The sequence below is a fragment of the Chryseobacterium lactis genome (genome assembly GCF_003815875.1).
Classification (GTDB): Bacteria; Bacteroidota; Bacteroidia; order Flavobacteriales; family Weeksellaceae; genus Chryseobacterium; species Chryseobacterium lactis.
This window is the reverse complement of the sequence record NZ_CP033924.1, coordinates 1,326,213-1,441,555: the sequence shown is the minus strand read 5'-3', so window position 1 is coordinate 1,441,555 and position 115,343 is coordinate 1,326,213. Positions and strand designations below refer to the sequence as shown.

General features: G+C 36.3%; 120 protein-coding genes and 2 tRNA genes (2 of these 122 cut by a window edge). 68 read left to right on the top strand and 54 right to left on the bottom strand.

Annotated features, from left to right (window positions below; genetic code table 11):
• A protein-coding gene (locus EG342_RS06185; RefSeq protein WP_103288878.1) for an LTA synthase family protein crosses the window boundary here: on the top strand, positions 1-1,196 show its 3' portion. Its footprint begins 883 nt before the window's first position; only the last 1,196 of its 2,079 coding nucleotides appear in the window; its start codon lies off the left edge, out of view; its stop codon occupies positions 1,194-1,196.
• Between the two features lie 213 nt (positions 1,197-1,409).
• Entirely contained in the window at positions 1,410-2,273 is an 864-nt protein-coding gene (gene ypfJ, locus EG342_RS06180; protein WP_103288877.1) for a KPN_02809 family neutral zinc metallopeptidase, read from the top strand.
• Positions 2,274-2,332: 59 nt separating this feature from the next.
• Here the strand turns inward: ypfJ and EG342_RS06175 are convergent, their stop codons facing one another.
• Both EG342_RS06175 and EG342_RS06170 read right to left on the bottom strand, forming a co-directional pair.
• Entirely contained in the window at positions 2,333-3,190 is an 858-nt protein-coding gene (locus EG342_RS06175; RefSeq protein ID WP_103288876.1) for a GLPGLI family protein, read from the bottom strand.
• Positions 3,191-3,200: 10 nt separating this feature from the next.
• Entirely contained in the window at positions 3,201-4,136 is a 936-nt protein-coding gene (locus EG342_RS06170; RefSeq protein ID WP_103288875.1) for a GLPGLI family protein, read from the bottom strand.
• Between the two features lie 205 nt (positions 4,137-4,341).
• On the opposite strand from EG342_RS06170, the gene EG342_RS06165 reads away from it, so the two are divergent.
• The 4 genes from EG342_RS06165 to sufD all read left to right on the top strand — a co-directional run bounded on the left by EG342_RS06165 (position 4,342) and on the right by sufD (position 8,516).
• A complete protein-coding gene (locus tag EG342_RS06165) occupies positions 4,342-4,671 on the top strand; it encodes a HesB/IscA family protein (RefSeq protein ID WP_027372006.1) in 330 nt (109 codons plus the stop codon).
• An 83-nt stretch (positions 4,672-4,754) separates the two neighbouring features.
• Positions 4,755-6,203 carry a Fe-S cluster assembly protein SufB gene (sufB, locus tag EG342_RS06160; RefSeq protein WP_103288874.1) on the top strand — a complete coding sequence of 483 codons (1,449 nt, stop codon included), beginning with the start codon at positions 4,755-4,757 and terminating at the stop codon, positions 6,201-6,203.
• 151 nt (positions 6,204-6,354) lie between these two features.
• Positions 6,355-7,098 (top strand): Fe-S cluster assembly ATPase SufC, encoded by a 744-nt coding sequence (sufC, locus tag EG342_RS06155; protein WP_103288873.1) that lies wholly within the window; start codon positions 6,355-6,357, stop codon positions 7,096-7,098.
• A 110-nt stretch (positions 7,099-7,208) separates the two neighbouring features.
• Positions 7,209-8,516, top strand: coding sequence for a Fe-S cluster assembly protein SufD (gene sufD / locus EG342_RS06150; protein ID WP_103289315.1), 1,308 nt, complete (start codon positions 7,209-7,211; stop codon positions 8,514-8,516).
• 69 nt (positions 8,517-8,585) lie between these two features.
• Here sufD and EG342_RS06145 read toward each other — a convergent pair whose 3' ends face one another.
• A complete protein-coding gene (locus tag EG342_RS06145) occupies positions 8,586-9,509 on the bottom strand; it encodes a DUF3078 domain-containing protein (RefSeq protein ID WP_103288872.1) in 924 nt (307 codons plus the stop codon).
• 228 nt (positions 9,510-9,737) lie between these two features.
• Positions 9,738-10,664: a DUF3078 domain-containing protein gene (locus EG342_RS06140; RefSeq protein ID WP_103288871.1), complete on the bottom strand. Its 927-nt coding sequence runs from the start codon at positions 10,662-10,664 to the stop codon at positions 9,738-9,740.
• Positions 10,665-10,914: 250 nt separating this feature from the next.
• Here EG342_RS06140 and EG342_RS06135 point away from each other — a divergent pair, with 250 nt between their 5' ends.
• From EG342_RS06135 to EG342_RS06120, 4 genes are all read left to right on the top strand, one after another.
• On the top strand, positions 10,915-11,682 hold the full coding sequence (locus EG342_RS06135; RefSeq protein ID WP_103288870.1) for a rhomboid family intramembrane serine protease: 768 nt from the start codon (positions 10,915-10,917) through the stop codon (positions 11,680-11,682).
• A 37-nt stretch (positions 11,683-11,719) separates the two neighbouring features.
• Complete coding sequence (gene dprA / locus EG342_RS06130) at positions 11,720-12,829, top strand: DNA-processing protein DprA (protein WP_103288869.1); 1,110 nt, start codon at positions 11,720-11,722, stop codon at positions 12,827-12,829.
• Between the two features lie 190 nt (positions 12,830-13,019).
• Positions 13,020-14,378, top strand: a complete 1,359-nt coding sequence (gene gdhA, locus EG342_RS06125; RefSeq protein ID WP_103288868.1) for an NADP-specific glutamate dehydrogenase — start codon at positions 13,020-13,022, stop codon at positions 14,376-14,378.
• A 132-nt stretch (positions 14,379-14,510) separates the two neighbouring features.
• Positions 14,511-14,879: an iron chaperone gene (locus tag EG342_RS06120; protein WP_103288867.1), complete on the top strand. Its 369-nt coding sequence runs from the start codon at positions 14,511-14,513 to the stop codon at positions 14,877-14,879.
• A gap of 44 nt (positions 14,880-14,923) precedes the next feature.
• Here the strand turns inward: EG342_RS06120 and EG342_RS06115 are convergent, their stop codons facing one another.
• The 3 genes from EG342_RS06115 to EG342_RS06105 form a co-directional block, all read right to left on the bottom strand.
• On the bottom strand, positions 14,924-15,223 hold the full coding sequence (locus EG342_RS06115; protein ID WP_103288866.1) for a hypothetical protein: 300 nt from the start codon (positions 15,221-15,223) through the stop codon (positions 14,924-14,926).
• A 316-nt stretch (positions 15,224-15,539) separates the two neighbouring features.
• Positions 15,540-16,028, bottom strand: a complete 489-nt coding sequence (locus tag EG342_RS06110) for a YkgJ family cysteine cluster protein (protein ID WP_103288865.1) — start codon at positions 16,026-16,028, stop codon at positions 15,540-15,542.
• Positions 16,029-17,000 carry an ion channel gene (locus EG342_RS06105; RefSeq protein ID WP_103288864.1) on the bottom strand — a complete coding sequence of 324 codons (972 nt, stop codon included), beginning with the start codon at positions 16,998-17,000 and terminating at the stop codon, positions 16,029-16,031. It lies immediately after the preceding gene.
• Positions 17,001-17,142: 142 nt separating this feature from the next.
• On the opposite strand from EG342_RS06105, the gene EG342_RS06100 reads away from it, so the two are divergent.
• Complete coding sequence (locus EG342_RS06100) at positions 17,143-17,523, top strand: group III truncated hemoglobin (protein WP_103288863.1); 381 nt, start codon at positions 17,143-17,145, stop codon at positions 17,521-17,523.
• 27 nt (positions 17,524-17,550) lie between these two features.
• Here the strand turns inward: EG342_RS06100 and EG342_RS06095 are convergent, their stop codons facing one another.
• From EG342_RS06095 to hflX, 6 genes are all read right to left on the bottom strand, one after another.
• Entirely contained in the window at positions 17,551-18,621 is a 1,071-nt protein-coding gene (locus tag EG342_RS06095) for a calcium:cation antiporter (RefSeq protein ID WP_103288862.1), read from the bottom strand.
• A 66-nt stretch (positions 18,622-18,687) separates the two neighbouring features.
• Positions 18,688-19,020: a DUF6122 family protein gene (locus EG342_RS06090; protein WP_103288861.1), complete on the bottom strand. Its 333-nt coding sequence runs from the start codon at positions 19,018-19,020 to the stop codon at positions 18,688-18,690.
• Positions 19,017-19,736, bottom strand: coding sequence for a DNA alkylation repair protein (locus EG342_RS06085; RefSeq protein ID WP_103288860.1), 720 nt, complete (start codon positions 19,734-19,736; stop codon positions 19,017-19,019). Before EG342_RS06085 ends, EG342_RS06090 begins: the two co-directional genes overlap by 4 nt.
• A gap of 13 nt (positions 19,737-19,749) precedes the next feature.
• On the bottom strand, positions 19,750-21,033 hold the full coding sequence (locus EG342_RS06080) for a cation:proton antiporter (protein ID WP_103288859.1): 1,284 nt from the start codon (positions 21,031-21,033) through the stop codon (positions 19,750-19,752).
• A 15-nt stretch (positions 21,034-21,048) separates the two neighbouring features.
• Entirely contained in the window at positions 21,049-21,684 is a 636-nt protein-coding gene (locus EG342_RS06075) for a DUF4919 domain-containing protein (RefSeq protein ID WP_103288858.1), read from the bottom strand.
• The gene (gene hflX / locus EG342_RS06070) at positions 21,684-22,907 is read right to left on the bottom strand and encodes a GTPase HflX (protein ID WP_103288857.1); all 1,224 of its coding nucleotides are present in this window, start codon (positions 22,905-22,907) and stop codon (positions 21,684-21,686) included. Before hflX ends, EG342_RS06075 begins: the two co-directional genes overlap by 1 nt.
• Positions 22,908-23,100: 193 nt before the next feature.
• On the opposite strand from hflX, the gene EG342_RS06065 reads away from it, so the two are divergent.
• Positions 23,101-23,811, top strand: coding sequence for a LytR/AlgR family response regulator transcription factor (locus EG342_RS06065; RefSeq protein ID WP_246008742.1), 711 nt, complete (start codon positions 23,101-23,103; stop codon positions 23,809-23,811).
• Between the two features lie 590 nt (positions 23,812-24,401).
• On the opposite strand, the gene EG342_RS06060 is transcribed toward EG342_RS06065, so the two are convergent.
• Positions 24,402-24,836: an META domain-containing protein gene (locus EG342_RS06060; protein WP_246008741.1), complete on the bottom strand. Its 435-nt coding sequence runs from the start codon at positions 24,834-24,836 to the stop codon at positions 24,402-24,404.
• A gap of 86 nt (positions 24,837-24,922) precedes the next feature.
• Here EG342_RS06060 and EG342_RS06055 point away from each other — a divergent pair, with 86 nt between their 5' ends.
• Both EG342_RS06055 and EG342_RS06050 read left to right on the top strand, forming a co-directional pair.
• Entirely contained in the window at positions 24,923-27,130 is a 2,208-nt protein-coding gene (locus tag EG342_RS06055; RefSeq protein WP_103288856.1) for a S46 family peptidase, read from the top strand.
• 79 nt (positions 27,131-27,209) lie between these two features.
• Positions 27,210-27,686, top strand: coding sequence for a YdeI/OmpD-associated family protein (locus EG342_RS06050; protein ID WP_103288855.1), 477 nt, complete (start codon positions 27,210-27,212; stop codon positions 27,684-27,686).
• 66 nt (positions 27,687-27,752) lie between these two features.
• Here EG342_RS06050 and EG342_RS06045 read toward each other — a convergent pair whose 3' ends face one another.
• Positions 27,753-29,828, bottom strand: a complete 2,076-nt coding sequence (locus tag EG342_RS06045; protein WP_103288854.1) for a hypothetical protein — start codon at positions 29,826-29,828, stop codon at positions 27,753-27,755.
• A gap of 211 nt (positions 29,829-30,039) precedes the next feature.
• Here EG342_RS06045 and EG342_RS06040 point away from each other — a divergent pair, with 211 nt between their 5' ends.
• A complete protein-coding gene (locus EG342_RS06040) occupies positions 30,040-31,263 on the top strand; it encodes a spondin domain-containing protein (protein WP_103288853.1) in 1,224 nt (407 codons plus the stop codon).
• An 80-nt stretch (positions 31,264-31,343) separates the two neighbouring features.
• Here the strand turns inward: EG342_RS06040 and EG342_RS06035 are convergent, their stop codons facing one another.
• The 9 genes from EG342_RS06035 to EG342_RS05995 all read right to left on the bottom strand — a co-directional run bounded on the left by EG342_RS06035 (position 31,344) and on the right by EG342_RS05995 (position 46,249).
• On the bottom strand, positions 31,344-34,451 hold the full coding sequence (locus EG342_RS06035; protein ID WP_103288852.1) for a non-ribosomal peptide synthetase family protein: 3,108 nt from the start codon (positions 34,449-34,451) through the stop codon (positions 31,344-31,346).
• A 460-nt stretch (positions 34,452-34,911) separates the two neighbouring features.
• Positions 34,912-36,447, bottom strand: coding sequence for a YifB family Mg chelatase-like AAA ATPase (locus tag EG342_RS06030; protein ID WP_103288851.1), 1,536 nt, complete (start codon positions 36,445-36,447; stop codon positions 34,912-34,914).
• Between the two features lie 198 nt (positions 36,448-36,645).
• The gene (locus tag EG342_RS06025) at positions 36,646-37,611 is read right to left on the bottom strand and encodes a T9SS type A sorting domain-containing protein (protein ID WP_103289306.1); all 966 of its coding nucleotides are present in this window, start codon (positions 37,609-37,611) and stop codon (positions 36,646-36,648) included.
• A gap of 34 nt (positions 37,612-37,645) precedes the next feature.
• The gene (locus EG342_RS06020; RefSeq protein ID WP_103288850.1) at positions 37,646-39,052 is read right to left on the bottom strand and encodes an outer membrane beta-barrel protein; all 1,407 of its coding nucleotides are present in this window, start codon (positions 39,050-39,052) and stop codon (positions 37,646-37,648) included.
• Positions 39,045-39,611, bottom strand: a complete 567-nt coding sequence (locus tag EG342_RS06015) for an RNA polymerase sigma factor (RefSeq protein WP_103288849.1) — start codon at positions 39,609-39,611, stop codon at positions 39,045-39,047. Before EG342_RS06015 ends, EG342_RS06020 begins: the two co-directional genes overlap by 8 nt.
• 93 nt (positions 39,612-39,704) lie before the next feature.
• Entirely contained in the window at positions 39,705-40,286 is a 582-nt protein-coding gene (locus EG342_RS06010; RefSeq protein ID WP_103288848.1) for a DUF4840 domain-containing protein, read from the bottom strand.
• Between the two features lie 253 nt (positions 40,287-40,539).
• A complete protein-coding gene (locus EG342_RS06005) occupies positions 40,540-41,955 on the bottom strand; it encodes an efflux transporter outer membrane subunit (protein ID WP_103288847.1) in 1,416 nt (471 codons plus the stop codon).
• Positions 41,942-45,100 carry an efflux RND transporter permease subunit gene (locus EG342_RS06000; RefSeq protein WP_103288846.1) on the bottom strand — a complete coding sequence of 1,053 codons (3,159 nt, stop codon included), beginning with the start codon at positions 45,098-45,100 and terminating at the stop codon, positions 41,942-41,944. The genes EG342_RS06005 and EG342_RS06000 overlap by 14 nt, the downstream gene beginning before the upstream one ends.
• A gap of 30 nt (positions 45,101-45,130) precedes the next feature.
• Positions 45,131-46,249: an efflux RND transporter periplasmic adaptor subunit gene (locus EG342_RS05995; protein WP_103288845.1), complete on the bottom strand. Its 1,119-nt coding sequence runs from the start codon at positions 46,247-46,249 to the stop codon at positions 45,131-45,133.
• Positions 46,250-46,555: 306 nt separating this feature from the next.
• Between EG342_RS05995 and EG342_RS05990 the strand changes: the two genes are divergently transcribed.
• A complete protein-coding gene (locus tag EG342_RS05990) occupies positions 46,556-47,149 on the top strand; it encodes a porin family protein (protein WP_103288844.1) in 594 nt (197 codons plus the stop codon).
• Positions 47,150-47,312: 163 nt separating this feature from the next.
• Here the strand turns inward: EG342_RS05990 and EG342_RS05985 are convergent, their stop codons facing one another.
• Both EG342_RS05985 and EG342_RS05980 read right to left on the bottom strand, forming a co-directional pair.
• On the bottom strand, positions 47,313-48,077 hold the full coding sequence (locus tag EG342_RS05985; protein ID WP_103288843.1) for a LytR/AlgR family response regulator transcription factor: 765 nt from the start codon (positions 48,075-48,077) through the stop codon (positions 47,313-47,315).
• The gene (locus EG342_RS05980; protein ID WP_103288842.1) at positions 48,074-49,192 is read right to left on the bottom strand and encodes a sensor histidine kinase; all 1,119 of its coding nucleotides are present in this window, start codon (positions 49,190-49,192) and stop codon (positions 48,074-48,076) included. Before EG342_RS05980 ends, EG342_RS05985 begins: the two co-directional genes overlap by 4 nt.
• A gap of 230 nt (positions 49,193-49,422) precedes the next feature.
• Here EG342_RS05980 and EG342_RS05975 point away from each other — a divergent pair, with 230 nt between their 5' ends.
• The gene (locus tag EG342_RS05975) at positions 49,423-50,247 is read left to right on the top strand and encodes a universal stress protein (RefSeq protein ID WP_103288841.1); all 825 of its coding nucleotides are present in this window, start codon (positions 49,423-49,425) and stop codon (positions 50,245-50,247) included.
• Positions 50,248-50,362: 115 nt separating this feature from the next.
• On the opposite strand, the gene EG342_RS05970 is transcribed toward EG342_RS05975, so the two are convergent.
• A complete protein-coding gene (locus tag EG342_RS05970; RefSeq protein ID WP_103288840.1) occupies positions 50,363-51,232 on the bottom strand; it encodes an ATP-grasp domain-containing protein in 870 nt (289 codons plus the stop codon).
• Between the two features lie 193 nt (positions 51,233-51,425).
• Here EG342_RS05970 and EG342_RS05965 point away from each other — a divergent pair, with 193 nt between their 5' ends.
• The 4 genes from EG342_RS05965 to EG342_RS05950 are packed head-to-tail and all read left to right on the top strand — an operon-like array spanning position 51,426 to position 53,329.
• A complete protein-coding gene (locus EG342_RS05965) occupies positions 51,426-51,935 on the top strand; it encodes a hypothetical protein (protein WP_103288839.1) in 510 nt (169 codons plus the stop codon).
• Complete coding sequence (locus tag EG342_RS05960; protein ID WP_103288838.1) at positions 51,932-52,279, top strand: tRNA-binding protein; 348 nt, start codon at positions 51,932-51,934, stop codon at positions 52,277-52,279. The genes EG342_RS05965 and EG342_RS05960 overlap by 4 nt, the downstream gene beginning before the upstream one ends.
• An 18-nt stretch (positions 52,280-52,297) precedes the next feature.
• Positions 52,298-52,999 carry a 3'-5' exonuclease gene (locus tag EG342_RS05955; RefSeq protein ID WP_103288837.1) on the top strand — a complete coding sequence of 234 codons (702 nt, stop codon included), beginning with the start codon at positions 52,298-52,300 and terminating at the stop codon, positions 52,997-52,999.
• Between the two features lie 3 nt (positions 53,000-53,002).
• Positions 53,003-53,329 (top strand): SUF system Fe-S cluster assembly protein, encoded by a 327-nt coding sequence (locus EG342_RS05950; RefSeq protein ID WP_103288836.1) that lies wholly within the window; start codon positions 53,003-53,005, stop codon positions 53,327-53,329.
• 128 nt (positions 53,330-53,457) lie between these two features.
• On the opposite strand, the gene EG342_RS05945 is transcribed toward EG342_RS05950, so the two are convergent.
• Complete coding sequence (locus EG342_RS05945; protein ID WP_103288835.1) at positions 53,458-54,294, bottom strand: sulfurtransferase; 837 nt, start codon at positions 54,292-54,294, stop codon at positions 53,458-53,460.
• Positions 54,295-54,427: 133 nt separating this feature from the next.
• A complete protein-coding gene (locus EG342_RS05940; protein WP_103288834.1) occupies positions 54,428-55,276 on the bottom strand; it encodes a hydroxymethylglutaryl-CoA lyase in 849 nt (282 codons plus the stop codon).
• 189 nt (positions 55,277-55,465) lie between these two features.
• Between EG342_RS05940 and pepT the strand changes: the two genes are divergently transcribed.
• From pepT to EG342_RS05910, 6 genes are all read left to right on the top strand, one after another.
• On the top strand, positions 55,466-56,713 hold the full coding sequence (gene pepT / locus EG342_RS05935; protein WP_103289303.1) for a peptidase T: 1,248 nt from the start codon (positions 55,466-55,468) through the stop codon (positions 56,711-56,713).
• Between the two features lie 2 nt (positions 56,714-56,715).
• Positions 56,716-57,282, top strand: coding sequence for a hypothetical protein (locus EG342_RS05930; protein WP_103288833.1), 567 nt, complete (start codon positions 56,716-56,718; stop codon positions 57,280-57,282).
• A 165-nt stretch (positions 57,283-57,447) separates the two neighbouring features.
• Entirely contained in the window at positions 57,448-57,696 is a 249-nt protein-coding gene (locus tag EG342_RS05925; protein ID WP_103288832.1) for a hypothetical protein, read from the top strand.
• A 153-nt stretch (positions 57,697-57,849) separates the two neighbouring features.
• A complete protein-coding gene (locus tag EG342_RS05920) occupies positions 57,850-58,443 on the top strand; it encodes a porin family protein (protein WP_103288831.1) in 594 nt (197 codons plus the stop codon).
• 84 nt (positions 58,444-58,527) lie between these two features.
• Positions 58,528-59,589: a sensor histidine kinase gene (locus tag EG342_RS05915; RefSeq protein ID WP_103288830.1), complete on the top strand. Its 1,062-nt coding sequence runs from the start codon at positions 58,528-58,530 to the stop codon at positions 59,587-59,589.
• Positions 59,579-60,313 (top strand): LytR/AlgR family response regulator transcription factor, encoded by a 735-nt coding sequence (locus EG342_RS05910; RefSeq protein ID WP_103288829.1) that lies wholly within the window; start codon positions 59,579-59,581, stop codon positions 60,311-60,313. Before EG342_RS05915 ends, EG342_RS05910 begins: the two co-directional genes overlap by 11 nt.
• Positions 60,314-60,372: 59 nt before the next feature.
• On the opposite strand, the gene EG342_RS05905 is transcribed toward EG342_RS05910, so the two are convergent.
• The 5 genes from EG342_RS05905 to EG342_RS05885 form a co-directional block, all read right to left on the bottom strand.
• Entirely contained in the window at positions 60,373-61,281 is a 909-nt protein-coding gene (locus EG342_RS05905) for a DUF6268 family outer membrane beta-barrel protein (RefSeq protein ID WP_103288828.1), read from the bottom strand.
• 133 nt (positions 61,282-61,414) lie between these two features.
• Complete coding sequence (locus EG342_RS05900) at positions 61,415-62,620, bottom strand: multidrug effflux MFS transporter (RefSeq protein WP_103288827.1); 1,206 nt, start codon at positions 62,618-62,620, stop codon at positions 61,415-61,417.
• Positions 62,621-62,790: 170 nt separating this feature from the next.
• Positions 62,791-63,609 (bottom strand): helix-turn-helix domain-containing protein, encoded by an 819-nt coding sequence (locus EG342_RS05895; protein ID WP_103288826.1) that lies wholly within the window; start codon positions 63,607-63,609, stop codon positions 62,791-62,793.
• 283 nt (positions 63,610-63,892) lie between these two features.
• Positions 63,893-64,945 (bottom strand): thiamine-phosphate kinase, encoded by a 1,053-nt coding sequence (thiL, locus tag EG342_RS05890; RefSeq protein WP_103288825.1) that lies wholly within the window; start codon positions 64,943-64,945, stop codon positions 63,893-63,895.
• Positions 64,946-65,040: 95 nt separating this feature from the next.
• Positions 65,041-65,535 (bottom strand): acyl-CoA thioesterase, encoded by a 495-nt coding sequence (locus EG342_RS05885; protein ID WP_103289300.1) that lies wholly within the window; start codon positions 65,533-65,535, stop codon positions 65,041-65,043.
• A gap of 114 nt (positions 65,536-65,649) precedes the next feature.
• Here EG342_RS05885 and EG342_RS05880 point away from each other — a divergent pair, with 114 nt between their 5' ends.
• From EG342_RS05880 to EG342_RS05865, 4 genes are read left to right on the top strand one after another with little or no spacing between them, the layout of a single operon-like run.
• Positions 65,650-66,852, top strand: coding sequence for a BaiN/RdsA family NAD(P)/FAD-dependent oxidoreductase (locus tag EG342_RS05880; protein WP_103288824.1), 1,203 nt, complete (start codon positions 65,650-65,652; stop codon positions 66,850-66,852).
• Positions 66,853-66,880: 28 nt separating this feature from the next.
• The gene (locus tag EG342_RS05875) at positions 66,881-67,273 is read left to right on the top strand and encodes an energy transducer TonB (RefSeq protein WP_103288823.1); all 393 of its coding nucleotides are present in this window, start codon (positions 66,881-66,883) and stop codon (positions 67,271-67,273) included.
• A gap of 9 nt (positions 67,274-67,282) precedes the next feature.
• Positions 67,283-67,918, top strand: coding sequence for a DUF2306 domain-containing protein (locus EG342_RS05870; RefSeq protein WP_103288822.1), 636 nt, complete (start codon positions 67,283-67,285; stop codon positions 67,916-67,918).
• The gene (locus EG342_RS05865) at positions 67,915-68,832 is read left to right on the top strand and encodes a YARHG domain-containing protein (protein WP_103288821.1); all 918 of its coding nucleotides are present in this window, start codon (positions 67,915-67,917) and stop codon (positions 68,830-68,832) included. Before EG342_RS05870 ends, EG342_RS05865 begins: the two co-directional genes overlap by 4 nt.
• A 3-nt stretch (positions 68,833-68,835) precedes the next feature.
• Here EG342_RS05865 and EG342_RS05860 read toward each other — a convergent pair whose 3' ends face one another.
• The 3 genes from EG342_RS05860 to EG342_RS05850 form a co-directional block, all read right to left on the bottom strand.
• Positions 68,836-69,237, bottom strand: coding sequence for a ribosomal maturation YjgA family protein (locus EG342_RS05860; RefSeq protein ID WP_103288820.1), 402 nt, complete (start codon positions 69,235-69,237; stop codon positions 68,836-68,838).
• Positions 69,238-69,305: 68 nt separating this feature from the next.
• Positions 69,306-69,959 carry a thioredoxin family protein gene (locus EG342_RS05855; RefSeq protein ID WP_103288819.1) on the bottom strand — a complete coding sequence of 218 codons (654 nt, stop codon included), beginning with the start codon at positions 69,957-69,959 and terminating at the stop codon, positions 69,306-69,308.
• A 10-nt stretch (positions 69,960-69,969) separates the two neighbouring features.
• Positions 69,970-70,458, bottom strand: a complete 489-nt coding sequence (locus tag EG342_RS05850) for a TlpA family protein disulfide reductase (protein WP_103288818.1) — start codon at positions 70,456-70,458, stop codon at positions 69,970-69,972.
• 149 nt (positions 70,459-70,607) lie between these two features.
• On the opposite strand from EG342_RS05850, the gene EG342_RS25095 reads away from it, so the two are divergent.
• The 5 genes from EG342_RS25095 (at position 70,608) to EG342_RS25080 (ending at position 71,667) form a co-directional block, all read left to right on the top strand.
• Positions 70,608-70,766, top strand: coding sequence for a hypothetical protein (locus tag EG342_RS25095; RefSeq protein ID WP_164465154.1), 159 nt, complete (start codon positions 70,608-70,610; stop codon positions 70,764-70,766).
• A 31-nt stretch (positions 70,767-70,797) separates the two neighbouring features.
• Positions 70,798-70,956, top strand: a complete 159-nt coding sequence (locus tag EG342_RS25090; protein WP_164465153.1) for a hypothetical protein — start codon at positions 70,798-70,800, stop codon at positions 70,954-70,956.
• 44 nt (positions 70,957-71,000) lie between these two features.
• Complete coding sequence (locus tag EG342_RS25085; protein WP_164465152.1) at positions 71,001-71,162, top strand: hypothetical protein; 162 nt, start codon at positions 71,001-71,003, stop codon at positions 71,160-71,162.
• A gap of 152 nt (positions 71,163-71,314) precedes the next feature.
• The gene (locus tag EG342_RS05845; protein ID WP_164465151.1) at positions 71,315-71,464 is read left to right on the top strand and encodes a bacteriocin; all 150 of its coding nucleotides are present in this window, start codon (positions 71,315-71,317) and stop codon (positions 71,462-71,464) included.
• Between the two features lie 41 nt (positions 71,465-71,505).
• Positions 71,506-71,667 (top strand): hypothetical protein, encoded by a 162-nt coding sequence (locus EG342_RS25080; RefSeq protein WP_164465150.1) that lies wholly within the window; start codon positions 71,506-71,508, stop codon positions 71,665-71,667.
• Positions 71,668-71,701: 34 nt separating this feature from the next.
• On the opposite strand, the gene mutS is transcribed toward EG342_RS25080, so the two are convergent.
• Complete coding sequence (mutS, locus tag EG342_RS05840) at positions 71,702-74,293, bottom strand: DNA mismatch repair protein MutS (protein WP_103288816.1); 2,592 nt, start codon at positions 74,291-74,293, stop codon at positions 71,702-71,704.
• A 123-nt stretch (positions 74,294-74,416) separates the two neighbouring features.
• On the opposite strand from mutS, the gene EG342_RS05835 reads away from it, so the two are divergent.
• Positions 74,417-74,947: a GNAT family N-acetyltransferase gene (locus EG342_RS05835; RefSeq protein WP_103288815.1), complete on the top strand. Its 531-nt coding sequence runs from the start codon at positions 74,417-74,419 to the stop codon at positions 74,945-74,947.
• A 21-nt stretch (positions 74,948-74,968) separates the two neighbouring features.
• Here EG342_RS05835 and EG342_RS05830 read toward each other — a convergent pair whose 3' ends face one another.
• Entirely contained in the window at positions 74,969-75,847 is an 879-nt protein-coding gene (locus EG342_RS05830) for a cupin-like domain-containing protein (protein ID WP_103288814.1), read from the bottom strand.
• A 165-nt stretch (positions 75,848-76,012) separates the two neighbouring features.
• Here EG342_RS05830 and EG342_RS05825 point away from each other — a divergent pair, with 165 nt between their 5' ends.
• Positions 76,013-76,357: a virulence RhuM family protein gene (locus EG342_RS05825; protein WP_103288813.1), complete on the top strand. Its 345-nt coding sequence runs from the start codon at positions 76,013-76,015 to the stop codon at positions 76,355-76,357.
• Positions 76,358-76,441: 84 nt separating this feature from the next.
• The gene (locus tag EG342_RS05820; protein ID WP_103288812.1) at positions 76,442-77,320 is read left to right on the top strand and encodes a bestrophin family protein; all 879 of its coding nucleotides are present in this window, start codon (positions 76,442-76,444) and stop codon (positions 77,318-77,320) included.
• Between the two features lie 11 nt (positions 77,321-77,331).
• On the opposite strand, the gene EG342_RS05815 is transcribed toward EG342_RS05820, so the two are convergent.
• Complete coding sequence (locus tag EG342_RS05815; protein ID WP_246008740.1) at positions 77,332-77,931, bottom strand: hypothetical protein; 600 nt, start codon at positions 77,929-77,931, stop codon at positions 77,332-77,334.
• 55 nt (positions 77,932-77,986) lie between these two features.
• Here EG342_RS05815 and EG342_RS05810 point away from each other — a divergent pair, with 55 nt between their 5' ends.
• The 10 genes from EG342_RS05810 (at position 77,987) to EG342_RS05765 (ending at position 86,062) form a co-directional block, all read left to right on the top strand.
• On the top strand, positions 77,987-78,607 hold the full coding sequence (locus EG342_RS05810) for a toxin-antitoxin system YwqK family antitoxin (RefSeq protein ID WP_103289295.1): 621 nt from the start codon (positions 77,987-77,989) through the stop codon (positions 78,605-78,607).
• Between the two features lie 5 nt (positions 78,608-78,612).
• The gene (locus EG342_RS05805; protein ID WP_103288811.1) at positions 78,613-79,143 is read left to right on the top strand and encodes an RNA methyltransferase; all 531 of its coding nucleotides are present in this window, start codon (positions 78,613-78,615) and stop codon (positions 79,141-79,143) included.
• A gap of 187 nt (positions 79,144-79,330) precedes the next feature.
• Positions 79,331-79,984 (top strand): CBS domain-containing protein, encoded by a 654-nt coding sequence (locus tag EG342_RS05800; protein ID WP_103288810.1) that lies wholly within the window; start codon positions 79,331-79,333, stop codon positions 79,982-79,984.
• 1 nt (position 79,985) lies between these two features.
• On the top strand, positions 79,986-80,852 hold the full coding sequence (locus tag EG342_RS05795; RefSeq protein ID WP_103288809.1) for an NAD kinase: 867 nt from the start codon (positions 79,986-79,988) through the stop codon (positions 80,850-80,852).
• 70 nt (positions 80,853-80,922) lie between these two features.
• Entirely contained in the window at positions 80,923-81,993 is a 1,071-nt protein-coding gene (gene fbaA, locus EG342_RS05790; protein ID WP_103288808.1) for a class II fructose-bisphosphate aldolase, read from the top strand.
• A 90-nt stretch (positions 81,994-82,083) separates the two neighbouring features.
• A complete protein-coding gene (gene accD, locus EG342_RS05785) occupies positions 82,084-82,938 on the top strand; it encodes an acetyl-CoA carboxylase, carboxyltransferase subunit beta (protein ID WP_103288807.1) in 855 nt (284 codons plus the stop codon).
• 54 nt (positions 82,939-82,992) lie between these two features.
• Complete coding sequence (locus EG342_RS05780) at positions 82,993-83,502, top strand: DUF6973 domain-containing protein (protein ID WP_103288806.1); 510 nt, start codon at positions 82,993-82,995, stop codon at positions 83,500-83,502.
• Between the two features lie 249 nt (positions 83,503-83,751).
• Positions 83,752-85,155 (top strand): nucleoside recognition domain-containing protein, encoded by a 1,404-nt coding sequence (locus EG342_RS05775; protein ID WP_103288805.1) that lies wholly within the window; start codon positions 83,752-83,754, stop codon positions 85,153-85,155.
• A gap of 55 nt (positions 85,156-85,210) precedes the next feature.
• Complete coding sequence (locus tag EG342_RS05770) at positions 85,211-85,576, top strand: four helix bundle protein (RefSeq protein ID WP_103288804.1); 366 nt, start codon at positions 85,211-85,213, stop codon at positions 85,574-85,576.
• 93 nt (positions 85,577-85,669) lie between these two features.
• Positions 85,670-86,062 carry a hypothetical protein gene (locus EG342_RS05765; RefSeq protein ID WP_103288803.1) on the top strand — a complete coding sequence of 131 codons (393 nt, stop codon included), beginning with the start codon at positions 85,670-85,672 and terminating at the stop codon, positions 86,060-86,062.
• Between the two features lie 14 nt (positions 86,063-86,076).
• Here EG342_RS05765 and EG342_RS05760 read toward each other — a convergent pair whose 3' ends face one another.
• From EG342_RS05760 to EG342_RS05745, 4 genes are all read right to left on the bottom strand, one after another.
• On the bottom strand, positions 86,077-86,961 hold the full coding sequence (locus tag EG342_RS05760; RefSeq protein WP_103288802.1) for an energy transducer TonB: 885 nt from the start codon (positions 86,959-86,961) through the stop codon (positions 86,077-86,079).
• Positions 86,962-86,997: 36 nt separating this feature from the next.
• Positions 86,998-87,396, bottom strand: a complete 399-nt coding sequence (locus EG342_RS05755; protein ID WP_103288801.1) for an ExbD/TolR family protein — start codon at positions 87,394-87,396, stop codon at positions 86,998-87,000.
• 95 nt (positions 87,397-87,491) lie between these two features.
• Positions 87,492-88,196, bottom strand: coding sequence for a MotA/TolQ/ExbB proton channel family protein (locus EG342_RS05750; protein WP_103288800.1), 705 nt, complete (start codon positions 88,194-88,196; stop codon positions 87,492-87,494).
• A gap of 173 nt (positions 88,197-88,369) precedes the next feature.
• Positions 88,370-88,831 (bottom strand): hypothetical protein, encoded by a 462-nt coding sequence (locus EG342_RS05745; protein ID WP_103288799.1) that lies wholly within the window; start codon positions 88,829-88,831, stop codon positions 88,370-88,372.
• A 169-nt stretch (positions 88,832-89,000) separates the two neighbouring features.
• On the opposite strand from EG342_RS05745, the gene EG342_RS05740 reads away from it, so the two are divergent.
• On the top strand, positions 89,001-90,797 hold the full coding sequence (locus tag EG342_RS05740) for a DUF885 domain-containing protein (RefSeq protein WP_103288798.1): 1,797 nt from the start codon (positions 89,001-89,003) through the stop codon (positions 90,795-90,797).
• 82 nt (positions 90,798-90,879) lie between these two features.
• Positions 90,880-91,326: a DinB family protein gene (locus EG342_RS05735; RefSeq protein WP_103288797.1), complete on the top strand. Its 447-nt coding sequence runs from the start codon at positions 90,880-90,882 to the stop codon at positions 91,324-91,326.
• Positions 91,327-91,370: 44 nt separating this feature from the next.
• On the opposite strand, the gene EG342_RS05730 is transcribed toward EG342_RS05735, so the two are convergent.
• Positions 91,371-91,988, bottom strand: coding sequence for an endonuclease III domain-containing protein (locus EG342_RS05730; protein WP_103288796.1), 618 nt, complete (start codon positions 91,986-91,988; stop codon positions 91,371-91,373).
• Positions 91,989-92,021: 33 nt separating this feature from the next.
• On the opposite strand from EG342_RS05730, the gene bcp reads away from it, so the two are divergent.
• Positions 92,022-92,471: a thioredoxin-dependent thiol peroxidase gene (gene bcp / locus EG342_RS05725; protein ID WP_103288795.1), complete on the top strand. Its 450-nt coding sequence runs from the start codon at positions 92,022-92,024 to the stop codon at positions 92,469-92,471.
• 161 nt (positions 92,472-92,632) lie between these two features.
• Positions 92,633-94,543, top strand: a complete 1,911-nt coding sequence (locus EG342_RS05720) for a T9SS type A sorting domain-containing protein (protein WP_103288794.1) — start codon at positions 92,633-92,635, stop codon at positions 94,541-94,543.
• An 83-nt stretch (positions 94,544-94,626) separates the two neighbouring features.
• On the opposite strand, the gene EG342_RS05715 is transcribed toward EG342_RS05720, so the two are convergent.
• Genes EG342_RS05715 through EG342_RS05695 form a run of 5 tightly spaced genes read right to left on the bottom strand, consistent with a single transcriptional unit; the run spans position 94,627 to position 98,829 of the window.
• On the bottom strand, positions 94,627-95,160 hold the full coding sequence (locus EG342_RS05715) for a GNAT family N-acetyltransferase (protein ID WP_103288793.1): 534 nt from the start codon (positions 95,158-95,160) through the stop codon (positions 94,627-94,629).
• Positions 95,129-95,794 (bottom strand): hypothetical protein, encoded by a 666-nt coding sequence (locus tag EG342_RS05710; protein ID WP_103288792.1) that lies wholly within the window; start codon positions 95,792-95,794, stop codon positions 95,129-95,131. Before EG342_RS05710 ends, EG342_RS05715 begins: the two co-directional genes overlap by 32 nt.
• A 32-nt stretch (positions 95,795-95,826) precedes the next feature.
• The gene (locus EG342_RS05705) at positions 95,827-96,909 is read right to left on the bottom strand and encodes a mannose-1-phosphate guanylyltransferase (protein WP_246008739.1); all 1,083 of its coding nucleotides are present in this window, start codon (positions 96,907-96,909) and stop codon (positions 95,827-95,829) included.
• 2 nt (positions 96,910-96,911) lie between these two features.
• On the bottom strand, positions 96,912-97,502 hold the full coding sequence (locus EG342_RS05700) for a SprT-like domain-containing protein (protein ID WP_103288791.1): 591 nt from the start codon (positions 97,500-97,502) through the stop codon (positions 96,912-96,914).
• Position 97,503: 1 nt separating this feature from the next.
• Positions 97,504-98,829: a TolC family protein gene (locus EG342_RS05695; RefSeq protein ID WP_103288790.1), complete on the bottom strand. Its 1,326-nt coding sequence runs from the start codon at positions 98,827-98,829 to the stop codon at positions 97,504-97,506.
• A 187-nt stretch (positions 98,830-99,016) separates the two neighbouring features.
• On the opposite strand from EG342_RS05695, the gene EG342_RS05690 reads away from it, so the two are divergent.
• From EG342_RS05690 to EG342_RS05675, 4 genes are all read left to right on the top strand, one after another.
• Positions 99,017-100,261, top strand: coding sequence for a bifunctional folylpolyglutamate synthase/dihydrofolate synthase (locus EG342_RS05690; RefSeq protein WP_103289289.1), 1,245 nt, complete (start codon positions 99,017-99,019; stop codon positions 100,259-100,261).
• Between the two features lie 42 nt (positions 100,262-100,303).
• Positions 100,304-100,378: transfer RNA gene (locus EG342_RS05685), tRNA-Val, on the top strand.
• Between the two features lie 34 nt (positions 100,379-100,412).
• Positions 100,413-100,487: transfer RNA gene (locus EG342_RS05680), tRNA-Val, on the top strand.
• Positions 100,488-100,788: 301 nt separating this feature from the next.
• Complete coding sequence (locus EG342_RS05675) at positions 100,789-101,982, top strand: site-specific integrase (protein ID WP_317126840.1); 1,194 nt, start codon at positions 100,789-100,791, stop codon at positions 101,980-101,982.
• 9 nt (positions 101,983-101,991) lie between these two features.
• On the opposite strand, the gene EG342_RS05670 is transcribed toward EG342_RS05675, so the two are convergent.
• Positions 101,992-103,422 (bottom strand): hypothetical protein, encoded by a 1,431-nt coding sequence (locus EG342_RS05670; protein WP_103288788.1) that lies wholly within the window; start codon positions 103,420-103,422, stop codon positions 101,992-101,994.
• 107 nt (positions 103,423-103,529) lie between these two features.
• On the opposite strand from EG342_RS05670, the gene EG342_RS05665 reads away from it, so the two are divergent.
• Positions 103,530-104,453 carry an AAA family ATPase gene (locus EG342_RS05665; RefSeq protein WP_103288787.1) on the top strand — a complete coding sequence of 308 codons (924 nt, stop codon included), beginning with the start codon at positions 103,530-103,532 and terminating at the stop codon, positions 104,451-104,453.
• Positions 104,437-105,714 carry a DUF3871 family protein gene (locus tag EG342_RS05660; RefSeq protein WP_103288786.1) on the top strand — a complete coding sequence of 426 codons (1,278 nt, stop codon included), beginning with the start codon at positions 104,437-104,439 and terminating at the stop codon, positions 105,712-105,714. The genes EG342_RS05665 and EG342_RS05660 overlap by 17 nt, the downstream gene beginning before the upstream one ends.
• Before the next feature lie 19 nt (positions 105,715-105,733).
• Here EG342_RS05660 and EG342_RS05655 read toward each other — a convergent pair whose 3' ends face one another.
• Entirely contained in the window at positions 105,734-106,423 is a 690-nt protein-coding gene (locus EG342_RS05655) for a hypothetical protein (protein ID WP_103288785.1), read from the bottom strand.
• Between the two features lie 151 nt (positions 106,424-106,574).
• Here EG342_RS05655 and EG342_RS05650 point away from each other — a divergent pair, with 151 nt between their 5' ends.
• The 8 genes from EG342_RS05650 (at position 106,575) to EG342_RS05615 (ending at position 112,853) form a co-directional block, all read left to right on the top strand.
• A complete protein-coding gene (locus EG342_RS05650) occupies positions 106,575-108,029 on the top strand; it encodes a hypothetical protein (protein WP_123868038.1) in 1,455 nt (484 codons plus the stop codon).
• Positions 108,029-109,144, top strand: coding sequence for a tetratricopeptide repeat protein (locus tag EG342_RS05645; RefSeq protein WP_103288783.1), 1,116 nt, complete (start codon positions 108,029-108,031; stop codon positions 109,142-109,144). The genes EG342_RS05650 and EG342_RS05645 overlap by 1 nt, the downstream gene beginning before the upstream one ends.
• A 9-nt stretch (positions 109,145-109,153) precedes the next feature.
• Positions 109,154-110,350: a JAB-like toxin 1 domain-containing protein gene (locus EG342_RS05640; RefSeq protein ID WP_103288782.1), complete on the top strand. Its 1,197-nt coding sequence runs from the start codon at positions 109,154-109,156 to the stop codon at positions 110,348-110,350.
• Positions 110,351-110,352: 2 nt separating this feature from the next.
• Positions 110,353-110,868, top strand: a complete 516-nt coding sequence (locus EG342_RS05635) for a hypothetical protein (protein WP_103288781.1) — start codon at positions 110,353-110,355, stop codon at positions 110,866-110,868.
• 9 nt (positions 110,869-110,877) lie between these two features.
• Entirely contained in the window at positions 110,878-111,411 is a 534-nt protein-coding gene (locus EG342_RS05630) for a hypothetical protein (RefSeq protein WP_123868037.1), read from the top strand.
• A complete protein-coding gene (locus EG342_RS05625) occupies positions 111,408-111,896 on the top strand; it encodes a hypothetical protein (RefSeq protein ID WP_103288779.1) in 489 nt (162 codons plus the stop codon). The genes EG342_RS05630 and EG342_RS05625 overlap by 4 nt, the downstream gene beginning before the upstream one ends.
• Before the next feature lie 74 nt (positions 111,897-111,970).
• A complete protein-coding gene (locus tag EG342_RS05620) occupies positions 111,971-112,207 on the top strand; it encodes a hypothetical protein (RefSeq protein WP_103288778.1) in 237 nt (78 codons plus the stop codon).
• Between the two features lie 265 nt (positions 112,208-112,472).
• Positions 112,473-112,853: a hypothetical protein gene (locus EG342_RS05615; RefSeq protein WP_103288777.1), complete on the top strand. Its 381-nt coding sequence runs from the start codon at positions 112,473-112,475 to the stop codon at positions 112,851-112,853.
• A gap of 237 nt (positions 112,854-113,090) precedes the next feature.
• Here the strand turns inward: EG342_RS05615 and EG342_RS05610 are convergent, their stop codons facing one another.
• The gene (locus tag EG342_RS05610; protein ID WP_103288776.1) at positions 113,091-113,327 is read right to left on the bottom strand and encodes a helix-turn-helix domain-containing protein; all 237 of its coding nucleotides are present in this window, start codon (positions 113,325-113,327) and stop codon (positions 113,091-113,093) included.
• A gap of 621 nt (positions 113,328-113,948) precedes the next feature.
• Between EG342_RS05610 and EG342_RS05605 the strand changes: the two genes are divergently transcribed.
• The gene (locus EG342_RS05605; RefSeq protein ID WP_103288775.1) at positions 113,949-114,371 is read left to right on the top strand and encodes a hypothetical protein; all 423 of its coding nucleotides are present in this window, start codon (positions 113,949-113,951) and stop codon (positions 114,369-114,371) included.
• A 164-nt stretch (positions 114,372-114,535) separates the two neighbouring features.
• Here the strand turns inward: EG342_RS05605 and EG342_RS05600 are convergent, their stop codons facing one another.
• A protein-coding gene (locus EG342_RS05600) for a glycosyltransferase family 2 protein (RefSeq protein ID WP_103288774.1) crosses the window boundary here: on the bottom strand, positions 114,536-115,343 show its 3' portion. 92 nt of this gene lie beyond the right edge of the window; the window shows 808 of its 900 coding nt (coding positions 93-900); its start codon lies off the right edge, out of view; the stop codon is at positions 114,536-114,538.

Genomic DNA, 115,343 nt, shown 5'->3' with positions numbered 1-115,343 from the left:
AGGCTGAAAAGAATCTCCTGAGTCAATACCCGCAGCAAACGCTTTCCAGAAATATCGCTCCGGAGCAGCCTGAACAAAAGAAAAATGTAGTGTTAATTTCTATTGAAAGTCTCTCAGCAGACTTCATGGAACATTATGGAAATACACAAAAAATCACTCCATTCTTAGACAGTCTGGCAGACAAGTCACTACTTTTCACCAATCTCTATGCAACAGGAAACAGAACAGTGCGTGGATTGGAAGCCCTGACACTTTGTATTCCTCCTACAGCCGGAGAAAGTATTATTAAAAGAAATGACAATAAAAATAAATTTACAACAGGAAGTGTCTTTAAATCCAAAGGCTATGATGTGAAGTTTTTATATGGTGGATATAGTTATTTTGATAATATGCAGGACTTCTTCGGAGGAAACGGATACGGTATTGTAGACAGGAATAACTTTAAACCGGAAGAAATTACTTTTGCCAATGTTTGGGGTGTTGCTGATGAAGATATGGCGAGAAAAGCAATTCAGGTAATGAATGCTGAATCCAAATCAGGAAAACCATTCTTTAATCATTGGATGACGGTTTCTAATCACAGACCTTTTACTTATCCTGATGGAAGAATCGATATTCCCGGAACCTCAAAATCCCGTGAAGGTGGTGTAAAATATACCGATTATTCTTTAAAACTGTTTTTCGATATGGCTAAAAAACAGGACTGGTATAAAAATACGGTCTTTGTGATCATTGCCGACCACTGTGCTTCCAGTGCAGGAAAAACAGAACTTCCAATGGACAAATACAGAATTCCTGCGATGATCTTCTCTGATGGATTTATTCAGCCTCAGAAGTTTGATGGTCTTATGTCACAGATCGATGTAATGCCTACTCTATTAGGATTGCTTAATTTCAGTTATCAGTCCAAGTTTTTGGGCCAGGATGTCTTCAAAAAAGAATTCCAACCTAAGGCGTATATTGCAACCTACCAGGATTTAGGATTTGTAAAAGATAATCGCTTAACGATTATTTCACCTGTGAAAAAAGCAAAACAGTATTCTTTGGAATTGGAAAAGAGTGATCTCGCTCCGGAGTTTAAACTTTATTACGACGAAAAGCTGTTAAAAAACACAGATCAGAAACTGGTAGATGATGCCATTTCTGCTTATCAGTCTACGTCGTACTGGCTGAAAACAAAACAGCTGAATAAATAGTCATTATTTATGTTTCAAAATATAAAATATACATTTTTAAATAAGAGGATTTCATACATCCTCTTATTTTGTTTTTCAGCTTTATCTGCCTAAAGAAATACTATTAGATGATGGCGAGGTGAATCAGTATGGCTAATAAGAAAATCATTCTATAATTTTATAAATGGTTGTAAACTTTAATTTTATAAATTTACGTAACAAAAAAACATTGATATGAGATGGACAGACGACAGAGGCGGAAACGTTGATGACCGCCGTGGTTCCGGAGGTGGCGGAGGCGGTATGATTGTAGGTGGAGGCCTTGGAACTTTAATTATCGCTGCAATTGTATTCTTTTTAGGAGGTGATCCTTCCGGTATTTTAAATTCCGGGAGCATACAATCTAGCGGAAATTCCGGTGAAAAAAGAGAACTTACAGCAGAGGAAAAAAATATTGGCGAAATGGTCAAAATGATGGCAGCCTGGAATACCCAGACCTGGGATCAGATTTTTACAGAAAATGGGATGAAATACACCGATCCGGAAATTGTACTTTTTCAGACTACGACAAATTCAGCCTGCGGTACAGCTCAATCTGCAATGGGACCGTTTTATTGCCCTGCCGATCAAAAGATCTATATGGATATGAGTTTCTTTAATGAGCTTCAGCAAAGGTTTGGTGCTAAAGTCACAGAGTTTACCGTAGCCTACGTTCTTGCCCATGAAATGGGGCATCATATACAAACTCTCTTAGGTACCACTCAAAAAGTAGATGCGTTGAGAAGAAGCGGAAAGTATTCTGAAGAACAAATGAACAGAGTCTCTGTAGCCACAGAATTACAAGCCGATTTTTATGCCGGAGTTTGGGCTAAAAGAACAGACGATTCCAAAAAAATTCTTGAACCTGGAGATATTCAGTCTGCAATAGACGCAGCACAAGCTGTAGGAGATGATAATATCCAGAAAAGATCACAAGGATATGTCAATCAAGAAAGTTTTACCCATGGATCTTCTGCTCAACGTAAAGAATGGTTTATGAAGGGCTACAACACCGGAGATATCAGACAAGGTGATACTTTCAACCAGCTTTTAAAGTAATAAACTTACATTATCTAAATAGCAAAAGAGCGATCTCAAATGAGGCCGCTCTTTTTCGTTTATTGCAATTCGATTGGATTAGAATTTTTCTTGGCATCTTCTTTTACTCTTTCCTCCATTCTCTTTCTCATATCAGCCGGATTTTGATTTCCTCCGCCACCCGGGCCTCTTCCTCCACCTCCTATTCTGGTCGTAGAAAATCCACCCTGTCCTCCACTTTGGGTCATAAATGACATAGGATCTGTTTTGAATTTCTGCTGCTGTTTAGCAAAGTCAGTCCTCTTTACTTTTAACGTATTTCCAAATTGATTAAGTGATGGAAAATCAGCAACCTTATAATTTTTCATCAGATCAAAAGAATAGTCTCCTTTATCATCCTCTACTTTTACAATCAAACCGGGAAGTCCTCCAAATTTGTAAGGCCCATCCTGATAAGGAAGATCCGTTGTAAACCATGCCGTCCATTTTCTGCCTCCAAAATCCGTCTCTGCTTTTTGAACCCTATACTCGCCTATTTTTCTTGTCTCCGAAGAAATCTTCCAGCTCAATGGCCTGTCTTCTTCATAAGAATAAAGATCCCGCCCTATTCGATCTTTAAAATATGTTTTCTGATTCGCTTTATCTTTTTCAACAGAATAACTGATATTGGTTCTCAGCCCTTCCATCTGATCTCTGTTGATACTTCCTCTTCCACCGCCACCCTGAAATGCCTTCTGCATAATGGAATCTCTCTTGATCCTGTTTTCAGAATAAAACATTGATTTATCTGCGGAGATATCCAGATATGCATTCTCCGACTTAATATCTGCTTTATTTTCTGCATCTGGCTTCATCGTTACCTGATACACAAATCGGTTGACTTGTGCCGAGATAGATTGTATGAAAAGCGCCAAAGCTATAATACTTAATTTTTTCATTTATATTTTTTTATTTTAATTCAATTGGATTTTCACTCGTACTGCTTTGCATTGGAAAAGCTCCTCCGGAAGCTCCTTGTGCAGGAACATTATTTCCTTCCATTCCTCTGTGCATTCCACCTCCTGAATGACCGCCGCCTCTCATTCCGCCACCGTTCATTCCTCCTCCATGTCTTCCTCCGCCACTAAAGTTCATATTCCCACCGCCGCTATCTCCGGCCATTGTTCTTCTGTTTTTGCCGAATTCCAATTCAAGTGCAGCCTTATCTCCATGGAAGTTGACTCTTGTACTTTGCTTCGCATCGGGGCTTATAGCTTCTTCAAAAGCATTCTTTACCGTAATTTTCTTAACAAGATCAAATTTATAATCACCATTTTCATCTTCCAGCTTAACAATCAAACCCGGCAATCCAGAAAACTTGTAAGGTCCGTCAGAAACAGCAATATCTTTTGTAAACCATGCAATCCAGACTCTTCCACCAAAATTAACAACTGCTTTTTGGGCAGCATAACCGTTTTGCTTCTCAGTACCATTGGATATTTCCCATTTCAAGGGTCTGTCTTCCTGATAATAAATTTGTTTACCGGCAATTCTGTCGTAGTAATATACTTTGTGCTCCGGAATATTTTTCGTGATAAAATAGTCAAAAAAAGTAGGCTCAGGATGTCTCTTTCCTTCCAATTTCGAAAAATCTTTTTCTTCTTTCTTACTGTTTTCTTTTATTTCTGATTTAAAAGAAACAAAAAGAGAATCCTTTATTAATTTATTTTCGCTGATAAATAAAGACCGGTCTCCCTTCACATCCAGGAAAGTTCTCTCTGTTTTCATACCCACCAGATTAATTGAATCGGGGTTTACGGCCGTTTCATAAATGTACCTAGTAGTCTGCCCATATGACATGGTTATTAAGAATAACACAAAAAAGCCAAGTAATTTTTGTCTCATTGCTGATTTCTTTTATAGATCAAAAAGAGGTTTCAAGGTTAAACTCTCAAACTACTTGAAGAAGAGTTTTATACAACTTTAACATACCCCAATTGTAAAAATAAACCCCTATTAATATCAGAATCATTAAAATAGATATCTTCGATTTGAGATTGCGGAAATTAGTTCGTATTTTTGCATCATTAAATCATTCTAAATAAATACAATGATAAAAGTATCAGACTATGCAAAGGAGAAAGCCATTCAGTTGATGACTGAAGATGGTTTTAACCCTGCTGAAGATTATATAAGAGTGGGGGTGAAAAGTGGAGGATGCTCTGGTTTAGAGTATGTTTTAAAGTTTGACAACCAAAAAACAGACACAGATCAGATTTTTGAAGATAATAACATTAAAATTATTATAGATAAAAAATCCATTCTTTATTTAGCAGGAACAACTCTTGAATATTCAGGAGGATTGAACGGAAAAGGGTTCGTTTTCAACAACCCGAATGCATCCAGAACATGTGGATGTGGGGAATCATTTAGTCTTTAGAGAAAAGACATAAGATACTAGTTTTCAAGCCTCAGATATATTTCTGAACGCTGAGATCTAAATCTGAAATCTAAAAAAAAATAATGAGTAAATATACTGAAGACGATTTAAGAGTCGATCTAGAAAATAAAAAATATGAATTCGGTTGGGAAACGAAGATTGATTATGAAGACTTCCCAATTGGTTTAAATGAAGATATCGTCCGTGCCATCTCTGCTAAAAAAGAAGAGCCGGAATGGATGACAGAATGGCGTTTGGAGTCTTTTAAAATCTGGTTAAAAATGGTGGAGCCTAATTGGGCCAACATCAAATATGAAAAACCCGATTTCCAGGCCATCCGTTACTATGCTGCTCCAAAGGCAAAACCTGAACTGGAAAGTCTTGATCAGGTAGACCCGGAATTGCTGAAAACTTTCGAAAAGCTAGGGATTAATATCGAAGAGCAAAAAAGACTTTCAGGAGTAGCCGTAGATATTGTAATTGACTCAGTTTCTGTAAAAACCACTTTCCAGGATACGCTGGCAGAAAAAGGAATTATTTTCTGTTCCATTTCTGAAGCGATTAAAAACCATCCTGATTTAGTAAGAAAATATCTTGGAAAAGTTGTTCCGAGAGGAGATAACTTTTATGCAGCTTTGAATTCCGCAGTATTTTCTGACGGAAGTTTCTGTTATATTCCTAAGGGTGTAAAATGTCCGATGGAGCTTTCTACTTATTTCCGTATCAACCAGGCAGGAACAGGTCAGTTTGAAAGAACACTTGTTATTGCGGACGAAGGAAGTTACGTTTCTTATCTTGAAGGATGTACAGCTCCGTCAAGAGACGAAAATCAGCTTCACGCAGCGGTGGTAGAACTGATTGCATTAGACAATGCAGAAATCAAATATTCAACGGTTCAGAACTGGTACCCTGGTAATGAAGAAGGAAAAGGAGGTGTTTTCAACTTTGTAACAAAGAGAGGTCTTTGTGAGAGAAATGCAAAAATCTCATGGACTCAGGTTGAAACAGGTTCAGCAGTAACATGGAAGTATCCATCTTGTATCCTGAAAGGTGACGGATCTATCGGGGAGTTCTACTCTATCGCGGTAACCAATAACCACCAATATGCAGATACCGGAACAAAAATGATCCACATTGGAAAAAACACCAAGTCAACGATTATTTCAAAAGGTATTTCTGCAGGAAAATCTCAAAACTCATACAGAGGACAGGTAAAAGTAATGCCTTCTGCTAAAGGAGCGAGAAACTTCTCTCAATGTGACTCTTTGTTGATGGGTAATGAATGTGGAGCACATACCTTCCCTTACATTGAAATCAAAGATCCTACAGCACAATTGGAGCATGAAGCAACGACGTCAAAAATCGGGGAAGATCAGATTTTCTATTGTAACCAAAGAGGTATCGATACGGAAAGAGCAATTGCTTTGATCGTAAACGGTTTCAGTAAGGAGGTTCTAAATAAACTTCCTATGGAATTTGCCATTGAAGCACAGAAGTTATTGGAAATTTCCCTTGAAGGAAGTGTCGGATAAAATCATCAACATTAAGAACGTAAGTATTTACAATTCTTTAATGTTTAAATAAATAAAATAGTATTTCATCTGCAATGTCAGTGCTTTTGTAATTATGGTTAGGATTACAAAAGACAAATGTTAGTCTGACTTTGCGATAAACCTGAATAAAATGTTAGAAATTAAAAACCTTCACGCCAAAATTGAAGATGGCGCAGAAATATTAAAAGGGATTAATCTTGAAATAAAGCCGGGTGAAGTTCACGCTATCATGGGGCCGAACGGAGCTGGTAAATCTACTCTTTCTTCTGTAATTGCCGGAAAAGAGGATTACGAAGTAACAGACGGAGAAATTCTTTTCCAGGGAGAAGACATTAGCGAAGACGCTCCTGAAGACAGAGCTCACAAAGGAATCTTCCTTTCTTTCCAGTACCCAGTAGAAATTCCGGGAGTTTCAGTAACCAACTTTATCAAAGCTGCTTTAAATGAAACCAGAAAGGCAAACGGATTAGCAGAAATGCCGGCAAAAGAAATGCTAGCATTAATTCGTGAAAAATCTGAAAAACTAGGAATTAAAAAAGATTTCCTTTCAAGATCATTAAATGAAGGATTTTCGGGAGGTGAAAAGAAAAGAAACGAAATTTTCCAGATGATGATGCTTAATCCAAAATTAGCTATTCTTGATGAAACAGATTCAGGATTGGATATCGATGCTTTAAGAATTGTTGCAGATGGGGTAAACCAATTTAAAAATGAAGGAAATGCAGTTCTTTTGATTACACACTATCAGAGATTGCTTAACTATATTCAACCGGATTTCGTTCACGTTTTAGCTAATGGAAAAATCATCAAAACAGGTGATAAGTCTTTAGCATTAGAACTTGAAGAAAAAGGGTACGACTGGCTTCTGAATTAAGAAGAATCAATTATTTCAGGGATTAAAAATTGAATTCCCTGTTCCTCGGAATGACAATATTTTAGTTCAAATAAAAAGAAAAAATGGTGCAAACCACAGATATACCAGTAATGGCATTAAAAGAACAAATTATAGAAAACCATCATGAGTTTTTGGAGAGCCTTCGTCACAGATTTCTGGATGATAGCAGAAAGGCTGCTCTTCAAAAGTTTGAGAACATTGGTTTTCCAACAAAGAAAGACGAAGAATATAAATATACCAATCTTAAGGAGATCACGGAAAAAAACTACAATTTCTTTCCAAAAGAGAACCACAATATCACTAAGGAGCAGTTTGATGAATTGCATTTAGGAGAAGAAAATTTTGATTGGATTGTTTTTGTAAACGGTAAACTTCACAAAGAGCTTTCTAAGGTTTCTATTGAAAATGTAGAATTCCTTTCGTTCAACTACGCATTGAATGACGAAAAGCATAGAGAAGTTTTTGAGAAATATTTTAATACGATTGCTGCTAAGGATTTAGCTTTCACCAATTTAAACCTTGCGTACTGCAAATATGGTTTCTTTTTGAAGGTTCCTAAAAATGTGGTGATTGAAAAACCTATTCACGTTTTTTACATCTCTCAGAATCAGGAAGAAAATGCTTTCTACAATACAAGAAACCTTCTGATTGTAGAAGAAGGGGCAAAAGTTGAGGTTATTGAAAGTCATCATAATTTTGACAGTACATATGTATTCACCAATTCAGTGACTGAAATTTTCACTTACCCGAATGCAAAAGCAGACTGGCACAAACTTCAAAATGATAACAATACCTCTTACCTTGTTGATCATACTTTCGCAAGACAGGAGAAAGACAGTTTAACGACTGTAAATACATTCTCTTTCGGAGGTAAATTGGTAAGAAATAACCTTGATTTCATTCAGAATGGATCCAATATCAATTCATTCATGAACGGGATTACAATTATCGGAAAAGATCAGTTGGTAGACCACCATACGGCAGTTCACCATAACTTCCCGAATTGTGAAAGTTATCAGAACTATAAAGGTATTTTTGATGGAAATGCACACGGTGTGTTCAACGGAAAAGTATTCGTAGATAAAATCGCTCAGAAAACCAACGCTTACCAGCAGAACAACAACGTTTTACTAAGTGAAGGAGCAAGCATTGATACAAAACCCCAGTTGGAAATTTTTGCAGATGATGTAAAGTGTTCTCACGGATGTACTGTAGGCCAGCTGAACGAAGATGCCCTGTTCTACCTAAGAGCAAGAGGTATTTCTAAAAAAGAAGCTCAGGCATTACTTTTATATGCTTTTGCCAATGATGCTATGCAGAATATTGACATTGAGCCACTAAAAGAAAAAATTTCAAAGCTATTGGCTGAGAAATTAGAAGTTGATATAGAATTTTAAGACTTATATATTTGATAATAAAAAAGCACTTCCGTTTAAGAAGTGCTTTTTATTATATATGCCATCGGATTATTTCTTCAGCCAACCTTGGTTGTCCTTATTATCCGAACGTTTCTTTCCATTGTCAATATTATAGGCAAAACCTACCCCAAGTGTCTGCTTTAACTGTGTTTTCCAGATCTGATTGTGGTCATAAAGTAAATCCAGTGTTATATTGGATGAAATATACTTATTGATCTTCATATTTAAGATGGCACCATACGCAAGAACCAATCTATCAGGATGATCCAGATAATTTGAAAATACGGAAGCTGTATTGGTCAGGTTAATGTTCTCCATAATTTTAATCTTATACATTGCCGTTCCCAGAAAACCGAACTGGAATAACGAAGAATCACCATCATTTTTAAGACCATATGTTCCTGCTTTCTGTAAATCTTTATCCAACACAAAGGTCCATCTTGCATTCGCAGGGCGTAACGTCACCGTAAGATTATCGTTAGGACGGTAAGTAACGCCGGCTCCAACGTTCAGGTATCCGGGAGCCATAAAATTGGAAATTTTCTTGGCATCAGGATTATTGCCATCTTCGTACCCGGGAGCAAACTGAGATTGCAAACCTAAACCAGCTGATATATACCAGTGCTTCGCAAATTCTCTCCCGTAGTTGGTAGAAAGGTTGATTACATCCTGAGTTTTTCTTACACCGGTTCCCTGAGTATTATTTTGCCCGTAGCCAAGAATAATGATGTTTTCCCAGAGGTCTTTTCCTTTTTCGTACGTTAGATTGTAGTTCACACCGGCAAGCCATCCAACGTTGTTGGCTCCACCACCTACCCAATTCGAAAAGGCAGCCTGATTAAGCATTAAAGTGTTTTGTCCCTGGATAGACCAGGCTTTTACAGTATCTGCTGCAGGAGCATCAGCTTTCGTTTCCTGAGCCGTTGCAACAGCCCCCAAGGAAATGGAAGCGATCAATAAAAGTTTTTTCATAATTAACGATTTCCTGCAAATGTATAAATAATAATTCACGCCCCGGATAAAATTCACTCTAAAATGAATTTAACACTTCAAAAATTAACCTTGTAATCTAATGAAATTAAAGTATTTAACCATCCTCATGAATACATTCAAACTTAAAAGAACTTAAAACAGCAACCATTTAAGAACAAAAAAAGCACTCCGAAATGAAGTACTTTTTTGTTAAATTATATTTTTAGCCTATTTCTTAATCCACCACTGGCTGTCTTTACGTTCAGAGCGTTTCACTCCATTATCCAATGTATAGGCAAACCCGATTCCCAGTGTTTGTTTCAGCTGGGTTTTTTCTATTTGATTATGATCATACAGTAGATCTAAAGTGATATTGGATGAGATATATTTATTAACTTTTAAATTTAAAAGCGCTCCGTATGCCAGCACCAGCCTGTCAGGACGATCAAGATAATTAGAGAAAACCGAAGCCGTATTGGTAAGATAAATATCGTCCATAATTTTCAGCTTGTATATTGCCGTACCCAGAAAACCGAATTGTAATAAGGAAGTGTCTCCATCACTTTTTAAACCATAGCTGCCTGCAAACTGCAGATCCTTATCCAGCACAAAAGTCCATCTGGCGTTGGTAGGACGTAAAGTAACCGTTAAGTTATCATCCGGTCTATAGGTAATACCCATCCCGACATTCACATAACCCGGAGCCATAAAGTTTGAAATCTTCTTTGCCTCAGGATTATTTCCATCTTCATATCCGGCAGCAAATTGAGACTGCAATCCTGCTCCTAAGGAAAAATACCAGCTTTTGGAAAACTTTCTCCCGTAATTGGTGGAAACATTAATAACGTCCTGTGTTTTCCGAATTCCTAATCCCTTTGTATCGTTCTGTCCATAACCAAGAATGATAATATTCTCCCAAAGATCTTTGTCTTTTTCGTAGGTCATATTGTAATTGACTCCGGCAAGCCATCCCACGTTGTTGGCTCCACCACCTACCCAGTTTGAAAAGGCAGCCTGATTAATCATTACCGTATTTTTTCCCAAAACCGACCAGTATTTTATGGTATCTACCACTACAGAATCCTTTTTCAGTTCTTCTTGTGCACTTGCATAAATCCCTACAAAAAAGGAAAGAATCAATAAAAACTTCTTCATTACTCTAAATAATTTTCAATGCAAAAATAGTTATTATAATTTTTTTCAAAAAAAAACAATCCACTAAAAAATGGATTTAATAAAATTTTAATTCTTATTATACCAGATTATCACTATAAAATCAATGCCAAAATAAGAGGTTCAAAAGTTAAAATTGATACCTTTTGTCTTAAAATCAGGAGTCTAGGGATAATTCATCGACAAATTTTCCGAAATTTATCATTGGCTTTTGATTTGACGTAGAACCTTCATGTTTAAAAATATAATTTCCAAAAAAGCGGTTATATACCCATTGCTGATGCTATCTGCAATGTGGTTCGGGTACTTTTTGCAAACTCAGGGCTTTTTTGCAAGTTGCTTTGGGGCCATTATTCCGTTGCTGCCGGAAGGGTTGCTTGGAATTATCACCTCTCCTCTTTTACATGGAAATATCGATCATATAATAGGAAACTCGATTCCTATTGCGGCACTCATGTTTCTGCTGTATCAGTTCTATCCTCAAGTGGCTAATAAAGTATTTGTGATCGGCTGGCTGGCTACCGGACTTTTGGTATGGCTCCTTCCTCCTATTGATATTCTGACAGGCGAATATATGTACACTTGTACCATTGGGGCAAGTGGTGTGGTATATGTGCTGGCATTTTTCTTATTCTTCAGCGGGGTTTTTAAATGGAATACAAAACTTCTTACCATTTCCATGCTTGTTGTATTGTATTATGGAAGTTTGATTTGGGGCATGCTGCCGGAAGAACTCTTTTACAATATGGAGGAACCCAGTAAAATTTCCTGGCAGGCTCACCTTTCCGGAGCTGTAGTAGGGAGTATTATTGCTTTTGCCTTTAAAAATGTTGGAGAAAAGAAGAAAAAATTCATCTGGGAATTTCCTAATTATTACAATGAAAAAGATGATAAATTGTGGCAGGAATATAAAGAAAATCACCCGGAAGATTTCCTGGAATTGCCCTACAAGAAAAGGGATGATATCTGGAATCATTTGGATGAGTTGAGAAATAAGTAAATACAACTTATTTTACTACATTTGAAAAAAAACACACATGATTTCCGAAGAATATTTTTATGCAATCGCTCTCCGCGAATGCTCTCAGATTGGCGACATTAATTTTCATAAACTTGTCCGAACCTTTGGGAGTGCCCATGAAGCATGGAAAAGAGCAAAGAAAGAGTATAAAAAAATTGATGGGCTGGGTCAAAAGACAGTCTCCGATATCGGAAATGAAACCCATTTGAAATTCGCAGAAAAAGAGATTCAATTCTGTGAAAAGAATAATATACTCATCAGACTGCGACACCTCAATGAAATTCCGACTCTTCTCAATGAATGTATAGATGCACCTGCTATACTCTATCAAAAGGGAAACATAGAAGATTCTCTGAAAAAAGTAAGTATGGTAGGAACCCGAAATATGACGTCATACGGGAAACAGTTTATCGAAGATTTTTTTGAGGCCACACAAACATCAAAATATGCATCAGTAAGCGGCCTTGCACTGGGCATTGATAAAGAAGTTCATGAACAGTCAATCCGCAATCACAAACCAACCATTGCCGTTTTGGCGCATGGTTTCCAATTTCTGTATCCTGCAAAAAACAGGAAACTTTCAGAGAAAATCCTTCAGGAAGGAGGAGCTTTACTCACCGAGTTTAATTCATCAAGAAAACCGGACCGTGAAAATTTCATCCAAAGAAACAGAATTGTTGCAGGAATTTCGCCTTCTACCATCGTCGTAGAAACTGGTTTTGGAGGTGGATCTGTAAGCACGGCATCTTTTGCCAACGAATACAACAGGGATGTATTTGCTCTTCCCGGAAAAATAACAGATCCATACAGCCAGGGTTGTAATCAATTGATTTTCCAGAACAAAGCGGCATCGATTTCTACGATAAAAGATCTTATCAGTATGCTCGGATTTAATAATCCCGGCGAAAAAATTGAAGAGCTTTTCCCTTACAGCGAATCAACAATACAATTAACTGATAATCAGAAAACAATACATCAATTCATCAAAGAAAATCCACAGATAACTTTGGATGATTTGGTTCAGGAAACAGCACTTCCTTCTCATAAAATTTTACCAATAATTTTGGAATTGGAACTTTTGGGGAAAGTAAAATCATTTTCCGGGAGGCAATTTGTAGTGATTTAAGAATTAACGATTTCTTAATATTGCATTGTTTCATACATAACATTTCATTTTTAATAATATTTAATCATAAATTATCAATTTAATAATATTCCGAAACATTATTATTTAATTTTTAACAATCTTAAAATAGAGTGTTGTGAATCTTGAAAAAAAAATTAAATTTGTTGACAATAATATTCAACCTTAATATATGGAACAATATAATATTGACCAGAAAATCCAAGAGTTTATTGCAAAAATTGAAGCAAAAAATCCTAATGAACCGGAATTCTTACAGGCTGTAAAAGAAGTTGCCGTAACTGTAATTCCATTCATTGCTACCAAGAAAGAATATACAGGAATGAAGCTGCTTGAAAGAATGGCTGAAGCTGAAAGAATCATTATCTTCAGAGTTCCATGGGTTGACGACAAAGGAGAAATTCAGGTTAACAGAGGTTTCAGAATCCAAATGAACTCTGCTATTGGACCATACAAAGGAGGAATTCGTTTCCACCCTACTGTAAATTTATCAGTTCTTAAGTTTCTGGCTTTCGAACAAGTATTCAAAAACTCTTTAACAACTCTTCCGATGGGTGGAGGTAAAGGAGGTTCAGATTTCGATCCGCAAGGTAAATCTGATATGGAAGTAATGCGTTTCTGCCAGGCTTTCATGACAGAATTATGTAAGCACATCGGACCTGAAACAGATGTACCTGCAGGAGACATCGGTGTAGGAGCAAGAGAAATCGGATATTTATTCGGACAGTACAAGAAAATCAGAAACGAGTTTACCGGAGTTCTTACAGGAAAAGGTCTTGCTTACGGAGGTTCATTAATTCGTCCTGAAGCTACAGGATACGGTGTGGTATACTTCGCAGAGCAGATGCTTAAGACTATCGGACAAAATTTCCAAGGGAAAACAGTATCAGTATCAGGTTTCGGAAACGTAGCTTGGGGGGTTATCAAAAAAGCAACTGAACTTGGTGCTAAAGTAGTAACAATCTCTGGTCCTGACGGATATATTTATGACAAAGATGGTATCAGCGGAGATAAAATTGATTATTTATTAGAACTAAGATCTTCAGGAAACAACAGAGCTGAAGATTATGCTAAAAAATATCCGTCTGCTGAATTCCACGCTGGAAAACGTCCTTGGGAAGTGAAGTGTGATGTAGCATTCCCTTCTGCAACTCAAAACGAACTAGACTTAGAAGATGCAAGAGTATTAGTTGAAAACGGATGTGTATGTGTAACTGAAGCTGCAAACATGCCTTCTACACTAGACGCCATCAACTATTTCTTAGATAATAAAGTATTATTCTCTCCTGGTAAAGCTTCCAATGCTGGAGGTGTTGCAACATCAGGATTAGAGATGACACAAAACTCTATCCGTCTGAACTGGACTTCTGAAGAAGTTGATGCAAGATTAAAGGAGATCATGATCGGTATTCATAAAGCTTGTAGAGACTACGGAAAAGATGAAGACGGTTATGTAAACTACGTAAAGGGTGCAAATATTGCCGGCTTCGTAAAAGTAGCAGAAGCAATGTTGGCTCAAGGAGTTGTGTAACATAAAAAAATAAAGGTTGGGAAAAACTCCCGACCTTTTTTGATATAGCCTGTTCCCGGGATAATGGGAAAAAAGTAAAAAGTGAAAGGAGAAAGCACTGCTATATGCAGTGCTTTTTTTATTTTTACAGGTATGAAAAACACCTTTACAACTATTAATGACTATATTCTCTTGTTTCCTCTAGAGGTTCAGGAGAAACTCCTGGACCTCAGAAAAATGATACACTCTCAGGCTTCTGATCTGGAGGAATATATAGGGTATCAGATGCCTGCTTTCAAATATAAAGGAAAACCTTTAGTTTACTTTGCGGGGTATAAAAAGCACATCGGATTCTATCCCGGCGCTGAAGGCATTAAAAATTTTGAAAAAGATTTTAAAGAAAGGCAATATAAATATTCAAAGGGTGCAGTACAATTTCCTATCGATGTAGATGTTCCAGTAGATTTAATTAGCAAGATTGTGCAATTCAGGATAGCACAGATCGATCAAAAAAAGTCCTGAAATATAAAATTCCAGGACTCCGACTAGTGTTTGCTAAAGTATTATCACTTTTTCTTCTTAGATTTCTTTTCTTGTTTTGTTGCTTCTGCAGGTTTCGTAGCCTCCATGGTAGTTGCAGGTGCTGCCTCAGTTGCGGGAGCAGCAACATCCGTTGTGGTGGTCTGCTTAGGATCACTTGTCGTAGAAGTAGTAGACTCTGTAGTCGTCTGCGTCTTCATTGGTTGTGTCTGAGTAGTTGTTTGGGTATTAGTTGTATTCTCGGCCGGTTTTTGAGGTTGTGTCTGGGCCGATACTGCGATTACTCCGACGAATGTGATCGCTGCCGTTAAAAATAACTTTTTCATAATATAATATTTAAATGATTGTTTAACTTAAACGAGACACCATTTAAAAAAATTATGCGTAACAAACTTATTTAACGGACTTTATAACTATTTAAGAGGATTTTGCAAAAAAGATTCCCAATGTTATTGGCTTGAAGATTAAAGCTCCAGGTTGCAATTTATCCCGGTTGAAAAGAACTCCAAACTTTCTTTCTTGAAGAAATTTCAATCATGTCAAGGTTTAAAACCTTGACATGGTTAAGCGTTTAATTTAAAAACTCTCACCTGCTAATTATTTCCTGTAAGAACTTTCCAATATTATTTCGCGCCTCAATCTTTATTTACCGACATTCTTCATCATCTTTTCTACGAACTCAAATGCTGCAGGACAGATAACCGTATTTTTAAGCATCAGGTTATTAATCTGATAGATCTTTTTCCGATCAGTGTGTGGATATTCGCGGCAGGCTTTCGGCCTTACCTCGTAGATTGAACAGGTATTGTCTGTATTCAGGAAAAAACAGGGAAGATTCTGCAATACCTTATCATTATCTTCATCTACTCTTAAAAATTTAGCCTCAAAATCGGCAGATTTCATACGGAGATGTTTCGCTATACGTTCAATATCTTTTTCTGTGTATAATGGGCCGGTTGTTTTGCAGCAATTGGCACATTGCAAACAATCTATTTCATCAAAAACTTCTTCATGGGTTTCCTGCACAATATAATCAAGGTTCTTGGGCGGTTTTTTCTTTAATCCGTCCAGAAATTTTTTATGTTCTTTCTGCTTTTGTACAGCTTGCTTTTTATAAAAATCTAAATTCATTTATTCCTTATTTCCAGTTAAAACCGGAAGTTCTTGCTTTTCATATTCATTTATTTTATCCAAATCCAGAATGGTACTCAAGTTTTCTTTATTTGGATAATACATCGGGACAAATCTGGCTCCGTAAATAATCTCTCCCGTAACGTAAGACGATCTCTGCACTACCGTATTGGAGAAAACTTCATCAAATGCACGTATCTGAACGATCAGCTCAATATCCGTTGTTCGAAAATCATCTTCAGAAAATCCATAAAATGGTGAATTTTCATCTATTTTGTGAACAACAGTCCAGTTGAGAGCCAGGGTATTAATTTTGCCGAGCTGAGTTTCCAATCTGTAAAAATTACTTTTAGGAACTCCATCTTCAATGACTTCAATAGCAGCAGAAAGAATGACATCAGCATCGGTAAGAGCATTATTCTTGTAAGGAGCTAATCTGAACATTAAAGCAGTAACATCTTTAAAAGGAGCAATCACTGCAATATCAGAAAATCTTAAATATGCTCTCGGTCTGGAAAATCGCCCATAAAAAAGACCCGTTGCAATGGCAAAGGTAAGCAATCCCAGAAAAGCTTCAAAAGTAGCCACAAGACTCGCCATAAATCCAACAGGAGCAATTCTTCCGTATCCTACGGTTGTAAATGTTTGTGAACTGAAGAAAAACACATCAATAAATTCATTGAAGGGATCGCTCTTATCAATCCCGGTAAGATGCTGCACCCCGATCAGGTAATAAATCAGTGCAAAAACAAGATTTACCAAAATATAGCAAATCACCAGATACGACAGAAATCGGAATGTCGACAAGTTCAGCATGGTATGATACCAGCTTAGTCTATTAAAAACATTAACTCCGGTTCTCTTAACGTTAGGAAGGCCGTCTTTATTGATAAATCTTCCCGAAGCATTGCTGCCAAAACCACTGTTCTCCGTATTTTTCTGACGGATTTTTTTCCCAAATCCTCTTGCCATTTTATCTTATTTGTTTCTAAAGAGTTTGAAAGTGAACAACAAATTTACTTTTGTTTTCAATGCAAATATAAAATATTGTTTTCATGAAATTTATCAATCAAATCACTGGACTTGTAATTTGATTTTACTGTACATTTGAAATATGAAAAAGCTGGAATCAAGAGAAGATATCGAACACCTTGTTAATTCATTTTATACAAAAGTCGTTAAAGATGAAACCATTGGATTTTTTTTCAATGATGTCGCCAAGGTAGACTGGGATAAGCACCTTCCGAAAATGTATTCTTTTTGGGAAACTATTCTTTTTGGCCAAATGACCTACAAAGGAAATCCTATGGGAGTCCATTTTCCGATCAATGAAATACAAGCTATGGAACAAAAGCATTTTGACAAATGGCTTGAACTCTGGAGAATCACTATTGAAGAGAACTTTGCAGGAGAAAATGCAGACATGGCCATCTACAAATCCGAAAACATCGCCAAACTGATGGCTTTCAAAATGGAACTTGCGAGAAGATTGTAATGGGATTCGTGGGACGGGAAATCACCTTTAAGGTACTATTACGGTAAAAATATAGGCTGCCAGATTCACCAGAAGCACTGTTCCATAAAGGATATTGGTTTTACCACGACTTAACGAAAGCATTACTATAAACACAGATAAAGAAAGCAGAATAATATCTTTTTTATCCAATCCTAATACCAACGGGATATCGTACATAATACACACCACAGAAACTGCCGGAATCGTTAGCCCTATACTTGCCAGCGCAGAACCTAGTGCTAAGTTTAAACTAGACTGTATCTGATTAGCTCTTGCCGCCCTGATAGCTGCCACACCTTCCGGAAGGAGTACTACAGCTGCAATAATTACACCCACCAAAGATTTAGGAGCACCTACACTCTGCACCATTCCTTCAATCGTATCAGAAAGTCCTTTCGCCATTAAAACAACAATTACCAGGCAAACTACTAAAAATCCAAAACTGATCAGAGTCTTAGCTGTTGTAGGGATATAATGTTCTTCAGGATGTTCATCGGGAACAATAAAATAGCTTCTATGTCTCACCGTCTGTACCATCAGGAAAACCCCGTAGATCACAAGACAGGCAATAGAAACAAAAATAAGTTGAGCCTGATTATAAAAAGGTCCGTTGACACTTGAAGTAAAATTAGGAAGAACAAGGGTAAGAACCAGAATTGAAACTGTACTTACCAGATAAGTAGTCGCAGAAGTTCTTGCGAAGAACTGTTCATGATATTTCACGCCGCCTACCAATATACAGATTCCCAAAATACCATTAAGAATAAGCATTACGGCAGCAAAAACCGTGTCTCTGGCCAACGTGATTGCCTGATCTCCGCCGGCGACCATCAGTGAGATGATCAATGCGACTTCAATAATGGTAATACAAAGCGCCAGAATGATTGTTCCGAATGGCTCTCCTACTTTATGAGCGACCATTTCCGCATGGTGCACTGCCGATAAAACACTACCGATTAATAAAATTCCTGCGATAATATCATAAATAACACCATTTCCCATCAATCCGGAAAAGTAGTAAACTACCGCAAGGACAGGAAAGATATACGTGTAATGTAAAAGTTCTTTTAATCTCATAAAGTGACTACAAAATACAAAAAATCTATGAAATTTGAAATATCAAAAGAAAATATTAATGATATTTTAATGACACCAGAAACTAAAGTCCTGAAAATCCGTCAACATATGAAATAAAAGTCCGATGGCAATAATTCTGATATTTCCTTTAAAAAAGAGCATCAAAAAATACACCGCAATGGCATAATATGAATGTAGAATATGAAATCCTATACTATTTCTTGACGGATCAAAAACAGGGTTGGCAAAAAGATGATCCAGATCTACAAGCATCGTTGCCAAAAGAATAAGATATACTTTTTTCCAATTTTTAGGATAAAAAATTAAAGCAATAAATACCGGAAAGACCAGGTGTAAAAAATAATGAACAACCGTTTTCCAAAACAGACAATCCATCATATTCTGCCTTTTAAATAATCCTGACGTATATTTTCATCCAACTTTTCAATGGAATAGCGCAGACAGGTTCTGGGCATTTCCTGGTAATATTTATTCAAATAGTCTGTCAATTCAGTTTCATTTTTGTTTCCCATTTCCCGCAAAAGCCATCCGTTTGCCTTGTGCATCAAATCATGAGAGTGTTTCAGATTTCTTGTCACAAATTCTTTAGTCAAATCAAAAGATCCTTTTTTAATGTAATGCATTGTTCCCACAACAGCAATCCTCTTATGCCACATATCTTCAGATTCTGACAACTCTCTCAGCAGATTTTCTTTCTGGTTTTCAAAGGCATATCTGCCCAAAATCTTATAGCAGCTTGAATCTACGAGATCCCAGTTATTGACATGAGGCAAATGGTTAAGATAAAATTTGACAACTTCCTCTTTAACAATCTGATCCTTTGCTTTTTCAAATTTTGAAATCAATATAAAAAGTGCCGTGAGCCTATGTTCATGATATTTTGAAGAAAGGAGCTCGCTTAGATCATTTAAATTTATTTTTGAGTAATATTCTTTAGCTACAGATCTCTGGTCCGGAACGGTAACGCCCAGGAACAAATCTCCCTCGCCATATTCTCCCTTCCCTGTTTTGAAAAATCTTGGAAAAAATTCAGCTTTTTCAGGAATAGATAATACAGCCAGCGCCTCTTGGATCTCTTTAACAATGCTACTCATTTAATTTGCAGGGTTAAATTTTTTCTTCCGAAACCGCACTCTCCTCCGCTTCTTCATTGGCAATTTCCTTAGGATTTGCCACTTTAGCAATGGTGAGTCCCTGAACAATAATAGAGAACACCACTACACAATAAGTAATACTCAATATGATTTCACTGTACTCACTTTTAGGAATAGACATAGCCAAGGCAATGGACACTCCTCCACGGATTCCTCCCCAAACCAGCACCTTTACAGTTTGCGGGCTAAAACTCCTTCTTAAAGAGGTAAACTTGGTAGGCCCCCAGATCGAAATAAATCGGGCAAAAAGAACAACAACAATTGCCAGAAGACCAGGAATCATAAAGTGCTTCAGATCCTTGATCATCAAAAGTTCAAATCCGATAAAAAGGAATAATACAGCATTTAGAATTTCATCAATAAGCTCCCAGAATTTAATAAGATAATCCTGAGTAACAGATTTCATTTTGAAACTTCTGTTAAAATTCCCCATAAATAATCCTGCCGCCACCATGGTTAATGGCCCTGAAATATGCATCTGTCTTGCAATAAGATATCCTCCCATTACCACAGCAAGCGTTACCAATACGGAAATAATATAATCATCTACTTCACGCATTAATCTTGAAGTAACCCAACCTAATAAAACTCCTAATAAAAGACCTCCTCCCGCTTCATGAAGTAAAAGTAGTCCGATATTTTCAACACCAAGATCCACTTCTTTTCCCACTGCCAACTGTAAAACAACAGTAAAAACCACAACAGCCATACCGTCATTGAAGAGAGATTCTCCTGCCACTTTCGTTTCAAGAGATTTGGAAACATTAGCCTGCTTCAGAACACTTAAAACCGCTACCGGGTCAGTTGGAGAAATTAATGCTCCAAAAACAAGGCAATAGATAAAAGGAAGCTGAATTCCTACATACGGCAGGAGATAAAACATCACGAAGCCTACTACAAAAGTGGAAATAACAACACCAACCGTAGAAAATATGACCACCGGCCTGAACTGTTCTTTGAGATCATTAATGTTAATATGAATTCCTCCTGCAAAAAGAAGGAAATTAAGCATTGCTCCCATCAAAACTTCTGTAAAGTCAATACTGTTCATCAGGTTATTGAGATGTCCAAAAGTTCTTGGAAGAATAGTTTCACCAAACAATACCAGAAAAATGGAAACCACAATGGCAATCACCATGATCCCGATAGTACTCGGAAGTTTTAAAAACCTGTAATTTAGATAGGCAAATATGGATGCTAATACGATTAATGCTGAAAATGAATAATATAATTCCACTAGTGTTTTTTAAGATTAATTGGTAAGTTCTAAATAAAGTATTTTGATATAGATCTGCCGACCGTCTTTTTCCCATATATCAAACATGCCGTTTCTGGATGGCTTCGAGCTCCGCGTATACTCCTTTCCTATATTCAGGATATTCAGAAGGATATATTCGTCTCCGATAGAGTTGACAAGGTAAGCTGTCTTTTCAGTTTTTCCGTCTCCTGAACTCTTTATCCCATCCGTCAATGTACGAAGCTGATTCAGATGGTGCATGAAATTAGTCCCGTCTTTTAAAGAATCATAAGACCGGAGAAGGATCAGCAGGACATCAAGATTTGTAGGATCTTTATCATACAATGCTTTTCCCAGCTTGATACATTCTTCAAAATTGCTTTGTTTAAAAGCTTCAGCCAGACTTTTGAAACGCTCATCAGAAGTGGCAATTTTATCATTTCTAAAATTTCTGCCGTAGTACAGGTGTTGCGCTTCAATACTATCTAAAGACTTTGGATACCCTTTATATTTAAAAATAAGCTTATCGTAATTGTACGGAGAATCCGGGTTTTTAAGATTTTTTTCAATGGCTTTCAAATCGATTTTTGATTTCTGACCGAAACCAAAAACCGAAAAAAGAATGAATAAAAGGAAAAAGTGATATTTCATTAATTATTGCTTTCTTCCTCGTCGTTATCGAAATACTCGAAAAGGAAATCATTGTACGGAAATCTTGAAATATGAATCTTCATTACTTCATCATAGATCATTTTTTTCATTTCCGGGAAGTTCTCTTTCGTTAAAGCAGAGATGAAAACCGTTGGATATTTTGATTTTGCCATCCAGGTTTTCTTCCACTCTTCCAAAGAGACATTTTTACGGGTTGACGGAGTAAGATCATCCTCATCTTTTTTCTCGTAGCTGAATTCATCAATCTTATTAAAGACCATAATCATTGGCTTCTGATGAGCATTGATTTCCATCAAAATATGATTTACAGATTCGATATGATCTTCGAAACTTTCATGAGAAATATCGACAACGTGGATCAAAAGATCAGCTTCACGAACCTCATCAAGGGTAGATTTAAAAGATTCTACCAATTGAGTCGGTAATTTTCTGATAAACCCTACTGTATCGGTAAGCAGAAACGGTAAATTTCCGATTACTACTTTTCTTACTGTTGTATCCAGGGTTGCAAACAGTTTATTTTCGGCAAAAACTTCTGATTTGGAAATAGAATTCATCAAGGTAGATTTCCCTACGTTGGTATATCCTACCAAAGCTGCACGAACGACTTTTCCACGGTTATTACGCTGAGTAGCCATTTGTTTGTCAATAGTTTTCAGCTTTTCTTTCAACAAAGTGATTCTGTCACGAATAATACGACGGTCAGTTTCAATTTCCGTTTCACCGGGACCTCTCATTCCAATTCCCCCTTTCTGACGCTCAAGGTGAGTCCACATTCTCGTCAATCGTGGTAAAAGATACTGATATTGTGCCAGTTCTACCTGAGTTCTCGCATAAGAAGTTTGCGCTCTTTGGGCAAAAATATCAAGGATAAGATTGGTACGATCCAAGATCTTCACCTCCATTTCTCTTTCCAGGTTTTTAAGCTGCGAAGGAGAGAGCTCATCATCGAAAATCACAGTTCCGATCTCGTTTTCTTTTACATATTCTTTGATCTCAATAGCCTTACCACTTCCGATAAAGGTTTTAGGATCAGGTTGAGTTAATTTTTGAGTGAAACGTTTTTGCACGGTTGCACCGGCTGTGAAAGCTAAAAACTCAAGTTCATCTAAATACTCCGTCAGTTTTTCTTCATCCTGATTTTGGGTAATAACGCCCACCAAGACTGCTTTCTCATAGTTATGGTCTTTCTTTTCTAGCATTAAGTTCTGTCTATGTTATGATTTTTACAAGTTAATATTTTTCAGAAAAAAAACAAAATCAAATTTTATTTAATACCATTTTTTAATATAAATTTAAGTTTATGTATGTATTATTTTATAAAAAATCAATAACTTTATGTAATAATTTTCTGATTTTTAAACATTTAAATTAAAAATTAACATCCAGAAAATCATGATGACCCATATAAGATGTATGATTATTGATGATGACGAACTGGACAGGCTGGTTCTTCAGCATTATATCAAACAATACAAAAACATAGAAATTGTAGCTTCTTTCGATTCGGTAGAAAAAGCAATTCCATATCTTGATCTTTCTATCGATCTTTTACTCACAGAAACCAATCTGAAAGGGATAAGCGGTGTTGAATTCCGAAGACTAATGGCTCATAAAATTCCGGCATGTATTTTTGTAAGCTCCCACCCTGAAATAGCCGCCCGTGTATTCGAAATGAACACACTTGATTTTATTACAAAACCATTAACGATCGAACGGTTTCATTATTCCATGCAAAAGCTTTTTGACTTTTTTGAAGCCAGAGAGAAATGTGAATGTTACGACGCCATGTTGGGCGAAAACTGCATGAAAATAAAAGAAGGCGGAAATATTTTTCAGATCAGGAAGAAAGATATTCTATACCTGGAAGCGTTAAAAGATTACACCCGGATTATCACCCTTGAAAAGAATCATTATATTTTAGATTCTCTTGGCAATCTTCTCCATAAAAATTTTTTCGATTCTTTTGTAAGAATACACCGAAGCTATGCCGTTCCCCGACATCTCATCCGTGGAAAAAACTGCCATGAAATAGAACTGATCAACCACATCAAACTTCCCATCGGCAGAACATATAAAAACAACCTTTCGTTTTTTAGCCCTTAAACTCACAGTCAACTTCAATAATTTTTCACAAAACGCCGTTGGTCGATTATTTCTGCCGTTGGTCTATTTTTCTGATAACAGATTCTGATTGGTGGTAATTTAGTCTTCCCAAATTTTCCCTTAAAAACTAAAAACAGTTACTCATGAAAAAATATTTATTGATTAACCCATCCTGTTTATCTTTTCCGCCATGATATTTCGGGTTTAATCTGCAGACCCTGCTGCCGAACGAATGCGTGAGGAAGCAGAGCCAAAGCTTCTACAGACAAATCAGGCAAACTGCTTCCCAAATACAGCGAGTCTTGAAAATCTGAAAAAACAATTCCTAACAGACAGGCATCTCACAACACGATAAATTCTAGGAACACAAAGACTGTAATGACCGGGTTACCGAATACCGCAACTCCGGAAAAAATAAAGAAAACTACTCCCAAAAACTAATAATCGTAAATGAACTAATAACCACAAAGAACTAGTAACCGACCAAAAAACTAATAACTCTTAAAAGCTGATAACCAGAACTGATTTTTCAAACAAAAGAAAGTCCGCCAAGCGCGGACTTTTTATTTTTATACTGCTGGTATCACTATTTAATCCCAATCAGCAGCGACAAATTTCATCGAATTTCCTTTATCATCGGATAATGTGAGAAAATGTCCTTCTATGGAATATTTCGTCATGCTATCAAATTTACTCTGGAAAGCAGATTCCAGAGCCATATCCTGGCAAGCTTTCATCGTGCTTACTCCCTTGGAAATTTTCACATTCCCTCCTTTCTTAAATTCTGAAATGAATGACATTTGATTACAGCCCATGTAAGCACTTCCCTGGATTTTACCATTTTCCATCTTGCCTGTCAGGTTGACTTCAGCTTTATGAGCAATCAGCTGATCTTTAGAAAAATGATCAAAAGAAACCATCATCCATTGCCTTTGGAGATAGGGATTTTTATCAGGTATTGAGGAACAATTTAAAACAAGTCCTAAAAATAAAACTGTAAAAAGTGATAATAGTATTTTTTTCATGCGCTTAATCATCCCATTTTCGTACCAATTCGGGACAGAATCTCGTAAAAATTAGTAAATTAGCAACACAAAAATTATTTTATAAAATGAAAAGACTATTTCTACTATTCACTTTCTTATTGGGCTTTGCTCAGATGAGGGCGGATGAGGGGATGTGGCTGCTAATGCTCATCAAAAGACTTAACGGTGTTGATATGCAAAAGGAGGGTCTACATCTTACGCCTGAAGAAATTTATTCAGTAAACAACTCAAGCTTAAAAGACGCTATTGTAAGCTTTGGTGGTTTCTGTACAGGTGAGATTGTTTCTGACAAAGGACTAATCTTCACTAACCACCACTGCGGTTATGGTGCTGTTGCTGCAGCTTCTACTCCGGAAAAAGACTATTTAAAGAATGGTTTCTGGGCAATGAAGCAGAAAGACGAATTCAACGCGAAAGATCTTTATGTGAGATTTTTGGTAAGAATGGATGATGCGACACAGAGAATCAACTCTAAGTTGAACAACAACATGACCGGAGCAGAGAGAAAAGCTGTTATTGATGCTGAAACAAAAGCAATCCAGACAGAAAACTCTGAAAACGGAAAATACACGGTGGTTGTAAGAGACTTCTTCAACGGAAATGAATTTTATTATTTCGTATACCAGGATTATAAAGATATCAGATTAGTAGGTGCTCCACCTTCTTCATTAGGTAAATTTGGCGGGGATACAGACAACTGGGAGTGGCCAAGACATACTGCCGACTTTACGGTTTTCAGAGTGTATGCTGATGCTGCAGGAAACCCTGCTGAATATTCTCCAAGCAATACTCCTTTGAAACCAAAGCATTTCCTTCCGGTTTCTCTTAAAGGAATTAAGCCTGGTGATTTTTCAATGATTTTGGGATATCCTGGAAGAACAAACCGTTATCTGACTTCTTACGGAATTCAGCAAATGGTTGACAAAGATTACCCGGCCTGGGTAGAAGCTTCTAAAACAGCAATGGATGTTATGAAGAAGTATATGGATAAAGATAAAGCAACCCAGCTTAACTATGCTTCTCAATATGCTTCTGTAGCGAACTATTGGAAAAACAGACAGGGAACAATTGATGCTGTTATTAAAAACGGAACGATTACTGATAAGAAAAAAATTGAAGAGACGTTCAAGACTTGGACTGCAATGCCAGGAAATAGTGCATATGATGGCGTTTTAGAAGATATTGGTGTTTACTATAAGCAAGTTTCTGACAGAAATGTTGAAAGAAACTATGCTTCTCAATTCTCAAGAAATGCAAAATATATTACCCTTGCTTTACAGGTAGGATCTGCTCTTAAAGCATATGCTGCTCAGGATATGCAGGGAAGATTAGCAATGAAGCCTAAAACTGAAGCGGCAATCAAAGCGGCTTATGAAAACTTCAACCCATCTTTGGAAGGAGAAATGCTTGCAGGAATGACAAGCCTTTATCAGGCAAGAGTTAAAAACAAAGATGTTGCTTCTGCTACTATTCTAGCATTGGATGCTAAGACCGTTTCTAATTTAGCTTATTCTTCAATCTTTGCTAATAAGACTTCTGCAACGAACTTCTTATTAAGCCCTGACGCATTAAAATTAGATGCTGATCCACTTTGGAAAGCAGCTAACGGTATTGTTGCCGATCAAAAAATGAGCATGGAAAGGTTTGTAAAAGTTGATGACAACTTTGCTAAAAACAACCGTCTTTTCTTAGCAGGTTTAATGAAAGCGATGCCTGAAAAGAAATTCTATCCGGATGCAAACTCAACAATGAGATTAACGTACGGTACTGTAGATAAATTACCTGTCAGAAGCGACAGAAATTACTTCGGTATTACAGATAACTATTATACAGACATGACCGGTCTTGTTGGAAAATACAAGAAAGGTGATGAAGAGTTTGACCTTCCTCAAAGAGTAATTGATCTTTATAACCTTAAAGATTTCGGACAGTATGCTGATGCTGCAGGATATATGCCTGTAAACTTCCTTTCAAACAATGACATTACCGGTGGTAACTCCGGTTCTCCTGTAATTGATGGAGACGGAAACCTTATCGGTATTGCATTCGATGGAAACAGCGAAGCATTAAGCGGTGATATCGTATTTGAAACAGAGTGGCAGAAAACGATCAACGTTGACGTTCGTTTTGTACTTTGGACAATTGATAAGTATGCTGGTGCTAGAAGATTAATTGACGAGTTAAAGTTAGTAAGAGGTGAAAACACTCCTGCTGATACAAAATCTAAAAACTCAGGGACTACAGCAACCCCTAAGAAAATAAAGAAAAAATAATCTATCCCGATATATTTTTAAAACCGTGAAATTTACTTTCACGGTTTTTTTATTTTTGAATACTTAAAATCATTCGTTTATGAATATTCAACCCATCGAATTCACAGCCATCATCAAACAAAACGGAGAGATGAATGCGGCTTATGTAGAATTTCCCTTTTCTACAGAAAAACTATTCAGTAAAAAAGGTCAGGTAAAAATTAAAGCGACATTTGATAACAGAGTGGAATATCGCGGAAGTCTTGCCAAAATGAAATCTGATTGTCACGTTTTAGGCTTGACACAGGAAGTGAGAAAGCAATTGGGGAAAACCTTTGGTGATGAGGTGTTTGTTTCTCTTATTGAAGATAAGGAAGAACGGATTGTTGAAATTGCAGAGGATATCGCTTTAGTCTTTAATGAAAATCCGGAAGTGAAAGTATTATTTGACAAAATGAGCTTTACCCACAAAAAAGAATACATCCGTTGGATTGAAGAAGCTAAAAAAGCTGAAACAAGGGAAAACAGGAAACTGAAGATGATTCAGATGATTCTTGAAGGGAAAAAAGGAATATAAAAAGAGCTCAGGAATTCCTGAACTCTTCAATACCGGTTAATAGTTTTTAATAAGTATCATTTAAATTTAATACGTATCATAAGTACATAATGGGAAAGTAACAGCTTCATCATTTACTGTAGCAGGAGAAGGAATATTGGTTGTAATTACATTTCCTTTTTTTTCTACAATTTTAAAACGGACCGTTCCTCCGACTGAATTGATGTAAAATATTGTTCCAAGGGATAATTTTGCAGTATCTCCGGTTTTTACCGTAAATGTGCTTAAACCGTTGGTTGCATCAACTGTATACCCCAACAAAGGGCTTCCTACTCCAGACTCTTTAATAACTGACGTCTTATGAGTGCTAAAGTTATAAAACTTCTCACCTGTATTAAAGTTGAAGCCAGCCAGATTTGAACTCGAAGGGTCATCTACCATAGCATAGGTATCTTCAGGAACACCCAGGAATTTTACTTTTTCAATACGTCCTATATCCAACTTATTGATCATTACTTTCAGTCTTGCATTCTCAAAAGTTCTCTGAAGAATACCTACATATTTTGCATCTGGGATGAACGGAAAACTATTAACATAATCACCATATGTTTCTGCTCCTAATCTGATAACCCCCATGTTAGGAGTAATATCTGCCCAAAAATCACTTGGAATATCATTGATTAATTGTATTTGGTCCTTCAGTTTTACAAGATCAGTGATTATCTTTCTGTCTTTATCAAAAAGAACAAATTCTGCAAATCTGTGCCATCTTACCCATAAAGAAGTATCAGGATTGTTGATTTTAAAGACCTGACAAAATTTATTGGCATAATATGCATTAGGAAATAATCCACTATTTTCATTAAATGATTCTAAGTTCTTCACATAAGCCTGTGGGACTACATATGGATTCGAAGACTCAATTTTTCCATCCTTTTTATAATCTTCGCTCAAATCCTTGTCGAGTAGAACAAGAGGATTTTCACCAATATATTTGATTCCGTTTTCATCCGTAAAATCTGTTACTGAAATATATTGACCGGATTTGAATGTAAACCCCGAGCCTCGGCGGAAAACACCAACCCTCTCATCATTTACATTTTCTATTCTGGGTTCTACAATAGAGATTCCTATACAGTTTGCTCCAGAAAAATCAAAACAAAGCGTTTCTTCAAGTACATTATGATTAATATCTACTAATTTCCCTTCAAATGATTGGTTTAAAAATAGCCAGGAATTGCAGCCCGAAGAAATAGCGTCTTTCTCGAACTTTATAAAAGATCTTCTTCTTTTAATGGGTTTACTTTCATCCAATAGTCCCGAAAAAGAACCAAACTCTCCTCCCGTCACTCTATTAGCATTTGCCCATCCTTCGTTCACATTTCTGATAACAAAAGAATCAAGATTACTCTGGAATGACTTCAACTGGATATCGTTCCATGCAAAACCTTCAAATATGCCGGCAGATTTATTTGCTTCACAAATAACACCTTTAGTGAAAAAGGAAGCACCAACCTTAATGGTAGAATAAACAGCTCCCTGAATAAGAATCCCAACAAAATCATCAGAAAGAGAGAAATCAGCTTTCGGATATGCTGTGACATGAGTATCAATAACATTTTTATGACTATTCTGGAAGATCAATGCCGGTCTATCACGATCTCCTCTATAGAAAATCTTTTCCACTAAAAAGTTAACCGGGTTTTTAAATTGAATGGTATTTTCTATTCTGTATCCAACAGGACTGTTTCCTACTAAAGTAACCCCTACTTTTTCAAGAGACCAATTCTCCTGGGAATTGGTTGCATCTGCTGATACAAAGTCATAAAGTCCGTTGACAAATTTAGCCGCATTTTGAAAAGCTTCTGTATCATCTGTTGTAGCATCTCCCACTGCACCAAAAAGCTCAATATTAATCGGCTTTCCTGCCAAAAAGCTTGTTAAAGCATAATAATCATTCTTATTTTCAGCCGCATTCCATCTTTTACGGTAAATAATTTCGTCACACAAGGCATCAGTCATTGGAACCGGATGAGCACCATGGTACCAGCTAGTCACTTTTTCATAGTTTACATTTTCCTTTGAATCACTATCTATCAATTGAACTAAATCATCAGCAGGATCTGTCGAGGTGGCTGAGAAAAACTCTTTTGTAAATTTCATTTTTAATATTTTTTGATTATTGGATTATTTTCAGACAACGGTTGATATGGCCATATCCCTTTTTTGTCTTGAAGCAAATATCGTAGTGCTCAGCGACAAAACTTGACGTATGATTTTTTTAATAATTTTTTTTAATAATTTTTTTGTCAGGATTTAAAAAAGCACCCGACTATAGTTATGAATATCATTTATAACTATAAAAATTACTTTTATGAAAAAAATCTTTTTAAAAATCATGGCATCTACAGCAGGTATTTTAGCTGTACTTACCCTTGCATCATGTGACAATTCCGATAACAACATGCCGGATACGTCCTTTCAAAGAACCATTACCTTTGAAAATGTTGTTACTCCTAAAGATTTTGTAGAAAGCGGGAGCTTTCAGGGAACGGGAACACCTCCGGTCATTATGCCCGGGCAATCTGTTTCTTTTAAATTCAGTGCAGGAAAAGCACAGGCTTTGATGTTTGCAACGATGTACGGAGCCTCTAAGGATTGGTTTTTTGCATCACAACAACCGGGGATTAAACTATTTGACGGGAGTGGAAACGCTATAACAGGTGATGTTTCTTCAAGCGTATTGTTATGGGATAATGGAACTAAGGACAATGTGACCGGCCAGCCGGAAAGCAAAACAATCATGCAGGTTCCCAATGTAAATGCTTCACAATTGATGAAGCTGAATCTCGCCTACAATGATGTGAGTTCGGAATTTACCCTAACCATTACGAATACATCCGGTGGAACAGCCAACCAAACTCCTTTTTCTCCAGGTGTATGGGCTGTATCAAATTATAATGGCTCTCAGTTATTAAACAGTGCTCCATTCTTTACCCCTAATGCCTTATCAAATCCTGAAATTACCGATATTGCCCAAATGGGAGATATTGGCAAAATGATGACAAAGCTAAATGCCAACACAGGGATTATGACCGGACTTTCTCCTGCTCTAGTGGTCATTTATCGTGGGGATAAAAATCCGATCTATGAATTAGGAAAAGTAGACAATGGAATGGGGTTAAAAGAAATTTCTCAATTTGGAAATGTAACCAAGCTTCAAAACAGTTTAAAATCTTTACCGAATGTTAAAGGCGTTTATATTGCAGGAAGTGCGCCTGTTGCTCCGGGAACTAAAGTCATGACTAGCTTTAGCGCAGATCCGGGTGATAAAATTGCTTACGCGACCATGTTTGGCTTTTCCAACGATTGGTTTTATGCCAATGAGCCAGGTATCGACGCCAACACAAAAGGAGACCTAACTTCAAAAACGACCTTGTTTGATTCAGGAACTGGTGTTGATCAATATCCGGGAGCCGGAAACCACCAGGCTTTGTTTGGAGGAACTCCGCAGAGTGAAAATATGATTATTTCTAAAGTCGGAACACTATATCCTGTTCCCGCAGTGCAGAATGTGATAAAAGTAACGGTAAACTAGTATTGCTTTTTAACTTCAGATAAAAACAAGTCCAGGCAGTTTTACTGCCTGGACTATTATTTAAAAATGACTAAATACGCTTATGAAACCGGAAGACCCAGATATTGTAAATAAGCATCAAGAACCGTTTTATCAAATACAGGTTCTTTAATTCCTGACCCCTCCAGGAATTGAATGACATTAGAACAATCCCAGACATAGGTATTCTGATACAATTCTACGGTAGACAATCCTTCGTGCATATTATCCTTAAAGAGGCTCGTCAAGGGATACAAACGGTTTTTGCTATCATCTTCCCAATGTTTTCTCCATTCTTTATAAGGCAGACTTTCCAATGTGAAAGGATAATATTTTTTCATTAAACTAAAGAAATCTTCAAGGGTAAGATTGGTTTCCGGACTTGCAATCAGGTTAAATTTCTTTCCTATGGCATCTTTATTTTTGGTAATATGAGCCATAGACTGTGTCATATAATCTACCGTAATAAGTCCTTCTCTAAGCTCGGTCAATGCCGGATAGGATTTAAACTCAACACAATTTTTTACCAATCCGGACCACCATTGATACGGTGCATTTGCCCCGGTTTTGCTGTGACACATTGCATATCCTAAGCGATAGGTTATCAATGGTAATCCTTCTTTTGCAGCAAGATCTGCCACTGCTTCCATTACCCATTTACTTCTTACGTAGCCTATGTCTTTACTTACTGACATCAGGTTTTGCTCAATATCATCAGATTCCAGCATCACTTTTTTGCCGGTAAAAATATGTCCCCAGCTGTATACTGAAATGGTAGATAACAGAGCAAGACATTTGGTTCTTTCAGCGCCTGCCAGTTTTATGATTTCTCTTAAACCTTCCACATTCGGAGCTTTCATATAAGAATACGGCTCAATAAAGTTGACAGAACTCCCGGAATGGTAAATCAAATCTACTTTTTCTGCCAGCATTTTGAATGTTTTTTCTGAAAGTCCTAATGAAGGCAATGTCAAATCTCCGATAACAGGTATAATTCTTAACCTCTGTTCTGCTTTTGCCGGGATATGATATTGTTGAAAGCAGCGGTCAATCTTTTCCATCGCATGAAAATCATCCTGAGCTCTTATCAGACAGTAGATCTCAGCACTTGTGGTATCCAAAAGTTCCTGCAACAGATGAATTCCGACAAATCCTGTCGCTCCCGTTAAAAATATCACGTTTGGATTTTCCAATTGTTTAGGATCAAAACCTCCGGCAAATACAGTTCCCGGAGCAAGGTATACATCCTTTTGTAAAGCAACATACGGTTCCATATCTTCTACAGGAATAGCCTCTCTGGTTTCTTTGGAACGAGCAATTAAAACCTCGGAAAGCTGCTGTAATACGGGATACTGATAAATATCTCTCAGATAAACTTTCATATCCAGTTTTCTCTGTAATGCCACCGCTACTACTGCCACCAAAAGGGAATTTCCGCCAATATCGAAGAAATTATCGGTAATATTAATAACAGGACGTTCCAGTTCTGAAGACCATATATCTGCTATAATTCTTTCTGTCTCATTGGTTGGAGGTTCAAATGAAACCAGTTCTTTTGCCTCTTTATCAGCCAGATCCTTTAAAGATTGGCTATCTGTCTTCCCGTTTGGAGTTAATGGGATTTTATCAATAAAAATTATCTGAGCGGGGATCATATAACCGGGCAATTCCTCCTTCAGTAAATTCCTGAGCGATGTGACATCTTGCTCTTTTCCCGGTTCTAAAACGACAAATGCAATCAGATATTTATTACTTCCCGTAGTATCTTTTGTAATAACTATTGCTTCCTGTATTCCTTCTTGATGAATAAGTGTACGCTCTATTTCACCCAATTCAACCCTGAAGCCACGGATTTTCACCTGATTATCGGCTCTTGATAAAAATTCTATATCTCCATCAGGCAGCCATCGCGCAAGATCTCCGGTACGATACAATTTTTCCGTCTCTTTGAATGGATTAACTATAAATTTAGCTTCCGTAAGTTCTTCATTATTGAGGTATCCTTTGGCTAAAACACTGCCTCCAATATATAATTCTCCCACAGCACCCACAGGAAGTAATTCCATTTGCTCTCCTAAAATATAGGCTGTAGCATTAGCGATTGGCTTTCCAATTGAAGAGACATATTTCCCGTTCACATCCTTCACTTTTTTGAACGTCGCAAATACCGTACATTCGGTTGGGCCGTAATAATCAATCAGCTCATAGCTCAATTCCGTAGTAAGTACCGGCTTAAGTTTTTCGCCTCCTGTAAAAAGATATTTTAATTTCAGATCATTATAATTTCTGGAATACTCTACCACTGCCGGCGCTAGAACTGTAGGAGCAAAACCATGGGTAATCCGGTTTTTACGATAATAATCCACTAATGCCGAAGCTTGTGTCCTTTCTTCATCTTCTGCAATGAAAAGGGTGGCTCCTGAAGTAAGTGCCGACCATGTTTCCCAGACGGATATATCAAATGCGATGCCTGCCACCACGGTAAGCCGTGACGTGTGATCTACGTGAAAATGATGATTATGCCAGGTTACCAGATGCTGAATAGCCTGATGACTAACCATTACACCTTTTGGCTTTCCTGTTGATCCTGAAGTATAAATGGTATAAGCAATGGCTTCCTGAGGTATTTTGATATCCGGCAGTTGCGAAGAAAAATGATCCAGATTTTTCATGGTTTCAAGATCAACAATTTTAGCTTTTTCATTTGGCGATAAAAGTTCTCCCAGCAAATGGTTGGTAACAATAGCCTCTGCAGCAGTATCTGTAAGAATATACTCTACTCTTTTTACAGGATAGGCTGGATCTATAGGAACATAAGCCGCTCCTGTTTTAAGGATACCCAGAACAGCTACTGCCCATTCTAACGAGCGATCCAGCCAGATGGGAACATACTTTCCTTTCTTTATTCCTCTTTCGAGTAAAGCGTTGGCCAGTTGGTTGCTTTTTTTATCCAATTCTCTGTACGTTATTCCTTGCTCCTTAAATACAACAGCGGTATTTTCAGGATAAAGGGATACATTTTTTTTGAAAAGAGATACCAACGTTTCTTCGTGATGGTAATCCCAGCCGGTTTTATTAAAACCATGTAAAAGCTTTTCTCTTTCTTCCGAAGACAGCAGTACAGCCGCTCCTAATGATTGTGAATCTAATGTTGGTGTTGTGTTTGACATATTAAAATTTGATTTGGTTTAAAAAATTATGTGGTGTGTCAATTTTTTGGACAAATTGAAGTAACAGCTAAGGTGATAAACACTTTTTATATTGCTCATTTTTTAAGAATCTGGTTTTCAGAAAGGACTTTCTACAGATGCCGAGATTAAAAATTATTCAGTGTATTTAAAAAAAATAACATTTTTAATAATTTTTAAACATAAATAGAAAAACAATTATAAATTTAATTTATATAATGAAATATGATTAATAATTCATCAATCAAACTTAACATAATAAATTAAATAAAGTGTTACATAATTACAACCTTATTCCCTTTATGGAGAATTAAACTTTTGAAACCAAGGTGTAAGGAAAATACCGTATCTTATTAATCTTCAAATATTTTCCCTTGCAATAAGACACGAAAAAAGTCGTATTGAAACGACTTCTGGCCTATTTTATCATTTTATTTTGAAACTAAGCATTCCAAAATTCCCGATCCAGACTTCTGTATTGAATGGCTTCGGAAATGTGATGCGAAAGAATTTTTTCAGATTCTTCAAGATCAGCTATTGTTCTGGCCACTTTGAGGATACGGTCGTAAGCTCTGGCAGAAAGGTTAAGCTTTTCCATTGCCAGTTTAATAAGTCCGAAAGAAATTTCATCCAACTCACAAAAGGCTTCAATTTCTCTGGGACCAATTTGGGCGTTACTGCTGATATTTAAATTTTTATATCGTTCATTCTGAATATCTCTGGCCTTCAGAACACGCTCTCTGATGTCTTTACTTTGTTCTCCCTTTCTTTTTTCGGAGAGCTGCTCAAATTCTACCTTCTGAACTTCAATATGGATGTCAATCCGATCCAGCAAAGGACCTGATAGTTTGTTCATATATCGCTGCATTTCGTAAACAGATGAGGTATTGCTGGGGTCGTCGGGGAAAAATCCGCTTGGACTGGGATTCATAGAAGCTACCAGCATAAAACTCGCCGGATAATTAACCGTAAATCTGGCTCTTGAAATGGTTACTTCACGGTCTTCCAATGGTTGCCGCATCACTTCAAGAACGGTTCTTTTGAATTCCGGCATTTCATCCAGAAACAAAACTCCGTTATGAGCAAGAGAGATTTCTCCCGGTTGAGGGTAACTTCCACCACCGACAAGTGCTACATCGGAAATCGTGTGATGAGGAGATCTGAAAGGACGAACGGTCATTAAGGAAGCTTCTGTTCCTATTTTTCCGGCAACAGAATGTATTTTAGTGGTTTCCAACGCTTCTTTCAAAGTTAGCGGGGGCAAAATACTGGGAACTCTTTTGGCAAGCATTGTTTTTCCGCTGCCGGGAGGTCCTATGAGAATAATATTATGTCCTCCAGCCGCTGCAACTTCCATGGCTCTTTTAGCTGTTTCCTGGCCCTTCACTTCAGAAAAATCAAATGGAAAATTATTGATTCTTTCACTGAATTCTTTCTTCGTATCCAATATCACTTTTTCAATAGGCTTTCCTTCGTTGAAAAAATCGATAACTTCTTTGATATTTTCCACACCATATACATCCAGATCATTTACAATAGCTGCCTCACGGGCATTTTGAATGGGAAGAATAATTCCTTTAAAACCTTCTTCACGGGCTTGTATGGCAATGGGAAGCACTCCTTTGATAGGCTGAAGACTCCCATCTAAGGACAATTCTCCCATAATGATATAGTTTTGAATCTCCTCAGCCAGTATCTGATCTGAAGCGGCCAGAATACCAATCGCAATGCTGAGATCATAGGCAGAACCTTCTTTTCTGAGATCCGCAGGCGCCATATTAATCGTAATTTTTTTCCCCGGAATTTTATAGCCCACATTTTTCAATGCCGCAGAAATTCTGTAGCTGCTCTCTTTAATGGCATTATCGGGAAGACCAACCAAATGATACCCTACTCCGCCGGTATCTATATTAACCTCAATTGTTATCGTCTGTGCAGAAACTCCATGAATGGCACTACCATAAATTTTAATCAGCATGGGTGTGTTTTTGCTGTAAATGTAACTAATATCCTATTTTACAAAGAGTTGATTTATATTGATAGTATTCTATAAAAAGAGAGGTATCTAAAATGATATTAATAAATCTATCTTTTGAAATCGATATAAAAAAGACCGGCGCAAATAAATTTGCGCCGACCCAACCATTATTAAAAACTAACGAAAGATTATTTAATCTTATTTTTTTATAAATTTATTTTTGTACTCATTTTTCCCGTCAGAGCTTTTTGAAATAATGATATAATTCCCCGGAACCAGATGAGAAACATCAATAGCTTGTTTGTATTGATGATCTCTTTTTTGCAGAACCAGTTTTCCGGTCATATCGATAATAGAAATCTCTTTGTATGCTTTATCGGATTCTTTTCCGATGTATAAAAATTGGGCGGTAGGATTCGGATATACTTTCAGGTTGTTATCTCTTGTTTTTGTTTCTCCTGTCCCCATATTTTCACAAAATCCCCAGCTTCCGAAATTGAGTTTTACGAATGAGTTTGTTCCCAGGAATTTGCACTGATCAGGGCAATATTCTGTACAAGCGTAAAATCCATATTCCCCGGAAGTCGTAGCGGTATAAGAATCTCCCGTAACGCCACTGATGATACATGGATCTCCTGCCACAGGAGGAATATTACCTGGAAAGCACTGATACCATGTGTGTACTCCGTAAACAATGGGAAAAGCATCATCAAATTTTACGGAAGCTCCTTCGCAAACATTTATTTCTCCCCCTCCCAGGTCTTCGTATGTTCCTGGTGTAAGGGTCGTCATCATAGCAGGAAGTGCATACACAAAGCCATCGGCCATGATCGCAGGACTCTCGGCTGTACAGTCGCCCTGAGTTACTGCTACTTTAAAATAATACAATTGATCATTCCCACTAATGGTTAACTGTTGTGAGGTGGCTCCCGGAATAATTTCCCAAGGATTATTATTGGGCGTTTGCCATGTCCATGCCTGTTTGTACCACTGATAGGTGCCAAATATCTGTGTAGAAAGTATTTCATCTTCTGTTTCACAGAACAAAATCTTATCCGGATATTTTAGTCCAAGTCGTGGGCTGGTAATTGTGGGATTACATTGTGCTTTAATATTCATTATGCTGAATACTAAAAAAGCGAAAAAAATTAGTTTTGTTTTCATATCGTAATATTTGGTGTTGATGTTAAATTTATATTCAATCAAGCAGCAGCCTGAGCCCGAACTTGACATTGAAGTGTAAAGGTTTTTCTTTATAAATGGTATTGGGAGCATTTTCATCTTTAAAGTGATATCCGACTCCGGGTTCCGCATAAATTCCCAACTTGTCAATCACCTTTAATTGAAACCCAACTGCAGTGCTAACAGAAAACTGTAATGGTTTATGCTCTAAATTCTCCTTCGACGTTTCTTTCACCTCATCATTTACAACATAAGTAGTTGTAATACTTCCTGCTACAGGCTTTTCTACCAATGCTCCACCCGTTACATATCCTGTAAATCGTCCTTTCTGAATAACATTATAATTTACCTGAACCGGAATTCCGATGTAATGAACAGACTGGTCGCTTTTTATATAGTTGGCATTGCTTCCCGAGTGAAGTTCAGAGGCCAGTTTTGTATAATTCAATCCTGTTCCTATTCCCCATTTCTTCCCCAGATTATAGTAAAGTGACAGCCCAAATGTAACCGGCACTTTATGTCTTATCCTTGCTTCTACAGGCTGGCTTTGATTGGCCAGCAGTATTTCGGTCAACGGATTATCATCGTAGGTCGTAGCAGTCCAAACTTCCTGAATATTCATAGGCTTTCCGGTAATGGAAGCGTATCCGGGGAATTGCTGTTCTGCAGCATTGGATGAAGCATTTCCCGCAAGCATGCTCAGCATCCATGTTTTTCCCTTCCGCGATTTCACATCTTTATGCCGTGTATTTTCTGCATATTTTTCGCTTGTCTTTTCAGGTGTAAAGAGTATTTCATTTTCTGATGTCTTCGCCGGTTCATCATTAATTTTTTCTTGAGCCAGAGGTAAGCTTTCGGGAGTTTTATTTTCCTGTACTCCTTTTTGAGCAACATCAGCAGTCTTTATTTCCTGAATATTAGCGATTTGATGTATCCCTTGTTCCAAAGAATTTTTAAGACTTCTATGTTTAATAATTTTCTCGGGAACAATAGCATTCAATATATTTTCTGCCACAGAAATACCAGAATTCGCGTTTTCTAGTCCTATTGAATTACCGATCTCTTCTGCATTTTTTAACCTTGGATGCTCTCTGGATTCTTTTTTCAAATCAGTCTTTTTCTGAGAAAGTTTCTGATTGGTATTATCATTTGACCAGTCTGTTTTTAACATCAAAAAAAGCAACGCAATCGCTGCAGCAATACCTCCGATGCGATAAATCAAAGATCTGCTCACTTCATTTCTCCTAACGTCTCCTTTTGGCTTTTCAACAGCTTTAGCCTCAGAAGAGATATCGGTTATGATCATATTCTCGTCATTTTCGGAGAACAGGTCATCTCTGATATCATCCCACAACCCATCAGGAACATCTTCTTCATGGTCTTCCATTCTGCTACGCAGGTTATTTAACCATTCATTATTCATATTGTGCTTTTTTTGACGTTTTAAATTCTTTTATTTTCTGAACAAGCAGTCCTTTTGCCCGATGAAATTGTGATGCAGAAGAGTTTTCGGCAATTCCCAAAAGCCCGGCAATTTCTTTGTGACTTCTTTCTTCAAAGACAAACAGATTAAAAACCGTTCTATATCCTTCCGGCAGCGATAGTATCATTTTCATAATATCATCCTTCGGGATTTCTTCAAAATCAGGTTCTTCCTCATTAGGCATATCCGGGAGATCATGAACTTCTACGTTTGATGTAAAATCCTTTTTCTGTCTGATATGTTTCAATGCTTCATTGACTGTAATCCTGGTCATCCAGGCCCTTAAAGACCCAGCTCCCCGATATTCAAATGACTCTATGGAACGGAACATTTTGATAAAACTATTCTGCAGAATATCATGGGTATCCTCTTTTTCAGCAACATAACGGGAACAGACATAAACCAGATTTCCGGAATAGGCTCCAAAAAGCTCTTTCCAGGCAGCTTCCTCCTTTTGCAAAAGGTGCTTTACCAAAATCTGTTCTTTGCTTTCTTCCATGTACTGCCGCAGTATCTGATTGAATATTGATTAAATTTCAGAGCAACAATAGATTGCAATTTCTAAGATGCAATCTATTGAGGACTCTTTCTACTAGTTAGTTTTTATACAAAACGGAAAATTATAATTGATCGCTTCATAAGGAGCTAGTGCCGTCCCATCGACTGTGATCTTATCCGCGACTAAAGCGTATCTTAGTGATTGATCCATTCCTACGAAAAAGCCTTTTTGCTTGGCAGCCAATACCACACTTGTATTTTTAATTGCTCCGTCCACAGGAATCTTAAGCTCCAAAGTTTTTGGTGCAAAAACCAGTTCTACTACATTATTGGCTGTATTAACCGAAGCCGTATATTTAAGATCATAAGGTATTTTTCCCATTGTTTTTAATGCCGCTTCCGCTTTTACAGGATCTTTCACAACATTTTTTACTATCTCTTCAACAGGAAATTCGGCAAATGAGATGGTATCTTTTTTAACTTTAAAATCCTGTATTTTTTCTTTTTTAATATTTCCCTGTACGATAATAAGTTTTCCTTTATAACTTCCTTTCACATCTTCCAGTTTTACCGGTGGTATTTCCTGTCTGTCATCATTAAGACATGAGGATAAAACAAGGCCTGTCATTACGATTAAAGCAGCTATTAAAAAACGGGGTACTGTAAATTTTTTCATTACATTATTTTTTCATTAAACATTAATTTATTTCGAGTACTCATTTATATAAATCTGCTTTTTCAGAAATCTTGCATGAAATTTCAAAAAAAAGATAATTTATTTCTTAAACAACTGATTTAAAGAGAATAAAAATCATCACCCATTTTGCCTATTATAAAAAAAATTTACTCCTTTTCCTAATTTTCGTTATTAAAATAAAAAAAGGAAGCTACATTACGTAACTTCCTTTTACCTCTTCATTATTTACATTTTATTGTACTCCTCCGCCCAGAGCCCGGTACAGATCGACCTCAGCATTTAATCTTTCGAGGGTCACATTATTGGCCTCAAGATCATTCTGAAGTTTATTATTCTGTGCTGTAATGACCTCCAGATAAGTAGCCATACCACTTTTATATAATTTTAGTGCATCATTAATTCCTTTATCTAAAATCGCCGTTCTCTGTTCCAAGAGTTCTAATCGCTCAGAGGAGCCTTTGGATTTCGCCATCGCATCAGAAACTTCACCAACAGCAATCATTACGGATTGTTTAAAATTGATCGCCGCTTTTTCCTGTTCAATCAAGGCTGTTTCATAGGCAGTCTTAAGTTGCTTTTTCTGGAAAATCGGAGCTGCAAGGTTTGCCGCAATCGCTTTGGTAATGGATCCCGGAATATCAAACCATGAATTGAATTTGTTGGAATTCACTCCAATTTGCGGACTCAGGCTGATACTGGGATACATGGCGGCCTTTGCCAATCCTGTTTTTGAGTTCAGGCTGATCACATTAAATTCGGCCACTTTTAAATCCGGTCTTCTGCTCAATAGCTGTGCAGGAAGTCCTTCTGTTAACTTATTTTCAGGTATCATTGCTTTCAGGCTACCTTCTCTTTCAATTTTGGAAGGATATTCTCCACAAAGGATGCTCAATGCATTTTCCTGAATGGAAATATTCTGTTTGGCAAGCGGAATCAACAATTCTGCTGTTTTCTTTTGTGCCTCGGACTGCTGAACTGCCAATGAATTGATTTGTCCTGCTGTAAATTGCAGGTTCATCATTTTAAGTGTATTATTACTCAATTCAATATTTTGTTCTGCAATGTTAAGCTGCTCATCCAGACTTATCAGGTTATAATAAGCTTGTGCTACCTGTACAATAATCCGGCTTTTAATAGCATTCAGATTTTCCTTTTGAGCAAAATATTCAGCGGCGGCAGATTCTTTCTGCATTTTTGCTTTTCCCCAAATATCCACTTCCCATGAAAGTCGAAGAGTAGCATTAAAGTCGTCCAGATATTTTGTTCCCAAAAACTGCTCATTCAAGGAACCGTTAAGGCTGTTCTGGGATGCCCAGCTTCTGGTAGCTCCTGCACTGAAATCAAGAGTAGGCATAAGAGACAGTTTTGCCTGCTTATAAATCAGATCAAGCTGTTCTATATTTTTCAGCGCTACATTTACTTCTGTATTTCTGGTAAGTGCTTTATCTATTAATCCGATGAGCTTAGGATCTTTAAAGAAAGTCTTCCATGGAAGCACCACCGTATCTCCTGTCACCTGTACCGATTCTTTGAAATTGCCAGGCACCTGAAGATCTGTTCTCGCATAAGGTTTTCCCACGGTACAAGACACCAGTAACGATGCCATTGCGCCTGAAATAAGGAAATTCTTTATCTTAAATATTTTCATTTGTCAATTGATTTGTGATGGTATTATACTTCTTCTTGGATGAAACTTTCTCGTCCAGATACTGGAAAAACATATAAAGTACAGGAATTACAAATACTCCTAAAACAACTCCGCTTAACATTCCTATCGCTGCACTTACACTCATTGATTTGTTTCCTGAAGCCATTCCCCCCGTGGAAATCATCAATGGAATCATCCCCACGATAAATGCCAGTGAAGTCATGATAATAGGACGTAGTCGTGCCTTTGCTCCTTCCAATGCAGAGTCTAAGATAGACAAGCCGGCTTTTCTCCTCTGCACCGCAAACTCAACAATAAGGATTGCATTTTTCGCTAACAAACCGATAAGCATGATCAAACCGACCTGTACGTAAATGTTATTGTCTAATCCGATTGCTTTTATTCCTAAGAATGCACCCACAATACCTGTCGGAATGGAAAGCATTACTGCCAATGGAAGAATATAGCTTTCATATTGAGCTGCAAGAAGCAGATATACGAAAAGCAAACACAATCCAAGGATAACAACGGTTTGATTTCCTGCTGATTTTTCTTCCAAGCTAAGCCCTGTCCATTCATAACTATAATCGGAAGGCAGTTTGCTTAACGTTTTTTCCATTTTATCCATCAAAGCTCCGTTACTGATGCCCGGCTTCGGAGACACGTTAATGTTCAGTGAGTTATAAAGATTGTAACGTTGAACGTATTCCGGTCCATAGACTTTTTTCAAAGTAATCAATGTATTAGCCGGCACCATATCACCTTTATCATTCTTGACAAAAATATCATTGAAGGCCTGTTCATCCATTCTGAAAACTCCGTCAGCTTTGATATTCACTCTATAGAATTTCCCAAATCTTGAAAAATTCTGAGATTGGTCTCCTGAGAAATAGGTCTGCACAGATCCCAACAGGCTAGAAATACTTACTCCTAACTGCTTAGCTTTATCTTCATTCACTTCCAGTTCGAGCTGAGGGTAATCTGCCCGGAACATGGTATAAGCAAATGCTACTTCAGGAATCTGCATCAGTTGCCCGATCACCTCATCTGCCTTCGCTTTAAGAACCTGCGGATCTCTTCCCATACGGTCCTGTAGTACGATTTCTGCATCATTCGTCATTCCATACCCTTCTACCGGTGGCATTCTGAACGTCATCACACTACCTTCTTTGATGGCAGCCAGTTTTCCGTTAGCCATATCTACAATTTCCTGGATGTCCTGAACTTTACCTCTTTCTTTTTTAGGCTTCAGTTTAACAAATCCCATTGCGTAAGCCGGGCCGGCACTGTTACTTAATAAGTTATATCCTGTAATGGAAGTATTTTCCTTAACAGCATCAATATCTTTTAAAATTGCATTAATCTTATTGGAAACTTCGGTGGTTTTTGTCAGTGCAGTTCCTGGTGGCATACTTAGCGTATACATGAAGAATCCATCATCTTCCATTGGAACGAAACTTTTCGGTGTAGTGAACATCAGCCATCCTGCTACTCCAATAATAGCAGCTACCATACCTCCTGCAATCCACTTACGACCTATCAGAAACCTTACTCCTTTTGCATAACGATCGGTCATATTATTGAACCCGGCATTAAAGGCCACAGAAAATCTTTGCCCGAATCCTTTTGGCTTACCTCCTTCTTCTGCATGGTGATTTTTCAGGAACACAGCACACAAGGCCGGAGTCAGTGTTAATGCATTGGCGGCTGAAATAATAATAGCAATAGCCAGTGTATAGGCAAATTGTTTATAGAACAGCCCTGCAGAACCCGACATAAACCCAATCGGAATAAATACTGCTGACATCACCAACGTAATGGAAATAACGGCTCCCGTAATCTCACTCATCGCTTTATGTGTAGCATCTCTTCCGGAAAGATTAGTTCCTTCCATATTACTGTGGACAGCTTCCACTACAACAATTGCATCATCGACGACAATACCAATGGCCAGTACAAGGGCGAAAAGCGTCAGTACATTGATGGTAAATCCTAATACCAAAAGGAAGAAGAATGTACCAATAATAGCTACCGGAACCGCAATCGCCGGAATAATCGTCGACCTGAAATCCTGTAAGAAAACAAATACGACAATAAATACAAGGATAAAAGCTTCAATCAAAGTAGATTTCACCTGTCCTGTTGCTTCATCCAATCTTTCTTTGGTACTCATTACCTTGGTATATTTTATACCGGGAGGGAAAGATTTTGACAGTTGGTCGATGGCCTTATTCACTCCTATTTCAATCTGGTTTGCATTTGATCCTGTCGTCTGCATAATGGCAACGGTAACTGCATTTTTACCATTGGAAAGGTTATCTCCGGTATTCGAAATAGCTCCAAATTCTATACGGGCTACATCTTTAAGCCTGATTACCTGAGTCCCCGTATTTTTAACAACAATATTCTCGTATTGTTCCGGCTTGTTCTTCTTTCCTTTATATCGAATCACATATTGGAGAGCGGCATCCGATTCTTCTCCAAGCTTACCCGGAGCAGATTCTAAACTGTGATCGGCAATAGCATTCGATACATCTGCAGGCTCAAGTCCATAGGAAGACATTTTCTGAGGATTTAGCCAGATTCTCATGGAGTAGTCTTTAATCCCGAAAACCATCGCCTGTCCTACTCCTTTTATCCTTTTTACCTGCGGGATAAGGTTGATATTGGCATAGTTCTGCAGAAAAGTTTCATCATACTGCTTATTATCTTCCGTATAAATGTTGAAAATCAACACCATACTGTTTTGCTGTTTGGAGGTTGTCAACCCCATTCTAACCACTTCCTGAGGAAGTATCGGAGTTGCCTGTTGTACTCTGTTTTGTACATTTACAGCGGCCTGATCGGCATTTACTCCTTGTTTAAATATGATAGAAATGGAGAATGTACCATCATTACTTGCGGTAGATTTCATATACTCCATATCTTCTACCCCGTTGATCTGCTCTTCCAGAGGCGTTACCACGGAACGGATTACGGTTTCACTGTTTCCACCCGGATAGGAACCGGAAACAGTGATGGTAGGCGGCGAAATATCCGGGAATCTGGTCACGGCCAGCTGGTTTAATCCAATTATCCCTAAAATGACAATAATAAGGGATATCACCGTCGCCAGTACCGGACGATCTATTATCTTTTTTAACATTTTCGAATTTTCTAAGAATGATTATAAAAATTATTTCAAAGGAATCACTTTAGCAACCACCTGAGCGCCATCTGTAAGGGCATCAATCCTGTTGATTGCAATTTTATCTCCTGCATTCACTCCTTCTTTTATAAAGTAATCCTGGGAAGTACCTCCTGAGACTTTAATCTGAGTCATTTTCACTTTATCTTTACCCTCCAGTTTGTACACGAAGAATCTGTCCTGAATATCTTTCACTGAGGTTTTCGGAAGCTTAACAACTCCATTTAGTGCATTATGAATCATCACTCTGGCAGTACCTCCTGCTCTCAATAACTTGTCCGGGTTCTGGAAAACGGCTTTCATCTGGATACTTCCGGTATTTCTATCAAAGTTTCCACTGGCACTTTCCAATCTTCCTCTAAAAGAATAGGTGGAACCGTCTGCTAAAATCAATTCTACATTTTCTGCATTATTTCCAGCGGTCGTGGCTTTACTGTGTGCAATAAAATCTGCTTCGTTCATCGAAAAATAAACGTTCACCGTATTGATATTGGAAAGACTCGTCAAAGGTGAGGGATCAGAAGGACTGATCAGATTTCCTACTCTGTTTGGAATTCTTCCGATGTATCCGCTTACCGGTGCTTTGATATAGGTAAAGTTGGCATTAATCTTTGACGATCCTAATGAAGACTGTGCTTGTGCTACCTGCGCTGAAGCTGCTTTAAAGCTTGCCTGAGCTGTTTTAAGCTGCATATCGGAAACTACTTTTCCTTCCACAAGGGGCTTTAGTTTCTCAATCTCCAGTCGTGCGGTTTCCTGGGCTGCTAAAGCTGCTTTTAGACCTGCCTGATTGGTATTAACCTGTTCATTATAAACTGAAGGGTTAATTCTAAATAAGGTCTGCCCTTTACTAACGTATTGTCCTTCTTTAATATATACTGCTTCCAGGTATCCCGTTACCTGTGCCTTTATCTCAACATTATCCTGCCCTTCAATACTTCCCGGATATCCGGTTGATACATCTTCATTTCCTGATTTCACCTGGATAAAATCGGTCGGTAACGCCGGCATTTGCTGTGGGTTTTCCTGGGCACTCCCGGAACCGCAGGAATACAATATAGCTGCAGCTGTGAGTGAAAGTACCCAATATCCTTTTCTGTAATTCATAACATTTGATTTTAAATTTTACAGCAACAAAATAAGCTCATATAATAAGGATATACATTCAAAAATATGGTGAAGCGTAATTAATCGCAGGTGAAGCGTATGATAGCAAAAATGAAAAGAAAAGGTGCTATTTAGCTTAATAAAATTCGTAATTAAAGGTGTTTTTCGCCTTACTATTTTAAAAATACGGTTGACCTTTTAATTTCTACGGTTCACTTTTTAAACTGGAGGTGAGGATCAGTTCTGCTTCTAATTTCGCAGTATTAATCAATCAAAAAAACAATCAATAATTTAAATTTTTATCAAATGAAAAAGTTTTTAGCCATCACAGCCATTGTATTAGGGATAGGAATACAAGCTCAGCACACTAAAGAAATGAAAAAAGATTCAGGGATAGAACTGATCCCTAAGGCCGGAATTAATATTGCGACTCAGTCTATTAAAAATGTGAACGGTGAGAAATCCAAAACATCTTTCCAGGCTGGTTTAGGAGTTAATATACAAACCGGATTGCGAAATTTTTCTATACAACCTGAAGTCAACTTTATGAGTAAAGGAACTAAGATTAAAAACAATTTTGGAAGCCAGACTTACAACTTCAATTATATAGAAATTCCGGTATTGGCGAAATACAGCTTTGGACCGATATATGTAAATGCAGGTCCTTCCATAGGATTTCTTATGGGAAAAAGCGACAAAATAAAATCCGCTTACGGAAAGACGAACACTGTAGATTTTGGACTACAGATGGGTGCAGGCTTGGCAATTCCTGCTGGCCCGGGAAAATTGATTGTAGACGGAAGATATAACCTGGGATTGAGCAATATTTCGGATGAGAAAGGGGTAAATGTGAAAAACAGAGGTTTTGCCATTTCCCTGGGATATGCGATTCCTTTGTAGCCAGCTGTCTTAAGTAAAACCAAAACACATAACTCTCTTTATATCCTGATCCCTTCATGAGTCATTCATGGGGGGATTTTTCATGATGAGTTCAAGGCTTTTAAAATAAAAAAGATTGCCTTAGAGTACAGCAATCTTTTGGTATTTAATTATTTTTTTTTGATTAATAATCCATCCAGGATTTGAAGATGGAAGCTTTCTCACGACTTACAATTACTTCCATATCAGGTTGTTTCCGCAGCTCCAGTTTCAGTTTTCCATTAAAATGATTAAAAATCTGTTTTACCGAATCGATGTGGATAATAAATTGTCTGTTGGCTCTGAAAAAGAATTTCGGGTCGAGCTGTTTTTCCAGTTCTTCCAGTGTTTGGGGAATGTTTTCAATAACTCCTGTATTCAACATGGCTTTGCTGATGCCCAATTCGGTATAAAAATAGAGAATATCTTCCGCCAAAACGGTCTTATATCCATCTCTGTGAGGAATAAGAAAACGTTTTCTGTAGTCTTTGGGCTGAATATAATTAAGAAGCCCTTCGATCGCTGATCCTAGTACGGGAACAGATTCCATAAAGGTTTCATAGCGTTTTAAAGCGGCATCCAGCTCTTCTTCTTCTATGGGCTTCAGAAGATAATCTACACTGTTGTATTTAAAAGCTTTTACCGCATACTCATCATAAGCTGTGGTGAAGATGACGGCACTTTTTATTTCATGTTGATTAAATATCTCAAAGCTAAGCCCGTCGGCCAGGCGAACATCCATCATAATGACATCCGGAACGATATTATTCTTCAGCCAATGAACGGTTGAGGTGATGGAATCTTCTACGGAAAGTATTTCAATATGGGGTCTCAGCTTTAGCAACAATCTTTTTAACCGGTCGGCATTAGGTCTTTCGTCCTCGACGATTAAAATTTTATTAATCTTCATATCAATGGAAGTTTTACAATAAATTTATTTTCAGTTTTTTCTATAATCGGTTTTTTATATCCCAGGATTTCATATCTGGTAATGATATTGGTAAGTCCTACTCCAGAAGAATCCGGCTTATTGATTAATGGTAAAAAGGTATTGGAAACCACTAGCTCTCCTTCTGAAGTAGTATAGACGTCTATTTCCAAGGGGTTTAATTTTGAGGTTTGATTGTGCTTAATAGCATTTTCAACCAATAACTGTAGTGATAAGGGAAGAGTATACATCGTTCGGAACTCTTCATGAATATCAATTTTAAATATCACTCCTTCTCCGATTCTTTTTTCAATTAAAAAAATATAAGATTCTAAAAACTTCAGTTCCTCTTCCAGTACAATAATATCTTTCTTGGAATTCACCAGCAAATACCGATACACCCGCGCAAATTTTTCTGAATAGTCGTAGCCTAACTGCTGGTCTTCCAAAATAAGTTCAGACAATACACTCAAATTATTAAAGATAAAATGGGGATCTATCTGTAGTTTTAAGGCTTGTAGTTCTGCTGCCATGGCGGCCTGTTTGTGTTTTGATGCTCTCAGCTTATGTTGAGCGGCTTCTACAGCGGTTTTTTTCCAATTTTGAAGCAGGTAATCTACTGTATTAAATGCACTGATTGTCAATGAAACAACAATATTGGTGGCTATCCATTGTCCTAATAATGTATATTCTTTACGGGAATCCATTTCGGGGATACTGTCTGAAGTACATTCTACAATGGAATTAATAATAATGACAATCAATACACTTCCCCCGATCTGAAGCAAACCCTGAATCAACAGCCTCTTTACCGTCCTGTCTTTCCAGGGAAGCAATTTATTTAAACTCCTGTCAATCAATATACTTACTTCCGAGATAATCGCTGAAAAGAAGAATACCCAGAGAGCGTCTTCCGCAAACATTTTGAGTGGCGTCTGCAAATAGTTTTGCCACACAGGATCAAAGGGATCAATAAGATAAGAAAAGATACAAAAGGTAAAAATGGCTACCGCCCAGATAGCCAGCCTCCTTTTCATGGCTGAAAGAATCTTTTTATATCGTATTATATTTTTTCTGATCGTAGAAGTCCTGTTCATTCACTAGGTTTTGTGAATGTAAATATAAAAATAGATTTTATATGCTCCTTTCCTATTTTGAACGAGACCGCTAAAACGGAACATGAAGCGTACTGTAGAAGACTTAAAATGGAAATAAACGTTTCATCACCTTAAAAGTACATTTCAACACCAGTTTCTGCAACGTCACATTATTTTTAGTACCATACCTATAATCTCTATCCTAGATTTGCAGTACCAATCTCAACAGGATGAAGACAATAATTATATGTACAAATTTTTCCCAGGAAGCAGAAAATTCTACTCATTACGCTGCGTCTATGGCGAAAGAAAATAAATATAAAATAGTGCTTTTTAATTTGCAGAGCGTCTCTATTCATGCGTTAAATGCTCAGGCCTCTGCAGATTTTTTTTATACACAAACTCTTAAGAATCAAAAGAAACTTGCAGATACTGCGGCGGAACTGAGTAGGTTATACAACGTTGACACGGATCATCATTTGGCCTCGGGCAATTTTATTGAAGAGCTTGAAAATTGCATACAGGTTAAAAACGGAGATTTCATTGTGATGGGTATGGCTGATAAAACGCTTGAGGAAAGGCTTTTCGGAAGTACCATTATAAAGGCGATTCACCGCGTTAAAAAACCGATTTTAATTGTGCCTTCCCATATAGAATATACCGGCATCAGAAAGATTTTGTTTGCCTGTGATACTCATAAAAATATGACCTGGTCGGCGATGAATGACATTTATAATTTCATCAACGAGTTCAGTTCTGAGGTTGAAGTATTCAATGTAGGTGAGAGAATAGAGGACTTTACCGAAGTGATGCATGACATCGACCTGAATTCAGGGCATGACCTGGAGGATATTAAATACAGCTTTAAGATGATTCAAGCTATTGAAGTCATTAAAGCAATTGAAGAAGAAGTGAAATTAACCAGTGCCGACTTACTCACCATGATTCCGCACAAATATAATTTTGTAGAATCTATTTTTCACAGAAGCAAAACAGCCATCATGGCTTATAAAAATAAAGTCCCTTTATTATCAATCCCCTTAAACATAGATTAAGACTCAATAAAAATCTGTAAACATTTGAATTATCCTTTTTGCCTTTAAAGGCTAAATTTTATACTTAATCTTGTTTGTTTGGGCCGGAAAAATTTCCGGCCCTTTTTATATTTTATCAGGAAATTAGGGACAGCAACGCCTGGTAATAATTCTCCAGTAGATTCTTATCTCCGTTAAGGAATAGGTAAGGCTCTATCAATTCCAGTTCCATCAGGTGGAATGAATTTCCGATTAAAACACCATCTACTCTGGCATACAATGTCGACTGCGGCAAACTTTTTAAATAGGCTCCTGCCTGTTCTATATGCAAAGGATCAGGAGTGGGATAACTGATGCTTCCGCCATGATAATGTTGTACTCTGAAATCGCCCTGTTTAGGAGTCTTTAGTGAGCAGTGGCTATACTTTCCGTTAAAAAATAAGAATGACCACTCACCTTCTTTAATTTCCTCCACAAATGGCTGTACCAAATAATCCTGTTCTTTCAACAATTCTTTTATCTCAACTGAACGTTCTTCAATGTTGTTTTTATCAACAGTAATTGTATTTTGTGCACCGGCGCTTACACATGGCTTTACCACCAGTTTATTTGTATTAAACTGATCAAAAAATTGGGGATCAAAACGACCTCCTCTTTCAATATATCCGGAAGGAATCACGGGAAGCCCTTTCTGAGCAATATCTTTGAGATAATGTTTATCGCTGTTCCATTTGATAATTTCGACAGGGTTTAAAACTTTAACGTCCAGTTTTTCAAGGCCAGTCAGCCAGTTCAAAAATTCATTTAAATGGTTATGATAATCCCACGGAGATTTAATAACTACGACATCAAAACTGCTCCAATTAACCATATCATCATTCCAGATTGTGGAGACAACATCCAGTCCTTTACCGGTTAAAAAATCAATCAGGTCTGTATCTTCATCATTGACAACGCCCTGTGAAAATTTCGCTTCTTTTTTGTAGCCTACTATGGTGATTTTCATACTTCTTTATTTTGAATGATTTCTTAGATAAAGTTCGGAAGATCGCATGAATAAGCACAGACACAGATTTTTTTATTTTGAGGGATACAATTAAGATCAATTATATTCACCAGAATTGTCGGTATTCTTTAATCAGCAAACCTTTTCCTTAATTCTCAATATTTTAATACATTTGTTATCAAACATATTCCAAATGAATTTCGAGCAGGTTAATCTACACCTTAATGCCTACAAAGAACACAACCAGATTTTGGATGCGGCGAAGTATCTGATCCATTCTTTCAATCTGGAGCACGAAAACTTTGCAGGATTTGGATTCAGGCAGGAACTCTCTCCTACTTCGATGCTTCTTACAGCAGAAGGAGAATTGGGAGGCCCGCAGACGGTGATGATTCCTAGAAATTTATTTGATTTTGACCTGAACCTTGTCCTGAATATGATCGCCCACGAGATGCTTCATGTACGACAAAAAGCACCCGGACAAGTAATAGAGGATAAAAATGAAAGAGAATTTCAGGCATATTATGAAATGCTTTTTCATAAAGCTTTCCCGCAGATTCCGGAGGTTTCGGACTTTCATAAAAAATTCTTCGGAGGTAAAGCGCTGGAATATTATAAAAGAATGGGTGAAGACTCAGCACTACAACAAAAATATGCAGAACAGAAAACAGAAGTAGAACATTTAATTAATACATTACCATGACCACAAAACCAGATATCACTTGGGCAGATTTTGAAAAAATAGACATCAGATGCGGCACCATTCTTTCAGTTAATGATTTTGAAAAGGCGAGAAATCCTTCTTACCAACTGGAAATCGACTTCGGAGATTTGGGGATCAGAAAATCATCCGCACAGATTACTTCATTATACCAGAAAGAAGAACTGGTTGGAAAACAGATTTTAGCAGTGGTTAATTTCCCAAAGAAACAGATTGCCAACTTCTTCAGCGAGTGCCTGGTTTTAGGATTATATGGAGAAGATAAAAACGAAGTTACACTTTTAGCCCCTTCATTACCAACAAAAAACGGAATGCAGGTAGGATAGCCAAATAAAAAAACACACATGATACAGACCATACCATTAGAAAGAGTATTATTCCTTGATATTGAAACCGTTCCACAGGCCGGATCGTGGGATGATTTATCGGAAACCGATCAATATCTCTGGGACAAAAAGACGAGGTTCCAGCGAAAAGATGATGTTTCTGCAGAAGATTTTTACGAAAGAGCAGGTATTATGGCCGAGTTCGGAAAAATTATCTGCATCACCATAGGAATGATTGAGAAAAATGATACCTTGAAAATAAAAAGTTTTTCCGGTCACGATGAAAAGAAAATGCTTCAGGAATTTGGAGAAATTTTCAATAGTCCGAGGCTTTATAATGTCATTCTCTGTGCTCACAACGGAAAAGAATTTGACTTTCCATGGATAGCCAGGCGATACCTGATCAACGGGATGCAGCCTCCTGCCCCGTTTCAGATGTTTGGAAAAAAACCTTGGGAAATCCCTCATATCGATACGATGGAGCTCTGGAAGTTCGGGGATTATAAAAGTTTTGTATCACTGGAACTGCTGGCTCATGTCTTTGGTATTCCTACTCCAAAGGATGATATTGACGGTTCAATGGTTTCATCAATTTACTACATAGAAAAAGACTTGCAGCGAATTGTTGACTATTGTGAAAAAGATGTCTTAACTTTGGCAAATATTTTCCGACGTATGCGTCAGGAAGATTTGTTGAAAAGGAATATCAATCTAGATTAAAAAATGAAATTTACAGACGATCAAATTGCTGACATTGGTGAAGAAATCATCAACGTGTTAAAAACCGTATACGACCCTGAAATTCCGGTAGATATTTACGAATTAGGGCTGATTTATGATGTTCAGATTTCCGATGACGCTGATGTAAAAATTATAATGACACTTACTACCCCTAACTGTCCTGTTGCAGAAACCCTTCCGCAAGAGGTGAAAGATAAGGTGGCAGAAGTTGATCATGTAAAAAGTGTTGATTTAGAGCTTACTTTCGAACCGAGCTGGAACAAGGATATGATGAGTGAAGAAGCGAAGTTTGAATTGGGAATGCTTTAAAAGCCGGAAGAATGAGGCAGGATGACTTAATTACTTGTTACCATTTAAATAATACACTCAGCTTCCTCTTAACATAATGGAATATATCCAATAAATATAAACCCCAGACTCATCTGGGGTTTTGCTTTTTAAATATCTTTAGCCACTTCTTTTCCTTCTCTTCTGCTCCATTCGCTCCAGGATCCTACGTAGAGATTCGGAATGGGAAACCCGGCATAATCAAGTGCCAGAATAGTATGGCATGCTGTAACGCCCGATCCGCAATGAATGATTAAATCCTTCGATTTATTTTCCAACAAGGTTTTATACTTTTCTTTTAAGATTTCCTTATTTAAAAAGTTTCCGTTCTCATCCAGATTTTCAGAAAAAGGAATATTGATTGCTCCAGGAATATGTCCGGCAATCAAATCTATTGGTTCTGACTCTCCTTTATACCGGTAAGCATCTCTTACATCAACCACAGTCGAGGTCTTGTTTTTCAACTCATTTTCAACATCTTCCAGCGTTGATACCGGAAGAGACCAGTTTTGCTTTTTTATCAGTGAAGCTTTTTCAAATACTTCTTCTCCTGATGAAAATTCTACTCCATTTTTTTCAGCTGCCTGCATTCCTCCGTCAAGAACTTGAACTTTTTCAAACCCAAAAGATCTTAACATCCACCATGCTCTTGCCGCAGCATTTGAGCCATTTTTATCATCATAGATAACAATATGTGAGCTATCGGAGATTCCAAGGTTGGAAATCGTTTCCGCAAATTTTTCAGTATCCGGTAATGGGTGCCTGCCTCCAAATGCGGCATCATCACCGATCTCAGCCAGATCTTTATCCAAATCAATAAACCGGGCTCCCTTAATGTGCTTATCAAGGTAATTTTTATAAATATCTTTTCCAGCTCTGGCATCAAGAATGATGAGACCATCTGAGGAAATACTTTTTAACTCTAAAGATGAAATTATTGGAGACATTTTGTTGATTTTTTGGTTGAATGTTATTAGGTTTTGGCTAAAGCCAATGAATTTTTATATAGTAAAGCGGGCTAAAGCCCGCTCCCATTGATATTTTAATCTATAAAATCTGTGCGATATTCTTTAATTCTTTTTAAAAATGAAAAATATCCTTAGCTTTATTATATGAACTTTCGAAGTGAAGTAAATTCAATTTATGATCTACTTTTTCAACACTCATAAAGTTGATAACCTGCTCTGTGGGCATATTTCCCACAAGATCATCCTTAGCCATCGGACAGCCGCCAATTCCTTTAATAGCACTGTCGAATCTTTTGCATCCCTGATCATAGGCTGCCTTTAATTTTGAATACGAGTCTTCATAGCGATTGTGAAAATGCCCCCCGAAATTAATTTCAGGATATTTTGAAGGAATTTTTTCAAATAAAAGAGCAATCGTTTCAGGAGTGGCCACACCGGTAGTATCAGAAAGCAGGATATCTTTCACTCCAATTTCTGAAAACCTTTGTGCCCATTGGTCTACATCTTCCCATTTCCACATTTCTCCGTATGGATTTCCAAAGGCCATTGAAAAATAGATGTTCAGCTGTTTTCCTTCGCTTTTTACGAGATCAAGCATCCTGATGATTTCATCAAAAGCTTCTTCCTGGCTCTTGTTGGTATTTCTGTGCTGAAAAGTTTCAGAAATAGAAAACGGAAATCCGATAATATCTACAGACTGGTGCTTCAATGCTTTTTCAGCTCCTCTATAATTTCCGATAATCGCAGAAACCTTTGTATTGGAACGGGATTTATCAATATTTTCAGCGACCTCATCAGAATCAGCCATCTGTGGAATTGCTTTTGGAGAAACAAAACTCAGGCAATCCAATACATCAAAGCCAACATCCATCAAGGAGTTGATATAATCTATTTTTTTATCGGTAGGGATAAACTCTCCCCATCCCTGCATGGCATCTCTAGGACATTCTGTAAGAAACATGTTTACTTTTTGATTTTCTCAAATATAATAAAACTAAATAATTTGATAAGCACTACATACAAAGCTAACACTATTTTGATTTTCAAAGATTTATATCTGATTTAAAATTTCAATAACTGATATTCAGTAGCGAATAACGTATTCTGAACGTCAAATTTGCTAACTTTGTTTAAATTTATGATAAATCTGATGAGTACAATAGAATTCAACCCATTGTGGAAAGAGAAATTACTGAACCGTTTTCTAAGCTATGTAAAAATATATTCAACCAGCGATGCAGAAAGTGAAGCGACTCCTTCTACACCGCGCCAGTGGGATATTGCCAATTACATTACGGAAGAGCTGAAAACAATCGGTTTGGAAAATGTTTCAATAGATGAAAACGGGTATATTATGGGATATATTCCTTCTAACCTGGAAAATGATGACAGACCGACTATCGGATTTATTTCTCACTACGATACTTCACCTGATTTCAGCGGAGAGAACGTAAAGCCTCAGGTTTGGGAGAATTATGACGGGAATGACCTTCTTTTGAACACGACAACCGGATTTAAATTATCTCCTTCAAAATTTGAAAGTTTAAAGAAATATATCGGCCAAACCTTAATTACTACTGACGGAAATACACTTCTTGGCGCAGATGATAAGGCAGGTTGTGCAGAAATTGTAACAGCAGCAGAATATCTGATTGCTCATCCTGAGATTAAGCATGGAAGAGTTGCTGTCGGTTTCACTCCTGATGAAGAAATCGGAAGAGGAGCCCACAAATTTGATGTAGCTAAATTCGGAGCTGAATGGGCATACACCATGGACGGTGGAGAAGTTGGAGAATTGGAATATGAAAACTTCAATGCTGCAGGAGCTGTTGTAAAAATCCATGGATTAAGCGTTCACCCGGGATATGCATATGGTAAAATGGTCAATGCTGCTCTTCTGGCCGCTGAGTTTGCACAAACGCTTCCGGCTAATGAAACACCGGCCACCACCAAAGGTTTTGACGGATTCTACCATTTAATGGACATTACGGCTGATATATCTGAAGCCAAACTTCAATACATCATTCGTGATCACGATGCTGATAAATTTGAAGCCAGAAAAAAATTCTTAGAAGAAAAAATTGCTGAATTCAACCAAAAGCATGGTGAAGGTACTGCTGAAGTAGAAATCAAAGAACAGTACAGAAACATGAAACAGCAGTTTGAGGGTAAAATGCACATCGTGGATCTTGCTGCAAAAGCAATGACAGAAGCAGGTATTGAGCCTAAAATCAAGGCGATCAGAGGAGGAACAGACGGTGCTCAACTTTCTTATATGGGACTTCCTTGCCCGAATATTTTTGCAGGAGGAATCAACTTCCATGGACCTTACGAATATGTAGCGCTGGAAAGCATGGAAAAAGCAACAGAAGTAATCATTAATATCGTAAAAGCTTAATTATGAAAAAGTTCTTAGCATTGGCATTCATTTTCGGTTTTGTCTTCAGTAATGCTCAGGTTTCTGAATTCCAGAGGGCAGACTCCCGGTATGAAAGAAAAAAATCAGCGCTGTACAGCAAGTATCCTAAGCCTAATGATTTAAGAACAAAAAAGGAATGGCTTCTTACCGAAGACAAGATAACTTCCTATAAAGATGCTTTGGATAAAATATCCCTTGAAGACAAGAAAATGATCTCAGCAGACCCGCCCACAAAGGGCAAGGTTACTAAAGAAGCAGAATATCAAACTGGAAAGCCGGCTTTTCTAGCTTCTTTATATGAAGCTGTTGATCTTGCTTTTTTTAATTCTTCTTCGGATTCTTATAAAGCCACATTAAATTTTGTAGTAGATTCTAAAGGTAATGCATTGGATGCCCAGATAAAAGGGAATAACGATGACCTAAATGCATTCATCCAGGCTGCTTTTTACCGCATCAAGGATAAAGGCAAATGGAAACCTGCTGAAATTAGCGGGAAAGCGACCTCATCTGCGGTTTCGATTCCTTTACTTTTAAAATTTAAAAAATAAATAGAATAAGCCCGCTCTACTGCGGGTTTATTTTTTACCAACCTTTCCCACTCGCTTATATTTCATTTATTTACAGTTGATTAAAAAGATTATGGTTCATTTTTTTTATTATATTTACTCTACGTATAAAAACAAACTATTAATTTTTAAACATCAAATTGCATCATGAAAACAATGAAAAAACTTTTGAGAAGGGATCTGTCAACGATTCTGGGCAACGGAAATGATAGCTGCCATATGGGCGGAGATTCTTATAATTGCCAAAGTGACTGCCAGTGTGCCTGGGGAAAAGCCTGCGAAATGTATGAAGACGGCAGCCCGGGTCAATGTATCGCAGTTGGAGGAGGAAATCCCGGAGGAGGCGGTACCGGTGGATGTACTCCCCCAACCATTTGTGTAGAAGAACCTTATTAATAATAGTCAATCGGAAGTATAATCACTTCCGATTTTTTTATTTTCATACGGAAACAGATCCTCGTCAAAGCATTTAAGCCGTTCATCAAATAAAATTCCATCTCATCTCCGGGTGTTGTTGTTTTGCATCAGATTTTTAACAATTATCATTTTATGAAACAACAATTTTTGGCATTAAGTGCATTTTTATTATGCATCTGTGCTATAAAAATCCAGGCTCAACAGACGCCTGCTTTTCACATCGGAGTAAAAGGAGGTGCAAATTTTACCAAAACCTCAACGGAATCTTCTTCCTTGGAAGGGAAATACGGCTTCGGTTATCAGGCAGGAGTAATGACCAGAATGGATATCGGAAGGCTTTATGTACAAGGCGAAGCTTTACTCAACAAAAGAAAAACTTCCTACGATACCAAAGACGGGAGTTCTGCAAAACTGACATGGAATGCCATTGATATTCCGGTGGTAGTAGGATATAAAATAGTAACAGCCGATGATTTTAATCTGAGAGTATTTGCCGGTGGTGTTTACAGCTATGCTTTTAATAATCAGATATCAACTTCACAGGCGTTCATGGAAGGTTTTAAAAGCTTTGATAAATCCAATATCGGTATTACAGGAGGTTTGGGTGTAGATTATAAGAACTTCACGATTGATCTGAGATATGAAAACGGACTTTCCAATATCAGTAAAGAATTTAAGTCGAAACCCCACAGCTTCAGTCTGGGAATAGGTTATTTCTTATTCTAAATAACTTAAATTATCTTTACTCATTAGAAACTGCTTCCCCTGCGGTTTCTAATTTTGTTTATATATTCATTTTTATAACTATCCATGACAAAACTTTTCGTTGTAAGAAAACATACTTTCGTTATCATTTTCTGGCTTGTTTTTGCGGCGGCAATCTGGATCAATTTCCAGGCTACTTCAGATGCATACACTGCCGCCTTTCAAACTTTTGTCCTTACCATAACGTCCTTCTTCTTCACTCATTTTCTTACGACCAAGCTCTTACCCAAGGCTTTGCGCACAAAAAAAATGGGCTTCTTTCTGATCCAGGCAACACTGGTTATTTTCGCTTTAAGCTTTATATATTCCCTGATTTTCACCTATATTAAAGGGAGTGGAGAAACTCCAATTCCTGCTGAGTTTTCAGGACAGATTCCTCATTTATGGAAAGGCTTTTACCTTGCACTTCCCGCTTCTTTTCTAATTAATGGAGCCGCCTGCGGAGTGAAATTTTACCAGGAACACGGGAAAATAGAGCGTGATCATATTCTTTTGCAGCAGGCTCATCTGGAAAATCAACTCAAGCTATTACAGGATCAGATCAATCCGCATGTGGTTTTTAATATTTTGAATCATATCCACATTTTGATGCGAACAAATACTCAGCTAGCTGATTTTTTACTGCTTAAATTTTCCGATATCCTGCGCTATCAATTATACAACTGTAATCAGAACCTTGTTCCTTTAGATAAAGATATGGAACATATTCAGAATCTGGTAGAAGTAGAAAAATTAAGATGGGGGAATGAGCTGGATGTAAAGACCACCTGGGAAATCAATAATAAGAAAGCATTTATTGCGCCTCTCCTGCTGGTTACTTTTATTGAAAATGCATTTAAATATGTATGCCGGCTTCCGGGACATAAAGGCTATATTTCCATATCATGCAAAGAAAAAGATCATGTGCTCTTTTTTTATATAGAAAACTCATACTCTAATATCATGAGTCATAAAAAGAAAGAAGGAGTGGGCGGAATAGGTCTTCAGAATGTAAAAAAGCGTTTAAAACTACAATATCCAAATTCCCATGATCTAAAGATTGAATCTGATGATCTTGTTTATAAAGTAACTTTAACCTTAAAATTAGCTGAAGAAGATGAGCAGTAATATCCCTAAAATGAAATGCCTGATTGTAGATGATGAGCCATTGGCGAGATTCCATCTTAAGGAACTGGCCGACCAGATTGATTTTTTAACGGTTACAGGAACCTGTGCGAGTGCTCTGGAAGCCGATTCTATGGTAAAGGAAAATGAAATAGATCTTATTTTCCTTGACATCAATATGCCCTATCTTACCGGCCTTGAATTCCTTGAGCAACTTGAGAACCCTCCTTTATGTATTCTTACCACAGCTTATTCTGAATATGCTCTGGAAGGATTCCGTCTTCAGGTAGTGGATTATCTTTTGAAACCAATCGCATTCAATCGTTTTTATCAGTCGGTAAATAAGGCTCAGCAGCAGTTTATTGTGAGTGAAAAATTAAGAAAAAACAGTCCTTTAGATGATCCTTTTTTATACGTGAGACAATCTGATAGCTTCATCAAAGTTTCCTGGGTAGATATTCTGTATGTAGAAAGTATGCAGAATTACACGAAGCTTCACTTTAAAGATAAGTCTCTGATCATTCACCAGACCATGAAGGCTATTGAGGAGTCTCTTCCCTCTGATCATTTTTTCAGAATTCACAAATCATATCTGATCAATATTACACACATCGATATGATTTCGGGAGGACGTTTATTTATCAATAAAACAGAGCTTCCTATTTCCCGTACCCGAAAAGAAGAATTGCTCAATCAGGTGGTATATAAGAAATTGATTAGTAAATAAATAATGGAAGTTATGATGAATCCTGAATTAATTGGTCATAACTTCCCTATTTTCAAACCTTATGGCAAATTCCAGCGTAGTGATACCGCTGCATAAAAAGAGCTTGCAAACCTTGGATCAGCCATCTTTTTTTCTTTAAAAATATTTTTGATCTTTCGGTCATTTTCACTGAAACCTCTCAGCAAGGCTGTTCCGCCGGTAAGGTGTAAAGTAAGCTTATCATTGATTTTCAGTTCCGGTCTGAGTCCCGCAGTAATCTGTTGATATCCCAGTAACATAGATTTTCCGTCTTTATTTCTTTCTACCGTCATCCCGCTCATGTTGACGACAGCTTTTAAAGCAAATTTATCAGAGAAAAGATAGCCGGCTTCCATTCCTTCGGGAAAGTTGATCTTAAACTTGACTTTTCCATTTGTTTTCCAGTCAAAATAAATCCATGGCAAAATCATCGGAACCCCAAATGCTGTTGTAAGAACCGGCCCCGCTCCTAAGGCAAGATTAGGATTAAAGTGTCTGATAAATAAAACTCCACCCTGTCCCAATACATCATCAAAATCAATTTTCGTCAGGTCTGTATACACACCTACCGAAGCGGTCATCATAATACTCCATTTCTTTCCTAGCGGCCTCATATGCTGTACACCTACCTGTGCATTCAGCATTTGATCAGGAAATAGCTGAGTTTCATAATTCTTATGAGACATCTTTGCATAAGATCCTCCCATCAGCATAGACCACGAACGTAGTCTGCCACTTCTATCTTTTTTTACAGATAATGGAATGCTCAGGTTAAAGTCTACTCTTTTAAAATCACTTTTGGAATTTGTTTTCACACTGTCTTCCGGGCGAATATAGCTGGAAAAAGGCATGTACTCTGTTTTTAATTCAGCAGATATTCCGGTTTGGGCATTCACCCAACTTCCTGATAATAACAAACAGCCGAAAGCTGCCAGAAGGCTTCTCTTCATAATTTAAATTTTTATGCAAAGAGAGCCTATTGCCTGCCTTTTTCAAAAATTACTTGATTAAGTGTCTACATGCTATGACCAAAAGGAAAAATAAGAGGATAAACTAATGTTAAGTTGATTCAGCTAAAAAAATCTAAGCGACCTTTTCCTGCACCACCACTTTTTTGCTTTTAAAAATACGGTAAGCAAACCAGACCGCGATCAAAGCAATTCCCGCTCGTACAACAACCATCGGAATAATAGAGTCTGCTTCTAAAAGACCAATCAAACCTGACATTAAAAAAGTAACCATCAACTGCATAAACCCAAGAAGTGCAGCTGCCGTACCCCTTCCTTCTTTGAAAGGAGACAAAGCATGTGCTGAAGTAATAGGAAATAAAATCCCTATCGCTAATAACGAGACATACAACATTGCAATTTCCAGTGCTACGGAAAGACTTCCGGCAGCAATTAAAATATGAAGTACACAGGCACTCAATAAAATGATCGTAGCTCCCAATAAAAGATTGGTATTGCTTATTCTTTTAATTAACCTTGGGGTAATATAAGCCGCTGTAATCAAGGCTAATGAATTAAAAGCAAATATAAAGCTGAAAACACTGCTCGAGAATCCGTGAATCTCCATAAATAAGAAGGGAGCATTCGAAATGTAGATAATCAGTGAGGCAAATGCAACGCTTCCGATCATCGTACTGTTGATAAAATCTTTATTGGAAATGATCATTTTCAATTGATCCATTAATCCTTTTTCGTCGCTAAAATCCTGCGGAAGGGTAATCCTTGTATTGGTTTCCGGAACATATTTATACACCATAAAAAATGTGATTACTCCCATGATACACAAGAATGCGAAAGAGCTGTTCCAACCCCAATATTTTAGAAATACACTTCCTAATAGCGGAGCAACAATCGGAGCAATACCGCTGATCTGAGACTGTTGGGAAAAAATGGTGACAGATTTCTGTTTATCATAAAGATCAATAATAATCGCCCTGCCAATAACAATTCCCGCACTTCCTCCGAAAGCCTGCAGAAAACGCATCGCCCATAAAACATAAATATCTGAGGTGAAATAGATCGCAGTGGCACCTATAATAAAAAGTAAAAGTCCGCAATACAACATAGGTTTACGGCCTTTTTTATCTGATAACGGTCCCCATAATAATTGTCCGAAAGCAAATCCGGCAAAAAACACCGAAATGGAAATCTGAATATGTCCGATATCCGTGTTAAAAATTTCAGCCATATTGGGAAAAGCAGGCAGATAAAGGTCTATACTAAGAGACTCCAGCGTGTTGAGCAGTGCTAAGATAAACACTACAATATTCAAATTCTTCATAAAACAGTACGAGCCTTCAGAGGCTATTTTTAATGCCTGCAAAATTGCTTAAAAAATGAAAAGCATTCAAGACAGGAACTGAAGGAAGACTAGCACAAATTGAAGATTCATCTATACATTTATAATAAATTAACCCATATCAAACCTAATACAACGGAACATTCTGAGGACTAACCATTTCCGGATTTAAAACGATCAGGGTTCTGGTCTGTATGTTTTTTAAAGAAACGGGAGAAGTAAGAAGCATCTCTAAACCCTAACTTAAAAGCAATTTCTTTAACGGTTAGAGCTCCAAAACTAAGTTCTCTTTTAGCCTCAAGAACAAGACGTTGATTAATCATTTTCTTTACCGTAGTTCCTCTCAAAAGACGGACGATGTCATTGAGATGATGGGTGCTTATCTTTAGTTTTTCAGCGTAAAAACCGGTTTCTTTATGCAATATATAATGCTTCTCAATATGCCCCACCAACTCCTGAATGCGCTGCCTATCATTCAATAAAGGCTCCTGAGGTTTAATTTGTTCTCCGATGAGGATACAAAAGGCTTTCAGATATGCTTTTAAAAGTTCAGTCCTTGAAGCTCCTTTATATTCCTGCTCAATCAACGAGATGATTGTAGTACAGGTTTTTTCATTTTTAAGATCCAAAGAAAAGGGAAGCTCTCCTCCTGTGAGTACAGATTCTATATCGCAGGCTTCGTTGAAAATTTCCCGGCTTATCGCCATGGCGTAACCCACCTCTCCTTCTATTTTCATATTGAATGCCTGGCCCGGTGCAATAATGCAAATTTGGTTATTTTCTAGTTTATAACTTTCAAAATCCAATTCTAAGCGGCTGCTTTCATGCACTTCTCTGAACCAGATAATTTCAAAAAAATTATGCCGGTGAACATCATGAAAATTTTCAGGACCCGCTGCTATCAGAGTACTCATCTGGAATTTTTCAGATGTCAGATGGTGAACCGGGATTTCTTTTTCTGGTGTAATCATCGTTGTATTTTAAAAGAATCGGGCAATAAACAAAAACCACAGCAAAAAAATGCTGCGGTTTTCTACAATATTTAAAATTAAAAATAATTTTTCAATAGTATGGATGTATTTCTTTTAACTAAAAACAAAATAATAAATCGTACTCCAGACTGCTACAAAGAACAATACAAAAATGAATGATTCTTTAAGATTCTGGTTTCGTTTTTTCACATAATGTTTGTATAGTGTTACTATTATAAAAGCAATAATAACAAGAGATGGCAAAATTGTAAAAGTATACATCTTATTGGTTTAAAAAGGCATCCCAACCTTGAGCGGTAAGCGCAACAAGCTGATTGGATCCTCTGGCAACCATAAAATTTCCGTCTTCTTTTTCCACAGCATGACCGATAATCGTGAAGTCAGGGTGGTTTTTAATCTTATCAAAATCGTTAGGCGAAATAGTGAACAGCAATTCATAATCTTCACCACCGCTTAAAGCCGTCATTACCGGATTCAAATTCATTTCATCTGCAGTAGAGATCGTAAGACTATCTAAAGGAATTTTCTCTTCATACAATCTGAATCCTACCTTTGATTGGTCTGAAAGGTGAAGAATTTCAGAAGCCAGGCCATCAGAAATATCAATCATAGAGGTTGGCTTAATATCCAGCTCTTCTAAAATTGTTTTAACATCTGTTCTTGCTTCAGGCTTCAGCTGACGCTCCAGGATATAATCGTAGCCTTCCATTTCCGGCTGCATATTAGGATCAGCAAGATAAACGGCATGTTCTCTTTCCAGGATCTGAAGCCCCATGTAAGCACCTCCCAAATCTCCTGATACCACCAAAAGATCATTGGATTTTGCACCGCTTCTCTTTACTATATTTTCCTCATTTTCGATTCCTACAGCTGTAATACTCATCACCAATCCCGCATTGGAACTTGTGGTATCTCCTCCGATAAGGTCAACTTTATATCTGGTACAAGCTGCCTGAATTCCTGAGTAGATCTCTTCTAAAGCCTCTACCGGAAAACGGTTTGAAACGGCCAAAGAAACCAAAATCTGAGTGGGCGTTGCATTCATCGCAGCAATATCACTCAGGTTTACAACAACAGCTTTATATCCTAAATGTTTTAAAGGAACATAACCCAGGTTGAAGTGAACTCCTTCTGCCAGGACATCCGTTGTTAAAACAACTTTTTTATTATCAGGATTAATAACCGCTGCATCATCTCCTACTCCAAGCTCCGAAGATTCATTGGATAAAGGAAAATGCTCTGTCAGGTGTTTGATAAGGCCAAACTCTCCTAATTTCGAAATGGGCGTAAGCTCCTGTGATTTATCTTCAAACATAATTTCTGTTTATAAGTGATGATTGATAAATGATAATTGATGTATCAAGAATACAATGCTTATATTGATATCATTGATCAACCCTCATTCATCATTTATATATTAATTTCTGCCGGATCAATATTGTGTGGGTGGAAAGGAAGCTTTTTGAAATCTTCTTTAGACAACACCACCGTATCCGGGCTTTTATATTTATTCATTGCTTCCACTACATCATCCGGTGGAGTGGTCATTTTTCTCAGCATCATATCGATCCATACTCCTGTAGCTTCTGCAGTAGCACAATGTACGCCTTCCGGTGTATAGAATTTATGTACAAAACGGTAGATGGAAGAATCTTCTGAACATCCATCGATTTCTACGCTTACAATGACAATCTGATCTGCATAAATCTCTTTGAAGAAAGAATATCTTTCATGCAGGATAACCGGTCCGATTCCCCATCTGCTAAGTTGGGTCACTCCCATTTTTTCTTTAGTCATAAAGGCCATTCTGGCTTGCGCACAATACTGTACATAGGATGAATTGGCTAAGTGCTTGTTGGCATCAAGGTCACTCCATCTCACTTCAAATTTATGGTAGAAAATCATAAGAAAATCGTTTTTGGTAATATTAAAATAATAATCTTCAAAAATACTCAAATAAGATGGTTTATAAAAATTGTAATTTTGGAAAAATAATCTTCCGCATAGGATTACCCATACATGAAACAGATCATTATTATCGGAGGCGGTGCTGCAGGCTTTTTCTGTGCATCGAACCTTGACGAAAAGAAATACAGTATTACGATTTTAGAACAGAATTCTGACGTTCTTCAGAAAGTTAAAATTTCCGGAGGCGGGCGTTGCAATGTCACCCATGCCTGTTTTGACCCCAGAGAACTGGTTCAGTTTTACCCTCGTGGAAATAAAGAACTTTTAAGTGTCTTCACAAAATTTCAGCCGGGAGACACGATGGAATGGTTTGATCAGCGGAATGTTCCGTTAAAGATTGAAAATGACAACAGGACTTTCCCCGAAAGCAATTCATCACAAACGATCATCAACACTTTTCTGAATGAGGTTCAAAAGAAAAATGTATCCGTTCAAACAAAATGTTCTGTAAAAGAGATTGAAAAACACGGTGAAAGATATCTTGTAAAGACCAATTCGGGCGATTTTGAGGCAGATTATATCGTATATGCCACCGGCAGTTCTCCCAAATCATTAAAGATCGTGGAAAATCTGGGCCATAAAATCATTGATCTGGTACCTTCCCTGTTCACTTTTAATATCAAAGATGAATTATTGAAAGACCTTCCGGGAACAAGTTTTGAGAATGCAGGGATTTCGATTCCTAAATTGAAGACAGACGAAAGCGGCCCTTTATTGATTACCCACTGGGGACTTTCCGGGCCGGCAGTTTTGAAAATTTCTGCGTGGGAAGCCATCAGTCTGGCTAAGGTGAAGTATCATTTTGAAATTGAGGTTAATTTTATCTCAATAGCGACGGAAGATGCTGAGGAAACATTTCATAACTTTAAACAAAGCAATCCGAAAAAGACCGTCGGACAGTCCAAAATCTTTGATATCACCAACAGATTCTGGCAGAAAATCTTAGAGATTTCAAAAGTTGACCTGAATAAGCAGGTAGCCAATATTTCCGGAAAAGAAATGCAGACGATTATTGAAAATCTTTGCAGAAAAAAATTCCAGGTTACCGGAAAATCCACTTTTAAAGATGAATTCGTAACGGCAGGAGGCGTTGATTTAAAGGAAATTAACTTTAAAAACATGTCCTCAAAATTACTTCCTAATTTTTATATTGCAGGAGAAGTTTTAAATATAGACGCTGTAACCGGAGGATTCAACTTCCAGGCATGCTGGAGTGAAGGATGGCTGATTGCACAGGATTTGAATACTCTATAAAAATCACTAAAAATAAGGATAACGACACATGAAAAAATTAATATTTCTACTATTTACGCTTGGGTTCACATTATGTTTTTCTCAGGCAAAACAGGACCGGACAGAATCCCCTGTAAAAGATTACACTAATGAAGCAGATATAAAGCCTGAATTCCCAGGAGGAATCACTGTATTCAAAACACTCATTATGAGCAAATTAGATTTCAGTATCATTACAGAATCAGCAAGCACAGAGGTAAAGTTTATAATTGATTCCAAGGGGGAACTGAGCTCTGTGACGGCAAACGGAGAACAGGAAAGCTTTAATAAAGAAGTGATAAGGGCCATCAATACCATAAACAAAAAATGGGAGCCCGCGGTTTATAAAAATAAACCTGTCGACTATTGGTACACCCTTCCAATATCAATAAGTTTTGATTAAAACGTGGATATGTTTTCAGCCAAAAGATATATCACATTTTTCAAAATCCTTCTCATCCTAGGATTTGTATATTTTTTTTGGCTGATGCTCAAAATCACGCTGGAGTATATTCCTTTGGATCCCAATATCAGTTTCCTGATGATCAAACAGACTGAAGTGGAACAGAGACCAGAATATCTCTATTTTTTCTACACGCATGTTTACACCAGTATTTTTGTCCTTCTTTCTGGGTTTCTGGCCATAGTTCGGAAAGATTTCGGATGGAAAAGCTTCCATAAGAATATAGGGAAAATTTATATTTTTCTCATTTTGATTCTGGCGGCACCTTCAGGAATTTATATGGGGCTTTTTGCCAATGGTGGAATCTCATCCAAAATATCTTTTGTAGTCTTAGGAATTTCATGGTGGTTTTCTACCTTTAAAGCCTATCAACTGGCGAGACAGAAAAAATTCACAGAACACAAACAATGGATGTGGCGAAGTTTTGCTTTCACCGTCTCTGCCATCACATTACGATTTTGGAAAGTTATTATTGTATATTTATTCCATCCCAATCCTATGGATGTTTATCAGATCATTGCATGGCTGGGTTGGATTCCCAATATCCTTTTAATTGAATATTTAATCACAAAAAAACAGATATGAAAACTTTAAATTACGCATTTATTTCTTTACTGGCAGTCTCCTTACTGAGCTGCAAAAAAGAGGGAAAAACCAATGTGACCGGGAAAGATTCTTTAACTGCAAAAAAAGATTCTGTCCTGATTCCCGAAATTCATAAAGAGTACTATGGTGTTTATACCGGTGATTTTGCCGGTATGCAAAAAATGATTGACGATGGGGACGGTTCCGAGTATGATGAAAACGTGTACAAAAAAATCTCTTTAAAGATCAACCGGATTACAAAAGACAGTGTATTTGGCCAAAGTATTGTCAATGGTAATCAACGTCCTTTCAAAGGTATTTTTAATGAGTCTTCAAAATCTTTTGTACTGGATGAGCCGGGAAATGACAAAACAGATGGCAGATTTGAAGTACAATTGAATGGCGACAGCTTAACGGGAAAATGGAATGCATTCAACAAAAAGGCTGTAAAAGCACCTTCAAAATCCCTTAAGCTTATCAAGAAAAATTTTGTTTACAACCCCAACTTTATGCTTGATCCGGACTCCAATCTGGTAGACTGGAACAATCCAAAGGATTTTGTAGAAAAATATACAGATAATGATGGGAAAACTGAAAGCTATACTACCTCTAAGAACAGAGTCGCCTCCGATGCAGTCTTTAAGCTGAATGCCTCTAAGCAAAAATTGGGTGAAAAAGACATTAAAAATTTAAGAAAACTAGATCTTGAGATCATCAAAAACTCTGTATTTGCAAGACATGGCTATTCTTTCAAGAAAGAAACGTACAGAGATTTCTTCGAGCAAACAGATTGGTACATCCCCGTTTCGAATAATGTAGACAATGAGCTTTCGCCTATGGAAAAAGAAAACGTAGCATTATTGAACCGATTTATCACCTATGCGGAAGATAAATATGACAGTTTTGGAAGATAGAAATCAGTTTGCGGATTTCATGGCTGAGGTCTCATTCTTTCCCATTCCTGCTACTATATAAAGCAATAAGCAGCCTACGGCATAACAGAGGATATCGATCCATGAAAAAGAATTTCCGATCACAATATACATCAGGCTTCCAGGACGGAAGCCTAATTTTTCTGCAATATTAAAATACTGTGCAAATTCAATAATGCAGGAAAAAATCAGAATTCCAAGGATCAGTTTTTGGTTATTTGTCCTGATAAAACTTTTAACAAAAGTATAAAGAAGCATCACCACAATAACATCACCAAGATACGCTCTTACAAAGAAAATGTCTTTAAGCTTTGTTGCTATTAAAACCTCCACCAGAAAAATAACTATGGTGAGAAGAAAATATTTAAGATTGAATGTTAATTTCATTGTTATGATACTTCAGGGCATAAAAAATCGGTATTCCACGAATACCGATTTTATTTTAGACAAATATATTATTTCTTTATTTTGATTGTGCATCCAATGGCAACTGTTTTTGTCATTTTCACAGGTTCTCCTTTTATCAGAGCATTCACGGCATCCTGTGCATAATATTCAGACACATCATTCGGATTATCATAATTGTTGTCGATCGCCCCAATATATTTCACGATATTTTTACCACTTTCTTTCTGTAATACAAATACATGTGGTGTTTTTGTAGCACCATACTGCGGGTAAATTTTTTGTCCTTCATCTACTAAATACGGAAACGTAAATCCTTTCTGTTTTGCCCTCTCGATCATTTGCTGATAACCGTCTTCGGGTTGTACATTAGGATCATTAGGGTTAATAGCAATCACAGGATATCCCTGATCTCTGTATTTTTTATCGAGTTCAATAATTCTGTCTTCATACTTCTTTGCGTAAGGACAGTGGTTACAGGTAAATATTACAATGAATCCTTTTGCACTTTTAAAATCACTCAGGGAAACCATTTTCCCATCAATATTTTTAAGTTTAAAATCGGCGGCGGCATCACCTACTTCATAGCCTTTTGCAGCGGAGCTTTCCTTCTGTGGTTTATTTTTATCGTGATCGGTGGTTGTGAAGCTGAGTAATCCCATACCCATACAGAATGCCACTATTAAAGTTTTCAGATTTTTCATAATAGATTATTTATTGTAGATTATCACTAACTGTTTTTTCAAGTTCTTCTTTACTCATTTCGCCGTCATTAAAATGCACCTTCATCCCATTTTTATAAAACAACGTTACCGGGATATTTCCGTCCCATTCTTTTTCAAATCTTGGAATCCAGGTATTCATTCTTTTAATATCATCCAGCAGAACTACTTCAGCAGTCAGGTTTTTATTTTTGATGAATTTCAATACTCTTTCTTTATCTGCCAGCCGGTCTAATGAAACTAAAAGCATTTTGAATTTCGGATTGGAATCATTTTTATTATTTACCTCCATAAAGTGAGGCAGCTCTTTTACACAGGGAGCGCAAGTTGTAGCCCAAAAGTTGACCACAAGCAATTCTGCCTTCTCCTGTTGGATCCGTTTCTCGAGATCTTCATACTTTATCACAGACACTTCAGTCTGCTGAGCTTTGCAAATGGTGCAGAACAAAAATACAGTCAATATCTTTATTAAAGTCTTCATACTCAAAATTAACAAATGCATTCTTTCTTAGTGAATATCAATTTGTTAAACTTTGTTAATAATTTCAATAATTACATTAATTTCTTTCACCAAATATTGAGTTATTCGAAATAAAATGTAATTTAGCTTACAATCAAATTAAAAATACCATGAAAAAACTAAACATTCAAAAAAGAAAACTTACAAAGTCGGAATTAAAAGAAATCAACGGAGGTAATTCTCCTGCCTGTTTCAGAGGATTCTGTATGGTTCCCGGATCAGATGACCTTTTCAGAGGTTTTGTCGGTCAAGACGGATACTGCTGTTAATTACCATCTAATATCATAAAATCAAATTACTATGAAAAAATCGACCATTCAAAAAAAAGCGCTCACTAAAAGCGAATTAAAAGAAATTAACGGGAGTGCACGCCCTCTATGTTTGAGAGGATTCTGTCAAGATCCTTCTACAGGAGAGATGATTCCAGGACTTATTGGAAGAGATGGATTTTGTTGCTAATTAAAAAAATCAAGTTAAATACAACCCAATTTAAATTACTTACTATGAAAAAATCAACCATTCCAACAAAAAGACTTACCAAAAAAGAAATGAAAGAAATCAGTGGAGCAAGACCATTCTGCCCATTGGTAGTAAGCTGCTTTGACCCAAGCACCGGACAGGAAATGTATGGTGTTCACGGAATTCAGGATGGCCCTTGCTGCTAAACTTACGATACCATAAAAATGGCCGGATGAATTTCCGGTCATTTTCATCATATTCCTTTACTGCCAGCTTGGCGAAAAAGGATATAACACAAAAATATTCAACACATTAGCATCATTACACAAAATAACCCAATCAAAATATTATGAAAAAAATGAGCATTCAAAAAGCAAAACTCACAAAAAATGAGTTGAAAGAGATTAACGGAGGAGCTACGGCATGCGCAGAAGGCCTTTGTAAACTGAGAGGAGTAAATCACTTTCTGATCATTGGCCCGAGAGGCAATGACGGATATTGTTGCTAATCTGAAATTTTACAACTAAACACAAACCTATCAATAGTATTATGAAAAAATCAATCATTCAAACAAGAAAACTCTCCAAAAGAGAATTGAGAGAAATTAAAGGAGCGGGTCCTATCTGCCATATTGTAATAAGCTGTACTGACCGGAGAACAGGAATAGAACGTTCAGGAGTTCCGGGAGTTCAGGACGAATTTTGCTGTTAGAAAATACAAGTAACTTGTAAAAAAAATGATTGGATTATCCTCCAATCATTTTTTTTATCGCATTCAGCTTCATTAAAGCTTCAATCGGTGTCAGGGTATTAATATCTATCTTGGTAAGTTCTTCGCGGATATTTTCCAGAACAGGATCATCCAACTGGAAAAAAGAGAGCTGCATATTTTCTTCGGTGACTCTTTTGATACTTTCTGAAGTGCCTCCACCACCTTGAGTTCTGCTTGCTTCAAGCGTTTTAAGGATTTCGTTGGCCCTGTTGACAACCTTTGCAGGCATTCCTGCTAATTTTGCCACATGGATACCAAAACTATGTTCACTGCCTCCCGGAATCAGCTTTCTTAAAAAGATAATATTCCCCTTATTCTCCTGTATGGATACGTGGAAATTTTTCACCCTTTCAAAGTTCACCGTCATTTCATTCAATTCGTGGTAATGGGTAGCAAATAAAGTCTTCGCCTGAGTGGGATGCTGATGTAGATATTCTGCTATGGCCCAGGCAATAGAAACCCCGTCATAGGTGGAAGTTCCACGTCCGATCTCATCAAGCAAAATAAGACTTCGCTCTGAAATATTATTCAAAATATTGGCCGCTTCGTTCATCTCTACCATGAAAGTGGATTCTCCAGCCGAAATATTATCGGTAGCTCCGACTCTTGTAAAGATTTTGTCCAGCATTCCGATTTCGGCATGTTTTGCAGGAACAAAACTTCCGATCTGAGCCAGAAGACAAACGATCGCCGTTTGACGCAGAATTGCCGATTTACCGGCCATGTTTGGTCCGGTAACCATAATAATCTGCTGTGAATCTTTATCCAAAAAGATATCGTTAGGAATATACTTCTCCCCTAACGGAAGTGCATTTTCAATAATGGGGTGTCTTGCTTCTTTTAAATCAATGGCATACCCGTCATTCAGAATAGGCTTTGTATAACTTTCGGAAACAGCGAGTTCAGACAATCCTCCGGCCACATCAAGCTGAGCAATAATATTGGAGTTCCCCTGAATCTGATCGATATAAACCATTGCTTCAGCACAAACATTTCTGTACAGCGCAGTTTCCAAAACCCCTATTTTTTCTTCAGCACCGAGGATCTGGCTTTCATATTCCTTTAGTTCTTCGGTAATATATCGTTCGGCATTCACAAGTGTCTGCTTTCTTACCCAATCATCAGGAACTTTATCCTTATGGGTATTTCTTACTTCAATATAATATCCGAAAACATTATTAAAATCAATTTTAAGACTGGAAATACCTGTTCTCTCAATTTCTCTCTGACACATTTCATCGAGGAATCCGCGGCCTTTGCTCTGAAGATTTCTCAATCGGTCCAGCTCATCAGAAACCCCTTCCTTAATGATATTTCCTTTGGCAATGCTTACCGGAAGTTCTTCATTAAGGTGGTTTTGTAAAAATTTAATCAGCTCATCAAGATCAAATAACGGATCCAGCCATGCCAGAACTTCTGCATGAGGATACAGTAATGCTTTTATGGTATGGATATTTATTAAACTCTGGCGCAGATACCCTAATTCTTTAGGAGAAATCTTTTCAGCAGCCAGTTTTCCCATTAGCCTGTCCAGGTCAGAGATAGATTTAAGCAGCTGGCAGATTTCATATTTAAGGCTGTCTTTTTCGTTCAGAAAATCAATGAGAGACAATCTTCTTGCAATTTCATCCACTGATTTTAAAGGAAGAATAATTCTTCTTCTCAACAATCTTCCTCCCATCGGAGTAGATGTTTTATCGATAATATCTAATAGTGACTTTCCCTGCGGGTTGCTTGGATAAACAATTTCAAGATTTCTCAAGGTGAAATTATCCATCATCAGGTAATCTTCCTGAGGAATAATCTGAAGTTTTGTAATGTGGGCAAGCAGATTATGATGCGTATCTTCCACCAGATAAGCAAAAATAGCTCCTGCGGCTGTAATCGCCAATGGTTGATTTTCTACTCCAAACCCCTTTAAAGAATTGGTTTTAAAGTGATTGGTTAATTTTTCGTAGGCAAAATTATACTGAAACGCCCAGTCTTCAAGCTTAAAGGCATTTTTATTTTTAATCTGCTCAGGAAGCTGCATGCTTCGCTGGAAGACAATTTCGCTGGGATCGAAGGTATTAACGATGTGCAACAACTTTTCGAGATTTCCTTCACTCACCAGAAACTCTCCTGTGGAGATATCTACCAGAGCAATTCCGTATTTCTCTTTTTCTTTGTGTAAAGAAAGGAGGAAGTTGTTCTTCTTTGAATTCAGCACCTGATCATTGAAGGTAACTCCTGGTGTAACTAATTCAGTTACCCCTCTTTTTACAATTCCTTTGACCATTTTCGGATCTTCAAGCTGATCGCAGATTGCCACCCTTATTCCTGCTCTTACCAGCTTTGGAAGGTAAGAATCTATCGAATGATGTGGAAATCCTGCAAGTTCAACACTTCCTTCTCCATTATTCCTTTTTGTAAGAACGATTCCCAATACCTGAGATGTTCTCACAGCATCCTGCCCAAAAGTTTCATAAAAGTCCCCTACCCTGAAAAGCAAAAGTGCATCAGGGTATTTGCCCTTGATGGTATTGTACTGCGTCATGAGTGGAGTTTCCTTCTTCGATTTTGCCATAGTAAAAAATGAGCCCCAAATTTAGAAAAATAAATTCAGGGTTTCGGAATTGTTTCATGGTTTATCTTTAACTCCCTTTTCCTTATCAGGAATTATTTGTATTTTCACCTTAAAATATATTCAATGGAATTTCCTGTATTAGAGACTGAAAGACTTATTTTACGACAGCTTACTCTTAGTGATTCACAAGATGTATTTGAGTATTTTTCTCAGGACCAGGTCATGAAATATTATGATCTGGAAGCATTCAAGTCACTAGAGGATGCCAGGAATATTATTGAACATTTCAACACGGAGTTTGAAAATGGAAAAGGATTTCGTTGGGCATTGGAATTAAAATCCGAAAAAAAAGTCATCGGTACTTGTGGCTATCACAACTGGTATCGTGAGCATTTCAGAGCTGAAATCGGATATGAACTGAATCCCCTTTTCTGGAAACAATCCTTTATGAAAGAAGCCATTCTTCCTATTTTAACATTTGGTTTTGAAAGTATGCAGCTACATCGTGTAGATGCTTTTATTGATCCGGATAATATTTCTTCTGAGAAACTTTTAACTTCCTTAAACTTTCAGGAAGAAGGAACAATGAAAGATTATTTTTTTGAAAAAGGAAAATTTGTGGATGCCAGGCTTTTTGGATTGATTAATAAATAAGACTTAAGGTACTGGAAACAACTACTTCCCTTCTCTCAAATGTTTTTCCAATGCTTCGGTACTTTTCCTGTAAGCCCATTTCTGTTTGTAATCCACCCACTTAGCTTTAAAAAGTTTACGCATAAGCTTATCTGTATATCTCATAATGAAAACATGATACAGCATATTGGCAAAAACATTCGGTTTGTTGGGAAGTGCCCTTAATGATAATGAAAAGCCAGGCTCCAAGTATCTGTTGAAGTGCCAGAATGCTCCGGGAATGAAGAGCGCATCTCCATGTTCCATAAAAATTTCATAGCCTTTTGCATATTGTAAGGCCGGGAATTTTTCATAATCAGGATTTTCATAGTCCAGATCATAAATGGTGTGAACGGAAAGCGGAACCTTATACAAAAAGGCAGACTGTTTCTGGTCAAATAATAAAATCCTTTTCTTTCCTTCGAAATGGATATGCATAAAATCTCCCAAATCCACATCATAATGCATCAAAACATGAGCTTCACTTCCTCCGAAGAACAAGGTAGGAAGTCTTTTAAAAAACTTTATTCCCAGATCCGGATAGGTAAAGTTTTTTAATAATTCAGGGAGTCTGTCTGTAATGATATAAAAGAAAATCCGAAGGTCTGAAGGCCTGGATTTGATTGTATCAATATACTCTTTCATTTTCATATTTGCTACCGGAGCATCGGAACTTTTAGCAGCATTGGCTGGCTTATTATCATAGAGCGGAACGTCCTGATCACCTGCTTTCTCTTTAATATAATCAAGATTCCAAAGATCAAAAGCCTCCCAGCGACTTGCAAAATTTTTGATCAAAAGAGGTTTCTGCTTTTTAAAATAATTCTTCTGAAAATCTTCTTTACTGATATCATTGATAACATCTACGTTTTCGAGGATCATGTATTTTGTATTTAATGCGAAATAAAAATAGTGTTTTTTTGAAAATTGAGAAAATCTGAACTAAGACAGCCAGTAAAAACCAATGGCCAAAGTTTCCGAAAGATTTTACTTCGGTATAAAATTCAAAATTTCATTTTTTAGATTTTTTTTTAGAACTTTACCCATATGGAGGAGAATGCTCAAAATTTTATTCTTTATACAACTTCAAATGGAGATGTAAAACTTAATGTATTATTACATAATGAGTCTATATGGCTGCCTCAAAAGTCTATTGCTGAGCTGTTTGGTGTTGAGCGAAGTGTTATCACCAAGCATCTAGGCAATATTTATGAAGTAAATGAACTTCAAAAGGATTCAACAAGTGCAAAAATTGCACAAGTTCAGCAGGAGGGAAATAGAACTATAAGTAGGGAAATAGAATTTTATAATTTAGATGCAATAATTTCAGTTGGGTACAGGGTAAATTCAACTAAAGCAACACAGTTCAGAATCTGGGCAACCCAAACCTAAAAAAGTAACTCCCGGAAATAAGAAGAAGGACTAGAAAATATCTCCAATCTACATTTTAAAATTAAAGACAACATTAGCGAATTTATGAGAGCCTATAATACCAAACATTTCCTTAAAATCCTTTTCAGCTTACACAAAAGCGATACCTTAAAAATATTGTTTCCAAGCATGATTCTTATAGGATTATATTCCTGGGGGATTCAATATCTGGAGGTAGAATATCTCCATCTTACTTCAAAATCGGGGATCAGCAATGTGGGAATGATTCATTCTCTATTGGGATTTGTGCTTTCTTTGTTGCTGGTCTTCAGAACCAATACCGCCTATGACAGATGGTGGGAAGGGAGAAAGCTTTGGGGCAAACTGGTGAATGATACCAGAAATTTTGCTATAAAAATCAATACAATTCTTGGAGACAACCGTCAGGATGCAGAACAGATTTCAAGGTACTTAAAATTTTTCCCTCACTTTTTAGCCAAACATCTTTCCAAGGAATCAACGAGGTTGGCTTTGGACGAAGATTATTCTGAAATCGAAAAGACCTTAAAAAACCATGGGCCAAGCGAAATCGTAATTCTTTTAAACCATAAACTGAATCAGCTTAAAAAAGAAGGTAAAATTTCAGATGTAGAAATGCTTTATCTGGATACTCAACTTTCAGGTTTTCTTGATGTCTGCGGAGGTTGTGAGAGAATTAAAAATACGCCCATTCCCTACTCTTATTCTTCTTTCATCAAGAAGTTTATCATCTTATACGTTTTTGCATTACCCATTGCCTATGTCATTACCATCGGTCTTTTTATGATCCCGCTTACCGTTTTTGTATATTATGTTCTGATGAGTCTTGAATTGATCGCTGAAGAAATTGAAGATCCTTTCAACAATGATGAAAATGATATTCCTATGGAAACATTAGCTCAGAATATCGAGAAAAATGTGCATCAGATTATGAACAGAAAATAAAAAATCAAGCTTTAAAGCTTGATTTCTTTCATTTCTCCGTCCTGTTTTATTTCTACAAATTTGCTCTCCCTGTTGGCCGCTGAATAGCCGTAGAAAAAGGTGTTATATATAGGTGTGGAATACATATATCCTCCCATACCATTATAAGTATCTGTTGTACCGGTTTGCTTCTGATAGCTTGCGGACGCTGTAAAATTGATAATGGTTTCAAGGTAATATTTTCCGGGTTTCAGTTTTTCAAACTTAAATCTTCCGCGATCATCTGTTAATGCTTCTACTCTGTATTTAAAAGCTTCTTCAGACATGTATACGGTGGTTTTCTTGTTCTCATATTTTCTTCTCATATCATAAAACTCCTGAAAATATGGCGTTACCGGAAAAAGCATCACAACTGTTCCTTGTCTTGCATAATGCTTTTCTCCCAATAAAGGTTTGATTCCTAAAGCCGTTTTCTGTTTGGTAGAAGCTACTCCTTCAATAGCAGAATTCCCGAATGCCAGCATATCGCGAGCCATTTTTTTATCAAAAAAAGCTTGAGGATAATATGTATTTTGAGCATGTGAGTAGGTGAAGCCCAACATTAATATGAATAAAGTAAGTAATTTTTTCATAGTATATTTTTGAGTCAAATATAAGTATTTTAGTATTTTTGAAATAAAAATAGCTATGAAATACGTTTTTCTATTATTTTTTTCTGCTTCTACTTTGATGTTGGCGCAGAAACCATGCGGATTTAAAGACGGATTACAGGAAGGATCCTGTAAGGAATTCTTTGACAACGGGCAGGTAAAAAATGTCGTGGAATGGAAAAAAGGAAAGATAGATGGTGATGCCGTTTATTACCATGACAACGGAAAAGTAAAAGCCAAGGGAGAAAATAAAAAAGGATATAAATATAAAGACTGGGAGTATTACGACAAAAATGGAGTTCTTCTCTCGAAAGAATATTACAGAAATGGCGAAAAGAACATCTATGATGATAACTCTACGGCCACATTCTACTCTCCCAATGGGAAAATAAATGAGGTTTCCAATTATAAATTCGGGAAACTGGACGGTGAGAGCACCCTTTATCATGAAGATGGAAAAACGGTAAAGCAACAGGGACGCTATGAAAAAGGACTGTCTGAAGGAATATGGAAAACGTATTATCCATCCGGAAAATTAGAACGTGAAACAGAATTAGCCAATGATAAACGTAACGGTAAAAGGATATTTTACCGGGAGGACGGAAGCATTGAAAAGACAGAAGTCTATAAAGACGGAAAATTAATCTCAACAAAATAAAACAATTGGTACAGAAATTAAAACTGGAGGAACTTAACAGAATCGATGTAGAAACATTCAAGAAGGTTGATAAAGTTCCCGTGGTTATCATTTTAGATAATATCAGAAGTATGCACAATGTAGGGGCAGCTTTCAGAACAGCAGATGCTTTTCTCATAGAAAAAATAATCCTTTGCGGAATTACGCCTCAGCCTCCTCATCGTGAAATTCATAAAGCAGCACTGGGAGCTACAGAAAGTGTGGACTGGTCTCATGGACCAGATACGAATACAGCCATCACAGATTTAAAAAGCAAAGGCTACGAAATTATAGGAATCGAACAAACGACCGATAGCCAGTTAATTACTGATTTTATAATTGACAAATCAAAAAAATATGCCCTGGTCTTAGGAAACGAAGTGGAAGGAATAAGTGACGAAGTATTGCCTGATATAGACGTTTTCCTGGAAATTCCTCAACTTGGAACCAAACATTCTCTGAATGTAAGTGTGTGTGCCGGAATTGTCATGTGGGAATTTGCAAAAGCCCTAAAATAAAAAAACTGCATATGTCATTAACAGACAGTGCAGTTTGAAATAAATCTAATAAAAAGTAAAAATGAAAGGCGACAAAGGTACTTTTTTTTTCATTACAAACAAATTTTAGAATCACTTTTTTCATTTAAGCTCAAAAAAAGTGGTGATTTCAGAAAAAGTTTCATTTAATTTTTTATAAATTAGCACAATGTTTATCAAGGACTATATCTCAAAAGACTTCCCGTGTTTTAGCCTGTCTGATTCAATAGAGTCGGCCAGAAATATGCTGGAGGATTTTGGATATTCCCACATTTTCATTAAAAAATCCCATCATTTTTACGGAGCTCTTGCCAAGGACTTTCTTTACGAGGAAGACGGTGGTACACTGAAAGATCTGGAACATCAGATTGAACGATTTGCTGTTCTGGAAGACCATAATATCATGGACAGTATTCGTCTGTTTTATACGTTCAGCTCCAATGTCATTCCGGTGATCAATAAAAATGAAAAATATCTGGGTTATATTACCTGTGATGATATTTTTCAGGATTTGTCACGCTATCCGCTATTTTCAGAATCGGGAGCCATTCTTACCATAGAAACTCCTTCCAGAAAATATTCGATGACAGAGATTGCCAATATTGTAGAGAGCAATAATTCCAAATTCTATGGGGGATTCATAAGTTTTATGTCTGATGAAGTAATTCATGTAACCATAAAGATCAGCAATGAAAATCTAAGCTCGATAGACGCTACTTTTGACCGGTACGATTACAGAATTGTTGAAAAATACTATTCTGATGAGAAAACCGATCTGTTTAAAGATCGATTCGGTTTTTTCCAAAAATTCATAGAAATATAACATGAAGGCAGCCATATATTCTCAGAAAAAAGATCTTGATACTTTTTTATATTTAAGCAAGTTTATCTCTGAGCTTGAAAGCAGAGGCGTAAAATCTGTTTTGTATGATGAAATGGCTGAAGCACTTCAGTTTTCAAAGATTTTCGAAACCTTTAACAGTAAGCAGGATCTTGTGGATAAAGAAGTGGATTTGTTTTTCACTTTTGGGGGCGACGGAACCATTGTAAATTCTCTAACCTTTATTGAAGATCTTGAAATTCCTGTAGTAGGTGTAAACACCGGTAGACTAGGATTCCTGGCCTTTTTCACCAAAGAAGAAGCTTTCAAGGAACTGGATTCAATATTAAAAGGAGATGTAAAAACAAGCCGCCGTTCAGTCATAGAAGTTGTCTCTCCAAAACTGGAAGGGTCTTTTCCTTATGCATTGAATGATGTTACGGTTTCCAGAAAAGAAACCACATCAATGATCACTGTTGATTCTTACATCAATGATGAATTTTTAAATGTATTCTGGGGAGATGGAGTAATTATCTCTACACCAACCGGATCTACAGCCTACTCTTTAAGCTGTGGCGGACCTATCATCTCACCTAATAACGAAAACTTCGTCATCACTCCAATCGCTCCGCATAATCTGAATGTGAGGCCGCTGGTTGTGAATGACAAAGTAGAAATAAAATTCCGTGTAGAAAGCCGGGTACCACAATACTCCCTTTCATTAGATTCAAGATTGATACACATCGAAACAGACAAGGAAATCATTATCAAAAAGGCTGCTTTCCAGCTTCTTCTGGTACAGCCTAATAATTTAAGTTTCTACGAAACCATCCGTCAGAAGCTGCTTTGGGGTAAAGACAAAAGAAATTAGGCATTCCTCAAAAATGATTACCTTTACACGAAATTAAAACACCTAATAAATTTATAATAAAAAGTAAAACATGAGCAGAATTTTTCCGGCAGGAGTTGCCACAGGTCAGTTAGTTACTGATATTTTTCAGTATGCTAAAGAAAACAAATTTGCATTACCTGCAGTAAACGTAATTGGATCAAGCAACATAAACGCTACGATGGAAACTGCAGCGAAATTAAATTCTCCTGTAATTATCCAGTTTTCAAATGGTGGAGCTGCTTTCAATGCAGGGAAAGGATTAAGCAATGACGGACAGAAGTCTGCAATCTTAGGAGCAATTGCCGGAGCGAAGCACATTCATACTCTTGCAGAAGCTTACGGAGCAACAGTAATCTTACACACAGACCACTGTGCAAAGAAATTACTTCCTTGGATCGACGGATTAATGGATGCTAACGAAGAATTCTTCAAGCAAACAGGAAAATCTCTTTACTCTTCTCACATGTTAGACCTTTCTGAAGAGCCTTTAGAAGAAAACATCGAAATTTCTGCTAAATATTTTGAAAGAATGGCTAAACTTCAGATGACTCTTGAAGTAGAAATCGGAGTGACTGGTGGTGAAGAAGATGGTGTTGACAATTCAGATGTAGATAATTCTAAACTATATACTCAGCCTGAAGACGTAGCGTATACTTATGAAAAATTAAGAGCTATCTCTGACAACTTTACTATTGCTGCTGCTTTTGGTAACGTTCACGGAGTTTATAAGCCAGGAAACGTAGTACTTACTCCGAAAATCCTTGACAATTCTCAGAAATACGTTCAGGAGAAATTCGGAACTGCTGCTAAGCCGGTTAATTTTGTATTCCACGGTGGTTCAGGATCTACTTTAGAAGAGATCCGAGAAGCAATCGATTACGGAGTAATCAAAATGAATATCGATACTGACCTTCAGTTTGCCTATACAGAAGGCGTTAGAGACTACATGGTAAACAATATCGACTATTTAAGAGCTCAGATCGGAAACCCTGAAGGAGAAGAAAAACCAAACAAAAAATTCTATGACCCAAGAGTTTGGGTAAGAAAAGGTGAGGATACTTTCTCTTCAAGATTGGTGAAAGCATTTGAAGATTTAAATAACGTAAATACTTTAAAATAAGAACTGTACATTTGTACCAATGTAAAAAGTATTCATGAGAATGCATTTACATTGGTACATTTTACATTTATACATTAATACTCATAAAAAATGGCATTCGACTGGTTTAAAAGAAAAGCAAAAAACATTACCACCTCTACTGATGAAAAAAAGGACGTTCCCAAAGGCCTATGGCATCAGACTCCATCAGGAAAAGTTGTGGAACATGATGAACTAAAGAGGAATAATTACGTTTCTCCTGAAGATGGATTTCATGTAAGAATAGGAAGTGCGGAATTTTTTGACATCCTTTTTGACGGCGGTAAATTTACCGAACTGGATGCCAATGTTGAAAGTATCGATATCTTAAACTTCAAAGATACAAAGCCTTATAAAGACCGTTTAAAAGAAGTAAAAGCAAAAACAAAACTTACCGATTCCATCAGAAATGCGGTAGGAACTGTAAAAGGAACTGAAATGGTAGTTTCTTGTATGGACTTTGCTTTTATCGGAGGATCTTTAGGTTCCGTAATGGGAGAGAAAATCAGAAGAGCTATAGATTACTGTATTGAGCACAAACTTCCGTACATGATCATTTGTCAGTCCGGAGGAGCAAGAATGCAGGAGGCAACCTATTCTTTGATGCAGTTGGCTAAAGTACAAGCTAAGCTTGCTCAGCTTTCAGAAGCGGGACTTCTATACATCGCTTACCTTTGTGACCCTACTTTTGGAGGAATTACAGCATCTTTCGCGATGACCGCTGATATCATTATGGCTGAACCGGGAGCATTGATCGGTTTCGCAGGACCTAGAGTAATCCGTGAAACAATCGGTAGAGACTTACCGGAAGGATTCCAGACTTCAGAATTCTTACAGGAAAAAGGATTTGTAGATTTCATCGTAAAAAGAACTGAAATTCAGGATACTGTTGCAAAAACGGTTAATTTATTAGCTGTAAAGGCATAAGATTTGTAACAAAAACAATACAATCTCTCTCTAATTGGGGAGAGATTTTTATTTATGAGGACCTTTAAGATATTTTTCAATACCATCAGGAGTATGAGTTTTAAAAAGATTATCCGTCTTTTGTCACTTGTTCTCCCCCATCCTCTTTTTGCTATATTGAGCTTTCATGCCACTTTAAAGGCGTATACTATTGCACAGAAAAAATTCCCGAAGACCGCATCCACCAATGGCATCGGAAATGCCTTCAGACATGCACTCTGGTGTTGTTTCATTATGATGTATTGCTGTAAAATCTCTTCTCCTAAAAAGGCTCTAGAATTCTGCAAAAGAATGACCGATATGCATGAGGAACTGTTTCCCAATCAGCCTTTAGAAACCAAAATGGATCTTCACAACAACAAAATCGGCATGGATTTCTTCATGGAACTCCTTCCCGGAATTCATCGCCAGTTTTTTGAGAAAAACTTTTTCATTGATGAATTGGTTAAAAAAATGGATGATGCGAAGGTTTTGAGAAATCTGGATGATAATTTTGAAGGACATCTTGTCTACCTCGAAGAGTAAATACCTCTTTATTTCAACTACAAAATTCACAAAAGAATTAAACACTTAAGTTTTTATAAAATAGATAAAATGCTGCTGAGAAGAACACTTAAGCTTTTTAAAAATCTTTGATTTTCATCTTATGTGAACTTTTTATGTTGCATTATTTTAAACGTACTCAAGTGGACTAAAGTGTTTTAAAAATAAAATCTTTTGTGACTTTTGTGGTTTGAAGTATTTTTGATAAGTTTAAACAATTAAATCAATCAGATGGTTCTTAGCAGAATTTGGTCGGCTTTTATTATTATTGCCATTGCCATTGCCAGTATAAAATATATTTCATCAAGCAACTACAAAACCATTTTCAACGATATGGTAGTAGGAAAAGGCGGTGATACAGTGAAGATTACATCCCAGCCTATAGCAGCCCTTTCTCCTGTTGTGAAAGATAATCTGATGAAAAAAAACGATTTTGCAGACAGCAGAATCCATTATAAAACAGATTCTTTAAAACAAGAGGTACAGATTTATCGTGTTCAGGAAACTGATGGGGTTATTGGAACCTCAGAAACCGCAGTAAAAATTTGCCTTGGACTTATTGGAATCATGACTCTATTCATGGGTTTTATGAGCATCGCAGAAAAAGCAGGAGGTATCAATCTCTTAAGCCGTCTGATCCAGCCATTTTTCTCCAAATTATTTCCGGAAATCCCGAAAAACCATCCTGCATTCGGGCATATGCTGATGAATTTCAGTGCGAACCTCCTTGGTTTGGATAATGCGGCCACTCCTTTTGGTTTAAAAGCTATGGAAAGCCTCCAGACCCTAAATCCCAATAAAGATACTGCCAGCAATTCACAGATTATGTTCCTCTGTCTACATGCCGGAGGACTGACACTTATACCCGTTTCTATCATTGCAATCAGAGCTTCTGCAGGCTCAAAAAATCCTACAGATATCTTCCTATACTGTATGATCGCCACGTTTGCAGCTACTTTAGCAGCTATGATCATCGTTTCTTTATATCAGAAAATCAATTTATTAAAACCAGCCGTTCTTATTTACATAGGCGGAGTTTCATTAATTATTGGTCTTCTTGTATGGTATCTTACAGGACTTAGCAAAAGTGAACTGGATATTTTCAGCCAGGTCTTAAGTAACGCGCTTATTCTTTTTATTTTCTTAGCAATTGTACTTGGAGCTCTTTATAAAAAAATCAACGTTTTTGATGCTTTTATTGAAGGGGCAAAAGAAGGTTTCACTACCTGTGTAAAGATCATCCCTTATCTGGTGGGAATGCTCATTGCTATTTCACTATTAAGAACTTCAGGTGTTTTTGATGTGGTAATTGACGGGATGAAATGGGTAGCGAATATCGCAAACCTTGACCCTCGATTTGTTGACGGACTTCCAACAGCTTTAATCAAACCTTTATCCGGTTCAGGAGCAAGAGGAATGATGGTAGATACGATGTCTACATTTGGCCCGGACAGCTTCCAGGGTAAATTGGCAGCGGTTCTTCAGGGAAGCTCAGATACGACATTTTATGTGATTGCCGTGTATTTTGGTGCCGTAGCCGTAAAGAATACGAGATATACCGTAATTGCAATGCTTCTGGCGGATCTGGTTGGTATTATTACTTCCATTGCGTTGGCATATTTGTTTTTTGCCTAATTAAAGTTGCTGGTTGGCAGTTACTAGTTATTTTTATTGTTAAAATATTTATATTATGAGCTACGAAAAACTTGATGTTTATAACATTGCCTTTGAGTTGTTTATAGAAACTCACCAACTTTCGCTTCAATTACCCAAATATGAACTATATGAACTGGGCAGTCAATTGAGACGTTCTGCAGATTCCGTTGTTACTAATATTGTGGAAGGCTATGGGAGAAAAATTTACAAAGGAGATTTTATCAAATTCCTGACTTATTCTCAAGCCAGCTGTGACGAAACAGTGTGTCACCTTTCAAAGATCACAAGGCTCTACCCCCAAATAAATTCAGGGTTTAAAGAAAAATCAGAACAATATAAACTCTTAGGAGGAAAAATAAATAATTTTATAAAATACGTCCAATTAAACTGGCGTACATAACTAACCCACTAGCAACTAGCAACTAGCAACTAGCAACTAGCAACTAGCAACTAGCAACTAGCAACTAGCAACTAGCAACAAAATTATCCCGTTATGATTACAGATAAAGAATTCACTCTCAGACTTATTCGCCAATTAACCCAGGCATTGGAAAAACTCATTTTAGACAAACCTGAAGAAAGTTTAATGCAAAAAGAACTGGATTTTGACACCTTAATGAGAGATATTTTCAAAATGAATTTCACAGAAATTTCTTCCAAAACCAAAGAAGAAATAATAGAGATTGTCAACGAGAGACAAGAAAGGGACCACAAAGATTATTACGAAATGTTGGGTAATCTTTTTTACTTCAAGAACAGAGAGGCTCAGGATAAAGATTTTCAGGATAAAGCAAAGACTTTTTATGAGCTTTACCTCCAGACAAGTGGAATCTTCGCCTTACCGATAATCAACAGAATAAATGAATTAAAAAAAGCACTTGAATAAAGTGCTTTTATATTTTAGAAGGTAATTTTATAAGTTCCGGTAGAGGATGTAGCAGCTTTTTCTGCCTTCACATACTTCTTAACCCACGTTACAGATGTGGATGATACACAAGGATCCGAAACTCCTCCGGATCGTCTTGCAGAAACTACATTTCCGGCTTTGTCTACCGTATAAGCAATTGTAATCGATCCGCTTGCTGTACAACTGTGAGATGGTTGTGATCCTCCTCTTCCCATGGTTCCCGGAATATAGCCTACCAATTTTCGATCTATTCCTACTTTACTGTCTCCGTTTCCATCTCCGCCTAAAGGATCTCCTGCATTCCCGATTCCGTCTCCTGTTCCCTGGCTTCCCGCTTTTGTTCCTCTACCTCTTATCAGATTTCCAATAGCGGCATTTCCTTTTCCGTCACCATTTCCTGTTTTAGCATTTGCTGTGGCGGCTCCGGATTTTTTATTGGTTTTTGAAGCACTGGTACTTGTAGCTTCTTTTTTCTCAGCTTTTTTAGATTCTTCCTTTTTAGGAACTGTATTTTTCTTGCTGTTTCCGGTAATAACCTTTTCCTTGGCTTCAACTTTCTTTGGTTCCGGCGCAGGTTCCGGTTTTACTACCGTTTTAGTTTCCGGAACAGGGGTTTCTGCAGGCTCCGGAGTTACTTCTTCAGTAGCTGCAGCTAAGCTTCCCGGCTGTTCTGCGGGTTCTTCAACACCATTTCCATTTCTGTTGTCACCGAAGTTTACCAGCATCGTTGTCACCGTTTCCGGATCCTTATCCAGTTCGGGTTTTAATTTATATAAAAAAACAAAAAGCAAAATGGCAGCCCAGATAAGAATAGAAAGCAAAGCGCTTTTTACTCTATCTTTATTTTCTTCATTTCTATTTGCTGTATAGCTTCTCATCTTACAATAATGATTCTTTCCGGAAAAACCGGATTGTTATTTATCTTTTACCGTTGCAATTGCAATGTTAAATTTATGTTTTTCAGCAATTTCCATCACAAAAACAACATCTTTATGCAATGTATTTTCGTCAGCCCTGATGGTAAAAGACTTATTGGTCTGACTGGTTAATTTATCTACAATAATTTGCTCCAGTTCTCCTTTATTCACGGGGTTATCATCCACGAAAAAAGATCCGTCAGGCTTGATACTTACTGTCAGAGGATTAGGAATATTATCTTCTGTAGTTCCGGCCTTTGGCAGATTCACGTCTATTGCACTCTGATTGGCGGCAGAAGACGTTATCATAAAGAAGATCAGCATCAACAGGATAACATCTGTCATCGCTGCTAAACTGAATTCCGGATTTGCTTTATTTCTTCTCTGAATTTTCATCTGTTTATTCTAATATTTATTAATGGTCAGATGGAATCGCTTACTTAAATACTTCCTTATAAGAACATTCCTGACAGCGATTTCATAAGAAAGATTTATAAAGGTTTGTTGATAAGATCTAAAAATTCTCCTGACATATTTTGTGCTTTCAATACAAATCTATCAATTCTTGTTAACAGAATATTGTAGCAGAAGTTTGCAGGAATAGCTACCGCAAGACCTACAGCCGTTTGTCCAAGGGCAGTATAAATACCTTCAGAAAGGGTCTTTGGTGAGAAAGATCCTGTTGCATGAGACAAGTTGAAGAAAGCGATAATCATCCCGATAACCGTACCTAAAAGTCCTAACATCGGGGCAATACTTGGTACTACCGCTAAAAGGTTAAGATTCTTTTCCATATTGGCAACTTCTACCTGAGCCTGAGCTTCCATCGCACTTACAATATCCGAAACAGGGCGTCCCAATCTTGAGATTCCTTTTTCAAGAATTCTACCTTCCGGAGAATTTTGTGTTTTGCAATAATCTGAAGCAGCCTCTATTTTTCCGGCTTTGATAAAGTCCTCAATATTGTTCATAAAATTGGAATCTGTCTTTGAAGTCAGTCTTCTAATAAAGAAAAATCTTTCAAAAAACAGATACAGAGAAAACACTCCCAATAGTAAAACCGTGGCCATCACTATTTTAGCGAAGGCACCTCCATGGAACATGATCTTCCAAAATGAGAACTCTAAATTGTCTGTAGCAACTGCGGGTGTAGCGATTTGTGCAAATAAAATCTGAGAAAGTTCCGTTAACAGCATTAAATGTGAATTTTATTAAAGTTTCAACGACAAATGTAGTGGAATATTATGAATTGATATCTTAAAAATTGCTTAAAAACAACTTAAATTTTGTTAGAATTTACAAATAGCAAATTTCTTTCCAAAAGAAATTTTGAAAAGAAATTTGTTATAAAAAATGAAGCAGACGGCTGTTAATCTTCGCCTACGTCAATATCATCCTGGCTGAATTCACATTTTAACCTAAAAGGAATCGGTGTATCGGACCCGGTATAAAAATCATCAATGGTTCCCTTCCAAATGACCTGAAGCTCGCCCTCTTCATTTTTCTCAAAAAGAAGCTCGTTATCATAGATGTAGGCATCTTCGTCATCGAAAAGATCTACCTCTGTGTAATTTTCCTCATCAGAGTCATTGATTTTTATTGTTATTCCTTCTATTTCCGCCGATTCGATCGGGAAATCGAAAACTTCAAGTGAAAGCTGCGGAAACTTGTACTGTAAAGAATCATCGTCTACGTGATCCAAACTGTCATCCGTTATAATTTCAACCTCTAAAAAGTGTTGCTGGTTGCTGTAAACTGCCTTACAATAAGTATTTCTGATATTGTATTTTAGCGTTTCCTCCGGATGGTAAATTTTTAAAATCCCTTTCATTTTTTCTTAAAAAAGAACTGTAATAATATGATTGTTAAATGTTTTGGACAAAGATAAAAAATTGATTCAAAGTTAAAAGGATTTTGAAAATTATTTTTTTAAAATCAGGTAAGTCAATGGGCCTGAATCTCCTAATAATACCTATTTTTGTTTCATAAAGATTCTGAAAATGAAAAATATTGTATCAAAAAGTATTTTAGGACTGGGATTGATGCTTGCTCTTGCTTCTTGCAGGAAGTCGGACTCTCCTCTTACCAAAGTAACCCCCAGTAATCTGGATTCTATTGCTGCTAATTATTATGAGCAGTACCTTAAATTATACCCTTTAGATGCTACTTCTCAGGGAGATACCCGATACAATGATCAACTCCCCATTAATATCGACAAAGATTTTATTTCAGGAGAAGTTGCCTTTTATAATTCGGTGCAGAAACAGCTGGATCACGTAGATTACAAAACTCTTTCTGATGAAGATAAGGTAGTATATGATGTGCTTGATTATACCTTAAAAGATAAAATAGAAGCCTATGCCTATCATCCGGAATATATTCCTTTCACGCAATTTGGAGGTCTTCCTTTAAATTTCCCATTGTATGGAAGCGGACAGGGAAGCCAGCCTTTTAAAACTGAAAAAGATTATAGTGACTGGTTGAAAAGAATGGAAAAATTCCCACAATGGATGGATGCAGCAGCAGAAAACTTCCGTGAGGGAATCAACAATAAAGTCGTTCTTCCTAAGAAACTGGTTATTAAAATGATTCCTCAAATGAAAGCTGAGGAAATCATTACACCGGATATGGAAAAGAATATCTTTTACGGGCCCATTAAAAACTTCCCGAAAAGCTTTACCCAAGCCCAAAAAGATAAATTTTCAGCACTTTATAAAGACGCTATTACCAAAAAGATCATTCCCGCTTATACCAAAATGGGAACCTTTTTAGAAAAAGAATATCTGCCAAAAGGAAGAGATACTGATGGATACAACAGCCTTCCCAATGGAAATGAAATTTACAGCTATTATGTAAAAAGCTGGACAACTACTAAGAAATCTCCGGAGGAAATCAATAAGATTGGGCTCCAGCAGGTTGCCATGCTTCGTACAGAGATGGAAAAAGTGAAGCAACAAGTAGGATTTTCAGGAACCCTGGAAGAGTTTATTACTCATGTAAAAACAGATCCGAAGGCAATGCCTTATAAAACGTCTAAGGATGTTTTGAACGGATTCAACAGTATTTTAACGAAAATCACTCCGAAACTGAAAACGATGTTCAACGTAACACCGAAAACAAAGTTTGAAATCAGGCAGACAGAGAAATTCAGAGAAGCAAGTGCCAGTGCAGAATATATTCCTGGAACTCCGGACGGAAAAAGAGCAGGAATATTTTATGTACCGCTTCCTGATCCTACCAAGTTTAATGTAACTTCAGGAATGGAGTCTCTTTTCCTTCATGAGGCTATTCCGGGGCATCATTATCAGGTTTCTCTGCAACAGGAAAATGAAAAGCTTCCTAAGTTTATGAGATTCGGATGGTTTGGAGCGTATGGTGAAGGATGGGCACATTATTGTGAAACATTAGGCCCTGAATTTGGGTTATATACAGATCCTTACCAGAAAATGGGTTATCTGAGCGACCAGATGCTGAGAGCAGTACGACTTGTGGTAGATACAGGCCTTCACACCGGAAAAATGTCCAGAGAAGAGGCTATCAAATACTTTTTAAGCAACATTTCTTATGATGAAGGAGCTGCTGTAGCAGAAGTAGAAAGATATATGGCAATGCCGGGACAGGCTTTAGGATATAAAATCGGGTCTTTAAGAATCCGTGAATTGAGAGAAAAATACCAAAAAGAACTTGGCAGCAAATTCAATCTGGCAAGCTTCCACGATGAAGTATTGAGCCAGGGATGCCTTCCATTGGATGTTCTGAACAGAAAGATGGAGCTTTGGGCAAAGAAACAGAAATAAATACTAAAAGGCATTGACTTACAATCAGTGCCTTTTTAATTAAGAATATTGTAAAAAGCAAAAATTTAAAACAAAAACTGATATGATCACAGAAAGCCTGAGATCTCTTTACAACAGAGATTTAAACAAACTAAAAACAGAGATAGAAGCTTATCAAAACGAAGAAAATCTTTGGAAAACAGATAAAAACATAGCCAATTCCGCCGGAAATCTATGTCTTCATCTGGTAGGAAACCTCAATCATTTTGTAGGAACACACCTCGGAAATACCGATTATGTAAGACAGCGTGACCTTGAATTCTCACTAAAGGACGTTCCAAAAGCTGAGCTTATAGAAAAAGTGGAGGGAACCATAGAAATGATCGATTCAGTTTTGGGTACGCTATCGGAAGATGATCTGAAAAAAGAATATCCTCTGGTTGTTTTTGAAAGCAAAATGACCACCGATTACTTCCTGATTCATCTGATTGCTCACCTGGATTATCATCTGGGACAGATTAACTATCACAGAAGGTTATTGGATTGTTAAATACCTTCCTTTTAACCATGTCAAGGTTTAAAACCTTGACATGGTTAATCAAACAACATTTTAGTAATAAAATCTTTTTCTCCTTTTCCTCTGGCAGGAGAATATTCTCTTCCGTAGAAAATAATCTGAAGGTGAAGTTTATTCCACACTTCTTCTGGGAAAAGATTCTTCGCGTCACGTTCAGTTTCTACGACATTTTTTCCGGATGTAAGTTTCCATTGGGTCATCAGACGGTGAATGTGTGTATCTACAGGAAAAGCCTGAAATCCAAATCCCTGACTCATTACCACAGAAGCCGTTTTGTGCCCTACTCCGGGCAATGCTTCCAGTTCTTCATAGGTTTGGGGAACAATTCCGTTATGTCTTTCCAATAGGAGCTCTGCCATTCTTTTCAAATTCTTGGCTTTGGTGTTGGATAATCCTATTTCTTTGATCAGTTCTTTGATTTCAAATTCTTCCAGCTTGGCCATTCTTTGTGGAGTTCCTGCTACAGCAAAAAGATCAGGGGTCACCTGATTTACTTTTTTATCTGTGGTCTGGGCTGAAAGTGCTACGGCAACCATTAATGTATATGGATCGGTGTGGTCTAAAGGAATAGGTGTGGTAGGATACAATTTATCCAGTTCTACTTGAACGAGCTCGGCTCTTTGCTTTTTTGTCATTTTACCCTTAAATTTGAACAAAATTAAATCATTATGCTGAAAGTTGGAGACAAATTACCAGAATTTGAAGGAATCAATCAGGATGGAGAAACAATAACTTCATCAAAACTAATCGGAAAGAAGCTTGTCATATTCTTTTATCCACAAGCCAATACTCCAACATGTACGGTGGAGGCCTGCAATTTGAGCGACAATTATTCTAAACTTGAAAAAGCAGGATTTCAGTTGTTGGGAATAAGCGGAGATTCTGTAAAGAAGCAGAAAAATTTTCACAGCAAATTTGCTTTCCCATACGATCTTATTGCTGATGAAAATAAAGGTATCATTGAGAAATTTGGAGTTTGGCAGGAGAAGAAAACTTTTGGTAAAACTTATATGGGAATTGTAAGAACTACCTTTATTTTCGACGAAAAAGGAATCTGTACCAGAGTTATTGAAAAAGTAACTTCCAAAACAGCTGCTGATCAAATACTTGAAGGATAAAACTTCTCTTTTCCTATTAATATTGGGAATTTTTGCACCTGCATAAAGGTCAATCTTATTTCATTTTACAAAATATCCGATTTAAAGTAAATTTTCATGTAAAAACCTTAACGCATTGAATTATTTGTTATATATTTGGTAAAAACCATAATTCAATTCACATGAAAAAAGCTCTACTTTCGGGTCTGGTATTACTAGGCCTTTATGCAAATGCACAGGTTAACGTGACAGCAAGTTCAGGAACAGCAACCGCTACTTACACCACATTGAAAGGTGCCTTTGATGCAATTAATACAGGAGTGCATCAGGGAAATATCAATTTAAGCATTACTGCCAATACCACAGAGACAGCAACGGCAGCTTTAAATGCAGTTACTACATACTCTTCAATTATCATTAAGCCCACCGTTACGGCTACCATTGGTGGAGCTGTTGCATCGGCACCTCTTGTCAACATTCAGGGTTCTAATGTTACGATTGATGGGTCTTCCACTGTTGGAGGAACAACGAAAGATCTTACCATCAGTAATACTGCAGCAACAGGCTCTTCCGTTATTTATATGGGATCTGCAGCAAGTGCGGCTCCACTTACGAATGTGACTATTAAAAATTCGATTCTCCTTAACGGGACCACAGGTTCTACGAACTTAATCATTGCAAACGGATCGACGGTAGCAGGATATTTTAACAATATTACGGTTCAAAATAACGATATCAGAACCGGATTTAATGGTATTTTTGTTCTTGCCAACACCGCTGCCGGAAATGGAAACAACCTTCTAATAACCGGAAATACCGTAACCAATAATATTATTCAAAATGCAATTTATGTTGCAGGAGTAGGCGGAACGTCCACTATTAGTAATAACACTATTGCTATTTCCCGTCCGGATGCAGGTTCTTCAACCACTCCAGCAGGTTCTTTAGGAATTAACTTAGGCGCCGGAACTAACAATGCTACAATCAACGGCAATACAATCAGTGCTAAAAACACTTCAGGCAGTGGCATTAATTATGTATCGGGAATCGCTATTTCACCAGGAACAACCAATGTTTCCACGAATGTTTACAATAATACCATTACAGAAATCAGCGGAGCGCTAACCTATGTAAACAGCAGCGGAGTATATGTGGGAGGTGTAACTCCTAACGTAAAAGTATATTCTAATAAGATGTCCGGTCTTAAAAATACTCTTACAGGAAACTTAATGCAGGCTATTGTGTTAGGCTCTTCATCAACTACAGCTAATACACTGGTTTACAATAACGTTATTTCTGACGTTCTGGCAACAGGCGCAGGACAAGCTGCAGGAATATTTGTTTATTCAGGAGCGGGTTATAAAATTTATAACAATACGGTAAATCTTAATACTTCCAACTCGGAGACAGGAATATCTGCCGCTTTTTATGTAAACTCTACGAATGTAACTGCTGCGGGTGCTTTGGATGTCAGAAACAATATTTTAGCTAATAACAAAACGGGTGGTAGCAGATATTCAATCTATACATCCGGTGCTTCTAATACCATTTTTGGTAATATAAATTATAACGATTATTTTACCACCGGTACTGCATTAGGATTTATCGGATCTGACAAAACGGCATTAACGGATATTCAAACCGGATATGGAGGAAATGTAAATTCTCTTAACATTGCTCCGGTATTTGTAAGTGCAACGGATTTACATTTAGATCCTAGCTCAAATTCAGGCTTAGACAATAAAGGAACCTCTCTTCCGGAAGTTACTACAGACTTCAGTGGAACGTTAAGAGGAGCTGTTCCGGACATGGGCGCTTATGAATTTACAAGTACAGCTTTAGGTGTATCCGATGTGAATGCTAAGGCTAAAGAGCAGATCTCTGTTTACCCTAACCCTTTCAGTGAGGTAATTAAAATTTCAGATGTAAAAGGAATTAAAGCGATCCAAATCAATGATCTTTCCGGAAAAAGCGTGAAAACACTTGCTCCTGCTTCGGAAATCAACTTAAGTGATTTGACTACCGGATTGTATATGATTACCTTCCAGCTTGAAAATGGTACGACAAAAACGCTTAAAATTATTAAAAAATAATCTTTGCCATAAACAATAAAACGGCGGCCAAATGGCCGCCGTTTTTATTTATTGTAAACAATTCAGAAGAACTATTTGAAGTTCTATTCTGTTTCATAGTAGTTCAGTTCTTCATCTTCACCGGGAAGCGTAACATGTTTCTTGAATTTTAATCCCAATTTTTCAATCAATTTTTGAGAAGAAACGTTATCTTTTGAAATAATGGCAGATATTTTTGGCAATCCGAATTCGTCCATCCCTATCGACTTTACTTTTTGTGCAGCTTCATAGGCATATCCCTTTCCTTCAAATTTTTCTAATAAAGAATATCCGATATCAACGATATCAAGCCCTTCCCTTTCAAAAATTCCCACTCCTCCTATTTTATGATTTCCTTCTTTGGTAATCACCAGATAATTTCCGTAACCTAATCTTTCAATCTGTGGAAGAAATCTGTTTTTAATGTAGTTTTCTGCGTCAGTAAGGGAATTTACACCGCGATTACCTATATATTGGATAAATTTTGGGGCGTTATATAACTCAAAAATGAATTCGGCATCCTCCAAAGACATCGGACGGATGATCAATCGCTCGGTTTCGTAGTTTTTATTTGCGTTTGGTTGTTTTTTTAGGCTCATCTTTCTTAGGTTCTTCCTTTTTTTCGATCTTTAAAAGTCTCGGGTTATTAGCACATTTTTTATTGTAAAGCTCAATATAAGTTCCATTGTCTTTCACATTGGTTGTAATTCCTGTAGCTTTATTTATTGTTAAAGTATAATGTGTTTTCTGATAAGGACATTCCTTTGAAGTCAGTTTACCTAAGTCCAGATAATAATTTGACCGATCTTCATGATAATTACCTGCAAGATCTTTAAATTCTTCATCAACGATATAGCCATCTGCCGCCAGTACGATGGCAGCTTCCTGGGCATTATCTATCTTTCCTACGAATTTTTTAAGGGCTTCCACATCAATTACATAATTGATCTTCCCCCCCTGGGAATAAGCTATATAATAAAAACTGTCTTCAGTAGGAAACAGATTGAATCCTGAAAACTGCGGAGTATAGCTTAACTTTCCACCGGAAGTCTTAATTTCCTGACCTTTTCCATAACTATTGTATACCAATACCCATGAATCTACTCTATCATTAGGTTCTATCTGTTGTAAAACATTTGGAATACTGGAAAACTTTTTCTTCTCCTGAGAAAATGCTAAGATCCCTAAAAATAGGAACACAAAAATCGAAAATCGCGTTGTCTTTTTAATCATAGCCTAAATTTCAGCAGAAAATATACCAAATATTACATAAATCTCTCTCCTTTTTTGAAACTTTTCAGATCAAGCACATAATCTTTAATCAGTTGATCATTGTCACGAGGACAAATCAGAAGTGCTTTATCTGTATCTACAATAATATAGTTTTCGAGACCATCAATGATCACTGCCTTATTATTGTTCTTTAAACGGATAATATTTCCTTTTGAATTGTAAGCAAGCAAGTGCTTCAGTTTCACAGCATTTCCGTCATTATCCTTATCTGTATTCTCATAAACCGAAGTCCATGTTCCCAGATCGCTCCATCCCAAATCGGACGGAATTACATATACGTTCTTTGCCTTTTCTAAAATCCCGTTATCAATAGATATTTTCTGAACCTTCGGGTAAATGGTTTCAATACAGCTGTTTTCTTTTTCTGAATTGTATTCACAAGCCATAAAATGCTGCATCATTTCAGGAAGATATAGGTCAAAAGCATGGTGAATACTCTTTACATTCCATACAAATATTCCTGCATTCCAAAGGAAATCTCCACTTTCTAAAAAGCTTTGAGCAATTTCCAGAATCGGTTTTTCGGTAAATGTTTTAACCTTAAAATATTCTGAGCCCTTTTTTTCTACAAACTGAATATATCCATATCCGGTATCGGGTCTTGTAGGAGTGATTCCCAGGGTCACCAGATAGTCATGTTTTGAAGCTACATCAAATGCAAGCTCTACTTTTTCCAAAAATACATCTTCTTTAAGGATAAGATGATCTGCCGGTAAAACGATCATCGTAGCATCCGGATCAATTTCAGCAATTTTGTTGGCCATGTACAGATTACATGCCGCCGTATTTTTCATCAACGGTTCACCGACAATATTCTCTTCAGGAATTTCCGGAAGCTGCTGATGAGAAAGCGCTACATACTCTTTATTTGTGATTACAAATATCTGTTCTTTAGGAATTACCTTACTGATTCTGTCATAAGTTTGCTGAATCATCGTACGGCCAGTCCCTAAAATATCCTGAAACTGTTTTGGAAATTTCTGCGTACTCATTGGCCAGAACCGACTTCCGATTCCTCCCGCCATTATCACACAGTATCTATCTGATTTTAACATTCTTAGCTACATTTTTCTACTCTCGCTAAAGGTTTGAAAGAATACTTCCTTCCAGTAGCCAGGTTCTTACAAAGATAGTTCTTTTTGATCAGACCTTCCAATAAATACTTTTCGTTGCGATATATAAAAAATTCTCCCTTTTCCAGTTCTTCGATAAAACGGAGGTTATCATCCTGTTTTTCAGTGTGAAAATATCTTACCAGATCAGGACTTGCCATGAAATTTGCCTTCGGTGATTTTGAAAAACGAACAATAATTGGCTTTAATTCTTCATCGTAGATCTCAAGGCTTTCTACAAGCATATTTCTAAAGGTTTCCTTCCATTCATTTCCATGCGGAGAGATTCTTCGTCCATATTTTTCAAAGGCGATTAAATGGGCCAGTTCATGAGTCAGCACAAAGAAAAAAAGTTGAGGAGTAAGTGTTGAGTTTACTGTAATTTCATGAGAATTATCCGGAAGTTTTCTGTAATCTCCCAGTTTAGAATTTCTGTTTCGTGTAACTTTTATGTGGATATAGTACTCTGAAAACCAAATTCTTAGATATTTAAGTGTATTTTGAGGTAAATATTTTTCTAACGATTGGATAGACATTTTACAAACTTAATGGAATTCCTGCATAGAAACTCAATAGTTTAAGACTGAAAAGATAATTATATTTCGCCTGCGCTACTGATCCCTGTGCATTTGCATAATTATTTCTGGCAATATTAACATCATAAATGGTTGTTCTCCCTGCAGTGTAGCTTTTATCAGCAAATTCAAGAGCCAATTTTGTACTCTTCTCCGCTTCTACCGCTGCAAGGTAATTTTCATAATTCGCATCGGCATCAAACTGTGCTTTTTGAACATTTTGTCTTACCGTCTGCTTTTGTTGCTCCAAAGTAACTTTCGCCAGGCTTTCATTTATTTTGGATTGCTCTACCTGCAATTTAGTAATTCCTTTGTTGAAAATAGGGACATTCAGAGAAAGCCCTACACTCTGTCCGAAATTATCTTTATATTGTTCAAATAGACCAGGCTGAGTAGTGCCACTGGTTGCTCCATTTAATATGTTATTATAAAAGGAAGAAATTCCTGCACTTGCTGTAAGTGTAGGCCAGAATGCGGTTTTACTCACTTCCGTCTGCGCTTCTGCAGATCTTATCCTGCTTTCTGCAGCTTTAATCTGAGGCTGAATATCATATGCCGTAGCCAATACTTCGTCAGCAGATTGCAACTGTGACTCTAACGCATCGGGAACATTAACATCTTCAACATCAAACCCCTTATAGTCAGGAAGCTGTAAAAGTTGAGCAATAGCAAATAAAGCTCTTCCCACATTCACTTCTGCGGTCTTAAGATTTTGTTTTTCTCTAGCCAAAGCAGCTTCTGCTTCTGCCAAAACAGTTTGGGCAGTAGTTCCCACATCTGTCGTTATTTTTGCCCTGTCAAATTGCTTTTGAGCATTTCCTACCGCACTTTGAGAAATTTTCACAATCTCTTTGTTTAAAAGTGCCGTCAGATATTGCTGAGCGATTTGGAGAGAAATATCATTTTTGATCGTTTCAATATCATATTGGCTTGCCTCTACATCAAATTGAGCTTTTCTAACGTTTTTTTCAAGCCTTCCATTATTGTATATTAAAATGTCAGCTCCCAGATTAGCACTGTTACTGAATCTGTCGTTTCTGATACTTCCTGTTCCTAGTGAAAGTTGCCCAAAGCTGACAGAATTGTTCATTCCTGCTGAAACAGAAGGCAGATATCCTTTTCTGGCAATTTTAAGGCTAGCATCTTGAGACTGTTTGTTATATTGATTTTGGATAACCTGAAGATTATGCTCCACTGCATAGCTTACGCATTCTTTTAAGGACCATTTCTTCTGGGCGTTCAATCCCAAACAGGCTAATCCAAAAACGATAATCCAAACTTTTTTCATATGTATATGTTTATTTGTTTTTTAGTGGTCATATGGAATCGTGTCATCTCATCAGTATTTATACTTGTAAATCACACCGATTTCATATTAAGATTTTTCCTTATTAGACGACTTAAATATAAAAAAGTTACAGTTAAAAAAAATTATTGTTTCATTTTTATAAAACTTTTGAGAATTTTGTATCATGATGACACAAGAACAATATCAGGAAGCCATCGACTGGCTTTTTGTACAAATGCCCAACTATCAGCTGGACGGGCAGAAAGCCTATAAGCCGGGGCTTGATAATATTACTAAGCTTTGCGCTTTCTTTGGAAATCCTCAGGATAAGATAAAGTGCATTCATATTGGCGGAACCAACGGAAAGGGATCTTCAAGCAATATGCTGGCTTCAGTACTTCAGGAAGCAGGTTATAAGGTAGGGTTATACAATTCACCCCATCTGATCGATTTCACAGAACGCATTAAAGTCAACGGAAAGAATTGCCATAAAGAATTCGTTTTTGATTTTATCCAAAAGCTTAAAAACATCCCCGAAGACATCCGCCCTTCATTTTTTGAGTTTACAACGATCATGGCTTTTGAGTATTTCCATCAGCAGCAGGCAGATTTTGCTTTGATTGAAGTTGGATTGGGAGGCAGGCTGGATTCTACCAACATTATTACACCATTAGTTTCGGCTATTACCAATGTTCAACTGGATCATCAAAACATTTTAGGAGACACTATTGAGGAGATTGCTGGAGAAAAGGCAGGAATCATCAAAAAAAACATCCCGATTATTTCTGGAGATGAAAATGAAGTGGTAAAAAATATTATCAAAGAAAAAGCGGCTCAGGAAAACGCTCCTTTTATTGATGCTACCCTACTGCACACCGAATTTATTTCTGATCTCAAAGGAAATTATCAGCAGAAGAACATCCGTGTTGTTTTGGCCATTGTTGAAGAATTAAAAAAGCTTCAGTTTACCATTTCTGAAGAAAATCTGGAAGCAGGCTTACTGAACGTTCACCAAAATACAGGATTTATTGGCCGATGGTTTGAATTTTCAAAAAATCCATTGACGATTTGTGATACAGGACACAACCAGGCAGGTTTGGAATATGTTTTTTCCCAATTGAATTCTATTGACAAGCACAAGCATGTCATTTTGGGATTTGTCAACGACAAAAAAATAGATGAAGTAATGAGTTTACTCCCTGAAAATTCTGAGTTTTATTTTGCAAAACCCTCTGTCAACCGAGGCAGGCACCCGGAAGATTATGAAAACCTACTACAAGAGGCGAAAATTTTTTATAAAATTTTCAATTCTGTACAGGAAGCCTATCTTTCTGCTAAAGAGCGCTGTACAAATGAAGAAATGATTTTTATCGGCGGAAGCAACTTTGTTGTTGGAGATTTTTTAGAAAAAAATTTGGAGATTTCTAAATAAGTCGTATATTTGCACCACTCTAAACAAGAGAACAAGTATAGAGGGCTCTTAGCTCAGTTGGTTCAGAGCATCTGGTTTACACCCAGAGGGTCGGGGGTTCGAATCCCTCAGGGCCCACAAAAAGGATACTGAAGCCTTTTAAAAAATTTCAGGGCTCTTAGCTCAGTTGGTTCAGAGCATCTGGTTTACACCCAGAGGGTCGGGGGTTCGAATCCCTCAGGGCCCACAAAATCTCTCAGGAAACTGGGAGATTTTTTTGTTTTAAAACTTTTCTTCTCTATTCATGGGAGTTTACAGCAATTCTTATTTAAATCCTAAGTTTTTAAATCTCATTATTTTTCAATTTTAAGGCAGAATTTTAGGTTACCATAATTTCTTTCAGGTTACCATATTAAAAATTCATCCTTATTTTTTGTGAATTATCTTATTTAATTTACTTAATATTTCACCTTAATAATCTAAACTCAGGTTACCAATTAAGTTACCAAAAAATTCTCAGGTTACCAACTCAAACCCTCATTAATACTATGAAACTTTCAATACTATTTTTAATCAGAAGAAACAGAATTAACACAAAAGGAGTCTGTGCAATTGAATGTAGAATCACTTTAGACAGCCAAAGAAAACCTTTCTCAACAGGTGTTTTTATAAACCCAAATTCTTGGAATGCTGCAAAGCAAAAGGCATTTCCTCCTAATAAAATAAATAATCAAATCAACACTCAACTAAGCCTGATTAAACAAGACATTAATCAGGCTTTTTTATTCCTACAAGTTCAGGAAAAGGACTTTGATGTAGATGATATTTACAAACAGTACAAAGGAGAAAATATCAAGCAGGATAAATCAATTACTGAAATGTTCCTCCTTCATATCACTAAACAGGAAAAGCTGATAGGTATTTCTACCACTAAAGTATCTGTAGCTAAGTTCTACCAGACACAGGCTCATGTAAAGTCTTTCATAAAGCATCAGTACAAAAAATCTGATTACCTTCTTATAGACATGACTATGGCATTTATTACTGAGTTTGAGTTCTATCTAAAGGCTGAGAAGCAGTTTAAGCAGAACACAGTTCATAAAACTATACAAAGATTCAAACAGATTGTTAAGTTAGCTGTAGGACTGGACTACTTAGCTAAAGACCCTTTCCTACTCTACAAGAACAAGAAACCTAAGAAACAAGTTGTATTCTTATCTAAAGAAGAGTTGGAAGCATTGGAGAAATACCAATTTGCATCTGAAAGATTACAACAAGTTGCTGATATGTTTATTTTCTGTTGTTATACTGGATTAGCATATACAGAGATGTCAAACTTAAAGGCAAATGATATTCAGACAGGCTATGATAGTAATAAGTGGATTCATATTCATAGACAGAAAACTAAGAGAGATTATGACATTCCATTGTTATCTAAAGCTGAAAGTATTTTGAATAAATACAGAACAGAAACTCAGCTTCTCCCTGTTATAACTAATCAGAAGTTCAATTCTTATCTAAAGGAGATAGCTGAGATTGTAGGTATCAATAAGACTCTTACCCATCATATAGCCAGAAAAACCTTTGCTTCCACTATTCTACTTTATAATGATGTACCTATGGAGATAGTATCTGAGCTTTTAGGTCATTCAGAGATTGGAATTACTCAGCAACATTATGCTAAGGTTGTAAAGGAAAAAGTTGGTGAACAGATGAATAGGTTAAATTCTAAATTACAGTAAAAGAGGTGGTTAATCCCACCTCTCTAATTTAAATTTAGGAGATTTTCCTATATACTTTGTAAAAACCTTTGTCATAATATTTTCAACAAAAGTTGTATGTTCCTCTGTTGTTGCAATAGAATCATGAATAGTAAAAAGTGGTATCTCTGGATTTATTCTGTTTATTATTTTACAAGCTTTCTCTAAAATTAATTCAGATTCAAGTCTTTGTAACATAATTGAAAAAGCAGGATGATTTCCTCTACCAGTTTTTATTAACTCAAAAATCTTGTAAACATTTGGAAATGTACTTTTAAAAATCTTTACACAGCTACTGTAAGCAATAGAGGTGTTAGGACTATAAATAGATTCAAAGGTAATCTCTTTGACCTTTTTTCTTAGTCCTTGAAAACTTTCATTTGGTAAAATTTCTTCTTTTTGAAGAATCTCCCCAAACTTCTCATAAAAGTTACCACTCCAAACACAATCAATGAAAATTTTAACATCTTCCTCATCTTTTACCATTTCTATAGTCTTTAATAATGTATCAGACATTTCAGAATTTGGAAAATAAAGAGGACTCTTAATTTTTGACAAGATATCATTTGTATGAATCTTTTCTAAATCAAAAAGAGGAAGGGTCAAAAAAGGCTGTGAATTAACAATATCAATGGAAACAAGAGTCTTGTTATCATATTTAATGTTTTTTCTCAGTTCTTTCTTTAACCTTGTAATAGATGTATGAAGTCTATAACCAGTATTATCTACTCCAAAAACAGTATAATCAGACATTAACTCAAGCAAGGGAACTAATCTGGAATTAAATCTTTCCTGAATATTAGGCAAGCCTAATTCCTCTTCTTCAATTGCTAACTTATTTAGCTCTTCTTTTGCTCCCTCAAAGTTAACTGTAAGTTTTCCATCTTCAAACCACTTCTTCAGAAATGTTAAACCCTCTGTTAAAAGATTATTTTTGTTCTGATTAAGATATAATATACTCTTTATTAATGTCCATTTAGTTATTTCAACTGGAACTAAAACAGAAATATATTCTTTTGAGAATTTTAACCCTCCTGACTTTTTGTCTGGAATAAATTGTTTATCTACTTCAACCAGCCCTTTTTCTGCCAAATAGTCAATATACTTAGAGTAATTGTGAATTCTTCTTTGTAATAATCTTTTATTAACAGGAGTATAACCTGCATTATTATCTAAAACATTATTCTTTCTTGATGGTATAGAGCTTATTAAATGAAGAATATATACAAATTTATCCCTGTCATATTCAAAATCTGGTGGATTTCTAAGCAGTATCTCATCTATGTCAATTTTCATTGGAACATATAAAGTTAAAGAACTTCTTCTCTCATAGCCATTACTAACAAATCCTGCATTCTGATTTGGGCTATAATTATTATTTAAACTGGATATTAATGCAGAGCCAGTTTTTCTATTAAACATAGCCCCATTTCACTAGGGGCTGTCCACTATGGGTGAGTTATCAAACTCATATGCAATGAAATATAAAGGAACTTCCTAAATAAAATCACCTTATAAAAACAAAAACTATGCAATTAAAACAATCACAAAGAAAAAAAGTAAAACTCAGATTAGGATTATCTGGTGCTTCTGGATTTGGAAAAACCAAATCAGCCTTATTATTAGCCTATGGAATGACACAGGATTGGAGTAAAATAGCTGTTATAGATACAGAAAATTCCTCTGCTTCTTTATATTCAGACTTAGGGAATTACAATGTATTGGATTTACAAGCTCCTTATTCTCCTGAAAGATACATACAGGCCATAGAACTATGTGAAAACTCTGGAATTGAAGTAATTATTATAGATTCTATTACCCATGAGTGGAATGGTACAGGTGGATGTCTTGATATTCATGAAAAGTTGGGAGGAAGATTCCAAGACTGGGCTAATGTTACACCAAGACATCAGGCTTTTATTAATAAGATATTACAGTCAACATGCCATGTCATAACCACTACAAGAAGAAAGATAGACTATTCTCTAGATGTAGCTAGTAATGGAAAAACCCAAGTAGTAAAGCATGGTACTAAGGAAATTACCAGAGATGGCTTTGAATATGAACTTACTATTAATTTTGAGCTAGTGAATGAGAACCATTTAGCAAAGGCTAGTAAAGACAGGACAGGACTCTTCATGAACAGACCTGAATTTATCATTACCTCTGAAACAGGAAAGATGATTTTAGATTGGTGTAATTCAGGCATAAAATCTGAAAATGAATCTATTCCTATGGAAATTCCTTCCCAAATTCAGCAGAGAGTCTCTACAGAAGAAGAGGTATATAAAGCTATTCTGGGATGTAATTCTATAGCTGAACTTTTAACTTTATATAAAGAGTTTCCCCAATATCATAAGACTTTAAAGCCAGACTTTGAAGCTAGGAAAACATTATTAATTCACTCAACTAACCCTAATAATCAATTCAGTAGAAATGGATATGAAAAATAAAATTAACCCTGCTTCTCTAGAGGAAGCATTTGATGTAGAGATTTCAAAAACTACTAACATAATAGAGATAAATCATAGGAATACTTCTATTCCACCTGATTTACAGCTTAAGAGAGTGAATGATTTATCTGATAATAAATCTCTAGGTAATATTTTCCTTGATAATGAGGATTTTGAAGATGCAGAAATATTCTATCCAAGCAGGATGAATATTCCTGACCAGCCCAAAGGTGAATCCAGCACAGTAGATAATAAGCCTGAATCTTTAAATGTAGTTCAGGCTTCTTTTATGTCCAATCTCAAAGTAGAAAGTCACTCTACTGATATGACTGCTGGAAATAATCAGCCCAGCCCATTTATTATGGCTAATACACTGGAAGCTACATTACATCACTTACAGAATGATTGTATTATTCCTGTATTCTCTAGAGACAATGAAAAAACTATTGCTCATCAGGAATTTATAGAATGTATTATCAGTGCTGTAAATAAAACTTTTCCTTACCAAAGCATTACAGCCCCTGAAATTAGGGTATCTCATCAAATTAAAGGCAGAACTCCTTCAGCTATTTATAAGCCTGTAAAAGAGCTTTTAGAGCATGAAAAGACTAACTATTATGAAAGAATGGCATTTATTATTAAAGTTCCTTCTATTACTGAAATAGTGAATGGTAATGAACTTTCTCTAACTATTGGTGGAGTAAGAGCATACAATCAGGAGAATCTCTACAGTAAGAAATCCTTAGAAAAGTTCAAGTTCTTCATTGGATTTCAGAATAAAGTATGTTGTAACCTTTGTGTATCTACAGATGGATTCCTTGAAGACATAAGAACTTCTAATGCTAATGATTTATACAGCAAAGCAGTAGAAACTATACAGAACTATAATGCAGAGCTACATCTCATAGAGATGAAGGAGCTTACACAGGATTATCTATCAGAACATCAATTTGCCCAGCTTATAGGTAAGAGTAGGTTGTATCAACATTTACCTAAAACAGAGAAACAGAATATTCCTCTACTTAATTTCAATGACAGCCATATTAATACTATGGCTAAGGATTACTATGAGGATAAGAATTTCTGTAGAGAAGATAATGGAAGGATTAATCTCTGGGATGTTTATAATCTTTTTACACAAGCTAATAAAAGTAGTTATATAGATACTTTCCTTGACAGAAATTTGAATGCCTTTGAGTTTACTAAGGGTATTCAGAAAGCACTTAATGGTAATTCAGATTATCATTGGTTTTTGAGTTAGCTAGACTGCCCCATATAATTTAGTTTATTATGGGGTAGTTTTTATTTTTTATAGATTCTCTATTCTTTTTCAGTTTGTGTTCTTCTAACATGTTAATTAAATTGTTAATTTTAGTATATTGGGTATAATAGCTAAAATAAAAATCTCTGACATAATACAATATTGGAATAACTAATGCAATAATCATAAATAGCAAAATGGTTGTTAGCAGGATTTCCTTCAAGTTTTTTTCACTAATATCATATAATTTTTGGCACAAAGAATTAAAAACACTGAGTGAAAGAACAGAGAATATTCCTGAAATAAATATAAATGGGATTTTCAATGATTGTGACTTTTCTTTCAATAGAGATATAATGTTATCTTCCATTTCAATCAAATGTTGACTTTTTAAATATTTTTCTAACTCTTCAAAAAAATAAGTATTCAATTTTTTTAAGTCATAACTTTTGTTCTTAGTACACTCTGGAAATACCTTTAGTAGAGTATAATAACTAAGAAGCTTCATAACATACATAAGTGCTACAAGCAATGGAACAATAAGAGAAAACCACCAAAGATTATCCTTTATAATGAATAAATATATAATACCTGCCCCTAGAATAAGATAAATAATTATAACAAGATAGAAATAAAAAGAAAAATATTTTTTTATTAAGCCTGTTAAAGTTAAGTTCTTATAATAGAATTGAATAAGTTCATTTAACATATTAATTAATTTTATAAGTTAATTTGATTGAGCAAATATCAACATTATTCTTTTATACTTCCAACAATAAACATGTCACAAATGGCAATAAATTATTCTTGTATTAGAGAATTTTCTTATCTTGCAACATGTCTAAAACACAGAAATATATATGATGAAAAAGCTACTTATTTTGCCTTTGTTTTGTATCAGTATGTGTGGATTGGGGCAAATTCCTAATTTACCTACTACATCAAGACCTAATGCCAGTAGTTTTCATAATTACTCTAATCAGAATTATATCAGTCCAGCAAAGTCTGTAGTTCCCTCTGTTCCTCATGGTGGGTTGTACAATTCTAGAAGCTCACAGATTCAGCAACAGAATGCAAGAATGATGGAAGAAGATTTTAGGAAAGTAGCTAAGGAGCAGGAACTCAGAAATAAACAGGAGAACTATTACAGACAACAAGCCTTAGAAGATTCTTATTATAACCTCCCTTCATTTTCAGGTAAAGCAGGAACACAATCTTATTATGATGCCTTTAATAAACTTTCTGGACTTGATAGTAATAATTTCTCTATAAGTGAAGCTAATTTCATTGTGGAGAATGCTTATTATGGAGATAAACAAAATTATAATCAGTTTAAATCTGGAATTCAGAAAACAGCAAAACAACTCTTACAGAAAATGAAAGAGAGAAAGCAGGATCTTGAAAGTAATACAGATAAAAATCTGATGATTTTTGAATATCTTTCTAAAGGTATGAAGCTTGGAGGAGTTCAGCACAAAGCTATCAAGTATGACTTTGAGGATTACATGGGTGCAAAGGATTGGAGTAAAATGTTTGTTTCCAAACTCCTTAAAACAGGCTCTGGGCAATGTCACTCCATGCCTTTATATTATTTGATGCTGGCAGAGGAAATGAATGCAGAAGCTCATTTAGCCTTTGCTCCAAACCATACTTATGTCAAGTTTAAGGATGAAGAGGGGGAATGGCAAAATGCAGAATTAACCAATGGTATATTTACTACAAGCTCAATAATTCTGGAATCAGGCTATATAAAATCAGAAGCTTTGCAGAATGATATTTATATGAAAGAACAGAGCAAAAAAGAGCTATTAGCCCAATTCTATGCAGATTTAGCTAATGGCTATGCCCATAAATATGGAATGGATGAGTTTGTGGGTAAGACTTTGGATAAAGCTCTGGAATATTCACCCAAAAATATTTATGCAAACCTGCTAAAATCAACTTTTCAACAAGCTAAACTGCAATATGTAGCAGGTCAATTAGGAATTAAGAACCTTGAAAATCCTGAGGAACTACAAAATATCAGATTTTATCCAAGAGCATTGGCTCTGTTACAGGAAACTAAAGCCCAGTTTAATAATATTGACAATTTGGGTTATATACCCATGCCAGAAGGAGCTTATGAAGAGTGGTTGGGGAATATGAAAGGTGAAGCCAACAGACAAAAAAGTGAAGCTCTTGCTGAAAGAATGAAACAGATTAATGCTGAAAAGCAAAAACAGAAACAACAGGAATCTTTAAGAAAAGCTCAGGAACAAAAGAAAAAAGAATCAGAGAAACCACAGTATTTCCCTATAGACCCTAATAAACTATAATGAAAAAATATTTATCTCATAAAACTATATCCTTTATATCCTTAGTATTTGTATGGCTAAGTTCAGGAATAGTCAAGGCTCAAAATAATCAGTTCTACAATGATTCCTACCAGACCATTGACAATATGCTGAATAATAAGCAAAAATACAGCTTCAAAGAGGCTGTATTCAGTGTGGAAAATGCTTATTATCAGGGGAAATTAGACACAGTACAGCTCAATAATGAAATCAGGTTCTTAACAAAGTTTGCCAAAACTATTGTAGCTAACAGGGATTTAACCTACAAACAGTCTGATAAAGACAGAGTAAGCAAATATGCAGCAATATACTCTATTATGTGCCAGACTTTGCCTATTGCTGTAAAAGATACAGTAATACAGTATAAGCCTTTCAATTATGATTTTAATGATGTATTTGGGCATAATGATATTACTAATTTGTTTGTTTCAAAATTGTTGGCTACCAAGAAAGGAAATTGTAATTCTATGCCTTACCTGTATAAGATTTTGGCAGAAGAATTAGGAGAAACAGCCAATTTAGCCTTAGCTCCTAATCATGTGTACATTAAACATCAGATTAAATCTGATGGATGGTACAATACAGAGCTTACCAGTGGGATGTTCCCTCAGGATTCATGGCTCATGGCTTCTGGATATATACACCTAGATGCCATTAAAAATGGTGTGTTTATGAAGGCTTTGAATGATAAGGAAAGTTTAGCATTGTGCTTATTTGATTTAGCACAGGCTTACAATAGGAATTTCCCTGGCAATGATGGAGAATTTGTATTAAAAGCTGTAAACAGGGCAATAGAGGTTTACCCCAATTTTGCCAAAGCTCTTATTCTTAGGGCTGAAACACATAAAGAGCAGTTTACTAAGTTAATGGATAAATACAATCTCAAAACTGACAATCCACAAAACCTGAAAATAATTCAGCAGAAAGACTCTACAGCAAAGGAACTCATGGAGCTTATGACACAGGAATATGGACATATTTATGACATAGGTTACAGACAAATGCCAGAGGAAATGTATTTAGACTGGCTTGTTTCTCTTAGAACTGAGAGAGATAAATATGAGAATAAAAAATTAATGAATAACTTTACAAAATAACAAATGACTATGAAAAGAATTGTACTGACTGGATGTGTACTTCTCACTGGAATTACACAGGCTCAGGTTAAGAAAACCCAACTTAAGCCAACAAGTGAAAAGAAATGGATTAATCCTGTAAAACTTACTAAAGAAGAAAGAAGTAGACCTTATATGGATGAAGTTCTTAAAACCAGAGATACTTTAACTCCAGAGGAAGCAGAAAGAAGAAGAAAGAATATTGCTGTTGGGAATCCTTTTAAAAAATATGGCTATTATCCTAAGATTGCAACACTGAGCAAAGGAAAATATCTGGAATTTCATGATATGGATACAGTAGTTAATATTGGTTCTATAAAGTACAATAAGAAAACCAAAGAGATTACAGAGTTTAGGGAGATAGATTTGAGTGACCCAGATGCACAACCCTACTTAGATACAGCAGGGAGATGGTTTTCTCCTGATCCATTGAGTGAAGAATATTCCAGTTGGTCTCCTTATAACATGGTTATGAATAATCCTATAAGTAATATTGACCCTGATGGAAGGCAGGTTTTTACTGATTTTAAACTTTTACAGGATGGTACAGTTACCAGAGTTGACCCAAATGATGGAAGTGAGAAAAGAAATGATGATAGACTATTTGCTACTGACAAAAAAGGAAATGTGACAAATACAGCTCCAGTTATAGTAGATAAAGCTAAACCAAATGATGGAAGTATTATTAGTAGCCTAGCTACTGATTATGGATTAGCTGAACCTAGATATCCTAAAGGTATTAATTTTGGAAGAACAACAAATCCTACAGATGCTGCTAATGTATTTATGTTTGCAGCTAAAAATTCTGATGTAGAATGGGGATTAGAAGCTTTTCAAGTAGGAAAGGGTGTTTCTTATACTGTATTTACAGGACATGATGATGATTCTACTCCTCCTAATTTTTTTAATCAGTCTCCTTCAAAGTCATTATTTAACATCCACTCCCACAAAGATGTTAATGGACCTTCTCCTATAAATGGACAAACTAATGGAGATTATGGTATTTCAAGAGGAGGAGATAATTATTATTATAGAACTACAGGAAAAACAGATTACCCCTCTCATTACCTATACTATGCTCCTAGCAAAGGAAAAAGTAATTTATGGATGTATCATTGGAGAAACAAAGACATATATAAAAAGGATTTAGGTACAAGTACAATTAATTTGAAAAATCTAGGAAAGTAATTATGAGAAATATTATATATCTTTCTATTTTATTATTTTTTTCATCTTGCAGTAAGAATCAAGATGAAAACAACATTTTTTCATCTGATGAAATATATAGAACTGTAATAGAGGGGGTTGATACAGCAAAAAAAGATATTTCCAAAGCTGACAGCATCTTTTATGTTTTCAACAGATATGATACACTAATAGTAATGTCATCTGAACATGAGGATATACTACAACCAACCCAAACAATAAAAAAAGAAGGTTATTTTAAATATAATAAAAATAAAATTATAGTAACTGAACCTTACAAACCTACATTTCAGTTCTTAAAAGAAAATAATAAACTTATACCTATTAAAGAATATGAAGGAAAATATCCTTATTATGATGGGAGTGATTATCAAAAAGGACTAATTTATAAAATAAAAGATTTAAACCATTTGGAGTTAATAGATAAAGGTAATCTAACAAAGTACTTCCATAGAATCCCTGAGTATGAAATACCTATGCCACCTGCCCCAACAATGTAATATAAGAAAATGAATAAATTAGTAGTTCCTCTACTTGGCTTAATGTTATTATATTCTTGTAAAGAAGAGGTAAAAAATCCTTATTTTACTTCTGATGAAATCTATGACAAAGTCATAGAAAGTACTGATATAGTACATAAAGAAATTTCAAAAAAAGCAAGTTTATTTTATGTATTGAACAGATATGACACCTTAATTATTCTTTCTGTTAAATATGAAAATGTTATTAAACCTACTTTTATGATAAAGAAAGAAGGAACTTTTTATACTGACAGTTGCAAAATTATTGTTACTGAGCCATATTACCCAAAGTTTCAACTTATTAAAACCCCCAACAAGCTAAAGCAGAATGATATTGAAAAGTACCCATTAGCCTACAATGGTGATGATTATCAAAAGGGTGTTATGTATAAAATCAAGGATGTCAATCATTTAGAACTTATAGCTAAAGGAGATTTAAGAAAGTACTTCTATCCTATAAAGGAATATGAAATCCCTGCTCCTCCTCCTCCTCCAAAAGAATATCTTAATAAAACAGAATGAAAAAACTGCTATTAGTACTGGTAGGATTGATATTTTTATCCTGTAAACAAGAATCAGGTTTGCAAGATGACTTATATAAAGTAGTTCTTGATTATCAGAAAAAGAATCCTATTCCCACAGATGAAGAGATAAAAAAGAAAACACCATTCATTAACCCTAAAGATGAAAAGTACATCTTTGAGTTAATTTTTGACAAGCAAGAGAAAGACACATTGATACATATTACTTTAGAACCAAGGGGTGTAAAACAAGTATACAACCCTTATGGAGTCTATAGTGATATTAATTTAAAGCCAACTTATATTATTGATGAAAGTAAGATAGGGAAGAACTTTATTAAAGAATACAAGAAAAAAAACTTAGATAAATTCACTTTTAAAGATTTTGTAATTAATGATGCAATGTATCCTGAATATATTTATAAAATCAAAGGAGAAGAGCTAATATTAATAGACTCTATAAGGGGTAATATGGGAAGAAAATAATATTTTTTTAATCCTTAGTATTTATCAGTATAAATTACATAGCCTCTAAAGTATAAATATCTACAATTGCAGAAATGGATGAGAAAAAAATAACACTGGAATATATTCTCAATGGAATACAGCTTAAATTTAATGTCTCTGAAAGCTTCCACCCAACAACACATATATTTGATGATATGGCTGATTTTTTAGCATTTGAACATTCTATACTTGAAGATGAAGAAGATTATTACTCTACACTGGATAAACTAGACATCTTAGTAAGGAAAGCTAAATATTATTATTTAGAGTACTACAAAAAGGAATCTTAGCCCTAAATTTTAAAATTTTAATTTTTTTTGAGGAGTTGTTTATACATAGGTTCCCCTCATATCAAGTACCCCCTTTCTAAATTTTCTAAACTCCCCCACCCCCCTCTAGCCTATTGAGATAAATTCTCTGGACAGAAATAAAGATATTCTGATTTATTTTACATCTTAAGAATCACCTCATCTTTTTTTACTCTGGCTCACTGCCACCCACAACTCTTCATCATCTCTAACATATTTTGAGTATTAACTCAAAAATATATAAATTATGAAAAGACAATTTAAATCATTTGTAGCTAAGGTTGAAATGTTAAAATCTGAAAGAGCCAATGAAGATAAGAATGGGCTTATGCCTGTAATTCTAATAGGCATTGCTGGAGAAATCCCTAGTAAAACTGTTATTAGTGGTACTGTAGCTCAAAGAATGGGAATATATGAAGGAAGTATATATCTGTTTCAGGCTAATGAAATAGAATCAGATCCTTTGTATGGAAGACAATTTAACTTCATGGCAATATCTAAGGAATTATCTGCTATAGAGACATTGCAAGCTAGTGATTTTGTAGGTAAGCTGAGGATAGTAAAGGTAGATTCCTCAGAGGATTTTGAAGAATTTGTAGCTGATACTCTACAGCTAGAAAATGCTTAATAAAATGCCACCTTATTAATTTAGGGTGGTATTTCTTATTAAATCTTATTATTGTATCAAGTTTTGTAATCACCTATATAAGTAAGATCACAAAATCTGGTACATATTATCATGGCAATGTAATGAATGTAATAGTATATTTTACCCTAGAGACTCACATGTAGATTCAACATAGAGGGGATATTGGATGGAAAATCCTTTAGATCAAAATATAAAGATATTATATAAATAGCCTTTTTAAGCTTCTGTAATTTCTATATCAAAGAATTCCTTAGGATGAATTTCCAAAGCATCTGCAATTCTGAAAAGGGTATAAACAGTAGGATTAGTTCTTCCTTGTTCTATTCTTGAAATATTAGTTACATCAATATTACCCTCCATTTTTCCTACAAGATCAAGCTGAGAAAAACCTTTACTTAGTCTTATCTCCTTAATCTTATTTCCTACTGATTTTAAAATTTCTGATTTCTCCAACTTGTCATATATGATAATTCAAAGTTAATTTCTATTTTTACTGTTTATAATGTCATTTATGACAATGTTAAATTTTTAAATTAAATCTGTTACTATGAAAACAATCTTATCCCTCCATTATCAACACATTTTAATACTTCTTATATTACTTGCTGTACTCTCTGCATTTGTAGCTTTTATTTATTGGATATTTAAACCAAGAAGAAAATAAGTGAAAAAATCATTTAAATCTAGGCTAACATTTGAGTTTTATGTATTTATTAATTCTGTTGTACAAATATTCTCATGTATTACAAAAGATATTATTGACAGTATATTAAATATGAATAAGAAATACCATTGGTTAATAGGTGCATTTTTATACATGTTACTTAATTCAATAATTCCTTTATACTATTTATTTATAGGGGATATAAACAAGATTTTTAAAGAAGGAAGCTACAACACAGAAACAACAGATTTTGTAACATACTACACTTCATTTAGAGTCTCAGTCTATATTTTTATAACTACAATAATAATATTTATAATCAGGCAGTACATAAATATTAATAGGCAACTAAGAAATAATAAAAACAAAGACCACTCAATGTAGAGTGGTTTTTTAATACTTAAATCTTTATGAAACCAAAAATACCTTTTAGAATAGGCTACCAATATGATAATTGGGAGCTAGATGTAATAACCCTACCAGACAGAATCCCAGAAAATGATCTATATATAAGCTATCTTTGGGTTGGAAATGAAACTAAAATGTTCTTAAATTTCCCTCCACACAGGACAGAGCTTATATTTTATTGGGACATTTTAAATACTGTAATTCTGACTTTCCTAGATAGAGACATAGAATACTACTATAAAATATTAAATGCTCTGGAAACTAAGTTTGGGCAATCAGAAGTGCTCAAAAATAAAAGAGCAATTATTAATAAATACAAAACTAAAAATATTGAATATTGGTGTATTTATAAATTAAGAACCATAACTATACAATATGGAATAAGTCAGACTATGAACAGAATATATAATACTCTATTATGTTAGTAGTTTTTATCATAAAGGCATACTTTTAGGCATACCCAAGAAATGAAATCCTTACAAAGTATGATGAATACAGAGAAAATAAGAATTATGGAGAATCCCTCAGGGCCCACAAAATCTCTCAGGAAACTGGGAGATTTTTTTGTTTTTAAATCATTTGAAACTTTTTATTTCATCATTCTCAAAAGAAGTCCAAGCTTATATATATCCAGATAACGGAGGCTCACATTTCCTTTTGTAAGCTTTCTTTTGACACTTCCCTCTCCCATGGTAAATAAAAAACTAAAAACAGCATTAAAGGGCATCTTCTTGAACTTATAATACATTTTTACAAGCTTTACTTCTGACAGTTTCAAACTCAAATGTTGATCTTTAAGCATATTGGATAAACTGTCCACAGACTCTTCTACTTTACCGATATAAACGATGTTGCTTTCAAGATCATTATTAAGAATCGGGTTATCAATATGATCAATTTTGACATTTTCCGCTTTTAAATCCATTGCAAAAAGAAGATCTTCATAGCCGTATTTCTGAAATTCAGGATTAAAGCCTACTTTTCCCAATACCTCCTTTCGGATCATAAAATTATTAGTCTGAAAGCTTAAAAAGGGTTTTTCTTTACGTAATTCTACAGGAAGGTTTTCTCTTTCAACTGCAAATTTCCATCTTAAATAATGATCCTGATCCGGATTTAATTCTGATACCTTTCTACCGCCATATATAACAGTGGCACTGGGATTCTCCAGTATAAATTGAATATATTGTCGTAAGAAATTAGTATTGACGATTTTCCCGTCGCAATCGAGAAATAATAGATATTGACCTGTAGAAAATTGTAAGAATAAGTTACGAATCCGGGATCGTCCTATATTTTTTTCAAGAAAAATAAAATTAAAAACCTCATTCTGTAAGGGTTGATTAATTTGCTTATAATGTTCTTTTGAAGCATCATCAATTAAAATAATCTCAGCA

What these genes read in the sequence shown, in the direction of transcription:
- EG342_RS06025 (WP_103289306.1), bottom strand. Translation starts at nt 37,611, where the DNA reads ATGAAAACAAAACTAATTTTTTTCGCTTTTTTAGTATTCAGCATAATG.
- EG342_RS05740 (WP_103288798.1), top strand. Translation starts at nt 89,001, where the DNA reads ATGAAAAATATTGTATCAAAAAGTATTTTAGGACTGGGATTGATGCTT.
- EG342_RS06050 (WP_103288855.1), top strand. Translation starts at nt 27,210, where the DNA reads ATGAATATTCAACCCATCGAATTCACAGCCATCATCAAACAAAACGGA.
- EG342_RS05630 (WP_123868037.1), top strand. Translation starts at nt 110,878, where the DNA reads ATGAATAAATTAGTAGTTCCTCTACTTGGCTTAATGTTATTATATTCT.
- EG342_RS05605 (WP_103288775.1), top strand. Translation starts at nt 113,949, where the DNA reads ATGAAACCAAAAATACCTTTTAGAATAGGCTACCAATATGATAATTGG.
- EG342_RS06140 (WP_103288871.1), bottom strand. Translation starts at nt 10,664, where the DNA reads ATGAAGAAGTTTTTATTGATTCTTTCCTTTTTTGTAGGGATTTATGCA.
- EG342_RS05615 (WP_103288777.1), top strand. Translation starts at nt 112,473, where the DNA reads ATGAAAAGACAATTTAAATCATTTGTAGCTAAGGTTGAAATGTTAAAA.
- EG342_RS05965 (WP_103288839.1), top strand. Translation starts at nt 51,426, where the DNA reads ATGAATTTCGAGCAGGTTAATCTACACCTTAATGCCTACAAAGAACAC.
- EG342_RS06120 (WP_103288867.1), top strand. Translation starts at nt 14,511, where the DNA reads ATGAAAAACACCTTTACAACTATTAATGACTATATTCTCTTGTTTCCT.
- EG342_RS06100 (WP_103288863.1), top strand. Translation starts at nt 17,143, where the DNA reads ATGAAAAAGCTGGAATCAAGAGAAGATATCGAACACCTTGTTAATTCA.
- EG342_RS05880 (WP_103288824.1), top strand. Translation starts at nt 65,650, where the DNA reads ATGAAACAGATCATTATTATCGGAGGCGGTGCTGCAGGCTTTTTCTGT.
- EG342_RS05780 (WP_103288806.1), top strand. Translation starts at nt 82,993, where the DNA reads ATGAGGACCTTTAAGATATTTTTCAATACCATCAGGAGTATGAGTTTT.
- EG342_RS05775 (WP_103288805.1), top strand. Translation starts at nt 83,752, where the DNA reads ATGGTTCTTAGCAGAATTTGGTCGGCTTTTATTATTATTGCCATTGCC.
- EG342_RS05910 (WP_103288829.1), top strand. Translation starts at nt 59,579, where the DNA reads ATGAGCAGTAATATCCCTAAAATGAAATGCCTGATTGTAGATGATGAG.
- EG342_RS05645 (WP_103288783.1), top strand. Translation starts at nt 108,029, where the DNA reads ATGAAAAAATATTTATCTCATAAAACTATATCCTTTATATCCTTAGTA.
- dprA (WP_103288869.1), top strand. Translation starts at nt 11,720, where the DNA reads ATGATTTCCGAAGAATATTTTTATGCAATCGCTCTCCGCGAATGCTCT.
- EG342_RS05990 (WP_103288844.1), top strand. Translation starts at nt 46,556, where the DNA reads ATGAAAAAGTTTTTAGCCATCACAGCCATTGTATTAGGGATAGGAATA.
- sufC (WP_103288873.1), top strand. Translation starts at nt 6,355, where the DNA reads ATGTTAGAAATTAAAAACCTTCACGCCAAAATTGAAGATGGCGCAGAA.
- EG342_RS05665 (WP_103288787.1), top strand. Translation starts at nt 103,530, where the DNA reads ATGCAATTAAAACAATCACAAAGAAAAAAAGTAAAACTCAGATTAGGA.
- EG342_RS06035 (WP_103288852.1), bottom strand. Translation starts at nt 34,451, where the DNA reads ATGTCAAACACAACACCAACATTAGATTCACAATCATTAGGAGCGGCT.
- bcp (WP_103288795.1), top strand. Translation starts at nt 92,022, where the DNA reads ATGCTGAAAGTTGGAGACAAATTACCAGAATTTGAAGGAATCAATCAG.
- EG342_RS05750 (WP_103288800.1), bottom strand. Translation starts at nt 88,196, where the DNA reads ATGCTGTTAACGGAACTTTCTCAGATTTTATTTGCACAAATCGCTACA.
- EG342_RS06005 (WP_103288847.1), bottom strand. Translation starts at nt 41,955, where the DNA reads ATGAAAATATTTAAGATAAAGAATTTCCTTATTTCAGGCGCAATGGCA.
- EG342_RS06060 (WP_246008741.1), bottom strand. Translation starts at nt 24,836, where the DNA reads ATGAAAAAAATACTATTATCACTTTTTACAGTTTTATTTTTAGGACTT.
- EG342_RS05715 (WP_103288793.1), bottom strand. Translation starts at nt 95,160, where the DNA reads ATGAGCCTAAAAAAACAACCAAACGCAAATAAAAACTACGAAACCGAG.
- EG342_RS05765 (WP_103288803.1), top strand. Translation starts at nt 85,670, where the DNA reads ATGATTACAGATAAAGAATTCACTCTCAGACTTATTCGCCAATTAACC.
- EG342_RS05810 (WP_103289295.1), top strand. Translation starts at nt 77,987, where the DNA reads ATGAAATACGTTTTTCTATTATTTTTTTCTGCTTCTACTTTGATGTTG.
- EG342_RS06165 (WP_027372006.1), top strand. Translation starts at nt 4,342, where the DNA reads ATGATAAAAGTATCAGACTATGCAAAGGAGAAAGCCATTCAGTTGATG.
- EG342_RS05925 (WP_103288832.1), top strand. Translation starts at nt 57,448, where the DNA reads ATGAAAACAATGAAAAAACTTTTGAGAAGGGATCTGTCAACGATTCTG.
- EG342_RS25085 (WP_164465152.1), top strand. Translation starts at nt 71,001, where the DNA reads ATGAAAAAATCAACCATTCCAACAAAAAGACTTACCAAAAAAGAAATG.
- EG342_RS05865 (WP_103288821.1), top strand. Translation starts at nt 67,915, where the DNA reads ATGAAAACTTTAAATTACGCATTTATTTCTTTACTGGCAGTCTCCTTA.
- EG342_RS06095 (WP_103288862.1), bottom strand. Translation starts at nt 18,621, where the DNA reads ATGAGATTAAAAGAACTTTTACATTACACGTATATCTTTCCTGTCCTT.
- EG342_RS05985 (WP_103288843.1), bottom strand. Translation starts at nt 48,077, where the DNA reads ATGAAGATTAATAAAATTTTAATCGTCGAGGACGAAAGACCTAATGCC.
- EG342_RS05830 (WP_103288814.1), bottom strand. Translation starts at nt 75,847, where the DNA reads ATGATCCTCGAAAACGTAGATGTTATCAATGATATCAGTAAAGAAGAT.
- EG342_RS06055 (WP_103288856.1), top strand. Translation starts at nt 24,923, where the DNA reads ATGAAAAGACTATTTCTACTATTCACTTTCTTATTGGGCTTTGCTCAG.
- EG342_RS05945 (WP_103288835.1), bottom strand. Translation starts at nt 54,294, where the DNA reads ATGTCTCCAATAATTTCATCTTTAGAGTTAAAAAGTATTTCCTCAGAT.
- EG342_RS06170 (WP_103288875.1), bottom strand. Translation starts at nt 4,136, where the DNA reads ATGAGACAAAAATTACTTGGCTTTTTTGTGTTATTCTTAATAACCATG.
- EG342_RS05760 (WP_103288802.1), bottom strand. Translation starts at nt 86,961, where the DNA reads ATGAGAAGCTATACAGCAAATAGAAATGAAGAAAATAAAGATAGAGTA.
- EG342_RS05975 (WP_103288841.1), top strand. Translation starts at nt 49,423, where the DNA reads ATGAAGACAATAATTATATGTACAAATTTTTCCCAGGAAGCAGAAAAT.
- EG342_RS06040 (WP_103288853.1), top strand. Translation starts at nt 30,040, where the DNA reads ATGAAAAAAATCTTTTTAAAAATCATGGCATCTACAGCAGGTATTTTA.
- EG342_RS05905 (WP_103288828.1), bottom strand. Translation starts at nt 61,281, where the DNA reads ATGAAGAGAAGCCTTCTGGCAGCTTTCGGCTGTTTGTTATTATCAGGA.
- EG342_RS05635 (WP_103288781.1), top strand. Translation starts at nt 110,353, where the DNA reads ATGAGAAATATTATATATCTTTCTATTTTATTATTTTTTTCATCTTGC.
- EG342_RS05655 (WP_103288785.1), bottom strand. Translation starts at nt 106,423, where the DNA reads ATGTTAAATGAACTTATTCAATTCTATTATAAGAACTTAACTTTAACA.
- EG342_RS05860 (WP_103288820.1), bottom strand. Translation starts at nt 69,237, where the DNA reads ATGAAATTAACATTCAATCTTAAATATTTTCTTCTCACCATAGTTATT.
- ypfJ (WP_103288877.1), top strand. Translation starts at nt 1,410, where the DNA reads ATGAGATGGACAGACGACAGAGGCGGAAACGTTGATGACCGCCGTGGT.
- hflX (WP_103288857.1), bottom strand. Translation starts at nt 22,907, where the DNA reads ATGCTAGAAAAGAAAGACCATAACTATGAGAAAGCAGTCTTGGTGGGC.
- EG342_RS05735 (WP_103288797.1), top strand. Translation starts at nt 90,880, where the DNA reads ATGATCACAGAAAGCCTGAGATCTCTTTACAACAGAGATTTAAACAAA.
- EG342_RS05800 (WP_103288810.1), top strand. Translation starts at nt 79,331, where the DNA reads ATGTTTATCAAGGACTATATCTCAAAAGACTTCCCGTGTTTTAGCCTG.
- EG342_RS06115 (WP_103288866.1), bottom strand. Translation starts at nt 15,223, where the DNA reads ATGAAAAAGTTATTTTTAACGGCAGCGATCACATTCGTCGGAGTAATC.
- EG342_RS05660 (WP_103288786.1), top strand. Translation starts at nt 104,437, where the DNA reads ATGGATATGAAAAATAAAATTAACCCTGCTTCTCTAGAGGAAGCATTT.
- EG342_RS05705 (WP_246008739.1), bottom strand. Translation starts at nt 96,909, where the DNA reads ATGTTAAAATCAGATAGATACTGTGTGATAATGGCGGGAGGAATCGGA.
- EG342_RS06090 (WP_103288861.1), bottom strand. Translation starts at nt 19,020, where the DNA reads ATGATGGATTGTCTGTTTTGGAAAACGGTTGTTCATTATTTTTTACAC.
- EG342_RS05835 (WP_103288815.1), top strand. Translation starts at nt 74,417, where the DNA reads ATGGAATTTCCTGTATTAGAGACTGAAAGACTTATTTTACGACAGCTT.
- EG342_RS05955 (WP_103288837.1), top strand. Translation starts at nt 52,298, where the DNA reads ATGATACAGACCATACCATTAGAAAGAGTATTATTCCTTGATATTGAA.
- EG342_RS05650 (WP_123868038.1), top strand. Translation starts at nt 106,575, where the DNA reads ATGATGAAAAAGCTACTTATTTTGCCTTTGTTTTGTATCAGTATGTGT.
- EG342_RS05730 (WP_103288796.1), bottom strand. Translation starts at nt 91,988, where the DNA reads ATGACAAAAAAGCAAAGAGCCGAGCTCGTTCAAGTAGAACTGGATAAA.
- EG342_RS25095 (WP_164465154.1), top strand. Translation starts at nt 70,608, where the DNA reads ATGAAAAAACTAAACATTCAAAAAAGAAAACTTACAAAGTCGGAATTA.
- EG342_RS05795 (WP_103288809.1), top strand. Translation starts at nt 79,986, where the DNA reads ATGAAGGCAGCCATATATTCTCAGAAAAAAGATCTTGATACTTTTTTA.
- pepT (WP_103289303.1), top strand. Translation starts at nt 55,466, where the DNA reads ATGAGTACAATAGAATTCAACCCATTGTGGAAAGAGAAATTACTGAAC.
- EG342_RS05690 (WP_103289289.1), top strand. Translation starts at nt 99,017, where the DNA reads ATGACACAAGAACAATATCAGGAAGCCATCGACTGGCTTTTTGTACAA.
- EG342_RS06000 (WP_103288846.1), bottom strand. Translation starts at nt 45,100, where the DNA reads ATGTTAAAAAAGATAATAGATCGTCCGGTACTGGCGACGGTGATATCC.
- EG342_RS05720 (WP_103288794.1), top strand. Translation starts at nt 92,633, where the DNA reads ATGAAAAAAGCTCTACTTTCGGGTCTGGTATTACTAGGCCTTTATGCA.
- accD (WP_103288807.1), top strand. Translation starts at nt 82,084, where the DNA reads ATGGCATTCGACTGGTTTAAAAGAAAAGCAAAAAACATTACCACCTCT.
- EG342_RS05895 (WP_103288826.1), bottom strand. Translation starts at nt 63,609, where the DNA reads ATGATTACACCAGAAAAAGAAATCCCGGTTCACCATCTGACATCTGAA.
- EG342_RS05930 (WP_103288833.1), top strand. Translation starts at nt 56,716, where the DNA reads ATGAAAAAGTTCTTAGCATTGGCATTCATTTTCGGTTTTGTCTTCAGT.
- EG342_RS05875 (WP_103288823.1), top strand. Translation starts at nt 66,881, where the DNA reads ATGAAAAAATTAATATTTCTACTATTTACGCTTGGGTTCACATTATGT.
- EG342_RS06010 (WP_103288848.1), bottom strand. Translation starts at nt 40,286, where the DNA reads ATGAAAAAATTTACAGTACCCCGTTTTTTAATAGCTGCTTTAATCGTA.
- EG342_RS06065 (WP_246008742.1), top strand. Translation starts at nt 23,101, where the DNA reads ATGATGACCCATATAAGATGTATGATTATTGATGATGACGAACTGGAC.
- EG342_RS06075 (WP_103288858.1), bottom strand. Translation starts at nt 21,684, where the DNA reads ATGAAATATCACTTTTTCCTTTTATTCATTCTTTTTTCGGTTTTTGGT.
- sufB (WP_103288874.1), top strand. Translation starts at nt 4,755, where the DNA reads ATGAGTAAATATACTGAAGACGATTTAAGAGTCGATCTAGAAAATAAA.
- EG342_RS06020 (WP_103288850.1), bottom strand. Translation starts at nt 39,052, where the DNA reads ATGAATAATGAATGGTTAAATAACCTGCGTAGCAGAATGGAAGACCAT.
- EG342_RS25090 (WP_164465153.1), top strand. Translation starts at nt 70,798, where the DNA reads ATGAAAAAATCGACCATTCAAAAAAAAGCGCTCACTAAAAGCGAATTA.
- EG342_RS05900 (WP_103288827.1), bottom strand. Translation starts at nt 62,620, where the DNA reads ATGAAGAATTTGAATATTGTAGTGTTTATCTTAGCACTGCTCAACACG.
- EG342_RS05970 (WP_103288840.1), bottom strand. Translation starts at nt 51,232, where the DNA reads ATGAAAATCACCATAGTAGGCTACAAAAAAGAAGCGAAATTTTCACAG.
- EG342_RS05995 (WP_103288845.1), bottom strand. Translation starts at nt 46,249, where the DNA reads ATGAATTACAGAAAAGGATATTGGGTACTTTCACTCACAGCTGCAGCT.
- EG342_RS05960 (WP_103288838.1), top strand. Translation starts at nt 51,932, where the DNA reads ATGACCACAAAACCAGATATCACTTGGGCAGATTTTGAAAAAATAGAC.
- EG342_RS06135 (WP_103288870.1), top strand. Translation starts at nt 10,915, where the DNA reads ATGTTTAAAAATATAATTTCCAAAAAAGCGGTTATATACCCATTGCTG.
- EG342_RS05625 (WP_103288779.1), top strand. Translation starts at nt 111,408, where the DNA reads ATGAAAAAACTGCTATTAGTACTGGTAGGATTGATATTTTTATCCTGT.
- EG342_RS05640 (WP_103288782.1), top strand. Translation starts at nt 109,154, where the DNA reads ATGAAAAGAATTGTACTGACTGGATGTGTACTTCTCACTGGAATTACA.
- gdhA (WP_103288868.1), top strand. Translation starts at nt 13,020, where the DNA reads ATGGAACAATATAATATTGACCAGAAAATCCAAGAGTTTATTGCAAAA.
- sufD (WP_103289315.1), top strand. Translation starts at nt 7,209, where the DNA reads ATGGCATTAAAAGAACAAATTATAGAAAACCATCATGAGTTTTTGGAG.
- EG342_RS05815 (WP_246008740.1), bottom strand. Translation starts at nt 77,931, where the DNA reads ATGAAAAAATTACTTACTTTATTCATATTAATGTTGGGCTTCACCTAC.
- EG342_RS05885 (WP_103289300.1), bottom strand. Translation starts at nt 65,535, where the DNA reads ATGATTTTCTACCATAAATTTGAAGTGAGATGGAGTGACCTTGATGCC.
- EG342_RS05675 (WP_317126840.1), top strand. Translation starts at nt 100,789, where the DNA reads ATGAAACTTTCAATACTATTTTTAATCAGAAGAAACAGAATTAACACA.
- EG342_RS06175 (WP_103288876.1), bottom strand. Translation starts at nt 3,190, where the DNA reads ATGAAAAAATTAAGTATTATAGCTTTGGCGCTTTTCATACAATCTATC.
- EG342_RS05670 (WP_103288788.1), bottom strand. Translation starts at nt 103,422, where the DNA reads ATGTTTAATAGAAAAACTGGCTCTGCATTAATATCCAGTTTAAATAAT.
- EG342_RS06045 (WP_103288854.1), bottom strand. Translation starts at nt 29,828, where the DNA reads ATGAAATTTACAAAAGAGTTTTTCTCAGCCACCTCGACAGATCCTGCT.
- EG342_RS05825 (WP_103288813.1), top strand. Translation starts at nt 76,013, where the DNA reads ATGGAGGAGAATGCTCAAAATTTTATTCTTTATACAACTTCAAATGGA.
- EG342_RS05845 (WP_164465151.1), top strand. Translation starts at nt 71,315, where the DNA reads ATGAGCATTCAAAAAGCAAAACTCACAAAAAATGAGTTGAAAGAGATT.
- EG342_RS06145 (WP_103288872.1), bottom strand. Translation starts at nt 9,509, where the DNA reads ATGAAAAAACTTTTATTGATCGCTTCCATTTCCTTGGGGGCTGTTGCA.
- mutS (WP_103288816.1), bottom strand. Translation starts at nt 74,293, where the DNA reads ATGGCAAAATCGAAGAAGGAAACTCCACTCATGACGCAGTACAATACC.
- EG342_RS05980 (WP_103288842.1), bottom strand. Translation starts at nt 49,192, where the DNA reads ATGAACAGGACTTCTACGATCAGAAAAAATATAATACGATATAAAAAG.
- EG342_RS06085 (WP_103288860.1), bottom strand. Translation starts at nt 19,736, where the DNA reads ATGAGTAGCATTGTTAAAGAGATCCAAGAGGCGCTGGCTGTATTATCT.
- EG342_RS05940 (WP_103288834.1), bottom strand. Translation starts at nt 55,276, where the DNA reads ATGTTTCTTACAGAATGTCCTAGAGATGCCATGCAGGGATGGGGAGAG.
- EG342_RS25080 (WP_164465150.1), top strand. Translation starts at nt 71,506, where the DNA reads ATGAAAAAATCAATCATTCAAACAAGAAAACTCTCCAAAAGAGAATTG.
- EG342_RS05770 (WP_103288804.1), top strand. Translation starts at nt 85,211, where the DNA reads ATGAGCTACGAAAAACTTGATGTTTATAACATTGCCTTTGAGTTGTTT.
- EG342_RS05855 (WP_103288819.1), bottom strand. Translation starts at nt 69,959, where the DNA reads ATGAAAAATCTGAAAACTTTAATAGTGGCATTCTGTATGGGTATGGGA.
- EG342_RS06030 (WP_103288851.1), bottom strand. Translation starts at nt 36,447, where the DNA reads ATGCTGATTAAAATTTATGGTAGTGCCATTCATGGAGTTTCTGCACAG.
- EG342_RS05755 (WP_103288801.1), bottom strand. Translation starts at nt 87,396, where the DNA reads ATGAAAATTCAGAGAAGAAATAAAGCAAATCCGGAATTCAGTTTAGCA.
- EG342_RS05695 (WP_103288790.1), bottom strand. Translation starts at nt 98,829, where the DNA reads ATGAAAAAAGTTTGGATTATCGTTTTTGGATTAGCCTGTTTGGGATTG.
- EG342_RS05915 (WP_103288830.1), top strand. Translation starts at nt 58,528, where the DNA reads ATGACAAAACTTTTCGTTGTAAGAAAACATACTTTCGTTATCATTTTC.
- thiL (WP_103288825.1), bottom strand. Translation starts at nt 64,945, where the DNA reads ATGTTTGAAGATAAATCACAGGAGCTTACGCCCATTTCGAAATTAGGA.
- EG342_RS05710 (WP_103288792.1), bottom strand. Translation starts at nt 95,794, where the DNA reads ATGATTAAAAAGACAACGCGATTTTCGATTTTTGTGTTCCTATTTTTA.
- EG342_RS05920 (WP_103288831.1), top strand. Translation starts at nt 57,850, where the DNA reads ATGAAACAACAATTTTTGGCATTAAGTGCATTTTTATTATGCATCTGT.
- EG342_RS06110 (WP_103288865.1), bottom strand. Translation starts at nt 16,028, where the DNA reads ATGAATTTAGATTTTTATAAAAAGCAAGCTGTACAAAAGCAGAAAGAA.
- EG342_RS05700 (WP_103288791.1), bottom strand. Translation starts at nt 97,502, where the DNA reads ATGTCTATCCAATCGTTAGAAAAATATTTACCTCAAAATACACTTAAA.
- fbaA (WP_103288808.1), top strand. Translation starts at nt 80,923, where the DNA reads ATGAGCAGAATTTTTCCGGCAGGAGTTGCCACAGGTCAGTTAGTTACT.
- EG342_RS05870 (WP_103288822.1), top strand. Translation starts at nt 67,283, where the DNA reads ATGTTTTCAGCCAAAAGATATATCACATTTTTCAAAATCCTTCTCATC.
- EG342_RS05950 (WP_103288836.1), top strand. Translation starts at nt 53,003, where the DNA reads ATGAAATTTACAGACGATCAAATTGCTGACATTGGTGAAGAAATCATC.
- EG342_RS05620 (WP_103288778.1), top strand. Translation starts at nt 111,971, where the DNA reads ATGGATGAGAAAAAAATAACACTGGAATATATTCTCAATGGAATACAG.
- EG342_RS05850 (WP_103288818.1), bottom strand. Translation starts at nt 70,458, where the DNA reads ATGAAGACTTTAATAAAGATATTGACTGTATTTTTGTTCTGCACCATT.
- EG342_RS06015 (WP_103288849.1), bottom strand. Translation starts at nt 39,611, where the DNA reads ATGGAAGAAAGCAAAGAACAGATTTTGGTAAAGCACCTTTTGCAAAAG.
- EG342_RS06105 (WP_103288864.1), bottom strand. Translation starts at nt 17,000, where the DNA reads ATGGCAAGAGGATTTGGGAAAAAAATCCGTCAGAAAAATACGGAGAAC.
- EG342_RS05745 (WP_103288799.1), bottom strand. Translation starts at nt 88,831, where the DNA reads ATGAAAGGGATTTTAAAAATTTACCATCCGGAGGAAACGCTAAAATAC.
- EG342_RS05820 (WP_103288812.1), top strand. Translation starts at nt 76,442, where the DNA reads ATGAGAGCCTATAATACCAAACATTTCCTTAAAATCCTTTTCAGCTTA.